The organism is Leptothrix discophora (assembly GCF_030705305.1).
Lineage (GTDB): Bacteria > Pseudomonadota > Gammaproteobacteria > Burkholderiales > Burkholderiaceae_C > Sphaerotilus > Sphaerotilus discophorus.
In genome coordinates, this window is sequence record NZ_JAUZEE010000005.1 from 57,672 (window position 1) to 167,558 (window position 109,887).

The 109,887-nt window shown below is 70.9% G+C and carries 103 protein-coding genes (2 of these 103 running past the window's edge); 58 read left to right on the plus strand and 45 right to left on the minus strand.

Annotated elements, in window-relative coordinates; translation table 11 throughout:
* The 8 genes from Q8X39_RS10600 to Q8X39_RS10635 form a co-directional block, all read right to left on the minus strand.
* On the minus strand, positions 1-237 hold the start of the coding sequence (locus Q8X39_RS10600; protein ID WP_305749642.1) for an ATP-binding cassette domain-containing protein. 615 nt of this gene lie to the left of the window's left edge; only the first 237 of its 852 coding nucleotides appear in the window; its start codon is at positions 235-237; its stop codon lies beyond the left edge, outside the window.
* Positions 234-1,220 (minus strand): ABC transporter ATP-binding protein, encoded by a 987-nt coding sequence (locus tag Q8X39_RS10605; RefSeq protein WP_305749643.1) that lies wholly within the window; start codon positions 1,218-1,220, stop codon positions 234-236. The genes Q8X39_RS10600 and Q8X39_RS10605 overlap by 4 nt, the downstream gene beginning before the upstream one ends.
* A gap of 10 nt (positions 1,221-1,230) precedes the next feature.
* Positions 1,231-2,127 (minus strand): ABC transporter permease, encoded by an 897-nt coding sequence (locus tag Q8X39_RS10610; RefSeq protein ID WP_305749644.1) that lies wholly within the window; start codon positions 2,125-2,127, stop codon positions 1,231-1,233.
* Positions 2,093-3,061 (minus strand): ABC transporter permease, encoded by a 969-nt coding sequence (locus Q8X39_RS10615; protein WP_305749645.1) that lies wholly within the window; start codon positions 3,059-3,061, stop codon positions 2,093-2,095. Before Q8X39_RS10615 ends, Q8X39_RS10610 begins: the two co-directional genes overlap by 35 nt.
* Positions 3,062-3,065: 4 nt before the next feature.
* Positions 3,066-4,847, minus strand: coding sequence for a peptide ABC transporter substrate-binding protein (locus Q8X39_RS10620; RefSeq protein ID WP_305749646.1), 1,782 nt, complete (start codon positions 4,845-4,847; stop codon positions 3,066-3,068).
* A gap of 88 nt (positions 4,848-4,935) precedes the next feature.
* On the minus strand, positions 4,936-5,913 hold the full coding sequence (locus Q8X39_RS10625; protein WP_305749647.1) for an AfsR/SARP family transcriptional regulator: 978 nt from the start codon (positions 5,911-5,913) through the stop codon (positions 4,936-4,938).
* A 104-nt stretch (positions 5,914-6,017) separates the two neighbouring features.
* Positions 6,018-6,812: a Crp/Fnr family transcriptional regulator gene (locus tag Q8X39_RS10630; RefSeq protein ID WP_305749648.1), complete on the minus strand. Its 795-nt coding sequence runs from the start codon at positions 6,810-6,812 to the stop codon at positions 6,018-6,020.
* 146 nt (positions 6,813-6,958) lie between these two features.
* On the minus strand, positions 6,959-8,089 hold the full coding sequence (locus Q8X39_RS10635) for an aminotransferase class V-fold PLP-dependent enzyme (RefSeq protein ID WP_305749649.1): 1,131 nt from the start codon (positions 8,087-8,089) through the stop codon (positions 6,959-6,961).
* A 211-nt stretch (positions 8,090-8,300) separates the two neighbouring features.
* On the opposite strand from Q8X39_RS10635, the gene Q8X39_RS10640 reads away from it, so the two are divergent.
* From Q8X39_RS10640 to Q8X39_RS10655, 4 genes are all read left to right on the plus strand, one after another.
* Positions 8,301-8,906, plus strand: coding sequence for a HupE/UreJ family protein (locus tag Q8X39_RS10640; protein WP_305749650.1), 606 nt, complete (start codon positions 8,301-8,303; stop codon positions 8,904-8,906).
* Positions 8,903-9,529: a HupE/UreJ family protein gene (locus Q8X39_RS10645; protein ID WP_305749651.1), complete on the plus strand. Its 627-nt coding sequence runs from the start codon at positions 8,903-8,905 to the stop codon at positions 9,527-9,529. Before Q8X39_RS10640 ends, Q8X39_RS10645 begins: the two co-directional genes overlap by 4 nt.
* A 191-nt stretch (positions 9,530-9,720) precedes the next feature.
* A complete protein-coding gene (locus Q8X39_RS10650; protein ID WP_305749652.1) occupies positions 9,721-10,038 on the plus strand; it encodes a hypothetical protein in 318 nt (105 codons plus the stop codon).
* Positions 10,039-10,255: 217 nt separating this feature from the next.
* A complete protein-coding gene (locus Q8X39_RS10655; RefSeq protein WP_305749653.1) occupies positions 10,256-11,317 on the plus strand; it encodes a GNAT family N-acetyltransferase in 1,062 nt (353 codons plus the stop codon).
* Here the strand turns inward: Q8X39_RS10655 and Q8X39_RS10660 are convergent, their stop codons facing one another.
* Positions 11,318-12,058 carry a hypothetical protein gene (locus Q8X39_RS10660; RefSeq protein WP_305749654.1) on the minus strand — a complete coding sequence of 247 codons (741 nt, stop codon included), beginning with the start codon at positions 12,056-12,058 and terminating at the stop codon, positions 11,318-11,320.
* Positions 12,059-12,130: 72 nt separating this feature from the next.
* Positions 12,131-14,923: an EAL domain-containing protein gene (locus Q8X39_RS10665; RefSeq protein ID WP_305749655.1), complete on the minus strand. Its 2,793-nt coding sequence runs from the start codon at positions 14,921-14,923 to the stop codon at positions 12,131-12,133.
* Positions 14,924-15,190: 267 nt separating this feature from the next.
* Between Q8X39_RS10665 and Q8X39_RS10670 the strand changes: the two genes are divergently transcribed.
* The 4 genes from Q8X39_RS10670 (at position 15,191) to Q8X39_RS10685 (ending at position 19,713) form a co-directional block, all read left to right on the plus strand.
* The gene (locus Q8X39_RS10670) at positions 15,191-16,852 is read left to right on the plus strand and encodes a DUF4331 domain-containing protein (RefSeq protein ID WP_305749656.1); all 1,662 of its coding nucleotides are present in this window, start codon (positions 15,191-15,193) and stop codon (positions 16,850-16,852) included.
* A 13-nt stretch (positions 16,853-16,865) separates the two neighbouring features.
* Positions 16,866-17,123, plus strand: a complete 258-nt coding sequence (locus Q8X39_RS10675) for a hypothetical protein (RefSeq protein ID WP_305749657.1) — start codon at positions 16,866-16,868, stop codon at positions 17,121-17,123.
* 107 nt (positions 17,124-17,230) lie between these two features.
* Positions 17,231-18,490, plus strand: coding sequence for a hypothetical protein (locus Q8X39_RS10680; RefSeq protein ID WP_305749658.1), 1,260 nt, complete (start codon positions 17,231-17,233; stop codon positions 18,488-18,490).
* A complete protein-coding gene (locus Q8X39_RS10685) occupies positions 18,487-19,713 on the plus strand; it encodes a HupE/UreJ family protein (RefSeq protein WP_305749659.1) in 1,227 nt (408 codons plus the stop codon). Before Q8X39_RS10680 ends, Q8X39_RS10685 begins: the two co-directional genes overlap by 4 nt.
* A gap of 21 nt (positions 19,714-19,734) precedes the next feature.
* On the opposite strand, the gene Q8X39_RS10690 is transcribed toward Q8X39_RS10685, so the two are convergent.
* The 3 genes from Q8X39_RS10690 to Q8X39_RS10700 form a co-directional block, all read right to left on the minus strand.
* Positions 19,735-20,154 carry a YkvA family protein gene (locus tag Q8X39_RS10690; protein WP_305749660.1) on the minus strand — a complete coding sequence of 140 codons (420 nt, stop codon included), beginning with the start codon at positions 20,152-20,154 and terminating at the stop codon, positions 19,735-19,737.
* Positions 20,155-20,176: 22 nt separating this feature from the next.
* Positions 20,177-20,776, minus strand: a complete 600-nt coding sequence (locus Q8X39_RS10695) for a DUF4337 domain-containing protein (protein WP_305749661.1) — start codon at positions 20,774-20,776, stop codon at positions 20,177-20,179.
* Between the two features lie 102 nt (positions 20,777-20,878).
* Complete coding sequence (locus Q8X39_RS10700) at positions 20,879-21,004, minus strand: hypothetical protein (protein WP_305749662.1); 126 nt, start codon at positions 21,002-21,004, stop codon at positions 20,879-20,881.
* Positions 21,005-21,286: 282 nt separating this feature from the next.
* Between Q8X39_RS10700 and Q8X39_RS10705 the strand changes: the two genes are divergently transcribed.
* The 5 genes from Q8X39_RS10705 (at position 21,287) to Q8X39_RS10725 (ending at position 27,343) form a co-directional block, all read left to right on the plus strand.
* Positions 21,287-22,090 carry a M90 family metallopeptidase gene (locus Q8X39_RS10705; RefSeq protein WP_305749663.1) on the plus strand — a complete coding sequence of 268 codons (804 nt, stop codon included), beginning with the start codon at positions 21,287-21,289 and terminating at the stop codon, positions 22,088-22,090.
* A 114-nt stretch (positions 22,091-22,204) separates the two neighbouring features.
* On the plus strand, positions 22,205-22,528 hold the full coding sequence (locus Q8X39_RS10710) for a hypothetical protein (protein WP_305749664.1): 324 nt from the start codon (positions 22,205-22,207) through the stop codon (positions 22,526-22,528).
* A 425-nt stretch (positions 22,529-22,953) separates the two neighbouring features.
* Positions 22,954-25,482 carry a nitrite reductase large subunit NirB gene (gene nirB, locus Q8X39_RS10715; protein WP_305749665.1) on the plus strand — a complete coding sequence of 843 codons (2,529 nt, stop codon included), beginning with the start codon at positions 22,954-22,956 and terminating at the stop codon, positions 25,480-25,482.
* A gap of 23 nt (positions 25,483-25,505) precedes the next feature.
* Positions 25,506-25,880: a nitrite reductase small subunit NirD gene (gene nirD, locus Q8X39_RS10720; RefSeq protein WP_305749666.1), complete on the plus strand. Its 375-nt coding sequence runs from the start codon at positions 25,506-25,508 to the stop codon at positions 25,878-25,880.
* Positions 25,881-25,963: 83 nt separating this feature from the next.
* Positions 25,964-27,343, plus strand: a complete 1,380-nt coding sequence (locus Q8X39_RS10725) for a nitrate- and nitrite sensing domain-containing protein (RefSeq protein ID WP_305749667.1) — start codon at positions 25,964-25,966, stop codon at positions 27,341-27,343.
* Between the two features lie 133 nt (positions 27,344-27,476).
* On the opposite strand, the gene Q8X39_RS10730 is transcribed toward Q8X39_RS10725, so the two are convergent.
* Positions 27,477-28,997, minus strand: a complete 1,521-nt coding sequence (locus Q8X39_RS10730; protein WP_305749668.1) for a hypothetical protein — start codon at positions 28,995-28,997, stop codon at positions 27,477-27,479.
* A gap of 129 nt (positions 28,998-29,126) precedes the next feature.
* A complete protein-coding gene (locus Q8X39_RS10735) occupies positions 29,127-30,254 on the minus strand; it encodes a hypothetical protein (RefSeq protein WP_305749669.1) in 1,128 nt (375 codons plus the stop codon).
* 244 nt (positions 30,255-30,498) lie between these two features.
* On the opposite strand from Q8X39_RS10735, the gene Q8X39_RS10740 reads away from it, so the two are divergent.
* Complete coding sequence (locus Q8X39_RS10740; protein ID WP_305749670.1) at positions 30,499-30,867, plus strand: YciI family protein; 369 nt, start codon at positions 30,499-30,501, stop codon at positions 30,865-30,867.
* 20 nt (positions 30,868-30,887) lie between these two features.
* Entirely contained in the window at positions 30,888-32,111 is a 1,224-nt protein-coding gene (locus Q8X39_RS10745) for an RNA polymerase sigma factor (protein WP_305749671.1), read from the plus strand.
* 33 nt (positions 32,112-32,144) lie between these two features.
* Here Q8X39_RS10745 and Q8X39_RS10750 read toward each other — a convergent pair whose 3' ends face one another.
* The gene (locus Q8X39_RS10750; protein ID WP_305749672.1) at positions 32,145-32,597 is read right to left on the minus strand and encodes an RbsD/FucU family protein; all 453 of its coding nucleotides are present in this window, start codon (positions 32,595-32,597) and stop codon (positions 32,145-32,147) included.
* A 400-nt stretch (positions 32,598-32,997) separates the two neighbouring features.
* Between Q8X39_RS10750 and Q8X39_RS10755 the strand changes: the two genes are divergently transcribed.
* Positions 32,998-33,621, plus strand: coding sequence for an FMN-binding negative transcriptional regulator (locus Q8X39_RS10755; RefSeq protein WP_305749673.1), 624 nt, complete (start codon positions 32,998-33,000; stop codon positions 33,619-33,621).
* 74 nt (positions 33,622-33,695) lie between these two features.
* Positions 33,696-34,055, plus strand: coding sequence for an antibiotic biosynthesis monooxygenase family protein (locus Q8X39_RS10760; protein ID WP_305749674.1), 360 nt, complete (start codon positions 33,696-33,698; stop codon positions 34,053-34,055).
* Positions 34,056-34,101: 46 nt separating this feature from the next.
* Here Q8X39_RS10760 and gyrB read toward each other — a convergent pair whose 3' ends face one another.
* The 3 genes from gyrB to dnaA form a co-directional block, all read right to left on the minus strand.
* Positions 34,102-36,687: a DNA topoisomerase (ATP-hydrolyzing) subunit B gene (gene gyrB, locus Q8X39_RS10765; protein WP_305749675.1), complete on the minus strand. Its 2,586-nt coding sequence runs from the start codon at positions 36,685-36,687 to the stop codon at positions 34,102-34,104.
* 112 nt (positions 36,688-36,799) lie between these two features.
* Complete coding sequence (gene dnaN / locus Q8X39_RS10770; RefSeq protein ID WP_305749676.1) at positions 36,800-37,939, minus strand: DNA polymerase III subunit beta; 1,140 nt, start codon at positions 37,937-37,939, stop codon at positions 36,800-36,802.
* A 125-nt stretch (positions 37,940-38,064) separates the two neighbouring features.
* On the minus strand, positions 38,065-39,615 hold the full coding sequence (gene dnaA / locus Q8X39_RS10775; RefSeq protein ID WP_305749677.1) for a chromosomal replication initiator protein DnaA: 1,551 nt from the start codon (positions 39,613-39,615) through the stop codon (positions 38,065-38,067).
* A gap of 447 nt (positions 39,616-40,062) precedes the next feature.
* Between dnaA and rpmH the strand changes: the two genes are divergently transcribed.
* From rpmH to Q8X39_RS10810, 7 genes are all read left to right on the plus strand, one after another.
* On the plus strand, positions 40,063-40,197 hold the full coding sequence (gene rpmH / locus Q8X39_RS10780) for a 50S ribosomal protein L34 (RefSeq protein ID WP_305749678.1): 135 nt from the start codon (positions 40,063-40,065) through the stop codon (positions 40,195-40,197).
* Between the two features lie 53 nt (positions 40,198-40,250).
* Positions 40,251-40,739 carry a ribonuclease P protein component gene (locus tag Q8X39_RS10785; RefSeq protein WP_305749679.1) on the plus strand — a complete coding sequence of 163 codons (489 nt, stop codon included), beginning with the start codon at positions 40,251-40,253 and terminating at the stop codon, positions 40,737-40,739.
* A 59-nt stretch (positions 40,740-40,798) separates the two neighbouring features.
* On the plus strand, positions 40,799-41,125 hold the full coding sequence (gene yidD, locus Q8X39_RS10790; protein WP_305749903.1) for a membrane protein insertion efficiency factor YidD: 327 nt from the start codon (positions 40,799-40,801) through the stop codon (positions 41,123-41,125).
* A complete protein-coding gene (gene yidC / locus Q8X39_RS10795; protein WP_305749680.1) occupies positions 41,122-42,795 on the plus strand; it encodes a membrane protein insertase YidC in 1,674 nt (557 codons plus the stop codon). The genes yidD and yidC overlap by 4 nt, the downstream gene beginning before the upstream one ends.
* A 364-nt stretch (positions 42,796-43,159) precedes the next feature.
* Positions 43,160-44,659 carry a tRNA uridine-5-carboxymethylaminomethyl(34) synthesis GTPase MnmE gene (mnmE, locus tag Q8X39_RS10800; protein ID WP_305749681.1) on the plus strand — a complete coding sequence of 500 codons (1,500 nt, stop codon included), beginning with the start codon at positions 43,160-43,162 and terminating at the stop codon, positions 44,657-44,659.
* A gap of 188 nt (positions 44,660-44,847) precedes the next feature.
* Positions 44,848-45,315, plus strand: coding sequence for a cyclic nucleotide-binding domain-containing protein (locus Q8X39_RS10805; RefSeq protein ID WP_305749682.1), 468 nt, complete (start codon positions 44,848-44,850; stop codon positions 45,313-45,315).
* 98 nt (positions 45,316-45,413) lie between these two features.
* Positions 45,414-45,800 (plus strand): 4a-hydroxytetrahydrobiopterin dehydratase, encoded by a 387-nt coding sequence (locus Q8X39_RS10810; RefSeq protein ID WP_305749683.1) that lies wholly within the window; start codon positions 45,414-45,416, stop codon positions 45,798-45,800.
* A gap of 12 nt (positions 45,801-45,812) precedes the next feature.
* Here the strand turns inward: Q8X39_RS10810 and Q8X39_RS10815 are convergent, their stop codons facing one another.
* Positions 45,813-47,810: a monovalent cation:proton antiporter family protein gene (locus Q8X39_RS10815; RefSeq protein ID WP_305749684.1), complete on the minus strand. Its 1,998-nt coding sequence runs from the start codon at positions 47,808-47,810 to the stop codon at positions 45,813-45,815.
* 164 nt (positions 47,811-47,974) lie between these two features.
* Here Q8X39_RS10815 and Q8X39_RS10820 point away from each other — a divergent pair, with 164 nt between their 5' ends.
* Genes Q8X39_RS10820 through Q8X39_RS10835 form a run of 4 tightly spaced genes read left to right on the plus strand, consistent with a single transcriptional unit; the run spans position 47,975 to position 51,061 of the window.
* Positions 47,975-48,922: a KpsF/GutQ family sugar-phosphate isomerase gene (locus tag Q8X39_RS10820; RefSeq protein WP_305749904.1), complete on the plus strand. Its 948-nt coding sequence runs from the start codon at positions 47,975-47,977 to the stop codon at positions 48,920-48,922.
* A 2-nt stretch (positions 48,923-48,924) separates the two neighbouring features.
* Complete coding sequence (locus Q8X39_RS10825; RefSeq protein ID WP_305749685.1) at positions 48,925-49,542, plus strand: KdsC family phosphatase; 618 nt, start codon at positions 48,925-48,927, stop codon at positions 49,540-49,542.
* A 33-nt stretch (positions 49,543-49,575) separates the two neighbouring features.
* Positions 49,576-50,277: an LPS export ABC transporter periplasmic protein LptC gene (gene lptC / locus Q8X39_RS10830; protein ID WP_305749686.1), complete on the plus strand. Its 702-nt coding sequence runs from the start codon at positions 49,576-49,578 to the stop codon at positions 50,275-50,277.
* Positions 50,264-51,061, plus strand: a complete 798-nt coding sequence (locus tag Q8X39_RS10835; protein WP_305749687.1) for an SDR family oxidoreductase — start codon at positions 50,264-50,266, stop codon at positions 51,059-51,061. The genes lptC and Q8X39_RS10835 overlap by 14 nt, the downstream gene beginning before the upstream one ends.
* Before the next feature lie 165 nt (positions 51,062-51,226).
* On the opposite strand, the gene Q8X39_RS10840 is transcribed toward Q8X39_RS10835, so the two are convergent.
* Positions 51,227-51,718: an RNA recognition motif domain-containing protein gene (locus Q8X39_RS10840; RefSeq protein ID WP_305749688.1), complete on the minus strand. Its 492-nt coding sequence runs from the start codon at positions 51,716-51,718 to the stop codon at positions 51,227-51,229.
* Positions 51,719-52,038: 320 nt separating this feature from the next.
* Between Q8X39_RS10840 and Q8X39_RS10845 the strand changes: the two genes are divergently transcribed.
* The 3 genes from Q8X39_RS10845 (at position 52,039) to Q8X39_RS10855 (ending at position 55,523) form a co-directional block, all read left to right on the plus strand.
* Positions 52,039-52,680, plus strand: a complete 642-nt coding sequence (locus Q8X39_RS10845; protein ID WP_305749689.1) for a MarC family protein — start codon at positions 52,039-52,041, stop codon at positions 52,678-52,680.
* Between the two features lie 51 nt (positions 52,681-52,731).
* Positions 52,732-54,390 carry a GMC family oxidoreductase gene (locus Q8X39_RS10850; protein ID WP_305749690.1) on the plus strand — a complete coding sequence of 553 codons (1,659 nt, stop codon included), beginning with the start codon at positions 52,732-52,734 and terminating at the stop codon, positions 54,388-54,390.
* 371 nt (positions 54,391-54,761) lie between these two features.
* On the plus strand, positions 54,762-55,523 hold the full coding sequence (locus tag Q8X39_RS10855) for a sulfite exporter TauE/SafE family protein (protein ID WP_305749691.1): 762 nt from the start codon (positions 54,762-54,764) through the stop codon (positions 55,521-55,523).
* Between the two features lie 15 nt (positions 55,524-55,538).
* Here Q8X39_RS10855 and Q8X39_RS10860 read toward each other — a convergent pair whose 3' ends face one another.
* From Q8X39_RS10860 to Q8X39_RS10880, 5 genes are all read right to left on the minus strand, one after another.
* Positions 55,539-56,315, minus strand: coding sequence for an MBL fold metallo-hydrolase (locus tag Q8X39_RS10860; protein WP_305749692.1), 777 nt, complete (start codon positions 56,313-56,315; stop codon positions 55,539-55,541).
* A gap of 238 nt (positions 56,316-56,553) precedes the next feature.
* A complete protein-coding gene (locus Q8X39_RS10865) occupies positions 56,554-57,243 on the minus strand; it encodes an FHA domain-containing protein (protein ID WP_305749693.1) in 690 nt (229 codons plus the stop codon).
* A 42-nt stretch (positions 57,244-57,285) separates the two neighbouring features.
* On the minus strand, positions 57,286-58,092 hold the full coding sequence (locus tag Q8X39_RS10870; protein ID WP_305749905.1) for a Stp1/IreP family PP2C-type Ser/Thr phosphatase: 807 nt from the start codon (positions 58,090-58,092) through the stop codon (positions 57,286-57,288).
* Between the two features lie 31 nt (positions 58,093-58,123).
* Positions 58,124-59,149, minus strand: coding sequence for a serine/threonine-protein kinase (locus Q8X39_RS10875; protein WP_305749694.1), 1,026 nt, complete (start codon positions 59,147-59,149; stop codon positions 58,124-58,126).
* A gap of 55 nt (positions 59,150-59,204) precedes the next feature.
* The gene (locus tag Q8X39_RS10880; protein WP_305749695.1) at positions 59,205-59,924 is read right to left on the minus strand and encodes a TerC family protein; all 720 of its coding nucleotides are present in this window, start codon (positions 59,922-59,924) and stop codon (positions 59,205-59,207) included.
* Positions 59,925-60,325: 401 nt separating this feature from the next.
* Between Q8X39_RS10880 and Q8X39_RS10885 the strand changes: the two genes are divergently transcribed.
* Complete coding sequence (locus Q8X39_RS10885; RefSeq protein ID WP_305749696.1) at positions 60,326-60,694, plus strand: SWIB/MDM2 domain-containing protein; 369 nt, start codon at positions 60,326-60,328, stop codon at positions 60,692-60,694.
* 220 nt (positions 60,695-60,914) lie between these two features.
* On the opposite strand, the gene argC is transcribed toward Q8X39_RS10885, so the two are convergent.
* Entirely contained in the window at positions 60,915-61,847 is a 933-nt protein-coding gene (argC, locus tag Q8X39_RS10890) for an N-acetyl-gamma-glutamyl-phosphate reductase (RefSeq protein WP_305749697.1), read from the minus strand.
* 53 nt (positions 61,848-61,900) lie between these two features.
* Between argC and Q8X39_RS10895 the strand changes: the two genes are divergently transcribed.
* The 5 genes from Q8X39_RS10895 (at position 61,901) to Q8X39_RS10915 (ending at position 68,716) form a co-directional block, all read left to right on the plus strand.
* Positions 61,901-62,488, plus strand: coding sequence for an RBBP9/YdeN family alpha/beta hydrolase (locus Q8X39_RS10895; RefSeq protein WP_305749698.1), 588 nt, complete (start codon positions 61,901-61,903; stop codon positions 62,486-62,488).
* Positions 62,489-62,506: 18 nt separating this feature from the next.
* Positions 62,507-63,415: a ParB/RepB/Spo0J family partition protein gene (locus Q8X39_RS10900; protein ID WP_305749699.1), complete on the plus strand. Its 909-nt coding sequence runs from the start codon at positions 62,507-62,509 to the stop codon at positions 63,413-63,415.
* Positions 63,416-63,773: 358 nt separating this feature from the next.
* Positions 63,774-65,696 carry a PrkA family serine protein kinase gene (locus Q8X39_RS10905; RefSeq protein ID WP_305749700.1) on the plus strand — a complete coding sequence of 641 codons (1,923 nt, stop codon included), beginning with the start codon at positions 63,774-63,776 and terminating at the stop codon, positions 65,694-65,696.
* A gap of 126 nt (positions 65,697-65,822) precedes the next feature.
* Entirely contained in the window at positions 65,823-67,112 is a 1,290-nt protein-coding gene (locus Q8X39_RS10910; protein WP_305749701.1) for a YeaH/YhbH family protein, read from the plus strand.
* Positions 67,113-67,129: 17 nt separating this feature from the next.
* Positions 67,130-68,716 (plus strand): SpoVR family protein, encoded by a 1,587-nt coding sequence (locus Q8X39_RS10915; protein ID WP_305749906.1) that lies wholly within the window; start codon positions 67,130-67,132, stop codon positions 68,714-68,716.
* Between the two features lie 19 nt (positions 68,717-68,735).
* Here the strand turns inward: Q8X39_RS10915 and Q8X39_RS10920 are convergent, their stop codons facing one another.
* Positions 68,736-70,157, minus strand: a complete 1,422-nt coding sequence (locus Q8X39_RS10920; protein WP_305749702.1) for an FAD-binding oxidoreductase — start codon at positions 70,155-70,157, stop codon at positions 68,736-68,738.
* A 100-nt stretch (positions 70,158-70,257) separates the two neighbouring features.
* Between Q8X39_RS10920 and Q8X39_RS10925 the strand changes: the two genes are divergently transcribed.
* Both Q8X39_RS10925 and Q8X39_RS10930 read left to right on the plus strand, forming a co-directional pair.
* The gene (locus tag Q8X39_RS10925) at positions 70,258-70,926 is read left to right on the plus strand and encodes a Crp/Fnr family transcriptional regulator (RefSeq protein WP_305749703.1); all 669 of its coding nucleotides are present in this window, start codon (positions 70,258-70,260) and stop codon (positions 70,924-70,926) included.
* Positions 70,927-71,122: 196 nt separating this feature from the next.
* A complete protein-coding gene (locus Q8X39_RS10930) occupies positions 71,123-71,317 on the plus strand; it encodes a YgaP family membrane protein (protein ID WP_305749704.1) in 195 nt (64 codons plus the stop codon).
* Between the two features lie 3 nt (positions 71,318-71,320).
* On the opposite strand, the gene Q8X39_RS10935 is transcribed toward Q8X39_RS10930, so the two are convergent.
* From Q8X39_RS10935 to Q8X39_RS10955, 5 genes are read right to left on the minus strand one after another with little or no spacing between them, the layout of a single operon-like run.
* Complete coding sequence (locus Q8X39_RS10935) at positions 71,321-72,058, minus strand: GntR family transcriptional regulator (protein ID WP_305749705.1); 738 nt, start codon at positions 72,056-72,058, stop codon at positions 71,321-71,323.
* Between the two features lie 53 nt (positions 72,059-72,111).
* A complete protein-coding gene (locus Q8X39_RS10940) occupies positions 72,112-72,993 on the minus strand; it encodes an ABC transporter permease (protein ID WP_305749706.1) in 882 nt (293 codons plus the stop codon).
* A 2-nt stretch (positions 72,994-72,995) separates the two neighbouring features.
* Positions 72,996-73,886 (minus strand): ABC transporter permease, encoded by an 891-nt coding sequence (locus tag Q8X39_RS10945; protein ID WP_305749707.1) that lies wholly within the window; start codon positions 73,884-73,886, stop codon positions 72,996-72,998.
* Positions 73,887-73,916: 30 nt separating this feature from the next.
* Entirely contained in the window at positions 73,917-75,230 is a 1,314-nt protein-coding gene (locus Q8X39_RS10950) for an ABC transporter substrate-binding protein (protein ID WP_305749708.1), read from the minus strand.
* 44 nt (positions 75,231-75,274) lie between these two features.
* Entirely contained in the window at positions 75,275-76,306 is a 1,032-nt protein-coding gene (locus Q8X39_RS10955) for an ABC transporter ATP-binding protein (protein ID WP_305749709.1), read from the minus strand.
* A 231-nt stretch (positions 76,307-76,537) separates the two neighbouring features.
* On the opposite strand from Q8X39_RS10955, the gene Q8X39_RS10960 reads away from it, so the two are divergent.
* The 8 genes from Q8X39_RS10960 (at position 76,538) to Q8X39_RS10995 (ending at position 82,955) form a co-directional block, all read left to right on the plus strand.
* Positions 76,538-77,281 carry an aspartate/glutamate racemase family protein gene (locus Q8X39_RS10960; RefSeq protein WP_305749710.1) on the plus strand — a complete coding sequence of 248 codons (744 nt, stop codon included), beginning with the start codon at positions 76,538-76,540 and terminating at the stop codon, positions 77,279-77,281.
* Between the two features lie 185 nt (positions 77,282-77,466).
* Positions 77,467-78,444 (plus strand): helix-turn-helix domain-containing protein, encoded by a 978-nt coding sequence (locus Q8X39_RS10965; RefSeq protein WP_305749711.1) that lies wholly within the window; start codon positions 77,467-77,469, stop codon positions 78,442-78,444.
* 370 nt (positions 78,445-78,814) lie between these two features.
* Positions 78,815-80,041 (plus strand): amine dehydrogenase large subunit, encoded by a 1,227-nt coding sequence (locus Q8X39_RS10970; RefSeq protein WP_305749712.1) that lies wholly within the window; start codon positions 78,815-78,817, stop codon positions 80,039-80,041.
* Between the two features lie 10 nt (positions 80,042-80,051).
* Positions 80,052-80,624, plus strand: a complete 573-nt coding sequence (locus Q8X39_RS10975) for a MauE/DoxX family redox-associated membrane protein (protein ID WP_305749713.1) — start codon at positions 80,052-80,054, stop codon at positions 80,622-80,624.
* On the plus strand, positions 80,621-81,283 hold the full coding sequence (mauD, locus tag Q8X39_RS10980; RefSeq protein WP_305749714.1) for a methylamine dehydrogenase accessory protein MauD: 663 nt from the start codon (positions 80,621-80,623) through the stop codon (positions 81,281-81,283). Before Q8X39_RS10975 ends, mauD begins: the two co-directional genes overlap by 4 nt.
* Before the next feature lie 33 nt (positions 81,284-81,316).
* Entirely contained in the window at positions 81,317-81,850 is a 534-nt protein-coding gene (locus tag Q8X39_RS10985; RefSeq protein ID WP_305749715.1) for a methylamine dehydrogenase light chain, read from the plus strand.
* A gap of 89 nt (positions 81,851-81,939) precedes the next feature.
* Positions 81,940-82,374: a c-type cytochrome gene (locus Q8X39_RS10990; RefSeq protein WP_305749716.1), complete on the plus strand. Its 435-nt coding sequence runs from the start codon at positions 81,940-81,942 to the stop codon at positions 82,372-82,374.
* A 29-nt stretch (positions 82,375-82,403) separates the two neighbouring features.
* Positions 82,404-82,955, plus strand: coding sequence for a c-type cytochrome (locus Q8X39_RS10995; RefSeq protein WP_305749717.1), 552 nt, complete (start codon positions 82,404-82,406; stop codon positions 82,953-82,955).
* A 143-nt stretch (positions 82,956-83,098) separates the two neighbouring features.
* On the opposite strand, the gene Q8X39_RS11000 is transcribed toward Q8X39_RS10995, so the two are convergent.
* The 8 genes from Q8X39_RS11000 to Q8X39_RS11035 all read right to left on the minus strand — a co-directional run bounded on the left by Q8X39_RS11000 (position 83,099) and on the right by Q8X39_RS11035 (position 91,327).
* Complete coding sequence (locus tag Q8X39_RS11000; protein ID WP_305749718.1) at positions 83,099-84,139, minus strand: M48 family metallopeptidase; 1,041 nt, start codon at positions 84,137-84,139, stop codon at positions 83,099-83,101.
* A gap of 114 nt (positions 84,140-84,253) precedes the next feature.
* On the minus strand, positions 84,254-85,006 hold the full coding sequence (locus Q8X39_RS11005; protein ID WP_305749907.1) for a lysophospholipid acyltransferase family protein: 753 nt from the start codon (positions 85,004-85,006) through the stop codon (positions 84,254-84,256).
* Between the two features lie 76 nt (positions 85,007-85,082).
* Positions 85,083-85,703, minus strand: a complete 621-nt coding sequence (gene gmhB, locus Q8X39_RS11010) for a D-glycero-beta-D-manno-heptose 1,7-bisphosphate 7-phosphatase (RefSeq protein WP_305749719.1) — start codon at positions 85,701-85,703, stop codon at positions 85,083-85,085.
* An 11-nt stretch (positions 85,704-85,714) separates the two neighbouring features.
* Positions 85,715-87,865: a glycine--tRNA ligase subunit beta gene (gene glyS / locus Q8X39_RS11015; RefSeq protein ID WP_305749720.1), complete on the minus strand. Its 2,151-nt coding sequence runs from the start codon at positions 87,863-87,865 to the stop codon at positions 85,715-85,717.
* Positions 87,866-87,867: 2 nt separating this feature from the next.
* Positions 87,868-88,830 (minus strand): glycine--tRNA ligase subunit alpha, encoded by a 963-nt coding sequence (gene glyQ / locus Q8X39_RS11020; RefSeq protein ID WP_305749721.1) that lies wholly within the window; start codon positions 88,828-88,830, stop codon positions 87,868-87,870.
* Between the two features lie 119 nt (positions 88,831-88,949).
* On the minus strand, positions 88,950-89,903 hold the full coding sequence (locus tag Q8X39_RS11025) for a hypothetical protein (RefSeq protein WP_305749722.1): 954 nt from the start codon (positions 89,901-89,903) through the stop codon (positions 88,950-88,952).
* A gap of 49 nt (positions 89,904-89,952) precedes the next feature.
* A complete protein-coding gene (locus Q8X39_RS11030) occupies positions 89,953-90,714 on the minus strand; it encodes a nucleotidyltransferase family protein (RefSeq protein ID WP_305749723.1) in 762 nt (253 codons plus the stop codon).
* A 37-nt stretch (positions 90,715-90,751) separates the two neighbouring features.
* Complete coding sequence (locus Q8X39_RS11035; protein WP_305749724.1) at positions 90,752-91,327, minus strand: hemerythrin domain-containing protein; 576 nt, start codon at positions 91,325-91,327, stop codon at positions 90,752-90,754.
* A 232-nt stretch (positions 91,328-91,559) separates the two neighbouring features.
* On the opposite strand from Q8X39_RS11035, the gene tkt reads away from it, so the two are divergent.
* Both tkt and gap read left to right on the plus strand, forming a co-directional pair.
* Positions 91,560-93,605 carry a transketolase gene (tkt, locus tag Q8X39_RS11040; protein WP_305749725.1) on the plus strand — a complete coding sequence of 682 codons (2,046 nt, stop codon included), beginning with the start codon at positions 91,560-91,562 and terminating at the stop codon, positions 93,603-93,605.
* A gap of 105 nt (positions 93,606-93,710) precedes the next feature.
* On the plus strand, positions 93,711-94,709 hold the full coding sequence (gap, locus tag Q8X39_RS11045; protein ID WP_305749726.1) for a type I glyceraldehyde-3-phosphate dehydrogenase: 999 nt from the start codon (positions 93,711-93,713) through the stop codon (positions 94,707-94,709).
* A gap of 88 nt (positions 94,710-94,797) precedes the next feature.
* Here the strand turns inward: gap and Q8X39_RS11050 are convergent, their stop codons facing one another.
* The 3 genes from Q8X39_RS11050 to Q8X39_RS11060 are packed head-to-tail and all read right to left on the minus strand — an operon-like array spanning position 94,798 to position 96,832.
* A complete protein-coding gene (locus tag Q8X39_RS11050) occupies positions 94,798-95,451 on the minus strand; it encodes a hypothetical protein (RefSeq protein WP_305749727.1) in 654 nt (217 codons plus the stop codon).
* Positions 95,448-96,329, minus strand: coding sequence for a biotin--[acetyl-CoA-carboxylase] ligase (locus tag Q8X39_RS11055; RefSeq protein ID WP_305749728.1), 882 nt, complete (start codon positions 96,327-96,329; stop codon positions 95,448-95,450). Before Q8X39_RS11055 ends, Q8X39_RS11050 begins: the two co-directional genes overlap by 4 nt.
* Positions 96,326-96,832 carry an SET domain-containing protein gene (locus Q8X39_RS11060; RefSeq protein WP_305749729.1) on the minus strand — a complete coding sequence of 169 codons (507 nt, stop codon included), beginning with the start codon at positions 96,830-96,832 and terminating at the stop codon, positions 96,326-96,328. Before Q8X39_RS11060 ends, Q8X39_RS11055 begins: the two co-directional genes overlap by 4 nt.
* 146 nt (positions 96,833-96,978) lie before the next feature.
* On the opposite strand from Q8X39_RS11060, the gene Q8X39_RS11065 reads away from it, so the two are divergent.
* The 8 genes from Q8X39_RS11065 to Q8X39_RS11100 all read left to right on the plus strand — a co-directional run bounded on the left by Q8X39_RS11065 (position 96,979) and on the right by Q8X39_RS11100 (position 107,109).
* Positions 96,979-99,684 (plus strand): DNA topoisomerase III, encoded by a 2,706-nt coding sequence (locus Q8X39_RS11065; protein WP_305749730.1) that lies wholly within the window; start codon positions 96,979-96,981, stop codon positions 99,682-99,684.
* 138 nt (positions 99,685-99,822) lie between these two features.
* Positions 99,823-100,980, plus strand: coding sequence for an HD-GYP domain-containing protein (locus tag Q8X39_RS11070; protein WP_305749731.1), 1,158 nt, complete (start codon positions 99,823-99,825; stop codon positions 100,978-100,980).
* 64 nt (positions 100,981-101,044) lie between these two features.
* The gene (locus tag Q8X39_RS11075; RefSeq protein WP_305749732.1) at positions 101,045-102,028 is read left to right on the plus strand and encodes an AEC family transporter; all 984 of its coding nucleotides are present in this window, start codon (positions 101,045-101,047) and stop codon (positions 102,026-102,028) included.
* 209 nt (positions 102,029-102,237) lie between these two features.
* A complete protein-coding gene (locus tag Q8X39_RS11080) occupies positions 102,238-103,929 on the plus strand; it encodes an MFS transporter (RefSeq protein WP_305749733.1) in 1,692 nt (563 codons plus the stop codon).
* Positions 103,930-104,150: 221 nt separating this feature from the next.
* The gene (locus Q8X39_RS11085) at positions 104,151-104,342 is read left to right on the plus strand and encodes a hypothetical protein (protein WP_305749734.1); all 192 of its coding nucleotides are present in this window, start codon (positions 104,151-104,153) and stop codon (positions 104,340-104,342) included.
* A 145-nt stretch (positions 104,343-104,487) separates the two neighbouring features.
* Positions 104,488-106,200, plus strand: a complete 1,713-nt coding sequence (locus Q8X39_RS11090; RefSeq protein ID WP_305749735.1) for a SulP family inorganic anion transporter — start codon at positions 104,488-104,490, stop codon at positions 106,198-106,200.
* A 52-nt stretch (positions 106,201-106,252) separates the two neighbouring features.
* On the plus strand, positions 106,253-106,876 hold the full coding sequence (locus Q8X39_RS11095) for a YbaK/EbsC family protein (protein WP_407068001.1): 624 nt from the start codon (positions 106,253-106,255) through the stop codon (positions 106,874-106,876).
* Positions 106,876-107,109: a DUF1289 domain-containing protein gene (locus tag Q8X39_RS11100; RefSeq protein ID WP_305749736.1), complete on the plus strand. Its 234-nt coding sequence runs from the start codon at positions 106,876-106,878 to the stop codon at positions 107,107-107,109. The genes Q8X39_RS11095 and Q8X39_RS11100 overlap by 1 nt, the downstream gene beginning before the upstream one ends.
* On the opposite strand, the gene Q8X39_RS11105 is transcribed toward Q8X39_RS11100, so the two are convergent.
* Complete coding sequence (locus Q8X39_RS11105) at positions 107,098-108,288, minus strand: hypothetical protein (RefSeq protein ID WP_305749737.1); 1,191 nt, start codon at positions 108,286-108,288, stop codon at positions 107,098-107,100. The two genes, Q8X39_RS11100 and Q8X39_RS11105, sit on opposite strands and share 12 nt — an antisense overlap.
* A gap of 58 nt (positions 108,289-108,346) precedes the next feature.
* Between Q8X39_RS11105 and Q8X39_RS11110 the strand changes: the two genes are divergently transcribed.
* Positions 108,347-109,887 carry the 5' portion of a sensor histidine kinase gene (locus Q8X39_RS11110; RefSeq protein ID WP_305749738.1) on the plus strand. 34 nt of this gene lie beyond the right edge of the window, so 1,541 of the gene's 1,575 nt are visible here — the first part of the coding sequence; it begins with the start codon at positions 108,347-108,349; its stop codon lies beyond the right edge, outside the window.

Sequence of the window (109,887 nt, forward strand, 5' to 3'; positions counted from 1 at the left end):
GCGCCGGCCGTCGATCAGCACCTCGCCGGCGCTCGGCTCGGTCAGGCGCAGGATGCAGCGGGCCAGCGTGGACTTGCCGCAGCCGGACTCGCCGACCACGCCCAGCGTCTCGCCGGCTGCGGCCGACACGCTCACGCCGTCGAGTGCCCGCACGCCCGGCGATCGGCGGCCCGGCGGCCAGGACGGCGCGTCATAGGTCTTGACCAGGTCACGGACCTGCAGCAGCGGCGCGTTCACGGTGCCGTCTCCAGCGCCCAGCAGGCGACCCGGTGGCCGGGCCCGACCTCGCGCAGTGCCGGGGCGACGGCCCGGCAGCGCGGCATGGCCAGCGCGCAGCGGTCGGCGTAGCGACACGCCGCCGTCGGGGCGATCAGCGACGGCACCTGGCCGGGGATGGCGGGCAGCGGCGCGCGGCGTGCAGGCGGTGCCTCCAGCCGCGGCACCGCCTGCATCAGGGCCCGCGTGTACGGGTGTCGCGGGGCCTCGAACAGCTGCGCGACGTCGGCCTCCTCGACCACCCGCCCGGCATAGAGCACGACCACCCGGTCGGCCAGTCGGGCCACCACCGCCAGCGCATGCGTGATGAGCAGCAGCGACAGGCCCAGCTCGCGGCGCAGGTCCTGCAGCAGCGCCAGGATGCCGGCCTGCACGGTGACATCGAGCGTCGAGGTCGGCTCGTCGGCGATCAGCAGCTGCGGCCCGCAGGCCAGCGCAGCGGCGATGAGCGCGCGCTGGCGCATGCCGCCGGAGAGCTGGTGCGGGTAGGACGCGGCCTGCCGGTCCGGGTCCGGCAACTGCACGCGCGCCAGCCAGTCGCGCACCCGCGAGCGCGACTGTGCCGCCGACAGCTTCAGGTGCCAGCGGGCCGCTTCGCCCACCTGGTCACCGATGCGGCGCACCGGGTTGAGCGCGCTGGCCGGGTCCTGCGGGATCCAGCCGATCTCGCGGCCGCGCACCGCGCGCCGCTGCGGCTCGTCCAGCCGCAGCAGGTCGCGGCCCTGCCAGCGCACCTCGCCGGCGACCACCCGGCCGGCCGGCGCCGGCAGCAGGCCGACGATGGCGCTGGCCAGCGACGACTTGCCGCTGCCGGATTCGCCGACCAGGCCGACGGTCTGGCCGGGCGCGATCTCGAGGTCGACGCGGTCCAGCGCCTCGACCGTGCCGGCGGCGGTGTCGAAATGCACGCGGAGGCCGCGCAGAGCGAGCAGCGGCTCGGTCATGGCGTCGTCCTCATGCCGTGCGCCGATGCGGGTCCAGCGCGTCGCGCCAGGCGTCGCCCAGGCCATGCAGCAGCAGCACGGTCAGCGCGATCGCCAGGCCGGGCACGGCGGCGACCCAGGGCGCGATCTCGAGGTAGTCCTTGCCGTCGTGCAGCATGCGGCCCCAGGTGGGGGTCTCGGGCGGGAAGCCGAGGCCCAGGAAGGACAGCGTCGATTCGGTCAGGATGGCCGCGGCCGCGTCCAGCGAGCTGGTCACCGCCACGGTGCCCCAGGCATGCGGCAGCAGGTGATGCCGTGCCACCCAGGTCCGCGAGGCGCCGAGGGCCAGGGCGGCGTCGACGAACTCGCGCTGTCGCACCGCCAGCACCTGGGCCCGCACCAGCCGGGCGACCGACATCCAGCGCAAGCCGCCGATCACCGCCACGATCAGCACGAACAGCCCTGCGGTCGGCCCCAGGCGCGCCTGCAGCGCGTCGCGGAACAGGTGAACCACCAGCAGCAGCAACGGCAGCTGCGGCAGGGCGAGGAACAGGTCGGTCGTCGTCATCAGCAGGGCGTCGAGGCGACCGTGCCGGGACGATCCGGCCAGCACGCCGACGGCGGTGCCGACCAGCGCCGACAGCAGCATCGCCGCTGCGCCGATGGCCAGGCTGATGGCGCCGCCGCGCAGCGCCCGGGCGAGCAGGTCGCGGCCCATCTCGTCGGTGCCGAGCGGGTGGGCCAGGCCGGGCGGCTGCAGGCGCGCGCGGAAGTCGATCCCGTCGACCGCCTGCGAGCCGTGCCAGGCGCCGACCAGCGTCAGCAGGACCAGCAGCGCCAGCAGGCCGGCGAGCAGGCGGCCGAGCCATCGGGGCCGGCCCGGCCGCGCTGGCCTAGCGCGCGGCGATGCGGGGGTCGAGCCAGCCATAGGCCAGGTCCGCGACGAGGTTGGCCAGCACCACCAGGATCGCCAGCATGAAGGTGATGGCCAGCAGCACCGGCGTGTCGTTGCGCAGCACCGAATCGACCAGCAACGCGCCGATGCCGGGCACGCGGAAGATCTGCTCGGTCACGATGGCGCCGCCGAACACGACCGGCAGCTGCAGCGCCAGCAAGGTCACCAGCGGGATCAGCGCGTTGGGCAGCACGTGGCGGCGGATCACCAGCGACTCGGGCAGGCCCTTGCTGCGGGCCAGCCGGACGTGGTCGAGCCGACCGACGTCCAGCACGGCCGAGCGGACATGCCGCAGCCACGTCGCGGCCTGGAACGAGGCCAGCACCAGCATCGGCATCAGCGACTGGCGGACCTGCTCGATGACGCGCGCCAGGCCGACCTGCGGCAGGTCGGTCCGGTAGACGAAGGGCAGCCAGTCGAGCTGGATCGAGAACAGCAGGATCAGCAGCAGGCCGGTGAAGAAGGACGGCAGCGCGTAGCCCAGGTAGGCGCAGGCCGAGACGCTGCGGTCGAACGCGCTGCCGGGTGCGAGGCCGGCCTTCAGCCCGAGCGGCAGGGCCACCGCGATGGCCAGCAGCTGCGAGCCGCCGACGATGGCCAGCGTGACCGGCAGGCGCTGGCCGATCAGCTGGCGCACGTCCGTGTGGCTGGCGTAGGACCAGCCCCAGTCGCCCTGCAGCAGCGACCCGAGCCAGGCCAGATAGCGCCAGCCGGGCGCCTGGTCGAGCCCGTAGCGGTGCAGCAGCTGGTGGCGCACCTCCGGCGGCACGTCCGGGCGCATCACCAGCTCGCTGAGCGGATCGCCGGGCGCGACGGCCAGCACCGTGAACAGCACCGCGCTGATGCCGAGCACGCTCAGCGCGGCCCGCAGGAGTCGCCAGCCCAGGGTGCGCCGGCGTGCGGACATGGGCTCAGGCCTTGAACCAGTCGGCGATCTGGGCGGTCTCGACGGTCCAGCCACTGATCGGCGCGCGCAGCCGGCGCGCCAGCGCGGAGACCGCCGGACGGTAGAGGATGGGCACGATCGCGCCGTCGTTGCAGACCAGGTCGTTGAGCTCGATCAGCAGGGCCGCGCGCCGCACCGGATCGACCTCCACCTCGGCCGCCCGGAAGGTGCGGTCATAGGCCTCGTGGCGCCAGCGGATCACGTTGCGGCCTTCCCACTTGTTGGTCCGCGAGGCCAGCTGCCAGGAGCAGAACATCTCCATGAAGCGGCCGGGATCGGGGCCGTTGCGGCCCTGCTGGTACATCTGCAGGTCGGCCAGGAACTTGACCGCCGTGTCGTTGCTGGCGGGGTCGGACGAGAAGAACACCGAGGCGGTCGTCGCCTTCAGTTCCAGCTCGATGCCAGCGCGTTGCGTGGCCTGTCGCAGCAGGCCCTGGACCTTCTGGCGGGTCGGGTTGACGGAGGTCTGGAACAGCAGCCGCAGCCGCTTGCCCTCGCGCAGCCGGATGCCATCCGGGCCGCGCTTCCAGCCGGCCGCTTCCAGCAGCGCCTCGGCCCGCGCCGGGTCATGCCCCGGGCCGCTGCGCCTGGACGTGTAGCGCGGCGGATTGACCAGGAAGTTGGCCGATCCCACGCCGCCGCGCCCGTACAGGAAGCGCTGGATGCTGTCGCGGTCGACCAGCAGGGCCAGGGCCTGCCGGACCGCCGGTTCGAGCAGCAGCGGATGGCGGCTGCCGGGGGCGGCGCGTTCGCCGTCGACCTCGGTCCACGGGTCGGCATGGTTGAGCATCAGGTACTCGATGTTGCCGCCGGGGGCGAAGTCGAGCGTCCCCTTGCCGGACTCCTCCAGGCGACGAAGGATGTCGTCCTCGACCTGGATGTTCCAGGCGTAGTCGTACTCGCCGGTCTGCAGCACGGCCCGCGCGGCCGACAGCGCATCGCCGCCGCCCTTGATGGTGACGCTGTCGAAGTGGGGCTTGAGCGGCTGGTGGTAGGTCGGGTTGAGCTCGCCGCGCACCAGGTCGCCGGGCACCAGTTCGAGGAAGCGGTAGGGGCCGGTGCCGACCGGCCGCGCGTTGGCTGGCGCATCGCGTGAGCCAGCGCCCTGGAAGGCCGCGAACAGGTGCCGGGGCAGGACCGGGTGCAGCGCGGCGTCGACCCAGAACGGGGTCGGGCGCTCGAATTCGTGGCGCACCGTCAGCGCGTCGATCTTGCGGACCTGGATCGATCGGAACGAGCCGTGCGTGATCGTCGCGGTGGCCGGATCGCGGGCATAGGCCCAGGTGGCGACCACATCGTCGGCCGTGAAGGGCGTGCCGTCGTGCCAGGTCACGCCCGGCTTGAGCTTCCAGGTCACCGACAGGCCGTCGCGGGCCACCCCGCCGTTGGCCAGGCTCGGCACCTCGCGCGCCAGCAGCGGGAAGAGGTTGCCGTCGCGGTCCCAGTCGACCAGCGGCTCGTAGAACAGGCGGCAGGCCGCCACGTCCTTGCTGCCGCTGGCGAAGTGCGGGTTCAGCAGCGTCGGGCCCTGCCAGAACAGCAGGCGCAAGGCGCCGCCGCCGCCGCGTCGGCTCGGCTCGTAGGTCGACGCGCCGGCCTGGGCCCGGGCCTCGCCGGCGATCGGCAGCAGGCTCGCCGCCATCGGGGCCGGCAGCCCGGCGGCCACCAGGCGGGCGATGAAACCGCGGCGCGACAGCGCGCCGGATTCGACCGCCTGCAGCGCTGCCCGGATCTCTGCTTCACGCATGGCGCTGTGCTCCTGATCTCCGCTGGGATGGGCAGATTCTGTGCGACGTCCGCTGGGCTCAACAACCTCGATCGACCTGTTCGTTTCCTCAGGTGTGGGGATGCGGCAGCAGCGCGTTCCGGACCGGGATCGGGTGCGCGCCGGCCGGTGACCGGGGGGTGAGCGGGCGGTCGCGCGAGGTCAGCTGCCGGAACAGCCGGACGGTCTCCTCGCGTGGCGTGACGCCCAGCATCTCGCGCAGGGTCTGCAGGCAGGCGCGGTACTGGCGCTCGACCAGCTGCGGCTGGCCCAGCCCGGCATAGCAGCGCATCAGGCGTCCGTGCGCGTCCTCGTTGCAGGCGTCGACGCTGAGCAGGCGCAGCGTGATGCGCAGGCAGGCATGCAGGTCCCGGCCGGCCTCGTACAGCTCGGCCAGGCGATGCAGCACCTGGTTGTGGCGGTCGCGCAGCTGCTGGGCGAGGCCGGCGAGCCCGGCGTCGTGGCAGCCTTCATCGAGCAGGTCCGAGGCGTACAGCGCCAGCCCGGCCTCGTACTGCGCGATCGCCTGGTCGACCTGCTGCCGGGCCTCGGCCTGCGCGCCCTGTTCGGCGTGCACGAGGAACTGTTCGCTGTCGATCCAGGTCGGGCCGGCCGGGACGAACTGGTAGCCCTCGTCGGTGTAGACGATCGTCCCGGACGCTTCGAGCGCGCGGCGCACGCGGTGCAGGGCCACGTGCAGGCTGTTGCGCGCGCTTTCCGGATCGGCTTCGGGCCAGTAGAGGCTGCACAGGCGGGTGCGCGACAGCGGGCGACGCCGCTGCAGCACCAGCAGCTTGATCAGCGAGCGGATCTTGCCGCGCGGCAGGTTGTCGACCCGGCGCTCGCCGATCCACAGGCCGAAGCCGCCGATCACCCGCATCGACAGCATCGGCCCCGGTGGCTGCGACGCGGTCATGCGCACGCAGGCCGGCATGTCGACCAGCGCCCCGAAGGGCGTGACCTGGAAGTCCATCGTGTCGCGGGGTTCGAGCGGGGCGGGCGGGACGTTGGCGCCGGGGCTGGGAACGTGCGGGTCGAGGCAGTGCATGGACGCTCCTGACGGGTCGGGATCCGGGTGCGCAGCAGATGAGAAAACTGCGACAACTGAAACCCAGTCTAGAAGTCCGATGGCACGCCTGCCGGTGATCTGGCTCACACGCTGGCGACGGTCGTGTCGCCCGTGACGGGGCCGGCATCGACGCGGGCCGTGGCCGGCGGCGCGCCCGCGGCCAGACCGGCGACCCGTTCGGCCAGCCGGGCGATGTCGAGCACCAGGGCCTCGCGGGCCGCGCCCGACAGCACGCCGTCGCGGCGCAGGTCCCCGAGTTCGCGCGTGACCTGTTCGCGCGTGCAGCTGACGCGGGCGGCCAGCTCGCTGTGGCTGGGCGCCGGGTCGAGCCGGTGCATGCGGTGCAGGCGGGTTCCGGTGCCGCCGCTGACCTGGCTCTGCCGCAGCAGTTCGGCGCACAGGCGCTGCGAGACGTTCAGCGCACTCAGCTCGTAGACCCGCTCGGTCAGGCCGCGCGCCGCCCGCGCCAGGTGCTGCAGCATGCGCTCGTTGATCGACCAGTGGCGCCGCATCAGTGCCAGCAGGTCCTGCGGATGCAGCCGTGCCAGGAGCGCGTCCTGGAGCGCCACCACCGTGGCCGAACGTGGCAGGCCGTCGATGGCCGACATCTCGCCGATCGTCTCGCCCGCGCCGGCCTCGCGGAAGCTGACCTCGCGCCCGTTGGGCGACAGCGCGACGACGCGCACCCGGCCCGACAGGATCAGGTAGCAGTCCTGGTCCCGGTCATCGCGCGACATGACCGGCTGGCGGGCACGGAAGAGCTTGAAGCGGCAGACCCGTCCGACCTCGGCCAGGACATCGTCCGGCACGTCGCGCAGCAGGTACACGCCGCGCAGGCCGCTGAGTGCGGGGACTTCGCCTTGCACAGGCTGGTTCATCGGTGGCGCTCCTGCCAGGCCCGGCGCAGGGCCCCGGGCGCGACAACGCGCGGGAGGGCAGGCCGGTCAGCGCGCAGTGTGATCCGTCGCCTGGGTTACCGCGTCCACCGTTTGGTGGACAAGCCGGCCTCGATCGGCGCCGACGCTCAGACGATGTGGCTCAGCGCCCGATCCAGGTGCTCGACGGTGCGCGGGATGTCGGCCAGCTTGTCCAGCCCGAACAGGCCGATGCGGAAGGTCCGGAAGTCGGCCCCCTCGTCGCACTGCAGCGGCACGCCGGCGGCGATCTGCAGGCCCTGGGCCTTGAGCTTGGCGCCGTTCTGGATCTGGGCGTCGTCGGTGTAGCTGACGATCACGCCCGGCGCGCCGAAACCGTCGGCCGCGACGCTGGGGAAGCCCTTGGCCGCGAGCCGCGCGCGGGCCTGCCGGCCCAGCTCGATCTGCGCGTCCTTGAGCCGGCCGAAGCCGATCGCGCGGGTCTCGACCATCACGTCGCGCAGCACCGCCAGCGCGTCGGTGGGCATGGTCGCGTGGTAGGCCACCGCGCCGCCCTCGTAGGTCTCGGCGATGGCCAGCCACTTGCGCAGGTCGCAGGCGAAGCTGGTGCTGGTGGTCGTCTCGATGGCGGCGCGGGCGCGCTCGCTGAGCATCACCAGGCCGCAACAGGGCGGGCCGCTCCAGCCCTTCTGCGGTGCGCTGACCAGCACGTCGACGCCGGTGGCGGCCATGTCGACCCAGACCGTGCCCGAGGCGATGCAGTCCAGCACGAACAGCCCGCCGACCGCATGCGTGGCGTCGGCCACGGCGCGCAGGTAGTCGTCGGGCAGGATCATCCCGGCGGAGGTCTCGACATGCGGCGCGAACACCACCGCCGGACGCTCGGCCGCGATGCGCGCGACCACCTCGTCGACCGGGGCCGGCGCGAACGGCGCCTTCGGGCCGCCGTCGCCGATGCGGCGCGCCTTCATCACGGTCGACGACTTCGGGATCGCGCCCATGTCCAGGATCTGGGTCCAGCGGTAGCTGAACCAGCCGTTGCGGATCACCAGCACGTGCGCTCCGGTGGCGAACTGGCGCGCCACCGCTTCCATGCCGTAGGTGCCGCTGCCCGGCACGATGGCGACGGCGCGGGCCGCGTAGACCTCCTTGAGCGTCGCGGTGATGTCGGTCAGCACCTTCTGGAAGCGGGCCGACATGTGGTTGAGTGCCCGGTCGGTGTAGACGACCGAGTACTCCAGCAGGCCATCGGGATCAACGTCGGGTCGCAGTGCGGGCATCGTGGGCTCCAGGTCCTGGCGGGCTCGCCAGCGGCGGATAAAGCGGCGGAAAAAGTGGCCGGCCAGCTTACACCGGGCCCCTGGCCCGCACGCCCGCCGGGTCAGGGGCGGCGGATGGGGTCTAACCCTGATGGGGCACGTCATCGGCCTGGCGGAAGGGCTCGTGTACGCTCGCGCCCGCGCCGCTGTTCCAAGTGCCCTGGAGCCCCCGATGAACACGATCCTGACCCGTCCGACCCGCCTGCTTCTGGCCCTGCTGCTGCTGTCGCTCGCCTCGGCGGCCCGTGCGCATGCCGATGCCAGCACGCTGGCCGGCGGCTTCTGGAGCGGCTTGCTGCACCCGGTCCTGGGCTGGGACCACGTCGTCGCCATGGTCGCCGTCGGCCTGTGGGGCGCCTTCCTCGGCGCGCCGGCGATCTGGCTGCTGCCGGTGATCTTCCCGACGGTCATGGCGCTGGGCGGCGCGCTGGGCGTGGCCGGCGTGCCGCTGCCGGGTGTCGAGATCGGCATCGCTGCGTCGGCCATCGCGGTCGGCGGGGCCGTCGCGCTGGCCTGGCGCGCACCGATCGGGCTGGCTGCCGTGGTCGTCGGCGCCTTCGCGGTCTTCCACGGCCATGCCCACGGCACCGAGCTGCCGCAAGCCGCCCACGCGGTCGCCTTCAGCGCCGGATTCGTCGTCGCCACCGGGCTGCTGCACCTGGCCGGCATCGCGCTGGGACTGCTGGTGCGCTGGCCGGCCGGAACCTGGGTCGTCCGGGCCAGCGGCGGCGCCATCTCGCTGGCCGGCCTGTTCTTCCTGTCGCAGGCCTTCCTTTGAAGACGCGCTTCCCGAACCGGCGTGTCACCGCGCCGCTGCTGGGCTTGCTGGGCCTGCTGGCGGTCGCGCCGGCCTGGGCCCATGGCTCGATCCCCGGTGGCAGCGCCTTCTTCGCCGGCCTGGTGCATCCGGCGCTGGTCGCGGCGCACCTGGTCGGCCTGATCGCTGTCGCGCTGATGGCCGCCCAGCAGGGCCTGTCGCCGCGCCCGCACGAGCTGCTCGGCCTGGCGGCCGGGCTGGCGCTGGGCGCGCTGGCGGCCGGCTGGGCCGGCGAGCCCGACACCGACCGGGCGCTCTGGCTGCTCGTGGTCGCCACCGCCCTGGCCGTGGCCTTCGGTCGGAACTACCCCGCCGCGTTCCGGCTCTGGATGCCCGCCTGCATCGGCCTGGCGATGGGCCTGGCCTCGGGCGACGCCACGCTGACGGGCGGCCGCCGCGTCGCCGCGCTGGCCGGCAGCTTCATCGGCGCCATGGTCATCGCCTCGCAGCTGGCCGTCGCGATCGAGGCGCTGCTGCGCCGCTGGCCGCACCCGGCGCTGCGCATCGGCGTGCGGGTGCTGGCGTCCTGGGTGGCTGCCGTCGGCGTCCTGCTGACGGCGCTGGCGCTGCGCCCGGCCGGCTGATCGGCCGGCGTCCGCCCGGACGCTCAGGACGCTCAGGACTTACCCGCCACCGCCGCCCGGGCGGGTGTCCTGGGTCCGGGACTTGCTCATCCGCCTCACCTGCGGTCCCGTCCGGTGCAGTCCAAGCCGCGCGTCGAGCCGTGGGCATCCCACCGAATCCGTGCCTGAACGGATCACCTGGAGGCGACATCATGGTCCTGCTGGACAACCTTCCGACCGATTCCGTGCTGCGGCGTCACGCCACGACGGAACGCCTGCGCAGCCTCGGCCTGCCACCGTCCGATGCGGTGCTGCGCCGCCATCACGACCAGCACGTGGCCGCGCTGCAGGTCCGTGCCGCAGCCGCCGATGCGGCCCGCCGCGCGGCCGCACCGTTGCCGCGTTCCGCGCCGGCCCGGTCACCGGCGCCGCCGGCCGCCGCCCGACCGGCACCCGTCGCCGCGCCGGCTGCGGGATCGTCCGGCGACGGCCTGTTCGGCTGGCTGCGCCGGCTGCTCGGCCGCCACTGAAGCGGTCCCCTGACCCGGCTGACCCGGCTGACCCGCCAGGCGGTGCGCCGGCCTGAACACTCTGCGCCAGCGGTGGCGCAGACAGTCACCCGCGCCTGTTCCGGCACCCGCAGGTCGTGACATCTGTGGGCCGGTGGCGATTCATCCGCTCGACCGGGCCCTGGGCGTGACTTCCTCGCGCCGGGCCTGGCGTTGGCGCCGCTAGATTGCGCAGCCCATGCGCATGACCCGTGAACGCCATCTGCTGTCCCGCCCCGAGGACCTCGCCCCCTGGGCCGACGACTGGACCCGGCTCGCCCGCCGCCACCGCAGCCCGACCCACGGCCTGACCTGGGCCGCCGCGACGCTCGCCACGCTGGTGCCGCGCGACGGCGCGCCGCTGCAGCTGTTCGTGGTCCGCCGCGACGGCCATGTCTGCGCCCTTGCGCCGCTGCAATGCAAGCGCGACGGCTGGTTGCGTCGCCTGGAGATGCTGGGCGCGGACGACGTCGGCGAGCCGCTCGACCTGATGTACGAGGACGACCCCGCGCTGGACGAGCTGCTGCGGGCCGTGCGGGCCGGCGGCCTGCCGACGGTCTACGCCCGCCTGCCGCACGACTCGGCCGTGCCGGCGCTGCTGCCGCGGGTCCTGGCTGGCCGTCGCTCGCGCGTGCGGGTCCGGCCGGCCGAGCCCTATCCCGCCATCGACCTGCGCCTGCATCCGGAGGGCGAACTCAACAGCGGCCGCCGCTCCGACCTGCGGCGCATGCGCCGCAAGGCCGCCGAGCAGGGCGGCTGGCGGCACGACTACCTCAAGCCCGCGCCGCACGAGGTGCCCGCGCTGCTGGCGCAGGCCGTCGAGATCGAGGCCCGCAGCTGGAAGACCGACGACGGCCACGCGCTGTGCCAGAACGAGGTCGAACGCAGCTTCCTGCTGGACCAGCTGACCCGCTGCGCGCAGGACGGCAGCCTGCGCATCGCCTTCGGCCATCTCGGCGACCGGGCGGTCGCGATGCAGCTCGCGCAGGTCGACGCCGGCAGCTACTGGCTCTTCAAGATCGGCTACGACGCAGGTTCCGGCGCCATCGCGCCGGGCCAGTTGCTGATGCAGGACACGCTCGCCGAGGCCGTCGCCGAGGGCCTGCACACCTACGAGCTGATGGGCACCGCCGCCGACTGGACGCGGGTCTGGACCCGCCAGGAGCTGGCCAGCTGGCGCGCCGAGGTGTTGCCGCTCGGCGGCCAGGCGCTGCTGCGGCTCGGCCTGGCGGCGTGGCGCCGGCTGCGACCCGCACGCTGATCAGGCCGCGCCCAGCAGCGCCTTGGCGGCCTCGATGCGCAGGGCCAGCGGCACCGCCGCGTCGTTCATGACGGCGAGCAGGAAGGCTCGCGGCTCGGTGTGCGTGCTGGCGGCCATCAGGATTGGCGCGGTTGGCGCATCGACCGAAGCCGGCGCGGGCGGCGTCATCTGATGGCTGGCCTGTTTCAGCTGCGCCGTCGCGCTGGCGAGCGCCGCGGGCTGGATGCTCGCCAGCGCGCCGAGCACGCCGGCCTGGGCCTCGTCGCCGGGGGGGATGTCCAGCCACGGCGTCTCGGCGAACAGCGGCGCCAGGTCGGGCGCGACAAAGGCCGACCAGTTGCCGGTCGCCTCGTTCAGCGCGGGCACCGGCCGCGCATGCCGGGCCGGCTCGCCGCCGCCGGCCGGTGACGGCCACAGCGCCAGGCGCTGCGCCGGCAGGTCGGCCAGCCAGCGCCGCCGCAGCAGCGCGAGGAAGGCCTGCGCCGCGTCGACATCCATCGGCTCGACCACCGAGAACCACAGCTGCAGCGCGTCCGTGCCCGAAGCCGCGATGGCCGGCGCCGGCAACCCCAGCTCGACCTGCACGCCGCGCCAGACCGGTGCCAACGCCTCCCAGTCGGCCGGCCGCGTCAGCGCCAGCACGAGCGCCCGCACCCGTCCCTGCGCGTCGATCAGCCGGTCCGGCGAGGCGGCATCGGCGCTGAGGTAGAGGCGGCGGAACTCGGTCTGGAGGCGGGACATGGCGGCGGTGGATGAGGTGGCGCGGGTGAACCAGGCCAGGACTCTACGGGAGCGCCCGCCCGCCCGGCGCCCTCAAGCCGCCACCGCGCTCCAGGCCCGGCTGCCGAGCCAGTGCTCGCGCCAGCCCGGCAGTTCGCTGGCCGGCATCGCGCGGGCGATGCCGTAGCCCTGGGCGAGCGGACAGCCCATGGCCAGCAGGGCGCGGCCGTGGGCCAGGGTCTCGACGCCCTCGGCGATGACCTCGCGGTCGAAGGCGGCGGCCAGGTCGATCACGCCACGGACGATGGCCAGGTCCTCCGGGTCGTCGAGCATGTCGATGACGAAGCTGCGGTCGATCTTGAGGGTGCGCGCCGGCAGCTTGCGCAGGTAGGTCAGCGACGAGTAGCCGGTGCCGAAGTCGTCCAGCGCGAAGCCCACGCCCAGCGCCATGCAGCGCTGCAGGATCTCGGCGGCCTGCTGCATGTCGGCGATGGCGGCGGTCTCCAGCACCTCCAGCTGGAAGTGGCGAGCCGCCACGCAGGGATGCCGGGCCAGCGCGTCGGCCAGGCGATGGGCGAAGGCGGGCTGGACCAGGTGGCGCGGGCTGATGTTGACGCTCACCGGCAGCGTCAGTCCTTCGGCTCGCCAGCTGGCGATCTGCGCCAGCGCGGTGTCGATGACCCATTCGCCGACCTGTGGCTCCAGGTCGCTCCCTTGCAGCATCGGCAGGAACTCGCCCGGCGCCAGCAGGCCGCGTTCGGGATGACGCCAGCGGATCAGGCCTTCCGCCCCGATGACGCTGCCGTCGCGCAGGTCGACCTTGGGCTGGTAGTGCAGCTCGAACTCGCCTAAGCGCAGCGCCTCGCGCAGCCGGCCGAGCTGGTCGCGCCGGTGCTGGGCCATGCGGTCGACCTCGGCGTCGAACAGCTGGTAGCGGTTCTTGCCGGCCTGCTTGGCCAGGTACATGGTCTGGTCGGCGTGGCGCAGCAGCGTGTCCGGATCGTTGGCGTCGTTCGGGAACAGGCTCACGCCGACGCTGGCCGACAGGCTCAGCAGGTGATCCTCCGCCCGCACCGGCTGGCGCGCCGCATGCAGCACGCGGTCGAGGATCTGCGTGGTCTCCTTGATCGAACCCAGCTCGGTCAGCAGCAGCACGAACTCGTCGCCGCCCAGCCGCGACAGCGTGTCCTCGGGCCGCAGCACGGCCTTGATGTGCTCGCCGATGCCGATCAGCAGGCGGTCGCCGATGGCATGGCCGAGCGCGTCGTTGACGGCCTTGAAGCCGTCCAGGTCGATGAAGCAGACGGCACCGTGCCGGCCACTGCGGCCGGCACGCAGCACCGCCTGCTCCAGCCGATCGGTCAGCAGGCGGCGGTTGGGCAGGCCGGTCAGCGGGTCGAAGTGGGCGACCCGGTCCAGCTCGGCCTCATGGGCCTTGATGCGGCTGATGTCGGAGAACACGCTGACGTAGTGCAGCACCCGCCCGCCGCCGTCGCGCACCGCCGTGATCGACTGCAGGGCCGGGTAGACCTCGCCGTCGCGGCGCCGGTTCCAGATCTCGCCATGCCAGTAGCCGCGCTGCTGCAGCGCGGCCCAGAAGGACTGGTAGAAGGCCGCGTCGTGCCGGCCCGATGACAGCAGGCTGGGCCGACGGCCGATCACCTCGGCGGCCTGGTAGCCGGTGATGCGCGTGAAGGCCGGGTTGACCTGCGTGATCAGGCCGTCGGCGTCGGCCACCATGATCCCCTCGTAGCTGTTGTCGAACACCGCCGCCGACTGGCGCTGGGCCAGCTCGGCACGCTTGCGCTCGGTGATGTCGGTGTGCGTGCCCGACATGTTCAGCGCCGTGCCGTCGGGCGCGCGGTCGACCACCCGGCCGCTGGTCAGGACCCAGTGCCAGCCGCCGCCCTTGTGGCGCATGCGCAGCTCGACCTCGTGGCGGAGCGTCTCGCCGGCCAGATGGCGGCGGATCGATTCGAGCGCGACGGCCAGGTCGTCCGGGTGGACCAGCGCGGGCCAGTTCGCGGTCGTCACGTTCATCTCGCCGGGCTCGTAGCCCAGCATGGTTTCCCAGCGGGCGCTGACGCGGAAGGTGTCGCTGGGCAGGTCCCAGGTCCAGTAGCCCTGGTCGGAACCTTCGAGCACGCGGGCGAGCTCCTCCCGGCTGTCTTCCAGCTCGCGGGTGCGTTCGGCCACACGCTGTTCGAGCCGCACCTCGTTGTCGGCGAGAGCTTGCCGGCTGGCCTCGGTCTCGCGCAGCTGGCGGCGGATCAGCCCGTAGCTGCCCGCCAGCATCAGCAGCAGCGCGGCCGATGCGCCAGCACCGGCGGTGACCAGGTGGCGACTGGCCTGGAGCTGATCCCGGCTGCGGGTTTCGAGCTGCCGGGACTCGTGGGCTTCCATGTCGAGCAACAGCTGCTGCATCCGGGCACGGGTCGGGGCCAGCGGCGCCGTCTGCGCGTAGGCGTTGGCCGCCGCTGCGCCTTCGGTCTTGCGCAGTTCCTCGACCCGGCGCGAGATCGCCAGCCGCTGGTCCGCCACCGCGCGCAGCTGCTGCCAACGTCCGATCTGCGCGGACTGCCCGGCCAGCAGCGCCTTCAGGCGCGCCAGCAGCGCCTCGCGGCTGCCGATGGCGGCATCCCGCTCGGCCAGCCGGGCCGGGTCGCCGCTGATGCGAAAGGACTGGGTGTTCAGCTCGATCAGCGCGGTGTCCACCCGCACCCGGGCAAGCGCCTGCAGCACGTCCTGGGTGTGGCGCACCCAGCCCTCGGCGATGGCCGCCTGCTGGCCCATGTGCCAGGTGATCCCGGCCAGGGCCACGACCACGACGGTCGACGCGATGAAGGCGGCCAGCACCTGGATCTCGAAGCGGGATTTCAACGGCATGGCTTCGGGCGCGGGCACCGCCCGCACACGGACTCTTGAGGTTCGGCCATTCTGCGGCCGGCCGACCTTCGGCGGGCGTGGCCGATCACCGGATCCGGGCCGTGATCGACCGGCAGATCGTGCCCCGCGGCCGGGCCGATTCACGCGTTGCGATCGGGGTCATCGCGGCACTGCATCCGCTGGCGGCATCGGGCCGTAAAGGGTCCTTGCCGCCGTCAAGTCCGGACGCGACACGCGGCCATACCCCCCCACCCACGGAGACCTGGCATGACCCGCAGCACGCGTTCCCTTCCTCCCCATGCGCTGACCCTGGCGACCCTCGCGGCGCTGGCCGCGCTCGCCTCGCCGTCGACCGCGCTGGCGTCCAGCCACCGCGAGGCACCCTTCATCACGTCCGCCCCCAAGGTCGACGCGACCGACTTCTACCTGTTCAACAGCTACGAGGCCGGCCGCAGCGGCTACGTCACGCTGATCGCCAACTACCAGCCGCTGCAGGATGCCTACGGCGGCCCGAACTACTTCTCGCTCGATCCGAACGCGCTCTACGAGATCCACGTCGACAACGACGGCGATGCGCGCGAGAACCTCACCTTCCAGTTCCGCTTCCGCAACGCGCTCGAGAAGGTCGCGCTGGACATCGGCGGCAAGCCGGTGGCGATCCCGCTGATCCAGGCCGGGACCGTCGCCAACGTGCGCGATGCCAACCTCAACCTGCGCGAGACCTACACCGTCGACGTCGTGCGCGGTGACCGCCGCAAGGGCAGCAAGGCGGCGCTGACGAACGTCGTGGGCGGCTCGGCCACCTTCGACAAGCCGGTCGACCACATCGGCGTGAAGACGCTGCCCGACTACCCGGCCTATGCCGCCCGGCACGTCCACAGCGTCAACATCCCCGGCTGCGCCCAGCCCGGCAAGCTGTTCGTGGGCCAGCGCAAGGACCCGTTCGCGGTCAACCTCGGCACCATCTTCGACCTCGTCAATGCGCCCGCCAGCGTGCTGACCAACCCCGCACTGATCCATGCCGCGCCCAATCCGCTGGCCGACAAGAACGTCACCACGCTGGCGCTGGAGGTCCACAAGTCCTGCCTGACCAACGGCACCGATCCGGTCATCGGCGGCTGGACCACCGCCAGCCTGCGCCAGGGCCGCCTGCTCAACGGCGCGCCCGGCTCCGGCCACCACATGAGCGAGAAGACCGGCGGCGCCTGGACCCAGGTCTCGCGGCTGGGCAATCCGCTGGTCAACGAGGTCGTGATCGGCCTGCCCGACAAGGACCGCTTCAACGCGTCCAAGCCCAAGGACGACCTGCAGTTCGCGACCTACGTGACGAACCCGTCGCTGCCGCGCCTGCTTGAGATCGCGCTGGGCACGCCGGCCGGTGGCCTGGCGCCGTCCAACCTGCCGCGCACCGACCTGCTCAACACCTTCCTGACCGGCCTCGCGGGCGTCAACCGCCCGATGGGCACGGTGACGCCGGCCGAGATGCTGCGCCTGAACACCGCCATCGCGGCGGTGCCGCTGGCGCAGCAGAACCGGCTCGGCGTGGCCGGCGAGGTGCTCCGCGTCGGTGGGGCCGGCAACCTGGGCGCAGCGGTCGACCTGGCCGGCTTCCCGAACGGCCGGCGTCCCAACGACGACGTGGTCGACATCGCGCTGGTGGCCGTGGCCGGCGGGCTGTGCGTGCTCAACAGCGAGGCCACGCTGGGTGCGATCACCGCCGGCAGCAACGCCAACGTGCTGGGCCTGAACAGCTTCACCATCCCCGGCAGCGCGACGCTGACCTCCGAATGCCGCGTCGGCAAGGTGCCGCTGGGCGCGACCTCGGCCGCGCTGCACGATGCGGTCGACCAGGCATCCGATGCCAACAAGGCCAGCTACCTGGCCGGCTTCCCCTACCTGGCGACGCCCCTGGGCGGCACCCGCAACTGAGCCGGAGACCACGATGAACACGCAAACACTGCGTTCCTGGGCCTGGCTGGCCAGTCTCGCGGCGACCGGCGCCCTGCTGGCCGGCTGCGGCGCCGGATCGACACCGGTCGAACGGCCCGCCGCCTCGGTGGCGGACTCGCCCGAGGCGGCCATGAACCTCGTGCAGGGCATCGCGACCAGCCCGGCCGCGCAGGCCGATGGCGCCGAGCCGTCGACCGTGCCCGACACGCTGGCGGTCGACGACACGGCCGAGCCGCGCGCGGTCGACTGAGTTCTGTCGACCGAGCGCGCGACCAGGGGTGGCGCCCCCGGCGGCGGGGGGGCCCCCCGGGGGGGGGGGCCCCCCCCCCGACAACTCCCCGAATGCCAGGACACCCGATGAACACGCGCATCCCGACGATGGGCCGGTGCCGCGCCACGCTGGCCGGGCTGGCCTGCCTGCTGCTGGCGCAAGCCGGTCCCGCCCGTGCCGCGCCCTTCGTGCCGGCCGGCGACGACGAGGTCGTGCAGACCCTGCGCGGTGGCCTGGCCGGTGCCGCGCGGCAGGCCGAGCGGGCCCGCCGGGCCCAGTTGCAGCGCGAGCCACACAACCTGCCGCTGGCGCTGGCGAGCGCGCGCGCCGCCATCGAGGGCTTTCGCCGCAGTGGTGATCCGCGCGATCTGGGCCAGGCCCAGGCGGCCTTGTCGGCCTGGTGGACGCAGCCTGCGCCACCGGCGCCGGTGCGCCTGCTGCGTGGCACGGTGCGGCAAAGCCTGCACGACTTCAGCGGCGCACTGGGCGATCTGGACGGCGTGCTCGCCGACCGGGCCGCCGCGCCGGCCCTGCAGGCCCAGGCCGAACTGACCCGCGCCAGCGTGCTCCAGGTGCTCGGCCGGCTGGCCGAGGCCGAGGCCGGTTGCGCCCGCCTGCAGTCGCCGCGCCATGCCGGCCTGGGCGCGGCCGCGGCCGGCGTGCAGCTCGCTGCGCAGGTCTGCCGTGCCGAACTGGCCAGCCTGACCGGCCGTGCGGCCGAAGGCGAGGCCACGCTGGCGCGGCTGGCCGATACCTCTGCGCCGGCACTGGCCGGCTGGCTCGCGCTGGTGCGTGCCGAGCTGGCCGAGCGCCGCGGCCAGGCCCGGGCCGGCGCGCTCTACCGGGCGGCCTTGGCGGCCCAGCAGGCCGATGGCCAGGCGCCGGACGTCTACACGCTGGCCGCGCTGGCCGACTGGCTGCTCGACCAGGGCCGCCCGCGCGAGGTGCTGACGCTGCTGGCCGGACGCGAGGACGTCGACCCGCTGCTGCTGCGCCTGGCGCTGGCCCAGCGTGCGCTCGGCGACCCGCGCAGCGCCGCATCCACCGCGGCCTTGCAGGACCGCTACGAGGCCGCCGCCGCGCGGGGCGACGCGACCCATCGGCGCGAGCAGTCGCGCTTCGAACGCCAGCTGCGCGACCGGCCCGGGCGTGCGCTCGAACTCGCGCAGCAGAACTGGGCCACGCAGAAGGAACCGGCTGACGCGCGCCTGCTGGTCGATGCGGCCCGCGCCGCCGGCCAGCCCGAGGCGGCCCGCCCAGTGGCCGACTTCGTGCGCGCGACCGGCCTGTCCGACGTGCGCCTGGGCGCGCCCGACGAACGCCGCATGGCCAGGAATACCCGATGAACACGCGCATGCCCACGATCGGCCGGGCCTGGCTGCTGGCCGGCCTGTGCCTGCTCGCCGCGCCGGCCTGGTCCCACAAGGCCAGCGACGCCTACCTGCACTGGCAGGTCCTGCCGGGCGCGGCCGGCGAGGTCGACGAGCGCCTGGACATCGCGCTGCGCGACCTCGACCGCGAGCTGGACCTCGATGCCGACGGCAACGGCAGCCTGACCTGGGGCGAGGTGCGCCGGCGCTGGCCCGACATCCAGGCCCTGGCCGGCACGGCGGTGCAGCTGTCCGCCGATGGCCAGCCCTGCCGCGTGCAGGACCACGGCCAGCCGCAGCTCGACGAGCACAGCGACGGCCGCCATGCGGTGCTGCGCCGGCGCTGGACCTGCGCCGCGCCGCCGCAGCAGCTGCAGGGCCGCTACACGCTGTTCGCGCAGACCGATCCGCAGCATCGCGGCATCGTCCGGGTCGATTGGGCCGAGGCTGCCGGCCGGGACGGACCCGGACCGCGCACGGCGGTGTTCGTGCCCGGCCCTGACCTGCAGCGCTTCGACGTGCCGGCGGCCGCGCGGTCGTCCGGTGCCGACGGTCCGGGCTGGACCGGCTTCGTGGCCCAGGGCGTGCATCACATCCTGATCGGCGCCGACCATGTGCTGTTCCTGCTCGCGCTGCTGCTGCCGGCGGTGCTGGTGTGGCGGCCGGCCGGGCTGGTGTTGCACACCGGCCGACCGGCCGCCGGCTGGACCGCCTCGCAGGACCGGCGCGGCATGGCGCTGGACCTGCTCAAGGTCGTCAGCGCCTTCACGGTGGCGCACTCGATCACGCTGTCGCTGGCGGCCTTCGACGTGGTCTCGCCGCCGTCGCGCTGGACCGAATCGCTGATCGCCGCCAGCGTCGTGCTGGTCGCGTTGAACAACCTGCGGCCGCTGGTGGCCGCGCACCGCTGGCCACTGACCTTCGTGTTCGGGCTGGTCCACGGCTTCGGCTTCGCGGCGGTGCTCAAGGACCTGGGCCTGCAGCGCGAGGGCCTGATCGCGCCGCTGCTGGGCTTCAACCTCGGCGTCGAGCTGGGCCAGCTGGCGATCGTCGCCTTGCTGCTGCCGCTGGCCTGGCGCTGGCGGGCCAGCGCCCTCTACCGGCGCGGTGCGCTGCAGGCCGGCTCGCTGCTGATCGCCGCCCTGGCGGGCGTCTGGCTGGTCGAGCGGGCCTTCGACGTGGCGCTGCTGGCCGTCTGAGCCGGCGCGGCTCAGGGCGGCTCAGGGCGTCGACAGCCAGGCGTGGGCGAGCAGGCCCGCCACCAGCAGCCACAGCGCGACGATCACGACCGCCGCGATCGGGCTGCGCGGCCGGGCCTCGCGGCGCGCCAGCCAGGCCTCGGCCTGCGCGCGGCCGTGGGCGCGCACATGGGGCGGCAGCAGCCGCACCGTCAGCCAGATCAGCGCGGGCAGCAGGATCACGTCGTCCAGCCAGCCCAGCACCGGGATGAAGTCCGGGATCAGGTCGATCGGGCTGAAGGCATAGGCCACCACCAGCGCGGCCAGCAGGCGGGCGGTCCAGGGCGTGTCGGGATGCGAGCGCACGAACCACAGCGTCAGCACGTCGCGCTTGACGCCGCGCGCCCAGGTGCGCGAGGCCACCAGCAGGTCGCGCGCGCGTCGCCAGGGGCTGCGGATCATGCGGCTTGCCCCGCTGGGGCCGTCAGAGGTGCAGCATCGCCGCGCCGCCGAGCACCAGGCCCAGGCCGCTGGCGAGGAACATCGCGACCTCGACCCACTTGCGACGCGTCAGCAGCGCGATGGCCGCCAGCGCGATCGCGATCTGCAACGCGGTCGTCGCCTGGGCCCAGCGGTGGTGCAGGTGCAGCTCGGACTCGCTCTTGGCGTCCCAGGCCGTGGCCTCGGCTTCGAGCTTCTCGGCGGCGGCCTTGATCTCGCCCTTTTCCGTCTTGTAGCGCTCGATCTCGGCCTGGTAGGTGGCCTGCCGGTCGGCCGGCAGCACGTTGAGCATCACCTCGTAGAGGTTCTGCTTGCTGCTCTTGGCCTGGTAGTAGTTCCACTGGTTGGACGCCTCGGTCTTCCTGATCGCGGCGTTGTTCTTGTACAGGCCGGCGTTGGCCTGCGTGGCCCCGCCCATGTAGGCGAACAGCGCGCCGACCGTCGCGAGGATGGCGGTGGTCACCGCGATGGTGCTGGCGAAGCTGTCCTTCCTGTCGCCGTGGCCGCCGTGGCTGGCGGCGTGGGCGGCGTGCTCGACCTCGTGGTCGTGCGGGCCGTGGACGTGGAAACCGTGTCCGGACATGTCTGCGTCTTTCTGCTGTCGTGAGGCATCGAGGGAGGCGGTGGGTCCACCGCGAGGCCGCGATTATCCGAACCGTGAAGACGACGCGCAGGCATGACCGATTCAGGTGGACGGCGTGACGGGCGCGATGGCTGCGACCTGCCGGACGATGTCGCGCGCGTCGACCCCGACCAGTGCGCCGCTCATGCTCACCAGGACGATGGCGCAAACGATGTCGATGATCTTCATGATGGTTTTCCTTTGGGCGCGCCGGGAAGGTCAGGGGCGGAAGGTCTCGGTGCCGAAGGCGCGTCCGCCACCGATGCACCGGACTGTAGGAATCCAGAAACCCAGGCGCATGACTTGTGGAGGTCAAAGCGGCCTGGGCGGGCCTACAAGAATCGGTGGGTTGATGACTGAAATGAAAAAGCCGTTCGGGCCTCACGTCTCGGGCGCAGGCTGACTTGAATCGGTGGGCCCAGGTCGCATGTGCGACGCATGACGCTCGATCCACCCACCGGCACCTGGCCCATGCTCACCCTCGCACTGGCGGGGCTGGCCGGGGTGGCGGGGCTGGCGACACAAGGCTGGCGGCGGGAGCGGCGGCGTTCACGCTGGCGGGCGAGCCCGTTCCCGCCGGCCTGGCGGCGCATCCTGAGGCGGCGGGTGCCGCTGGCGGCGCGGCTGCCGGCCGATCTGCAACTGCGGCTGAAGGGCCACATCCAGGTCTTCCTGGCCGAGAAGCCCTTCATCGGCTGCGAGGGCCAGCCCATCACCGACGAGGTTCGCGTGACCGTCGCCGCCCATGCCTGCCTGCTGCTGCTGGGCGACGCGCGTGCGCAGGTCTACCCGCAGCTGCGGCAGGTGCTGGTCTACCCGGCCGCCTTCGCGGTCGAGCGCGAACAGCCGCTCGGTGGCGGGCTGGTGCGGCAGCAGCGCGTGACCATGTCCGGCGAGTCCTGGACCCACGGGCAGGTCGTGCTGTCCTGGCCCGACGTGCTGGCCGGCGCGGCCGATCCGGGCGATGGCCGCAACGTCGCGCTGCACGAGTTCGCCCATCAGATCGACCAGGACAAGGGCCATGCCGACGGCCAGCCCTGGCGGCCCGGCAGGCGCCGCCGCCGGGCCTGGGCGCAGGCCATGTCCGCCGGGCTGCAGCGGCTGCGCAGCCAGCCGTCCGGGGTCATCGATCCCTACGGCGCCAGCGACCCGGCCGAGTACTTCGCCTGCATCACCGAGGCCTTCTTCGAGCGCCCGCAGGACCTCGCCGCCGAGGAGCCGGCGGTCTACCGCGAGCTGAGCGGCCTGTACGGCGTCGCGCCGGCGGCGTGGTGAGCGCGTGACATCCGTCATCGGCGCCGTGCTTGAAAACCCCCGTGGCCACCGCATGTGCGATGCATGCCCCGGGGTTTTCCGGACGCAGCTTGTCCGATCGAACAGGAGTCCCTCATGACCGCACCGTCCACCGAGTCCGTCCGCAGCCGCGCCCAGGCCCTGCTGGTGCTCGCCGGCCTGCTGGAGCGGCTCGAGCGCAGCCCCGTCCGGGTCGACCCGGCGCAGTACCGCACCGTCGTCACCCGCCTGTCGGCGGCGCTGTCCGAACCCTGGCCCGATGACCTGATCGACGCGCTGCTGAAGGCCCATCCGTCCACCGCCGAGCTGTACGAGAACCTGCACTACGGGCATGCCGGCCTGTCGCGCGCGCCGCTGGAGCGCTCGGTCGAGTCCGAGCAGGCCGCCCGCGCGCTGCTGGCCCGCGTCGCCCGCGGCTGATCCCCCCGGCGCACGGCGGACCGCCGCAGCGCCCCTCGGCCCGCGCCCCGCACGCTGGCAGCGTGCCCCGCCGTGGACCGGCCGGGGCACCAGTTCGAGGCACCCGGACCGTGCGCTCACCGCACGGTCGGCCCTTCTCCCTCTGTTCTCCCTCTGAAGACCCGGCTCGCCGCCGCAGGCACGCGCCTTGCGAATGCCTGGGCGTGTCCGGCGGTATCGCAGCCGCCGGACGGATCACAGCCTCCGCTGATGACGGCGGAACCAGACCCATCTCCACGCCCCCACGGGCTGGGCGATGTGGTCGTTCCTGAACCGTATTCATCCGTCAACCGCGGAGGGCCCTCGCTGCGCCCCCGCCTGGGCGGGCCGAGGCGCAGTGACCTGCACCGATGCAAGCGGCCGCCCGCACTTCTGCAGGATCACACATGAAGATCATCGTCGTCGGCCACGGCATGGTGGGCCACAAGTTCCTGGAAAGCCTCGTCGAGTCCGGCGCGCGCGACCTGCAGGTCACGGTGCTGTGCGAGGAGCCGCGTGCGGCCTACGACCGCGTGCACCTGTCGGAGTTCTTCGTGGGCAAGACCGCCGAGGACCTGTCGCTGGTCGAGCCCGGTTTCTTCGAGCGCAGCGGCCACGCGCTGCGTCTGGCGACCCGCGCGGCGAGCATCGACCGCGCCGCGCGCACGGTCACCACGCTGGACGGCGAGGTGCTGGCCTGGGACAAGCTGGTGCTGGCCACCGGCTCCTATCCCTTCGTGCCGCCGCTGCCGGGCCGCGATCGGGCCGACTGCTTCGTCTACCGGACCATCGAGGACCTGGAGGCCATGAAGGCCTGCGGCGCGCGCAGCCGCACCGGTGTCGTGATCGGTGGTGGCCTGCTGGGCCTGGAGTGCGGCAAGGCGCTGCGCGACATGGGCCTGGAGACGCACGTGGTCGAGTTCGCCCCGCGCCTGATGGCCGTGCAGGTCGACGACGGCGGCGGCCGCATGCTGCGCCAGAAGATCGAGGCGCTGGGCGTCAAGGTCCACACCCAGAAGAACACCCAGCAGATCGTCGACGGCGAGGCCGCCACGCACCGCATGGTGTTCGCCGACGGCAGCCAGCTGGAGACCGACATGATCGTGTTCTCCGCCGGCATCCGCCCGCGTGACGAACTGGCCCGCGCGGCCGGCCTGGACATGGGCCCGCGCGGCGGCGTGGCCATCGACAGCGCCTGCCGCAGCAGCGATCCGGACATCTACGCGATCGGCGAATGCGCCGCCTGGAACGGGCAGATCTTCGGCCTGGTCGCACCCGGCTACGAGATGGCCCGCGTCGCCGCGCGCCACCTGGTCGGCCAGGACGACGCGGCCTTCGTCGGCGCGGACATGAGCACCAAGCTCAAGCTGATGGGCGTGGACGTGGCCAGCATCGGCGATGCCCACGGCGCGACGCCGGGCAGCCGCGCCTACCAGTACACCGACGAGCGCCGCCAGACCTACAAGAAGATCGTGGTCAGCGAGGACGGCCAACGCCTGCTGGGTGCCGTGCTGGTCGGCGATGCCGGTGAATACGGCACGCTGCTGCAGATGGCGCTCAACGGCATCGCGCTGCCGGCCGAGCCCGAGTTCCTGATCCTGCCCAGCAGCGACGGCAAGGCCAGGCCCGGCCTGGGCGTGGACGCGCTGCCCGACAGCGCCCAGATCTGCTCGTGCAACAACGTCAGCAAGGGCCGCCTGTGCGCCGCCGTCGGCGAGGGCGCCACCACCGTCGCCGCGCTGAAGGCCTGCACCAAGGCCGGCGCCACCTGCGGCGGCTGCGTGCCGCTGGTCACGCAGGTCATGAAGGCCGAGATGTCGCGGCGCGGCATGGCCGTCAACAACCATGTCTGCGAGCACTTCCCGCATTCGCGCCAGGAGCTGTATCACCTGGTCCGCGTCGGCGAGATCCGCAGCTTCGACGAGCTGATCGCCAGGCATGGCCACGGCCTGGGCTGCGATGTCTGCAAGCCCGTGGCGGCGAGCATCTTCGCGTCGGTCTGGAACGAGTTCGTGCTGAAGAAGGAACTCGCCGGCCTGCAGGACAGCAACGACTACTACCTCGGCAACATCCAGAAGGACGGCAGCTACTCGGTCGTGCCGCGCATGCCCGGCGGCGAGGTCACGCCCGAGGGCCTGATCGCGGTCGGCCAGGTGGCGAAGAAGTACGGCCTGTACACCAAGGTGACCGGCGGCCAGCGGGTCGACCTGTTCGGCGCGCGGGTCGAGCAGCTGCCGCTGATCTGGGAAGAGCTGATCGCCGCCGGCTTCGAGAGCGGCCATGCCTACGGCAAGGCGCTGCGCACGGTCAAGAGCTGCGTCGGCTCGACCTGGTGCCGCTATGGCGTGGGCGACAGCGTCGGTCTCGCGGTCGAGCTGGAGAACCGCTACAAGGGCCTGCGTGCGCCGCACAAGATCAAGTTCGGCGTCTCGGGCTGCACCCGCGAATGTGCCGAGGCGCAGGGCAAGGACGTCGGCGTCATCGCCACCGAGAAGGGCTGGAACCTCTACGTCTGCGGCAACGGCGGCATGAAGCCGCGCCATGCCGAGCTGCTGGCCAGCGACCTCGGCCGCGACGAGCTGATCCGCCTGATCGACCGCTTCCTGATGTTCTACGTGCGCACCGCCGACCGGCTGCAGCGCACCAGCACCTGGCGCGACAACCTCGAAGGCGGGCTGGACTACCTCAAGGGCGTGGTGGTCGACGACCGCCTCGGCCTGGCCGCCGAGCTGGAGGCGCAGATGGCGCACGTCGTCTCGACCTACCAGTGCGAGTGGAAGACCGCCGTCACCGACCCGGCCGTGCGGGCCCGCTTCCGCAGCTTCGTCAACAGCGAGCAGGCCGACGAGCACATCGTGTTCATCGAGGAACGTGGCCAGATCCGTCCGGCCCGACCCGACGAGCGCGCCAGCGTCCGCCAGCCCGAATCCGCCTGAGCCACCGACCCGAGGAGCCCGCCATGAGCACCGTCCAGAACCCCGAAGTCCTTGCCACCGACCACCCCGCCGCACCGGCCTGGATCCCCGTCTGCCAGGCCGACGACATCCTGCCCGGCACGGGGGTCTGCGCCCGCGTCGAGGGCCGCCATGTCGCGGTCTTCCGGCTCGGTGCGGACCAGTTCTATGCGATCGACAACGTCGATCCGCGCTCGCAGGCCAGCGTGCTGTCGCGCGGCCTGGTCGGCAGCCTGGGCGAACGCGTCGTGGTGGCCTCGCCGCTCTACAAGAACCACTTCGACCTGCGCTCGGGCGAATGCCTGGAGGCGCCGGAGCAGTCGGTCAGCGCGCACCGCGTGCGGGTCGAGGGTGATCGGGTCCTGGTCGCGCTGAACTGAGCGGGTCGCTCGTGCCAGGTGGGCGCGGCGCATGCATGGGATTGCGGAGAATCACGCCTTGATCCGTGACCCTGGAGGACCCCATGCCCGCCGCGACCGCGCCCCTGTCGGTTTCCGCCCTGGTGCTGCGTGCCAAGCAGCGCGACATCGACACCCTGCGCCAGCTCGCTGCCCGCGCCGAGCTGGTCGACGTGACCGGCCAGCTGATCCATGCGCTGCAGCGCGAGCGTGGCGCGTCGAGCGTCTGGCTGGCCTCGCGCGGCCTGCGCTATGCCGACGTGCGCCGCCAGGCCATCGAGACCGCCGAGCCGGTGCAGGCGCACCTGCGCGAGCTGTTCGCGCTGCAGCTGGCGCCCGGGCAGGACGCGTCCTCGCGGCTGCTGTCGCTGATGGCCTGGGTGCTGCTGGGGCTGGACGCGCTCGGCGAGCTGCGCGCCAAGGTCGATCGCCACGGCATGAGCGCGCACGACGCGGTGGTAGCCTTCAGCCGCCTGATCGCCGGCCTGGTCGAGCTGATCGTGCTGGTGGCCGATGCGAGCGCGCATCCAGCCATCTCGCGCCGGCTGGTGGCGCTGGTCCACCTGGTGCAGGGCAACGAGGGCGCTGGCCAGGAACGTGCGGTCGGTGCCGAGCTGTTCGCCGGTGGCGTCTGCCAGGAAGCGCAGCAGCAGCGGGTGGTCCACCTGATCGACGCGCAGGAGCGCAACCTGCAGGTCTATGCCGAGTTCACCGACGCGGCCCAGCGGGCCCGCTGGGAACGCCAGCAGCTCTCGCCCGGCATGGCCCGGCTCGAACGGCTGCGCCGCACGCTCTGCGCCGCGCGGCCCGATGCGGTGCTGGACAGCCAGCTGAGCGACACCTGGTTCACCGTCTGCAGCGAGCGCATCTCCGAGCTGTGGCAGCTGCAGGTCGAGCTGGTCCAGCACCTGCGCGACGACTGCCAGCGCCAGATCGAGGCGGCCCGCCAGGACCTGCAGGACGCCGAGCGGCTGCTGCGCGAACTGCGCGACAACCCGCCGGCGCACAGCCACGCGGTCGACCGCTTCCTGGACATCGCGACCCAGCCGGCGGCCGCGCCCGACCTGAGCCTGGCGGCGCTGATCGCGCCGGCATCGACGCGGGCGTCGACCGCCGCATCGGGTGCGGCCGGCGACCCTGCCCCGGCCGCCGCGACGCCCGAGGACAGCTCGCTGCTCGCGCTGCTGCAGGAGCAGTCGACCCGGCTGGCGCGCATGGAGTCCGAGCTGGAAGCGGCCCGCCGCGCGCTGCATGAACGCAAGATCATCGAGCGCGCCAAGGGCATGCTGATGGCCCGCCTGGGCATGACCGAGGACGTCGCCTTCCGCGCGCTGCAGAAGACCTCGATGGACCAGAACCGCCGCCTGCTCGACGTGGCCGAGGCGACGCTGTCGCTGCCGGACTTCGCCTTCACCGGCGCGCCGGCACGCAAGCCGGAGGAATGACGGCCCCCGGCTGCGGGGTACCGCAGCCACCCCCCGAGGGGGTGTCGCCCGGCTTGGGGCGGCCCGGCGCTCGGTCGACGGCCTGCCCCCGGCTGCGGGGTACCGCAGCCACCCCCCCGACCAACCCAGCGTCTCAGCGCCCCGGCATCGAGAAGCGGTAGCCCAGCCCCAGTCCGATGCTGTCGGCGCTGAAGCGGCGGCCGTCGGCATGGCGGGCGCGGGTCTTGCCCGCCGAGGCCGTCAGCGACCACGGCTCACCCAGGTCCAGGTGCAGCCCGGCGGCGGCCTTGACGGCCGGGCCGTGCGGGTTGGTGCCGCCCAGAAGCTGACCGAAGAAGCGCCCGCGTGCGCCTGCCTCGTGGCGCTGCTGCAGGCCGATACCGGCCAGCAGCTCGCCGTAGCCGGGGTAGCCGAGGTAGGCGTTGTAGGCCACGCCGGCCTGCAGCGGGATGAACCAGCGGTCGTCCAGCGCCATGTCCAGCTGGCCGGCCAGCAGGCGCAGCGGCGCGCGGTCGATGCCGCCGTAGCGGACGTTGAACTCGGTCTGCTGGAACAGGCTCCAGCGCGCGCCCTGGAAGAGGGCCGGCAGCGCCGCCCCGTCACGGTCGGCCGGACGGATGTGGTAGTTCAGGGCCAGGCCGTAGCCGATGTTGCGCGAGCTGCCCCTGGGCGCGCGCAGGACGCCGGCCGACAGGGCCAGGCCGAACTCGCGTGACAGCGCGACCTCGGCCGTCGCCTTCGGGTAGACCAGCAGGCCGGGGCCGGTGTCGATCACGTCCGGCGCATAGCCGCCCGAGCCGAGGCCGATCTGCCCGTACAGGCTGGTGCGGGGCGACAGCCGCAGCCGCTGGCCGATGCCCCCGAGCATCTGGTTGTAGAGCGGCCGGCCGCTGTGGCCGACCCCCAGCGCGGCGAACCAGTAGGTGTCGCGCGCCATGAAGTGGGCGTACTGCAGGTCGACCATGCCCAGCGTGCCCTTGAAGGAGCCTTGTGGATCTTGCTGGTGGATCTGGTCGAGCACGACGCCGAGCATGTTCTCGCCGGCCTCGTCCTCGGCCAGCCGCTGCGCCATCGGCGTCAGCGCCTGGCCGTGCGACTCGAAGGGGCCGCGGAGGTAGCCGAACGGGAACTGCACGAACAGGTTGGCGGAGGTGTCGCGGATCGCCGCGTCCTGGAACTGCATGCGCGCGACCTGGGCGCCCAGCGAATAGCCCGTGAACGTGTAGCCCAGCCCGGCATAGCCCTTGATGAAGCCGCCGGTGCCCGACAGGAAGCGGCTGTGCCCGGCGCTGCGCCCGCCGCCGCCACCGCCCCCGGCCAGGCCGGCCGTCGCGAACAGTCGAGGCGTCAGGTGCTGCTGCAGGTGGACGCCCACGTCGAAGGCCATGAAGCCGCCGTATTCGCCCTGGAACAGCGGTGCGTAGGCGCCCATGCCCAGGTAGACCCGCTCGGAGACCCGCTGGTGGATGTGGAAGCCGGCGAGGTCGATGGGCGCATCGCCCGGCACCCGGATCGACTGGTGGTCCAGCACCACCAGGCCCTCTTCCCGGCGCAGCCCGGCGCCGGATGCGTCGGCCTGCACGGGGCCTGCGAGCGTGCCGAGCAAGGTCAGCAGGAGCGCGGCGGGCCAGCGGGCGAGGTTCGTGGGCGACATGCGCCGAGTGTCCCGGCACGGCGTGGAACGTGCGCGGCCGACCGGTGCGCGAGCGCGCCAGGCTTCACGGGCGGACCTCGGCGTTGGCCTGCCCGCACGTCGCCTGTTCCGTTTGCGCCACGCCGGCGTTCAGCCGGTGACCAGGCCGTCCATGCGGATGACCTCGAAGTCGCTCCCCTTGACCTGGCCGAGCTGGCTGTTGAGCGTGTCGGGCCAGGCCTCGTCGGGCGCGCCGCTCAGGTACCAGTTGCTGCCGTTGTCGGCCACGAACATGCCGTAGGTCTTCAGCGCGGTCAGGATGGCCCGGGCCTCGGTGCTGAAGCCCGTCGGGATCGCGTAGCTGGCCTTGAGTCGCACCCGCATGCCCATCGGCGGCAGGTTGGCCGACGTGTCGCTCGACGCGACGTGCGTGGCCGGTGGGACATAGGCCCTGCGCGTGCGCGCCACCGTGAAGCGCAGCGCATGGCGGATGCCGCCGGGGCCGCGGGCCGCTTCCTCGCGCCGGGCCAGTCCGGGAAAGATCGGCAGGCCGGCCGCATCGGCGCTGGTCCAGCCGGGCCGGCCGAGCGGGCGCACCGTGTTGCTGTCGAGGTGGAAGACCGCGCCGCAGTCGGCGTTCCAGCTGCCGTCGGACTGCCGGAAGGCGCGGGCGAGTTCGTAGAGCCGGTGGTTGTCGCGGTCGATCACCAGCACATGGCGGTCGCCGGTGCTGCCGTTGCCGCCCTCGATGGGCGCGAAGTCCGGGACCGGGTAGGGACCGGCATCGCTCTCGCCCGGATAGGCGGTGAAGTTGACCCGCACCGGCGGCTGCGTGCCGGCCACGACGACATACGGGATGCCGATCGGCGCCCCCTGCCAGGTGCCCGCGCCGAAGTCGGGCCGCAGGCCGGTCGCCAGGCCGATGCTGGTCAGGATCGCGTCGGAGTCCGGATCGACCGGCGCGGCCGAGATGTCGGTGTTCCAGGCGTTCGAGCCCGGAAACGCGACCGCGCCGTTGAGCGCCGCATTCACGCCGGTGCCCGCGCCGCTGAAGTCCCCGAAGGTCGTGGCCCCGCTGCCGGTGCCCGGCGTGGGTGCCGGGGCGGCGGCCTGCGAACCGGCGGCATCCGATCCTCCGCCACCTCCGCCGCCACAGGCCGCCAGCCAGATCGCCGACAGCGCCGCCAGCGACAGCCGCCGCCGATCGGGCGAGTCGGGGCCGGTCAGGGCGGGGGCATCCGGGGACGGGGCGAGCGGGACGGGGAGCGGAACAGCCATGCCCGGAGTCTGGCCGCTGCGCGGGCGAGATGCTGTGCCAGGGTGTGGGCGGGGGTAAGGGCGGGTGACGTTCTGTGAGCCAGCAGATCTTTTTCACGCCCACTGTCGAAATCACCCCCCTGCCGCGTGTCATCCCCATGATCGTGACCCTCGTGCAGCGCACGGTGGTCACGGTCGAGGCCCGGTGCAGGCTCTCGCGCTGACCCGGATTGACACCCTTCTTCCCCCTGCCAAGGATCACCCCATGCAATACATGCTGCTGCTCAATGAACCCGCCAGCGAATTCGCCCGGCGCCACGACCCCGAACAGGCCGGCGCCTACTGGGGCGGCTGGAATGCCTTCATCGGTGCGATGGCCCAGGCCGGCGTCATCGTCAAGGGCGATGGCCTGCTGGGTCCGGACACCGCCACGACCGTGCGCATCCGCGACGGCAAGCGGGTCGTGCAGGACGGTCCCTATGCCGACACGAAGGAACAGCTCGGCGGCTACTTCGTCATCGAGGTGCCTGACCTCGACGCCGCGCTGGAATGGGCCGCCCGCGCGCCGTCGGCGGCCAGCGCCTCGGTGGAGGTGCGTCCGGTGATGCCGCCGATGGCGCCTCCCGGCGCATGACCGGGCGCTTGACCGGGCGCATGACCGGGCGCGAGGTGGCGAGCCAGGCCGCGGAACGGTCGGCGCGGGATTCCTACGGCCGTCTGCTGGCCTTGCTGGCGTCCCGCTCGCGCGACATCGCCGCCTCGGAGGACGCGCTGTCCGACGCCTTCGTCGCGGCGCTGCGGACCTGGCCGGTCGACGGCGTGCCGGCCAACCCCGATGCCTGGCTGCTGACCGCCGCCCGCAACAGCCACCGCAACACGCTGCGTCACCGCGGCGTGGTCGACGCCTCGGCGCTCGACCTGGCGCTGCTGCAGGACGGCTACGCGCCCGATGCCCCGGTGGTGCCGGACGACCGGCTCAAGCTGCTGTTCGTCTGCGCCCATCCGGCCCTCGATCCGGCGGTGCGCACGCCGCTGATGCTGCAGACCGTGCTCGGCCTGGACGCGGCCCGGATTGGCGCAGCCTTCCTCGTCGCACCCGCGACGATGGGCCAGCGGCTGGTGCGGGCCAAGGCCCGGATCCGGGATGCCGGCCTGCGCTTCGAGCTGCCCACGGCCGAGGACCTGCCCGAGCGCCTGCTCGATGTGCTCGGCGCGATCTACGCGGCCTTCGGCACCAGCTGGGACGCGCTGCCCGGCGCCGACACCGGCCTGCACGACCTGTGCGGCGAGGCACTGTTCCTCGGCCGCCTGCTGGTGGCCCTGCTGCCCGACGAGCCGGAGGCCCGCGGCCTGCTCGCGCTGATGCTCTATTGCGAGGCCCGCCGCCCGGCCCGACGGGGCGCCGACGGTGCCTTCATCCCGCTCAAGCGCCAGGATGCCCGGCTCTGGACCCGCGAGCTGATCGTCGAGGCCGAGCACCAGCTCATGCAGGCGGCCACGCACGGCGTCTTCGGGCGCTACCAGTGCGAGGCCGCGATCCAGTCGGTCCACGTCCAGCGCCCCATCACCGGCCGCACCCACCACGAGGCGCTGGCCACGCTCTACGGCCTGCTGGCCGCACACAGCCCGAGCATCGGCGTGCGGGTCGCGCAGGCCGCCGCCCGCATCGAGGCGGGCGACGCGGCCCAGGCCCGCGCCATCCTGGACGCGCTGGCGGGCGCCGATGTCGCGGGCTACCAGCCCTACTGGGTCACCCGCGCGAACCTGCATGCCACCCAGGGCGAGCCTGCGGCCGCGCACGAGGCGCTGCAGCGCGCCATCGGCCTGACCGAGGACCCGGCGATCCGCGAATACCTGCGGCGGTCGCTCGGGGCCTAGGGCAAGCGGGCCGTGCAGGGCGCAGCCGCGCGCTCAAGCCGGTTCGAACACGACGCCCTTGGTCAGGAGGAAGCAGCCGTAGGGCCGCGATTCCGAGTTCTGCACGACCGCGAAGCATCGCGTCGCCGCCGCGTAGAAATCGGCCCGCGCGATCACCCGGTGCGCGATCGGCCGGCCCTCGGCGGCGTGGCAGACGGCCAGCACGTCGGCATGGACCGACAGCACCTGGCCCGGCGCATCGACCGGATCCATCCACGCCAGCGGCTGGTCCACGAAGGTGTCCAGCGGCAGCAGCTCAAGGATGCCGGCGACGGACGTCGGCGCGTCCATGCCACCCAGCGTCACGAGCCGCTGGCTGCGCGTCTGCTGCGCGATGGCCCAGGCCGGGAAGTTGCGATCGACGACGGCCAGCTGGTCCCCGTGGCCCATGGCGGCGAGGATCCAGAGCAGGTCGGCGTCCATGAAATCGGGGATGCGCTTGAGCATGGCGGGCTCCGTGGGGTGAAGGGCAGGGAAGGGCGGGGAGGTGCGGGCAAGGGTACTGCGTGGCCAGCGCACGTTGCGCCAGCACCGGGGCAGGCCGGTCGGTCACGCGCTTGGCCTGCCGGAACACCGGCACCAGTTCGGGCGGCCGCACGAGGTCGCCCAGGCGCAGCTCATCAGGCAGCCCGGATCCTCGAAGACGAAGGCGTCCGAAGGGTTCAGCAGCAGCCGGTAGATGCAGCAACCGGTAGATGCAGCGGCCGGGCCTGCCAGGCGCTGCGTCGAGCGAGTCCGAGGATGAAAACTGGCCCATCGAGAATCACGGGAACCGGCGCTTCTCATTGAGCCGGTCAGGGGCGACGATCGGGTCTTCGCGCCTGTCACCCTTGCCGCTGGACGCCCCATGTACATCCCCCCGCACTTCGCCGAAACCCGCCCTGAAGTCTTCCAGCGCGTCATGCGCGAGCACCCGCTGGGCATGCTGGTGACGAGCACACCGGCGGGACTGGACGCCGACCACATCCCCTTCGAGTACGAGCCCGGCAGCGACGGCGGTCCGGGCGTCCTGAGTGCCCATGTCGCGCGCGCCAACCCGCTTTGGCAACGCTGCCCGACGGGCACCCCGGTGCTGGTCGTCTTCCGCGGCGCGCAGGCCTACATCTCGCCGAACTGGTATCCCAGCAAGCACGAGACGCACCGCCAGGTGCCGACCTGGAACTATGAAGTGGTCCACGTGCAGGGCATCCTGAACGTCCACGACGACGAGCGCTACGTGCGTCGGCTGGTCGCCCGGCTCACGCGAACACATGAAGCCTCCGAGCCCCAGCCCTGGAAGATGGGTGACGCGCCACCGGACTACCTGGACGAGATGCTGCGGCACATCGTCGGCATCGAGGTTGCCGTCACGTCCATCGTGGGCAAGGTCAAGGCCAGCCAGAACAAGGAAACGCGCGACCGCCAGGGCGTCGTCGAGAACCTCGGGGCCAGAGGCCATGACGCGATGGCGGCGCTGGTGCGTCAGGTCTGAAGCGGCCGCGCGCATCCAGGCCTTCGTTCACGACCCGCCGCCACCGCCCGCTGTTACCGCCCGCCGCCACTGCCATGTACACCGCCACCTTCACCTTCGCCAGGAAGGACTTCGACGACGCGTTCCACGCGCTCGACGGGGTCATCTCGGCCATCGCGCAATCGACGCCCGGCTACCTGGGCGAGGAAGCGTGGGAGAACCCGTCGAACGGGCTGATCTCCAACGTGTACTACTGGGAATCGCTGGAAGCGCTGTCGGCGCTGATGAACCATCCCGCGCACCGCGAGGCGAAGCGGCAGCAAGGCCGCTGGCTGGACGGCTACCAGGTGGTCATCGCCGAGGTCATCGGCAACCACGGCGACCGTGGCATCCCGCACCCGCTGGCCGACCGTCCGCTCCCGATGCCGGTCGGCCAGCAGCACGTGGGAGCGTGAAGGCGGTGCAGCCCTCCCGGGCTGTCCTGGTGCCGGTCAAGCCCCATCAGGCATCGATGTTCGCCGCCCTCAGCGCGTTGCTCTCGATGAAATCCCGGCGCGGTTCGACCTCGTCGCCCATGAGCATGGTGAAGACGCGGTCGGCCTCGATGGCGTCCTCGATCTGGACGCGCAGCAGGCGGCGCACGGTCGGGTCCATGGTCGTTTCCCAGAGCTGCGACGGGTTCATCTCGCCCAGTCCCTTGTAGCGCTGGCGGCCGACGCTGGATTCGGCTTGCTGCATCAGCCAGGCCATCGCGACGCGGAAGTCGCCGGCCTTGGCGGACTTCTGGCGCTCGCCTTCGCCGCGCTTGACCGTGGCGTCGTCGGCCAGCAGGCCCTTGAAGGTCAGGCCGGCGCGGGTCAGGGCCTCGTAGTCGCCGCCGTGCACGAAGTCCTGCGTGATGATGCTGCTCTTGATGTTGCCGTGGTGGCGGCGGCTGATGCGCAGGTGGTGCTTGTCGGTGCGGGCGTCGTATTCGGCGGCCACCTCGGCCTGGTGCAGCGCGGCCTGCAGCGCGATGGCGCTGGCCTCGGCCCGGGTGACGTCGTCCAGGTCGAGCACGAGGCCGTCGCTGATGGCGCGCAGCGCCTCGATGTCCATCCAGTTGCTCAGGCGCGAGATCACGTTGCTGGCTTGCACGTACTGGCGCGCGAGGTCTTCCAGCGCGGCGCCATCGATCGGCGCCCGGCCGGCGCCCGGCTCGATCACCGCGCCGTCGAGCGCGACGCGCAGCAGGTAGGCGTCCAGCTCGGACCCGTCCTTGAGGTACTGCTCCTGCTTGCCGTGCTTGACCTTGTAGAGCGGCGGCTGGGCGATGTAGATGTTGCCGCGCTCGACCAGGTCGGGCATCTGGCGGAAGAAGAAGGTCAGCAGCAGGGTGCGGATGTGGGCGCCGTCCACGTCCGCGTCGGTCATGATGATGATGCGGTGGTAGCGCAGCTTGTCGGGGTTGAAGTCGTCCCCGCCCATGCCCTTGCCGATGCCGGTGCCCAGGGCGGTGATCAGCGTGAGGATCTCGTTGCTGGTCAGCAGCTTCTCGTAGCGGGCCTTCTCGACGTTCAGGATCTTGCCGCGCAGCGGCAGGATGGCCTGGAACTTCCGGTCGCGCCCCTGCTTGGCGGAGCCGCCGGCGGAGTCGCCCTCCACCAGGTAGATCTCGCACATGGCGGGATCCTTCTCCTGGCAGTCGGCCAGCTTGCCGGGCAGGCCCATGCCGTCGAGCACGCCCTTGCGGCGCGTCATCTCGCGGGCCTTGCGGGCGGCATCGCGGGCGCGGGCGGCGTCGACGATCTTGCCGCAGATGGTCTTGGCATCGAGCGGGTTCTCGAGCAGCCAGTCGGTCAGCAGGCGGCTGACGATGTCCTCGACCGGCGCGCGGACCTCGCTGGAGACGAGCTTGTCCTTGGTCTGGCTGCTGAACTTCGGCTCCGGCACCTTGACGCTGACGACGCAGGCCAGGCCTTCGCGCATGTCGTCGCCGGTGATCTCGACCTTGGCCTTCTTGGCGATGTCGTTGTCGTCGATGTACTTGTTGATGACGCGGGTCATCGCCGCGCGCAGGCCGGTCAGGTGGGTGCCGCCGTCACGCTGCGGGATGTTGTTGGTGAAGCAGAGCACGTTCTCGTTGTAGCTCTCGTTCCACTGCATCGCGACCTCGACACCGACGTTGGTGTTGTTGTCGCTGACCTTGTCGCCGCGGGCGTGGAAGATGTTCGTGTGCAGGACCTTCTTGCCCTTGTTGACGAACTCGACGAAGCCCTTGACGCCGCCGGCGTAGGCGAAGTTGTCTTCCTTCTGGTTGCGCTCGTCGACCAGGCGGATCTTGACGCCGTTGTTGAGGAAGCTCAGCTCGCGCAGGCGCTTGGCCAGCACGTCGTAGTGGAAGTCGACGCTGCTGAAGATGGTCGGATCGGGCAGGAAATGGACCTCGGTGCCGCGCTTGTCGGTCGGGCCGACGACCCGCATCGGGCTGATGTCGAAGCCGTCGCGCTGCTCGATCTGGCGGTCCTGCGGGATGCCCTGGCGGAACTCCATGAAGTGGGCCTGGCCGTCGCGCCGCACCGTCAGGCGCAGCCAGGTCGACAGGCCGTTGACGCAGGACACGCCCACGCCGTGCAGGCCGCCCGAGACCTTGTAGCTGTTCTGGTTGAACTTGCCGCCGGCGTGCAGCTCGGTCAGCGCGATCTCGGCGGCCGAACGCTTCGGCTCGTGCTTGTCGTCCATCTTCACACCGGTGGGGATGCCGCGGCCGTTGTCGATGACGCTGATGGAGTTGTCGCTGTGGATGGTGACGATGATGTCGTCGCAGTGGCCGGCCAGGGCCTCGTCGATGGAGTTGTCGACGACCTCGAAGACGAGGTGGTGCAGGCCGGTGCCGTCGGACGTGTCGCCGATGTACATGCCCGGACGCTTGCGCACGGCCTCCAGGCCTTCGAGGATCTGGATGCTGTCCGAGCCGTAGGCCGCCGACGCTTCCGACCCGGTCGAGACCTGCTCGCCTTCGGCGGAGGGCAGCTCGCGGCGGGTCACGCCATCGGCGCCCGGCTGGTTCGCCTGGGGGTCTTGCGGGGAGTTCTTCGGGTCGGTCATGGGTCTGGCTCGGTGGCGTCCGGCCGCTGGGGCGGGCGCTGTACAGAAATGCTCAAGCGGGCCGGGGCCCGCTTGAAGGAGGTGAGGCCGGATCGGCCGGGCGCGGGGCGCCTCAGATCCTCATCGGCATCACGACGTACTTGAAGCCGGGGCGCTCGGGCACGGTCACGAGGGCCGAGCTGCTCGCGTCCTGCAGCGACAGCGTCACCATCTCCTCGGAGATGTTGGACAGCACGTCCATCAGGTAGGTCACGTTGAAGCCGATCTCGATGGCGTCGCCGCCGTAGTCGATCTCGAGTTCTTCCTTGGCCTCTTCCTGCTCGGCGTTCGAGCTGGCGATGCGCAGGTTGCCGGGCTCGAAGTTGACGCGCACGCCCTTGAACTTCTCGCTCGTCAGGATGGCCGCGCGCTGCAGGCTGGCCAGCAGCGGGGCGCGGCCCAGGGTCACGTGGTTCTTGTGGTTGCGCGGGATCACGCGGTTGTAGTCGGGGAACTTGCCCTCGACCAGCTTGGTGACGAACTCCATGCCGCCGAAGGAGAACTTGGCCTGGTTGTCGGCGAAGCGCATCTCGATGCGGGCTTCCTCGGCACCTTCGGGCGCGTTCTTGTCGTCCTTCTCGGACTTCAGCAGGCGCTGTAGTTCGAGCACGGTCTTGCGCGGCAGGATGACTTCCTGCTTCGGGATCTCGGTCTCGAGCGTGGCCTGGGCCAGCGCGAGGCGGTGGCCGTCGGTGGCGACCAGGGTCAGCGTCTTGCCCTCGGCGACGAACAGGATGCCGTTGAGGTAGTAGCGGATGTCGTGCACCGCCATCGCGAAGTGGACCTGGTCGATCAGGCTCTTGAGCGTCTTCTGCGGCACGCTGAAGGCCGGGCCGAACTCGGCGGCTTCCTGCACCAGCGGGAAGTCGTCGGCCGGCAGGGTCTGCAGCGTGAAGCGGCTCTTGCCGCCTTGCAGCGTCAGCTTGTTCTGGGCCGCGCTGAGGGTCACGATCTGGTCGGACGGCAGGGTGCGCAGGATGTCGATCAGCTTGCGCGCGCCGACGGTGGTCGCGAAGGCGCTGTCGTCACCGCCGAGGTCGGCGCCGGTGCGGACCTGGATCTCCAGGTCGCTGGTGGTCAGCTCGGTGCGGCCGGCCGACTTGCGGATCAGCACGTTGGCCAGGATCGGAAGCGTGTGGCGCCGCTCGACGATGCCGGAGACCGCTTGCAGGGCTCCCAATACCTGTTCCTGTGCTGCTTTCAGGACGATCATGTGCTGTCTCACCCGTGTCTTGATGGTGCGGAAGGGCTCCGCTGGTCGTGGCGTTTCGCGCGCGCGAAGCCGACATTTTCGCCTGAATTCGGGGCGGGCCCGCAGGCGCCCCGCCGCGTCCGGCCTCAGCCTTTGAGCGTCTGTTCCAGGACGTGCAGCTGCTGGTTCAGCTCGGTGTTCTTCTGGCGTTCGCCGCCGATCTTGCGCACCGCGTGCAGCACCGTCGTGTGGTCTCGTCCGCCGAACAGCTCGCCGATCTCGGGCAGGCTCTTCTGGGTCATCTCCTTGGCCAGGTACATCGCGATCTGGCGCGGCCGGGCGATCGAGACCGGGCGCTTCTTGCTGTACATGTCCGCGACCTTGATCTTGTAGAAGTCGGCCACGGTCTTCTGGATGTTCTCGACCGAGATCTGGCGGTTCTGGATCGACAGCAGGTCCTTGAGCGCCTCGCGGGCCAGCGTGATGCTGATGTCCTTGTGCGAGAACTTGGCGTAGGCCAGCACCTTGCGCAGCGCGCCCTCGAGCTCGCGCACGTTCGCCCGCACGTTCTTGGCGATGAAGAAGGCGACGTCCTCGGGCATCGGGCTGCCCTCGGCGACGGCCTTCTTCATCAGGATGGCCACGCGCATCTCCAGCTCCGGCGGCTCGATGGCCACCGTCAGGCCGGCATCGAAGCGGCTGGTCAGGCGCTCGTCGATGTCCACCAGCCCCTTGGGGTAGGTGTCGCTGGTCATGATGATGTGGGCGCGCTTGGCCAGCAGGGCCTCGAAGGCGTTGAAGAACTCCTCCTGCGTGCGGTCCTTGCCGGCGAAGAACTGGACGTCGTCGATCAGCAGCAGGTCCAGCGAGTGGTACTTCGCCTTCAGCTCGTCGAAGGTCTTGCGCTGGTAGTTGCGCACCACGTCGCTGATGAACTGCTCGGCATGCAGGTAGAGCACGCGGGCATCGGGGTTGTCGCGGATCAGGGCATTTCCCACCGCATGGATCAGGTGGGTCTTGCCCAGGCCGACGCCGCCGTAGATGAACAAGGGGTTGTACATCTGGCCGGGCGCGCCGACGACGTGCAGCGCGGCGGTGCGGGCCATCTGGTTGGCGCGTCCGGGCACCAGGGTGTCGAAGGTCAGCGCGGCGTTGAGGCGGCCGCGGGTGGCGGCCGGCGCGCCAGGCAGGGTGCCGGTCGGCGTGGCGGGGCGATCACCGCGCTGGGCGATCACGGCCGGGGCGGCCAGGCTGGCCGGACGCAGGTCGGTGACGGTGGACGGCGCGGCTGCCGGAGCCGGGTTCGTGGACGACGTCGCGGCGCTGGCATCGCCTTGCGGCGCGCGAACCGGCACGGCGGCCGAGGCAGCGCTGGCCGGCGCGCGCAATTGCATGGACCCGGCTGGCGCGGCGGCCTGGATGGCCGGGCGGCCGTTCATGTCTCGCTGCAGCACGGACAGCTCCAGCCGCACCGGCATGCCGGCGAGCTCGCTCAGCGTGGCCTCGATGCGGGCGCTGTACTGCGAACGGATCCAGTCCAGCTTGAAACGGTTGGGCACGCGCAGGCCGACCAGCACGCGGTCGCCACCGTCCGAGACATCGGCGGGCGGCAGCGGCTTGATCCAGGTGTTGAATTGCTGCTCCGGCATCTCGGCGGCCAGTCGCTCGCAACCTCGCTCCCACAGGTCTGTGTGCATCTTCTAGGAATGTGGATAACTCTTCTTGGGGGGCGCGATTGTAGACACAAGAATCGGCCCGAAGGCGTGGTTATCCACAGTTTCATGGCCGGGGTCAAGGCGGCGTTTCCGAGCGGCTGCGCGCGTGCTTCATTGACGCTTCCGGCTGGATTTGTTGTAATGCCGGGTTTCCCGAGTCGGGGGGTCTGTCCGTGGGCGAGCGCCGCAACGCAGAAGCGAAAAGCTGAAGCGGAGGCGCACGGTTCCTGCGGTGCGCAGTCCCCAGTCCTGGCCGCGCAGCGGTACACGGACTGCCCGCGCTGCGGGGCCCGGGCAGTCGACAACCTGATCGCCCGGTAGGCCGCGTCAGCCGCCCGGATGCCGTTCTGGCGCGGTCCTGTCGAACAACACTGTCCAAGCCTGACCGTGCGCAGCGTGCGCCGGCACAGGCGCAACCGAGGATCCAACATGAAGCGCACCTATCAGCCCTCGAAGGTCCGTCGTGCCCGTACGCACGGCTTCCTGGTTCGCATGAAAACCACCGGCGGCCGCAAGGTCATCGCCAACCGCCGCGCCAAGGGCCGCAAGCGCCTGGGTCTCTGATCCCCACGGGCGCGTCGCCGATCCGGCCACGGCCGCTCGCCTGACCTCGCGTCATGCTGTGCAGCCTCGATGGTGCCAAGCGATTCCAGGCGGTGCTGGCGACACGACCCTGTTCAAAGAGTGCGCATTTCATGCTGCACTACCGGGCGGTGGACAAGTTGTCAACAGCCCCGCCAGTCGGTGTGGGTCGGCTTGTGGATGACTTCGGCGGCCGGCCGGTCCCCGTCAGCCTGGGACTGGTCGTTCCGAAGCGGCATGCCCGTCGCGCCGTGACGCGCAACCTCGTGCGTCGCGAGGCGCGGGCCCAGATGACGCAGCGCGCCGACCACCTGCCGCCGGGCGACTGGGTGTTGCGCCTGCGTGCCCCATTCGATCGCTCCACATTCAGCAGCGCCGCCTCGGCCGCGCTGCTGCTGGTCGTGCGCGAAGAGATCACGCGGCTGATCGCCGACGGCCTGCGTGCCGTCGCGAAGGCATCGGCGCGTGCGTCCGTGCCATTGCCCTTGCCGGTGCCGGCTCCAGCGTCCGGGTTGTCCACATGACCGCCTCGCCCGATGTGCCAGTCGGGACCGCTGCGGCCATTGCCATGCGGCGGTCCTCGCTGATGCAGCGTCTGCTGATCGCCATCGTGCGCGGCTACCGTTACCTCTTGAGCCCCTGGCTGGGCTCGGCCTGCCGTTTCGAGCCGACCTGTTCCATTTATGCGCTGGACGCCCTCGGGCGACATGGCGCCGCCACCGGCGCCCGCCTGACGCTGTGGCGCCTGGCGCGCTGTCATCCGTGGTGCGCCGGCGGCTGCGATCCGGTGCCGACACGGCCCCGGCCGCTCTTTTCCTCGCTGCCGGGCCTGTCCCGGCTGTCTTCCGATCCGCAAGGCGCCGATGCGGCGACCGGCGGATCCTCGCCAGTACGAAAGAACTCGCCATGACCGATCTGCGGCGTGCGCTGCTGTGGGGCATCTTCTCGGTGTCGCTCGTGATGTTGTGGGACGGCTGGAACCGGCACAACGGTCAGCCGTCGATGTTCGCCCCGCCGGTGACCGCTCCGGCGACGCCGCAGGCCGGCGCCTCGTCGGTGCCCGCGCCGGTGGCGACCGCCGCCGTGGCAGCGGCCAGCGCGGCCGCACCCGGCGCCGTGCCGGCGACCCAGGCCGTGCCGCCGGCCGGTGAGCGATTCGTCGTCACCACCGACCTGGTCAAGGCGACCTTCGACACGCGCGGCGGTTCGCTGGTGCGCGTCGAGCTGTTGCACCAGAAGGACGGCAACGGCCACATGGTCGTGCTGGACCAGTCGGCCCAGCGTCTCTACGTCGCCGAGACCGGCCTGGTGGCGGCCGGCGCGCCGGGCGCCGTGCCCGACCACACGACGGTGATGAAGCCCACGACCGATGCGCGCGCGCTGGCCGACGGCCAGGACAGCCTGGCGATCGGTTTCGAGGCGAGCTCCGCCGCCGGCATCAAGCTGGTCAAGACCTACACCTTCCAGCGCGGCAGCTACGCCGTTGGCGTGAAGCACGAGGTCAGCAACGCCGGCGCGGCCGCCGTGCAGCCGCAGCTCTACCTGCAGCTGGTTCGCGATGGCAATCCGCTGCCCGATGAATCGAGCTTCTACAGCACCTTCACCGGCCCGGCCATCTACACCGACGCCGACAAGTACCAGAAGGTCGAGTTCAAGGACATCGAGAAGCGCAAGGCCGGCGACAAGCCCTCGCATGCGGCCCGGGCCGAGAACGGCTGGGTCGCGATGGTCCAGCACTACTTCGCCGCCGCCTGGCTGCCCACCGGCAATGCGCCGCGCGACTTCTACACGCGCAAGGTCTCGGACAACCTGTACTCGGTCGGCATGCTGATGCCGCTGGGCGAGCTGGCCCCGGCGGCCAGCACGTCGGTCGAGGCGCGCCTGTTCGTCGGCCCGCAGCAGGAGAAGGCCCTCGAGGCGCTGGCGCCCGGGCTGGAACTGGTCAAGGACTATGGCTGGCTGACCATCCTGGCCAAGCCGCTGTTCTGGCTGCTCGACAAGCTGCACGGCCTGCTCGGCAACTGGGGCTGGTCGATCGTCGCCCTGGTCGTGCTGCTGAAGATCGCCTTCTACTGGCTCAACGCCAGCGCCTACCGCTCGATGGGCAAGATGAAGGCCATCAACCCGAAGATCCAGGAGATGCGCGAGCGCCTCAAGGACAAGCCGCAGCAGATGCAGCAGGAGATGATGCGCATCTACCGCGAGGAGAAGGTCAACCCGATCGGCGGCTGCCTGCCCATCTTCGTGCAGATGCCCTTCTTCATTGCGCTGTACTGGGTGCTGCTGTCGAGCGTCGAGATGCGCGGCGCGCCCTGGCTGGGCTGGGTCACCGACCTGAGCGTGAAGGACCCGTACTTCATCCTGCCCTTGCTGATGACGGCCACCACCGTCCTGCAGACCTGGCTGAACCCCACGCCGCCGGACCCCGTCCAGGCCAAGATGATGTGGATCATGCCGCTGGCCTTCAGCGTGATGTTCTTCTTCTTCCCGGCCGGTCTGGTGCTGTACTGGTTCGTCAACAACCTGCTGTCGATTGCGCAGCAGTGGGCGATCAACCGGTCTCTGGGCCTGAACAAGTGAGTCCTGTCGCGGCCGCGTGACGCGGCCCTTCGACCCCGCTTCGGGCGGCCCTCGGGCCGCCCGAGTTGTTTCCGACGGTACGGTGGTGACGGTCGTGCATTGCTGCCGAGACATGTCGCACATCCCGTCACCAACCGCCACATTTGCGGGGTTGAGCGGCCCCGACGGCGCTCGCACCATAGCGACGCGGGGCCGACCCGAGGTCGTCGCTGCAGGCATCTGACGAGACGTGATCCGAACGGGAACACCGATCGACACGTGCCTGCAGCGACGCCCTTGGCTCAGGAGGCCTTCAGCCGCATGGCCAGCCTCCCCCCGCTCGAACACCCCAACGGTCGGCGGGCCGCGGGCGACAATTCCGCCCATGCTTGCCCGTCTCGACCAGCCCATCGTCGCCATCGCCACCGCCGCAGGACGCGGCGCCGTCGGCATCGTGCGCGTCTCGGGCCGCGGCCTGGACAGCCTGATGCGTGCCGTCGTCGGCCGCGTCGGCGCTCCCCGCACCGCCCACTACGGACCCTTTCTCGCCGCCGACGGCAGCGCCATCGACCATGGCCTGGCGCTGCGCTTTCCGGCACCACACAGCTACACCGGCGAGGACGTCCTGGAGCTGCAGGCGCACGGCGGCCCGGTGGTCCTGCAGCTGCTGCTGGCGCGTTGCCTGGAGGCGGCCGCCGAGCCCGATCCCGATGCGCCCGGTCGACTCCGGCTGGCCGGGCTGCGGCTGGCCCAGCCGGGCGAGTTCACCGAGCGGGCCTACCTCAACGACAAGCTCGACCTGGCCCAGGCCGAGGCCGTTGCCGACCTGATCGACGCCAGCACCGAGGCGGCGGCGCGCGGCGCGGCGCGTTCGTTGTCGGGTGCGCTGTCTCAGCCGGTGAGCCAGCTGCGCGAGGCGCTGATCGAGCTGCGTGCGCTGGTCGAGGCCACGCTCGACTTCCCCGAGGAAGAGATCGACTTCCTCCAGAAGGCCGATGCCATCGGCCGTCTCGACCGCCTGGCCGCGCGGCTGGACGGCCTGCTGGCCACCGCGCGGCAGGGCGCGCTGCTGCGCGAGGGCCTGCAGGTTGTCATCGCCGGCCAGCCCAACGCCGGCAAGAGCTCGCTGCTGAACGCGCTGGCCGGGGCCGAACTGGCCATCGTCACGCCCATCCCCGGCACCACCCGCGACAAGGTCAGCGAGACCCTGCAGATCGAGGGCGTGCCGGTGCACGTGACCGACACCGCCGGCCTGCGCGAGGACACGCAGGCCAGCGACGAGGTCGAACGCATCGGCATCGCACGCAGCTGGCAGGCGATCGCCCAGGCCGATGCGGTGCTGCTGCTGCACGACCTGACGCGGCTGGACCAGCCCGACTACCGCCAGGCCGAGGCGCAGATCGCCGGGCGCCTGCCGGCCGGGGCGCGCCTGCTGCACGTCTTCAACAAGGCCGATGCGATCGGCCTTCCCGCCGAGGCTCTGGACGAGCGCATCGACGCGATCGTCGCGGCCACAGGCAACGCGACAGATGCCGAGACGGGCGCCGCCATGCACGCCATCACGGACGACCTGGCCCCGATCCGCCTGAGCGCGAAGACCGGTGCCGGCCTGGACGCCTTGCGCCGCGCGCTGCTGCACATGGCCGGCTGGCAGGCCGTCCCCGAAGGCGTCTTCATCGCCCGCGAACGCCACCTGCACGCCATGCGCGCCGCCGCCACCCACCTCGCCGCCGCCCGCGACTGGGCGTCACAGGGCGACCACGCGCTCGACCTGCTGGCCGAGGAACTCCGCCTGTCCCACGACGCCCTCGGCGAGGTCATCGGCGCGTACAGCAGCGACGAGCTGCTGGGGGATATCTTTGGGCGGTTCTGCATCGGGAAGTGACATCAGGCCCAAGTGAGGAACGCCACCCCACCCCGCAACCGGGTGCTCCGCGCCCTCGCACCCCCTCAAGCGCCGATTCCGTCGCATCTCGCGACACCCCCCCGCTGGCGTGGCGGGCGGGGCTGTCGGAACATCGCGGCACCCGCCGCAGACCGTGTGGCGGGGCTTGTGCCCTGATGGAGCCGACGATGGACATCGATGACCTGATCCGGGTCGTGCGATCGCTGAACACCGACGACGCCTTCCGTGCCCGGCTGGATCCCTTCCAGTGGCGCACGCTGGGGTCCTACCTGGCCGCCTACGAGATGCGCGCCGGCGACCTGCTGATCCGGCAGGGCGATGCCGACCGCACCGCCTACTTCATCGCCGCCGGTTCGCTGCAGGTCTACCGCAGCGGGCCCACGCCGATGCAGACCCGCATCGCGCTGCTGCGCCCGGGCGCGCTGGCCGGGGAGACAGGGCTGTTCAGCGACCAGCCGCACTCGGCCAACATCGAGGCGATGACGCCGACCCAGGTCTGGGCCATGCACCTGCCGCGGTTCGAGGAGCTGTCGGCGCGCGCGCCCGGCATCGCCATCGAGTTCCTGCGCGCGGCCGGCGCGGTGATGGTCGCGCGGCTGCGGGCCAACCTGATCTCGCAGGTGGCGGTCGCCTGAAGGCCGCGACGGCGGTGCAGGCATCGCCCGCGCGGCTGCGCCGGTCGGGCGGCTGGTGCAACCTCGGTGCTCCTTCACTGCCGTGCCTGGAGCCATCCATGAAGCCCACCGATGCCGTGCTCGACGAGGCGCAGATCCGCGCCCGCCTGGCCGCCGAACTGCCGCACTGGACCCTGGAGGACGGGCTGCTGCGACGCCGCTACCGCACCGGCGGCTGGAAGGCCACGCTGATGGTCGTCAACGTGATCGGCCACATCGCCGAGGCCGGCTGGCATCACCCCGATCTCAGCGTCACCTATGCGGTCGTGGGCGTGAAGCTGACGACGCATTCGGCCGGTGGCATCACCGAGAAGGACTTCGCGCTGGCCCGCAAGATCGAGGAGGTGGTCGGCTGGCGGCCACAGCATGAGGCCGGCAACCCGCTCGAAGGCACGCCGCAGGACGATCCGCGGCTGCGCTACATCAAGTTCGATGACGAGGGTTGAATCCGCGTCGGTCTAGCCGTGCAGGAGCTTGCCCTCGGCCAGCGCCAGTGCCTCGGGCAGCCCGCGCAGCACCAGCACGTCGCCGCCGCGCAGGCGGGTCTGGTCGGTGGCCGGTTCGACCTGGCCGCTGGCGCGGCGGATGGACATGACCGCGACGCCGATGGCCGCCAGCGCCAGCTCGTCGAGCGACTGGCCGATGGTCGGCGCGGCCGCTGGCACGCTGACGCTGCTCAGGCGCTCCTGTTCGAGTTCCTGCACGGTGTCGTCGTCGCCGCCGTGGAAGTAGCCGCGCAGCAGGCTGTAGCGGGCATCGCGCGCCTCCTGGGTCAAGCGCAGCACGCGGCGCATCGGCACGCCGACCAGGGCCAGCGCGTGGTTGGCCAGCATCAGCGAACCTTCGATGGCCTCGGGCACGACCTCGGTGGCGCCGGCCGCGCGGAGCTTTTCCAGGTCGGTGTCGTCGATGGTCCGCACCACCACCGGCACGTGCGGCGCGTGCTCGTGCACGTGGTGCAGCACCTTCAGCGACGAGGCCGTGTCGTGGTAGCTGATGACGACCGCGCTGGCGCGGGCCAGGCCGGCGGCCATCAGGCTCTGCAACCGTGCCGCATCGCCGAAGACGACGCTCTGGCCGGCGGCGGCGGCCTGGCGAACGCGGTCAGGGTCAAGGTCCAGCGCCATGTAGGGGATGTGCTCGCGGTCGAGCAGGCGGGCCAGGTTCTGGCCGGCGCGGCCGTAGCCGCAGATGATCACGTGGGCCTCGGTGCGGATCGCCTTCTTGGCGATGGTCGTCAGGGCGACCGACTGCAGCAGCCAGTCGCTGGCGGCCAGGCGCACGACGATGCGGTCGCTGTGCATGATCAGGAAGGGTGTGGCCAGCATCGAGATGACCATCGACGCCAGCACCGGACTGAGCCAGCGATCGGCGATCAGCGCGTGTTCGGTGCCCAGGCTCAGCAGCACGAAGCCGAACTCGCCAGCCTGAGCGAGGTAGAGGCCGGTGCGGATCGCCACGCCGGCCGGAGCGCCCGTCAGGCGGGCCAGACCGGCCACCAGGATGCCCTTGGCGATCACGGGCGCGGTGCTGAGCAGCAGCACGAGGTGCCAGCGTTCGAGCACCGGGTGCAGGTCCAGCTTCATGCCGATGGTGATGAAGAACAGGCCCAGCAGCACGTCGTGGAAGGGTCGGATGTCGGTCTCGACCTGATGCTTGTACTCGGTCTCGGCGATGAGCATGCCGGCGACGAAGGAGCCCAGCGCCAGCGACAGCCCGGCGTGCTCCGTCAGCCAGGCCAGGCCGAGCGTGATCAGCAGCAGGTTGAGGATGAAGAGTTCCTCGCTCTTGCGCTTGGCCACGCGCGTGAGCCACCAGCGCATCACGCGCTGGCCGCCCCAAAACAGCAGCGCGAGCAGCGCGGCGGCCTTGAGCATGGCCACGCCCAGCGTCCGGACGATGTCCTCGCCGCCCTGTGCCAGCGCGGGGATCAGCACCAGCAGGGGCACCACAGCGATGTCCTGGAACAGCAGCACGCCCATGACGCGGCGGCCGTGTTCGCTTTCGAGTTCAAGGCGCTCGGCCATCATCTTCGCGACGATGGCGGTGCTCGACATCGCCAGTGCCGCGCCGAGTGCCATCGCGCCGGTCCAGTGCAGTTCCCAGGGGCGGGCGAACCACGCGAAGACCGCCGTCAGGAAGAGGTTGCCGACCACGGCGCCCGCGATGGTGAACACGACCTGGCCCATGCCCAGCCCGAACACCAGGCGCCACATGCTGCGCAGCTTGGGCAGGTTGAATTCCAGCCCGATCACGAACATCAGGAAGACGACGCCGAACTCGGCCAGGTAGCGCACGCCGGCCGAGTCACGCGCGAGGGCCAGCGCATGCGGGCCGATCAGCACGCCGACGATCAGGTAGCCCAGCATCGCGGGCAGCTTGAGCAGGCGGCAAACCACCACGCCGGTCACGGCCGCGAGCAGGTAGAGCAGTGCAAGGTCGAGCGAGGTGGCCATCGGGGCAGGTGCGGGGACGTCGCACGGCAGGGGGCGGGACACTGCGGGACACGTCCGAAAAGGGCCGCCGCCTAGAATCGCCGGATCGTAAGACATGACGCCGGAACCGACCGGCGGAGCCGCCCGTGAACAGCCCCGCATTCGACGCCGCACGTGCCATCCAGATGGCGCGGCAGACCCTCCAGATCGAGGCCGACGCGCTGGTCGCGCTGCAGGCCCAGCAGGGCGAGGCCTTTGCCGAGGCGGTGCGCCGCACGCTGGCCTGCGATGGCCGCGTGGTCGTGATGGGCATGGGCAAGAGCGGCCATGTCGGTCGCAAGATCGCCGCGACGCTCGCATCGACCGGCACGCCGGCGCTGTTCGTGCATCCGGCCGAGGCCAGCCACGGCGATCTCGGCATGGTCCAGCCCGGCGACGTCGTGCTGGCGATCTCCAACTCGGGCGAGAGCGACGAGCTGGCCGCGATCCTGCCGGCGCTCAAGCGCGTGGGCATCACGCTGATCGCGATGACGGGCCGGGCCGGGTCGACGCTGGCCGCACATGCCGACCTGGTGCTGTCCAACCAGGTCGAACAGGAAGCCTGTCCGCTCAACCTGGCACCGACCGCCAGCACCACCGCGCAGTTGGCGCTGGGCGATGCGTTCGCGGTCGCGCTGCTGGACGCGCGCGGCTTCCGGGCCGAGGACTTCGCGCGTTCGCACCCGGGCGGCGCGCTCGGTCGCAAGCTGCTGACCCATGTGCGCGACATCATGCGCAAGGGCGACGCGGTGCCGCGCGTCACGCCGGAGACGCCCTTCCTGGAAGTCATGCGCGAGATGAGCAGCAAGGGCCTCGGCGCCACCGCCATCGTTGACGCCGACGGCCGCGCGATCGGCATCTTCACCGACGGCGACCTGCGCCGCGCGATCGAGGGCGGGCTGGACCTGCGCGGCCTCGATGCCCGCGCCGTCATGCGTCCGAACCCGCGCAGCGTGCCCCAGGACGCGCTGGCGGTCGAGGCCGCCACGCGCATGGAGGATGCCCGCGTCAACGCGCTGCTGGTCAGCGACGTCGAAGGGCGGCTGGTCGGTGCCGTCAACACGCACGACCTGATGCGCGCGAAGGTGATCTGAGCATGACAACCGCATCGGCACAGGCTCAGCCCGTGATCCCGCCGGGTCGACCGGTGCGGCCGACGCTGCACTTCGATCCGGCCCTGCTGCTGCAGGCCCAGGGCGTGCGGCTGGCGATCTTCGACGTCGACGGTTGCCTGACCGACGGACGCATCTACATCGGTGCCGATGGTGAGGCCGAGAAGGCCTTCAACACGCTCGACGGCCACGGCATCAAGCTGCTGGCGCGTGGCGGCATCACGCCGGTCGTGCTGACCGGGCGCGACTCGCCGGCGGTGCGTCGCCGTTGCGCCGACCTGGGCGTCAGCGAGGCGCTGTTCGGCGTGCACGACAAGCTCGCCGCCGCTGCGGCGCTGCTGGCGCGGCGTGGCGTGGACTGGTCCGAGCTGGCGGTGATCGGCGACGACTGGCCCGACCTTCCGCTGATGAGCCGTTGCGCCTTCGCCTGTGCGCCGGCCCAGGCCCATGCCGAGGTCCGCGCCGTGGCCCACCACGTCACGTCCGTGCCGGGCGGGCAGGGGGCGGGCCGCGAGTTCTGCGACCTGCTGCTGATGGCGGCGGGACGCTATGCCGAGCTGTTGAACGGCCACCTGACCACGCTCGACGGCGCGTCGGCCTGAGGCCGGACCGCGTCGCGACGGCCCCGATCCCGCATGGAAGACGACACCGGCCCGCTGCCGTTGCCACTGCCGCTGCCGCCGCTGACGGCCGCGACGGCACCCGAGCGGCAGCTGCCCTGGACCGTGCGGCTGCGCCACAAGCTGCCGCAGTACCTGCCGGTGCTGCTCCTGGGCGCGATCGCGGCGGCGACCGGCTGGCTGGTCCGGCAGACGCCGTCCGGCGACGAGGCGCCCAGCGTCGCCATCGCCGCGAGCGAGCCGGACTACGAGATGCGCGGTTTCTCGGTCCAGCACTACACCCGGACCGGTCCTGCGCAAGGCGTCATCGAAGGCGACCGGGTGCGCCATTTCCCGGCCACCGACCAGCTCGTCATCGACGGTGCGCGGGTGCGCTGGACCGATGCGGCCGGCCACCTGGTGCGGGCCGCCGCGCCGCGTGCGGTGGCCGAGGGCGACGGCAGCAGGGTCCGGCTCGAAGGTGGTGCGCGCGTCGAACGCGAGCCGGTCGAGGGCGAGCCGGGGCCGCTGGTCTTCACCAGCGAGGTGATGGTGTTCGACACCCGCGCCGGCCGCATCCGCAGCGACCTGCCGGTGCGCCTGAGCCTGGGCGAAAGCCGCTTCGACGCCAGCACGCTGGACTATGACCACACCAGCCGCGTCGTGGTGCTGGACGGACGCGTGCGCGGGCTGATCGACCCGACCGGCGCTGGCGCAGGTGGCCGTGCCGATCGCTGAACGCCGCGCGCCGCTGGTTGTCATCACCGGCGCGTCCAGCGGCATCGGGCTGGCGCTGGCCGATGCCTTTGCGCGCCGCGGCTGGCGGCTCGCGTTGATCGCGCGACGCGAGGTGGTCTTGCAGGACTGGGCGCGCAGCCGGGGTCTCGGGCCCGACCGCGTCCTGTGCCTGGGTGCGGACGTGCGCGACATCGAAGCCATCGGCGCGGCCGGCCGGCAGGTGATCGCCGAAGTGGGCTTGCCGGACGTCGTCATCGCCAATGCCGGCATCAGCGTCGGCGTCGACACGGCCGAGCGCGGTGACCTCGACGTGCTGCAGGACCTCTATGCCACCAACGTGATCGGCATGGCAGCCACCTTCCAGCCCTATCTGCTGCCGATGCAGCAGGCGGGGCGCGGCACGCTGGTGGGACTCGGCAGCGTTGGCGGCATCCGTGGTCTGCCCGGTCATGGTGGCTACTGCGCCAGCAAGGCGGCGGTCATCAGCTACTGCGAGAGTCTGCGCGTGGAGCAGCGCGCCCACGGCCTGAAGGTCGTCACGCTGATGCCGGGCTTCATCGCCACGCCGCTGACGCAGGCCAATCCCTACCCGATGCCTTTCCTGATGCAGCCGGAGGCCTTCGCGGAACGGGCGCTCCGGGCGATCGAGCGCGGCGCGCGGTGCCCGGTCATCCCGTGGCAGATGGGCATGGTCGCCACCTTGCTGCGCTGGCTGCCCGATGCGCTGTTCGACCGCGTCATGGCCGGTCGTCCCCGCAAGCCCCGGCGTGCAACGCCAGGCTGACCTACACGCGGGATCGGTCGTCTGGACGAGACGTCCAGACGTGAAAAAGCCGACCCGAGGGTCGGCTTTCTTGTCGGAGCGAGGCGGGTGTTGACCTGATCCTGGTGAACCGGTCGAGGCATCGACCGGTGCCTGGCTCAAGCGACGCCGCTGCGTCGGACGGGATCAGTAGCCGTAGCCACCACCACCGTAGCCGCCGCCACCGCCGCCACCGTAGCCGCCACGGCCACCGCCGCCGCCGCCACCACCGGAGCCGCCACGGCCACCGCCGCCGCCACCGCCGTAGGGGCTGCGGAAGCCACCGCCACCGCCGCCACCACCACCGCCGCCACCGAAGCCGCCGCCACCACCGCCGCCTTCACGACGGCCACCGCCGCCGTAGGGGCTGCGGAAGCCGCCCGGCTTCTCTTCACGGGGGCGAGCCTCGTTCACGACCACGGCGCGGCCGCTGATGGCCTGACCGTTCAGACCGTTGATGGCTGCCTGAGCTTCGGCATCCGAGCCCATTTCCACGAAGCCGAAGCCCTTGGAACGGCCGGTTTCACGGTCCATCATGACCTTGGCGGATTGGACCGCACCGAACTGGGAGAACGCGTCGTTCAGATCTTCGTCGCGAACGCTGTAGGCGAGATTGCCCACATAGAGTTTGTTGCCCATGGAAGAGCGCCTTTCAACAATCGAGTACCGGTCGAGCCGGGGAGCCAGTGGCGGAGCTACAGCCAGCACTCATTCCAGGGAACAGAGAAGGCGCACGCATCCAGACACGAAGAGCCATTATGCGCGACAGTCAAGAGCTTGAAAGGGGCGCGTGTCAACAAGTGTTGTGCGCAGGCCAGCGAGTGGCGCATTTCACGCCGCGTGGGGCGTGTCCCGCGGACTTCCGATCCTGAAGTCCGCACCCGAGTCCGGGTTTCCTCGGGCCCAAGCGTGGTCACGCCGAGACGGCCGACACGGCGGGGCCGCGAGAATCGCCCGCCATGGATCTCCTCAAGCCGCTGATCGCCCTGCTCGCCATCGTGAACCCGATCGGCGTCGTGCCGTTCTTCATCCACTTCACGCAAGGCCTGGATGCCCAGCAGCGCCGGCACACCATCCGCGTGTCGAGCTTCACCGCGTTCTGCGTGATCTCGATCAGCGCCCTGGCTGGCCTGCAGGTGATCGAGTTCTTCGGCATCTCGCTGGCGTCCTTCCAGGTCGGTGGCGGCACGCTGCTGCTGATCAGCGCGCTGCAGATGCTCAACGCCCAGCCTGCCGAAGGCCGCCGCGAGGACGTCAGCGAGGGCGAGCAGAAGGTCGATGCCGGCGCCAGCATCGCCGTCGTGCCGCTGACGATCCCGCTGCTGACGGGCCCGGCCACCATCTCCACCATGGTCATCTATGCCGACCAGACCCGCCACTGGACTCAGCGCGCCGCGCTGGTCGGCTACGGTGTGGTGGTCGGCCTGGCGACCTACGCGAGCTTCTCGGCTGCCGGCCGGATCGCCCGCTGGCTCGGCCAGACCGGCATCAACGTGATGACGCGCCTGATGGGTCTGATCCTGGCCGCCCTGGCCGTCGAGATCATGGCCGAGGGCCTGATCAAGCTTTTCCCCGTGCTGGCGACCGGTCTCGTGCGCTGAGTCGCCGAGCCGTCCTGCCGCCAGCTTCCGCTCCCACTGTTGCCCTGACCCATGCCCACCTTCGACCACATCATCATCGGCGCCGGTACCGCCGGCAGCCTGCTGGCCAACCGCCTGTCGGCCGATCGGCAGCGGCGCGTGCTGCTGCTGGAGGCCGGTGGACACGACGACTACCACTGGATCCACATCCCCGTCGGCTACCTGCACTGCATCGGCAACCCGCGCACCGACTGGCTCTACCGGACCGAGCCCGACGCCGGCCTGAACGGCCGTGCGCTGCGCTACCCGCGAGGCAAGGTGCTGGGCGGCAGTTCCAGCATCAACGGGATGATCTACATGCGCGGCCAGGCACGCGATTACGAGCAATGGGCCGCCTTGACCGGTGACGACGCCTGGCGCTGGGAGGCCTGCCTGGAAGCCTTCAAGCGCCACGAGAACCACTGGCGCCTGGACGAGGGTGCCGCCGAGCCGCCTGACGCCGCCTTTGCCGCCGCCCACGGCCATGGCGGCGAGTGGCGGGTCGAGAAGCAGCGGCTGCGCTGGGACATCCTCGATGCCTTCGCCGAGGCGGCCGTGCAGGCCGGCATCCCGGCCACGAAGGACTTCAACCAGGGCGACAACACCGGCGTCGGTTATTTCGAGGTCAACCAGCGCAAGGGCTTGCGCTGGAACACCGCGCGGGCCTTCCTGCGCCCGACCTGCTTCGGGCGGACCAACTTCGAGCTGTGGACCGGCGTGCGCGTGCAGCGCCTGCTGCTGGAGCGCCAGCCCGACGGCGGCCAGCGCTGCACGGGCGTCGAGGTCTGGACGCCGCACGGCGTGGAGACGGTGCACGCCAGTGGCGAGGTCCTGCTCAGCGCCGGCAGCATCGGCAGCGTGCAGGTGCTGCAACTCTCGGGCATCGGCCCGGGCGAGCTGTTGCACGCCCACGGCGTGACGCCGGTGCACGAGCTGGCGGGGGTCGGCCAGAACCTGCAGGACCACCTGCAGATCCGCGCCGTCTACGGCGTGCAGGGCACGCGCACCCTCAACACGATGACGCGCAGCTGGTGGGGCAAGGCCAAGATCGGCCTGGAGTACGCCGTGCGTCGCAGCGGCCCGATGAGCATGGCGCCGTCGCAGCTTGGGGCCTTCGCGCGCTCGGACCCGGACCGGGCGCATGCCAACTTGCAGTACCACGTCCAGCCGCTGTCGCTCGATGCCTTCGGCGAGCCGCTGCACGCTTTCGATGCCTTCACCGCCAGCGTCTGCAACCTCAACCCGACCTCGCGCGGGACGGTGCAGATCCGCAGCCCGCGCGCCGAGGACGCGCCGGCCATCGCGCCCAACTACCTGTCGACCGACGAGGACCGCCGCGTCGCCGCCCATTCGCTGCGTCTGACCCGCCGCATCGTGGCCCAGCCAGCGCTGGCGGCCTACCGGCCGCAGGAGGTCAAGCCCGGCCCCGGCCCGGACACCGACGAGGACCTGGCGCGGTTGGCCGGCGACATCGGCACGACCATCTTCCATCCGGTCGGCACCTGCCGCATGGGCGCGGCCGACGACCCCACCGCGGTGGTCGACAGCCGCCTGCGGGTGCGCGGCGTGCGCGGGCTGCGCGTCGTCGATGCCAGCGTGATGCCCACCATCACCAGCGGCAACACCAACTCGCCCACGCTGATGCTGGCCGAACGCGCGGCCGACTGGGTGCTGGCGGACGCGCGGGCCTGAGCGTGCGTCCGCGTGCCCGTCGGGCACCCGGACCAACCAGGCCGCTCCGGGTTCTTCCTGATGCTGGCCTGACCACCGCCTCGCTACAGTCCAGCGACTCGCAAGCGGGGCCCTAGAGGCCCGTTGCCGGAGCGAGGTGCTGAGGAGACAAGACCCGCAGAACCGCTGGATTCCGCAGAAGAACATGCATCGCGGATCCGGCCACAGAACAAGATTTGACCCCACGGGTGCCAACAGCAGTCGCCCCGTCACACAAGAGACAATTCGAAGGCGCCGGATCACCCGGCGCCTTTTTCTTTGTCCGGACGGAAAACCTCCGGACGACATCGTGGGGCATGTGTCCGCAAGGGCACGGGAAGGGCGCGGGGCGCATGACGGAATGGATCTGGGTCACGCTGGCCTCGGCGCTGGCGGGCTTTGTCGACGCGATCGTCGGTGGTGGCGGGTTGGTGCTGGTGCCGGCCCTGTTCGCGGCCTACCCCGGCGTGGCGCCGGCGACGCTGTTCGGCACCAACAAGAGTGCCTCGGTCTGGGGCACGGCCTGGGCGGCGCGGCTGTATGCGCGCCGCGTGACGCTGAACTGGACCTCGCTCGGTCCGGCGATGGCGGCGGCCTTCGCGGGTGCGGCCTTCGGCGCCTGGCTGGTCACCCAGGTCAGCGCGGGCAGCCTGCGCAAGGCCTTGCCTTTCATCCTGGCTGCGGTGCTGGTCTACACGCTGCGGCGCAAGGACCTTGGCCGCGAGCACGCGCCGCACCGCAGTGCCACGTCCGAGCGCCTGCTCGCCACGCTGATCGGCCTGTCGATCGGCTTCTACGACGGCTTCTTCGGGCCCGGCACCGGCAGCTTCTTCGTCTTCCTGATGGTGCGTGCGCTGGGCTACGACTTCCTGCATGCCTCGGCCAGCGCCAAGCTGCTGAACGTCGCCACCAACGTCGCGGCGCTGGCCTGGTTCTGGTGGGCCGGGCATGTCATGCCGCAGGTCGCGGCCACCATGGCGGTGGCCAACGTGGCGGGCAGCTACGTCGGCACCCACCTGGCGCTGAAGCGCGGCGCAGGCTTCGTGCGCGGCGTCTTCATCGCTGTTGTCAGCCTGCTGATCCTGCGCACCGGCTGGGACGCCTGGCGGCTCTGAGCCGCCTGCCCAGGCTCAGAAGCGGAAGGTCTCGCCGCGCGCCAGCGGCGTGATCGTGCGGCCCAGGCCCATGGCCGCGAGCTGGCCGGTCACCGCCGCCATCTCGCCGGGCTTCACATGCGTGATGACCACGCGGGTGTGCTCCTCGAGCTGCTCCAGCTCGGCCGCGAGCATGCTGGGCGACAGGTGCTTGCTGACCTCGGCCAGTGCGCGTTCGTCGTCGCTGAAGGCGGTCTCGATGACGAGTTGGGCAATCCGGCGGCCGCGCAGCGTGCGCCACAGCGCCGGGTTGGGGCCGGTGTCGCCGGTGTAGATCCACCAGCCGCTGGGCGTGGCCACGCCGAAGCCGCAGGCGGGCACGGTGTGGGCGGCGGGCAGCACCTCGATGGGCAGGTCCGCCAGCGTCAGGCGCTGGCCGATCTCGATCGGGTGCAGTTCTAGGATCGGCTGCTGCGGCCGCGGCAACCGCGTGAAGTCGGGCCAGATCACGTTGTTGAAGACGTGGCGGCGCAGGGCTTCGAGGGTCTCGGGGAGCGCATGCACGCGGATCGGCCGGCACTCGTCGCCCGACATGCGCCGGTGCATGACGCTGTCGGCGATCAGCGCGATGCCGAGCACGTGGTCGAGGTGCGAGTGCGAGATCAGGATGTGGTCGATCGCCGCCATCTCGTCGAGCGTCAGGTCGCCCACGCCGGTGCCCGCGTCAACCAGGACGCTGTCGTTGAGCAGGAAGGAGGTGGTTCGGCAGTCCTGGGCAATCGAGCCCGAACAGCCGAGAACGCGCAGGTTCATTCGAATTCCAGGTCAGGCCTTGAGGTCGGTCGTCGGACAGGCGGCGACCTTGCGGGCGATCAAGGCGCGAATGCTGCCCGCCGACGGTGCGTCGGGCAAGCGCCCGGTTGAGCACAAACGCACTGCGACAACAGACGGTGGACCTGGAAATGTGGCGGTCGTGAACAAGGGCACGCAGCGGATGACCGTTCGCTGACCGTGGCACGTCGCCCCGGCTCGTCCAGGGCACTCGGGCGCGTCAGGGCTGCACGAACTGCATCTGCGTGCCGGCGAGTTCGATCACGTCGCCATCCTTCAGATGCACCGGGTCGCCTTGCACCGCCGAGCCGTTGACGGTCGGACGCGTGCTGCCTTCGACGTGGGCGAAGACGTAGCCGCCCGGACGCTTGGTGATCGAGGCGACCTGCACGCCGGGCTTGCCGACGGTGGTCACGACCTTGGTCAGTGCGACCTCGCGACCCGCTGCAGCGCCCGACAGCACCTTGATCGAGGCCTGCGTGACCGTCGAGATGCCGAGGCTGCCGAAGTTCGACGGCGGCGGCAGGTGGCCCGGCGAGGTCGGCAGCTGGGGCCGCGCACCGCCGATGCCCGGCGGCATCTGGCCGGGCTTGAGGATCATGGTCTTCTCGTAGTCGGCGCTGTCCTCGACCAGATACTTGATCTTGTATTTGCCGATCTCGACCGTGTCGTTGTGCTGGAGCAGCTGCTTCTTGACGGCACGACCGTTGATGTAGGTGCCGTTGGTGCTGTTCTGGTCCTCGATGTAGACGTCCTGTCCGACCATCTGGAGCACCGCGTGCTCGCCGCTGACGGCGAGGTTGTCGATCACGATGTCGTTGTAGGGCCGACGACCCAGCGTCGTCTTGTCCTTGGTGAGTTGGACTTCCTTGATGACAACACCGTCCAACGAAACGACAAGCTTAGGCATGCGCGACCTCTGAGCAGGGGGGTCTTTCTGGTTCCGGAGCCCTCACCGCCGGAAAGGCCACCACGCACGTCCTGCTGAAGCAGCAGCACGCACAGCCACCAGTATCACAGCGATGTTATCGCGTCCGCCTGCCTCATTGGCTGCTTCAACGAGGGCATGTGCGGCATCTGCCACCTGGTTGTGTCCGCGCAGGACTTCGGCGATGCGGGCGTCGTCGAGCATGTCCGACAGGCCGTCCGAACACATCAGGATCCAGTCGTCGGCGACCAGCGCGTGCGGGTGCACTTCCAGCAGCACGATGTCCTCGACGCCGACCGCGCGCGTGACCAGGTTCTTGTTGAGGCTCAGGGCCGCCTGCTCGGGCGACAGCAGTCCGGCATCGATCTGTTCCTGCAACAGCGAGTGATCGCGGGTGAGCTGCACCAGCTCGCCTTCGCGCCAGCGGTAGGCGCGCGAATCACCGATGTGGCCGACCAGCAGCTGCATGCCGCGGAAGACCGCGACCACCAGCGTCGTGCCCATCCCGGCGTACTGCGGGTTGGCGTTGGCGGCGTTGAAGATCGCGCGGTTGGCGTTGTCGACGCAGACGTCCATCGCCCGGCGCACGTCGTGGTCGCTGACCTCGCCGGCGGCCTCGACCAGCCAGCGGCCCAGTTCCGATCGGATGAAGGCCGTGGCCATGCCGCTGGCGACCTCGCCGGCGTTGTAGCCGCCCATGCCGTCGGCAAGCACGGCCAGCGCGGCGTCCTCGTCGAGGGCGACCGAGTCTTCGTTGTTGGCGCGTACCCGGCCGCGATCGGTCACGGCATGGAACTCGTAGCTGAGGAGCGCGGGGCTGGATCTGTCCATGTTCACGCAAACAATTGTGCCCGCATCGCCCTCAACCCGGGAGGGCATCCGAACCGGGTGCGCCACGCAAGCCACGGTCTGCGTCCTTCGCCTCGCGCCCGCCGGTGGCCGCCGTCAGGGTGGCCTCGGCAGCGGCTTGCGGATCGCGCGGCTGCATGCGCGCGGCGATCAGGCGCAGGTCACCGGCGAGGCTGTGACCGTCGGCATAGCGCAGCTCGGGTCGCTTCTCGAGCAGGATGGTGACGACGTCGGCCAGCGCGTCGGGCAGGCCGGGCCGCAGGTGGCGTGCGTCCGGGGCGGGCTGATGGGCGACGGCGGCCATCAGCTCGGTCATCGTCGCGCCGTTGCAGGGCAGCCGCGAGGTCAGCAACTGGAACAGCACGACGCCCAGCGAGTAGAGGTCGCTGCGGCCGTCGAGCGTGCGCCCGGCCAGCTGCTCGGGCGACATGTAGGACGGCGAGCCCAGCACCAGCCCGGTCCGCGTGCGGCTGGCATCGAGCAGGCGGGCGACGCCGAAGTCCATCACCTTCACCCGGTCGTGCCGGGCATCGACCATCACGTTGGCCGGCTTGATGTCGCGGTGCACGACGTCGTGGGCATGGGCATGGGCCAGGGCATCGGCCACGCGCGCGCCGATCGCGACGACGCTGGAGACCGGCAGCAGCGTCGCCGGGCGGATGTGGTGCGACAGGTCGCAGCCGCTCAGCAGTTCCATCACGAGGTAGGCCAGCTCCTCGGTGTCGCCGCCGTCGATGACGTCCACGATGTCGGGATGGCGCAGCCGGCTGGCGGCCTGGGCCTCGCGCTGGAAGCGGGTCCGGGCCTCGTCGAGCGCATAGCCCTGGAATTCGCGGCCCAGCGCCAGCGTCTTGATGGCCACGACCCGGCCGTCTCGTATGTCATGGGCCCGGTAGACACGGCCCATGGCGCCGCGGCCCAGCTCGCGGTCGAGCAGGTAGTGACCGAGCTTCGCGTCGCCCGCCGCGACCGGCCAGCCGCTCTCCGAGGCGACGCCATCGGCGTCGTCCGGCGGATCGGGGCGGCGCGTGTCGGTCATCGTGGCGGCTGGGTCCTCGGCAGCGTGGCGGGGGCGACGCTGCGGCGCGCGTCGATCAGGAGGCGACCGGCGCGGCAGACTTTCGCGAAGCCAGCCAGCGGCCGACGGCCAGCACCAGCAAGGCGCCCACCACACCGGCGCCGTAGCGCACCGTCGACGAGACCTCGACGCCGGCCGTGATCCAGCGGCCGACCGCCGGGTCGGTGACGGCCATCGTGCCGGCGATCCAGCCCAGCAGCATGCCGCCAACGGTGATGATGAGCGGGAAGCGGTCCATCAGCTTGATCACCATCTGGCTGCCCCAGACGATGATGGGGATGCTCACCAGCAGGCCGAAGATGACCAGCGGCATGCGGTGGTCGCCACCGGTGGACTCGGCCGCACCGGCGATCGCGATGACGTTGTCCAGGCTCATCACGAAGTCGGCCACGATGACCGTCTTGACCGCAGCCCACAGCTTGTCGCTGGCCTGGATGCCGTCGTGCTCGTCGTCGTCCTCGGGGGCCAGGAGCTTGATGCCGATCCACAGCAGCAGCGCACCGCCGACCAGCTTCAGGAAGGGCAACTGCAGCAGCGTCAGCGCGAAGAAGATCAGGACCACGCGCAGCACGATGGCTCCCACGGTGCCCCACAGGATGCCGGCCTGGCGCTGGGCATCGGGCAGCTTGCGGCAGGCCAGCGCGATGACGACCGCGTTGTCGCCACCCAGCAGGATGTCGATCATGATGATCTGGCCGACGGCGAGCCAGAACTCGGGGGAGAGGAACGTTTCCATGGTGGGGCGGGTGTCTGAGGGTTCGGACGGCAGCGATCTGGCTGACCCTGGCGAGGCCGGCCCTGCCGCGTCGGCGGCTCCGCAGTGTATGGGCCGTCATTGCGGCTGAGGATGCGTAGCACCACGCACGCCGCCCATGCAGGCCGCCCACACATGCCCCAAGCGCCTCGACCCTTGTCTCGTGTTCGCTCGGGGTCGGGGGATATCGCTGGATTGGGCTCGATGGCGACACTTCAAGGGGAAATCCAGGGGGGGTTCAGGGGGAAACCGTCCTGTCACGCCTTCTCAATCGGCCATTCGAGGCAGTACCATTCGTCAGCGCCATGCGGATCGGAGTAAACGTGCTCATGCGGCACGTGCCCACCGCCGGCTCATCACATACCTTGATGGAGAGAATACACATGGCAACTGCGAAGAAGGCGGCCGCGAAGAAGGCCCCGGCAACGAAGGCCGTGGCGGCCACGGCTCCGGCCACCACGGCTCCGGCCAAGAAGGCCGCCGGCAAGACGGTCGCCGCCAAGCGCACGCCGAACGCGGCGTTCATGAAGGCGATGACGCCCTCGGCCGCGCTGGCAGCGGTGATCGGTGCCACCCCGGCGCCGCGCACCGAGGTCACCAAGAAGGTCTGGGAATACATCAAGAAGCACAAGCTGCAGGATGCGGCCAACAAGCGCATGATCAATGCGGACGCCAAGCTCAAGGCGATCTTCAAGAAGGATCAGGTCTCGATGTTCGAGATGACCAAGCTGATCAGCGACCAGCTGTCCTGATGCCCTGAACGATCGGCTTCCCGCTGACGTCAAACAACCCGGCCCTGGCCGGGTTGTTTCGTTTCCGAGGCCGGTTTCATGAACCGGTTGATCGAACCCAGGCGGTCGAATGTCGGAAAACGTGGCGAGGGTTTTCCGGGCCGGCCGGTCCGGAAGGTCCCAGGGATTTTCCGGACCGTGCGCGTTTCGTTGTTCGGTCCCTGGCCTCGGGCCGCAGCCCTCAGAGGCCGAGGCCTTCGTCGCAGCCCAGGTGCAGGTTCATGCACTGCACCGCCGCGCCGCTGGCGCCCTTGCCGAGGTTGTCCAGTCGGGCCATCAGGAGCGCCTGGGCGCCATGGCGGAACACGAACAGGTCGACGTGGTTGGTGTCGTTGCAGGCCTGGACGTCGAAGAAGCCGTCGGCCAGCGTGGCCGCGTCGTCCAGCGGCATCACGCGCACGAAGCGCTCGCCTTCGTAGTGCCGTTGCCAGGCTGCATGGATGCGCCCGGCGTCGCCGGCGTCCTGGAGGTGCAGCGGGATCGTCACCGCCAGGCCCTTGTAGAAGTTGGCGACGATGGGCATGAAGACAGGCTTGGTCAGCAGGCCGCTCTGCACCATCATTTCCGGGATGTGCTTGTGCGCCAGGCTCAGGCCATAGGGGCGCGGCGACAGCAGCTTCGTGTCGCCGCCGGCCTCGTACTGCTCGATCATCTTCTTGCCACCGCCGGAGTATCCGGTGATCGACGTGGCGTTCAGCGCCTGCTCGGGCGCGATCAGGCCGGCGTCGACCAGCGGACGGGCCAGCAGGATGAAGGCGCTGGCGTGGCAGCCTGGGTTGGCGATGCGCTTGCTCGCACGCAGGGCCTCGCGCTGACCGGCGGCGAGTTCGGGCAGGCCGAAGCGCCAGTCGGGGTGGATGCGGTGCGCGGTGCTGGCATCGATCAGGCAGGTGCGCGGGTTGGTCACCAGCGCGGCCGCCTCGATCGCGGCGGCATCGGGCAGGCAGAGGAAGGCGACATCGGCGGCGTTGAGCAGACGGGCGCGCTCGGCGCTGTCCTTGCGCAGTTCGGGCGCGATGCGCAACACCTCGATGTCGGGGCGGGCGGCGAGGTACTCGTGGATGCGCAGGCCGGTGGTGCCTTCCTGGCCGTCGACGAAGACGGTGTGCTTCATGGTGATCCGCAGCGGGTTGGTTCGGGATGGAGGCGCAAGAATACGGCATGGTCATGACCCCAAACCCTGCCGAACCCGCCCTGCCGACCGCCCACGTGCTGGTCCTGCCTGGCTGGCTGAATTCCGACGCCGCGCACTGGCAGAGCCGCTGGATCGGGCGCCACGGCTACCACCGGCTGGAGCAGGACGACTGGACCTGGCCGCGGCGTGGCGACTGGATGGCGCGGCTCGACGAGGTGCTCGTGGCCACGCACGCGCCGGTCGTGCTGGTCGCCCACAGCCTGGGCTGCCAGCTGGTCGCGGCCTGGGCTGAACACAGCCGGCTGACCGACCGGGTGCGCGCCGCCCTGCTGGTCGCGCCGCCCGACACCGAGCGCGAGGACATGCCGCCGCAGCTGCACAACTGGCGCCCGGTTCGACGCGGCCGGCTGCCCTTCGCGGCGCTGGCGGTGGTCTCGACCGACGACCCCTATTGCAGCGTTGACCGCGCCACCGCCTTCTGCGCCGGCTGGGGTGCGCCGGTCCTCCTGGCCGGCCCGCGCGGCCACCTCAACGGCGAGTCCGGGCTGGGCGACTGGGACGAGGGCCACGCCCTGCTGCGCACGCTGGCCGCCGGCGTGCGTCTGGCCCTGCCGGGCTGATCGCCGACAATCGCGCCCATGGTCACCAAGAAGCCCAAAGGTCTCGGTCGTGGTCTGGAGGCCCTGCTCGGGCCCCAGGTCGGCGCCGACAGCGACAGCGCCGGGAGCGCGCCGCAACCCTCCGCCGTCAAGCTCAACCAGCTGCAGCCAGGCAAGTACCAGCCGCGCACGCGCATGGACGAGGGCTCGCTGGTCGAGCTGGCCGAGAGCATCAGGTCACAGGGCGTGATGCAGCCGGTGCTGGTGCGTCCGGTGGCGGCCGCCGACGGCCTGCCGATGTACGAGATCATCGCCGGCGAACGTCGCACCCGGGCCGCGCGCATGGCCGGACTCGACGAGGTGCCGGTGCTGGTGCGCGAGGTGCCCGACCAGGCCGCCGCCGCGATGGCGCTGATCGAGAACATCCAGCGCGAGGACCTCAACCCGCTGGAAGAGGCCCAGGGCGTGCAGCGCCTGATCGACGAGTTCGGCCTGACGCACGAAGAGGCCGCGCAGGCCATCGGCCGCAGCCGCAGCGCGACGTCCAACCTGCTGCGCCTGATCAACCTGGCCGAGCCGGTCCAGCAGCTGCTGATGGCCGGCGACATCGACATGGGCCATGCCCGCGCGCTGCTGCCGCTGGACAAGGTGCACCAGATCACCCAGGCGCACGAGATCGTCGCGCGCAAGCTGTCGGTGCGCGAGGCCGAGAAGCTCGTCGCCCGCCATGAAGGCGGCCGCCAGCAGCCGCTGCTGCGCGTCAAGAGCGAGAAGTCGCGCGACATCGCGCGCATCGAGGAGCAGCTCGCCGACGCGCTCACCGCCGCCGTCGAGATCCGCGTCAAGAAGCGCGGCAAGCGCGGCGAACAGGGCGAGGTGGCGATCGCCTTCGGCTCGCTCGACGAGCTCAACGGCCTGCTCGAGAAGCTCGGCCTGCGCGACGCCTGAACGGCGCGCCTGCGCTGCCGCCCGGCAGCGCGTCCCCGGCACAGCGCTTGCATCGTCCACCGCGTGGGTCCGTGAGCCGTGATGTCGAACAGGGGCTGTTGCCAACGCGACAGCCTTGACCGGGAAAGATCCCTGTCTTCTCCGGGTTTGTTCGATCGATGCCCCGCATCGTTTTGAACGAAGCTGACATCATCGGGTCACACGCAAGGACACGCGCAAGACGTCTGCAGAGCGACGGAAAGCTCTGATGGAGCCTCGCACCGCTCAACATGAAGGCGGCGCACGGACTCCATCAGATCTTCCCTGGACCGGCGGCCATGATCAGTCCGTCGGTTCCCCTGAACCTCAGGAGGCCTGCATGGACGTGATCAGCAAGTTCGCCGCGCGCTACGAGCGCACCCGCGAGGAGGAGCTCTCCCTCGAGGACTACCTCAACGAGTGCAAGCGCAACCCGCTCGCCTACGCGACCGCCCCGGAGCGCATGCTCAAGGCGATCGGTGAGCCCCAGATGATCGACACGCGCAACGACCCGCGCCTGTCACGGCTGTTCGCCAACAAGGTCATCAAGATCTACCCCGCCTTCGCCGAGTTCTACGGCATGGAGGACGCCATCGAGCAGGTGGTGTCCTACTTCCGGCACGCGGCGCAGGGGCTGGAGGAAAAGAAGCAGATCCTGTATCTGCTGGGCCCCGTCGGTGGCGGCAAGAGCTCGATCGCCGAGCGGCTCAAGCAGCTGATGCAGGAGGTGCCGTTCTACGCCATCAAGGACTCGCCGGTGAACGAGTCGCCGCTGGGCCTGTTCGACGTGGTCGAGGACGGCCCGATCCTCGAGAACGAGTACGGTATCCCGCGCCGCTACCTCAACCGCATCATGAGCCCGTGGGCGGTCAAGCGGCTGGAGGAGTTCGGCGGCGACATCCGGCAGTTCAAGGTCGTCAAGCGCTACCCCAGCATCCTCAAGCAGCTGGGCATCGCCAAGACCGAGCCGGGCGACGAGAACAACCAGGACATCAGCTCGCTGGTGGGCAAGGTCGACATCCGCAAGCTCGAGACCTATGCGCAGGATGATCCCGATGCCTACAGCTACTCCGGCGGCCTGTGCCTGGCCAACCAGGGCCTGCTCGAGTTCGTCGAGATGTTCAAGGCACCGATCAAGGTGCTGCACCCGCTGCTGACCGCGACCCAGGAAAGCAACTTCAAGGGCACCGAGGGCTTCGGCGCCATCCCCTTCGACGGCATCGTGCTGGCGCACAGCAACGAGAGCGAGTGGAAGGCCTTCCGCAACAACAAGAACAACGAGGCCTTCCTCGACCGCATCTACATCGTCAAGGTGCCCTACTGCCTGCGCGTCGGCGAGGAAGTGAAGATCTACGAGAAGCTGCTCAAGGGCAGTTCGCTGGCCGGTGCCACCTGCGCGCCGGGTACGCTGAAGATGATGAGCCAGTTCGCCATCCTCACGCGCCTGAAGGAGCCCGAGAACTCGAGCCTCTACAGCAAGATGATGGTCTACGACGGCGAGAACCTGAAGGACACCGACCCGCGCGCCAAGAGCTACCAGGAGTACCGCGACTACGCCGGCGTCGACGAGGGCATGAGCGGCATCAGCACGCGCTTTGCCTACAAGATCATCTCCAAGGTCTTCAACTTCGACAGCCAGGAAGTGGCCGCCAACCCGGTCCACCTGATGTACGTGCTGGAGCAGCAGATCGAGCGCGAGCAGTTCCCCGCCGAGGTCGAGCAGAAGTACGTCGCCTACATCAAGGAACTGCTGGCGCCGCGGTATGCGGAGTTCATCGGCAAGGAGATCCAGACCGCCTACCTCGAAAGCTACAGCGAGTACGGCCAGAACATCTTCGACCGCTACGTGACCTACGCCGACTACTGGATCCAGGACCAGGAGTACCGCGACACCGACACCGGCGAGGTGTTCGACCGGGCCAGCCTGAACGCCGAGCTCGAGAAGATCGAGAAGCCGGCCGGCATCGCCAACCCGAAGGACTTCCGCAACGAGATCGTCAACTTCGTGCTGCGCGCGCGGGCCAACAACCAGGGCAAGAACCCGGTCTGGACCAGCTACGAGAAGCTGCGTGCGGTGATCGAGAAGAAGATGTTCTCGAACACCGAGGAGCTGCTGCCCGTCATCAGCTTCAACGCCAAGGCCAGCGCCGACGAGGCCAAGAAGCACGAGGACTTCGTCAACCGCATGGTCAACAAGGGCTACACCGGCAAGCAGGTCCGGCTCCTGTGCGAGTGGTATCTCCGGGTGCGCAAGTCCAGCTAGGCGTCAAGGCCCCTCGGCTGACGGGTCGTCAGCCGATCCCCCGAGGGGATGCGGGCCGGCTTGGGAGCGGCCCGGCGCTCGGCCCGATCGGTTCACCTCGGAATCGCCTGTTGAATGGAAAGCCTGATGCAACAGATCATCGACCGCCGACTCGCCGGCAAGAACAAGTCGATCGGCAACCGCGAACGCTTCCTGCGCCGCTACAAGACGCAGATCAAGGACGCGGTGCGCCGGGCGATTGACGGCCGGGGCATCCGCGACATCGAGCGCGGCGAGGACGTGCACATCCCGAAGAAGGACATCAGCGAGCCGGTGTTCCACCACGGCAGCGGCGGCAAGCGCGAGATGGTCCATCCGGGCAACCAGGAGTACCTCGCCGGTGACCGCATCAAGCGACCGCCCGGCGGCGGCGGCGGGGGTGGCAGCGGCCAGGGCCAGGCGAGCGACTCCGGCGAAGGCGAGGACGACTTCGTCTTCAGCCTGAGCAAGGAAGAGTTCATGCAGGTCTTCTTCGAGGACCTCGCCCTGCCGCACCTCGTGCGCACCCAGCTGGCCGAGACGCCCGAGTGGAAGAGCCACCGCGCCGGCTACGTCAGCGACGGCAATCCCAGCAACCTGCACGTGGTGCGCTCGATGCGCGGCGCGCTGGGCCGGCGCATCGCGCTGGGCATGACCAGCCGGCGCGAGCTGCACGAGCTGGAGGCCGAGCTGGCGCAGGTCCAGGCCGAGGCGAAGCCCGGCGACACCGTCGCGCTGGCCCGCATCGTCGAGCTGGAGGCGGCCATCCTCGCCCTGAAGAAGCGGCTCGGCGCCATCCCCTTCCTCGACCCGATCGACCTGCGCTTCCGCAACCGCGTGCGCGTGCCGGTGCCGACCAGCAAGGCGGTGATGTTCTGCCTGATGGACGTCTCGGGCTCGATGGACGAAGGGCGCAAGGAGCTGTCCAAGCGCTTCTTCATCCTGCTCTACCTGTTCCTGACGCGGCACTACGAGAAGATCGAGATCGTCTTCATCCGCCACCACACGCAGGCCCAGGAGGTCGACGAGCAGGGCTTCTTCCACTCGACCGAGACCGGCGGCACGGTGGTCTCCAGCGCGCTGGTGCTGATGGAGGAGATCGTCCGCTCGCGCTACCCGTCGGACCAGTGGAACATCTACGGCGCGCAGGCCAGCGACGGCGACAACTGGCACCACGACAGCGGCCGCTGCCGCGAGCTGCTGGAGCAGAAGATCCTGCCGCTGTGCCGCTACTACGCCTATGTCCAGGTGGCCGATCCGGAGCAGAACCTCTGGGAGGAATACAGCCGCCTGGCCGAGACCACCGGACCGCACTTCGCGATGCGCAAGGTCACCGAGGCCTCGCAGATCTACCCGGTCTTCCGCGACCTGTTCAAGAAGGAAGGCGCCAGCGCATGACTCAGCCTCTTGAATCGATGATGCCGGTGGCCCCGGACCCGGTCGAACCGGGCCTGACGCGCAACGGCCCGCTGCGCCAGCCGCTGCCCGCGCCGCGCCGTCCGGCCGAGCCGCTGCCCTCGCCCAGCGACTGGACCTTCGAGCTGATCGAGCGGTATCACACGGTGATCCGCCAGACCGCCGACCGCTTCGGGCTGGACACCTACCCGAACCAGCTCGAGATCATCACCGCCGAGCAGATGATGGACGCCTACGCCAGCGTCGGCATGCCGGTGAACTACCGTCACTGGAGCTACGGCAAGGAGTTCATCTCGACCGAGAAGAACTACAAGCGCGGCGCCATGGGCCTGGCCTACGAGATCGTCATCAACAGCAACCCCTGCATCAGCTACCTGATGGAGGAGAACACGATGGCCATGCAGGCCCTCGTGATCGCCCATGCGGCCTACGGCCACAACAGCTTCTTCAAGGGCAACTACCTGTTCCGGATGTGGACCGACGCGTCGTCCATCATCGACTACCTCGTCTATGCCAAGAACTACGTGACGGCCTGCGAGGAGAAGTTCGGCCTCGACACCGTCGAGGCCTTCATCGACAGCTGCCACGCGCTGCAGAACCACGGCGTGGACCGCTACCGCCGGCCGAGCAAGAAGTCGCTGGCGCAGGAACTGGCCGACCGCAAGGACCGCGAGGCCTATGCGCAGCAGCAGGTCAACGACCTGTGGCGCACGCTGCCGCGCCGGGCCGACAAGGCCGAGGCCGCCGCCGAGAGCCGCCGCTTCCCCGAGGAGCCGCAGGAGAACCTGCTGTACTTCATCGAGAAGAACGCGCCGCTGCTGGAGCCGTGGCAGCGCGAGGTCGTGCGCATCGTGCGCAAGGTGGCGCAGTACTTCTACCCGCAGCGCCAGACGCAGGTGATGAACGAGGGCTGGGCCACCTTCTGGCACCACCGCCTGCTCAACACCATGTACGACGACGGCTTCCTGAGCGACGGGATGATGATCGAGTGGCTCAAGTCGCACACCAACGTCGTCTACCAGCCCCGGGTCGGCGAGCGCGGCTACAGCGGCATCAACCCGTATGCGCTGGGCTTCGCGATGTACACCGACATCCAGCGCGTGTGCGAGTCCCCGACCGAGGAGGACCGGCGCTGGTTCCCCGACATCGCCGGCTCGGACTGGCTGCCGACGCTGGACCACGCGATGCGCAACTTCAAGGACGAGAGCTTCGTCGGCCAGTACCTCAGCCCCAAGCTCATGCGCGACCTGCGGCTGTTCCACATCGTCGACGACGAGAAGCAGTCCGAGATCGAGGTGGCCGCCATCCACGACGATGCCGGCTACCGCAGCGTGCGCGAGGCCCTGTCGCGCCAGTACGACCTGGGCCAGCGCGAGCCCAACATCCAGGTCTGGAACGTCAACCTGCGCGGTGACCGCTCGCTGACGCTGCGCCACTTCCAGCACAACGACCGGCCACTGGCCGACAGCGCCCAGGAGGTGCTCAAGCACGTCGCCCGCCTGTGGGGCTTCGCCGTGCATCTGGAGAGCACCAACGGCCGGGGCGACATCACCAAGCGCTGGACCGTGCCGTCGCCATCGAACTGAGCGGTTCGTCCGCCCGTGCTCACCAGCTGAAGATCTTGCCGGGATTCATGATGTTGTCCGGGTCGAGCGCATGCTTGACCTGGCGCATCAGCCCGACCGCGGCGGGGCCGGCCTCGTCGAGCAGGAAGCCCATCTTGTGCAGGCCCACGCCGTGTTCGCCGCTGCAGGTGCCTTCCAGGGCCAGCGCGCGGGCGACCAGCTTCTGGTTCAGGTCCTCGGCCAGCGCCCGTTCGGCCGGCAGCAGCGGGTCGATCAGGTAGCCGACGTGGAAGTTGCCGTCGCCGACGTGGCCGACGATGAAGTAGGGCAGGCCGGCCGCATCGGCTTCCTCGACCGTCGCGTTGATGCATTCGGCCAGGCGCGAGATCGGCACGCAGGTATCGGTCGTGACGGCCCGGCAGCCCGGGCGCATCTGCAGCGCGGCGAAGTAGGCGTGGTGGCGCGCGGTCCACAGCCGGGTGCGCTCCTCGGGCGTGCTGGCCCACTCGAAGTCGCGGCCGCCGTGTTCGGCCGCCAGCTCCTGCACCGTGCGGGCCTGTTCGGCCACGCCGGCCGGACTGCCGTGGAACTCCATCAGCAGCATCGGCACCTCGGCCAGCGTGAGCTTGTCGTGGCGGTTGACGGCCCGCACCGCGTGGGCGTCGAGCAGCTCGCAGCGGGCGATCGGCACGCCCATCTGGATCAGCGCGATGGTGGTCTGCACGGCCGCGTCGATGCTCGGGAACTGGCAGACGGCGGCGGTGACGGCCTCGGGCAGCGGGTAGAGCTTGAGCGTGATCTCGGTCATCACGCCCAGCGTGCCTTCGCTGCCGACGAACAGGCGCGTCAGGTCGTAGCCGGCGCTGGACTTGCGCGCCCGCGTGCCGGTGCGCATCCACTCGCCGGTCGCGCTGACCACGCCCAGGCCCAGCACGTTCTCGCGCATGGTGCCGTAGCGCACCGCGTTGGTGCCGGACGCCCGGGTCGCGCACATGCCGCCGAGGGTGGCGTCTGCGCCGGGGTCGATCGGGAAGAACAGGCCGCTGTGGCGGATCGCCTGGTTGAGCTGCGTGCGGGTGATGCCGGCCTGCACCGTCACGGTCAGGTCCTCGGGGTTGAGGCGAAGCACGCGGTTCATGCGGCCCAGGTCCAGGCTCAGGCCGCCCTGCACGGCAAGCAGATGGCCTTCCAGCGACGAGCCCACGCCGAAGGGGATGACCGGCACGCGGTGCCGCGCGGCGATCTTCACCGCGTCCATCACGTCCTCGTTGGACTCGCAGAACACCACCGCGTCCGGCGGCGGCACGTCGAAGGGCGACTCGTCGCGGCCGTGCTGCTCGCGCACCGCGCGGGCGTTCGAGCATTGCGCGCCGAAGCGTGCCTGCAGCGCCGCCAGCATCTCGTCGGGCATCGGGCGTGGGGCCAGCAGCGGCTGGCCGACGGGGGCGTGGGGGGCATTCATGCGGGGTCTCCTGCGCGGCGTGCCAAGGCTGGCCTGGCCGGGTGAAAAACGATTCTAGGCAGCCGCCTGCGCACGGTGGAATGAGGGCAAGAATGCCGGGATGAACCCAGCCGACGATCCGCTCGACCAACTGGCCGCGCGCTACCCCGAGTTCATCGCCGCCGTGCCGCCCGGCTGGCGTGATGACCTGCCGCCCGGCCTCGTCCCGGTCGAGGCGCCGGCCGGTGCGCTGCTGTTCGACGAGGGCTCGCCCTGCCGCGGTTTCCCGCTGGTGCTCGACGGGGCGGTGCGGGTGGCGCGCGGCGCGCCGCAGGGCCGGGCGATCGAGCTGTACCGGGTGCTGCCGGGGGAGATCTGCATCGTCTCCTCGGCCTGCCTGTTCGGCGAGGCCCCGCTGACGGCCCACGGCATCACGCTCGCCCCAACCCGGCTGCTGCTGCTGCCGCCCTCGCTGTTCATGGCCTGGAGCGCCCACGAGCCTTTCCGCCGCCACATCTTCGGCCAGTTCGCCGGCCGCATGAGCGACCTGATCCTGCTGGCCGAGGCGGTCGCCTTCCAGCGCCTTGACCAGCGCCTGGCCGGCGCGCTGCTGGGCCGCGGCACGATGCTGCATGTCACCCACCAGCAGCTCGCCGACGAGCTCGGCACCGTGCGCGAGATGGTCACGCGCCTGCTCAAGCGCTTCGAGCAATCCGGCTGGGTCCGCCTCGGCCGCGAACGCGTCGAGATCGTCGACGCAGCGGCCTTGCGCCAGATGTCGAAAGGCTGACCCGCCGGGCGAGGGGCAGCAACCACGGGCCGAGCGCCGGGCCGCCCCAAGCCGGCCCGATCCCCTCGGGGGATCGACCGGCGTACCCGCCGGGCGAGGGGCAGCTATGTGACGGTGGTCACAGATCGTGAGATCGATCACGCGCACACTGCCATGCATGCCGGCATCGGGCCGGACTCACCCAAGGACCTTCACCATGTTCAAGACCAACGTCGGCGGCATCGACCGCATCCTCCGCATCGTTGCCGGCCTCGTGCTGATCGCGCTCGCGGCCACCGGGACCGTCGGGGCCTGGGGCTGGATCGGCGTCGTGCCGCTCGCCACCGGGCTGCTGAGCACCTGCCCGCTCTACAGCATCGTCGGCCTCAACACCTGCCCGATGAAGTCCTGAGCTTCAGGCCGCGTCGGCCGGGTCGCGGTAGGCCGCGAAGATGTCGCGCAGCGGCGTCTCGCGGGCCGGTGACGGGCTGACCAGCGTGCGCTCCAGCTCCTGCAGGTGACGCCGCATCTCGCCGGCCGCCGCCGCGCCGCTGCCGCCCGTCAGGGCCTCGATCAGCTCGATGTGGCGGTGCGCCACGCAGGCCGGGTGACCGGGACGCTGGTAGAGCGCCATCAGGATGGACGTGCTGGGCAGCAGCTCGTCGAGCAGGCGCACGAACACCGGGTTGCCGCACATCTGCGCCAGCGCGCGGTGGAACTGGCCGGACAGGCGGATCGCGGCCGGCCGGTCGCCCCGCGCGTCCGCATCGGCCTCGGCCTGCACCAGCCCGCGCAGGTGGATGACCTGCGCGCCATCGAGCCGGCCAGCCAGGCGACGGGCGATCTCGCCCTCGACCACGCGGCGGGCATCGAAGACATGCCCGGCCTCGTCGCGGCTGGGCTGCGGCACCTGGGCGCCGCGGTTGTGGTGCAGCTCGATCACCTGGTCCTGCGCCAGCCGGTTCAGCGCCTGCCGGATGACGGTGCGCGAGACCGCGAAGCTGGTGGCCAGCTCGGCCTCGCGCAGCCGCATGCCGGGCGTCAGCCGGTGTTCGAGGATGGCCGTGTAGATGCCGTCGTAGACCCGCTGCGTGGCGGTCGGCTCGGGCGGGCTGGCGGTCTTCGCGGGGCTGGATCGGCGGGTGGCTGGCATCGGATCGGACGATAGCCGGTCGTCGGTCCAGCCGCCTTTCAGCCGTCCGGCCGTCAGCCGCGCGCGCGCCGGCGCCACAGCGCCACCACCGTCAGCGTCAGGCCCATCACCAGGAAGGACACCACCGTCGTGACCGTGCCCAGCGCATAGATCACCGGCGTGGTCACGGTGGTCGTCAGGCCCTGCAGTTCGAGCGGCAGCGTGTTCAGGTCGCCCATGGCCTGGGAGCTGCGCGCGATCTCGTCCCAGCTCAGCGTGAAGCCGAACATGCCCACGCCCACCAGGCTCGGGCCGATCAGCGGCAGCACCACGTGGCGCAGGCTCTGCCAGGGCGTCGCGCCGAGGTCGCGGGCGGCTTCCTCGTAGGCCGGGTTGAAGCGGTTGAAGACCGCGAACATGATCAGCAGGCCGAAGGGCAGCGTCCAGGTCAGCTGTGCGCCCAGGCCGGAGGTGTACATGCCCAGCAGCGTCGAGAAGGCCTCGGCCGCCTCGGGCGACCAGCGCTCCAGCGCGGCCTTCACGCCGGCATCCATCAGCCGGAATTCCAGGCCCACGCCGAGCGAGACGATGATGGACGGCATGATCAGGCTGGCCACCACCACGTAGAACAGCGGCGTGCCGCCGGGCAGCTGCTTGCGGTAGGCCAGGCCGGCCAGCAGCGACAGCACGACGGTCAGCCCCATCACCGTCGCGCCCAGGCCCAGCGAGCGCCGGAAGGCCGAGCCGATGTCGACCACGCCGATGCCTTCCCACAGCTTCTCGAACCAGTGCAGCGACACGCCGCGCATCGGGAAGGTCAGGCCGCCTTCGGGGCCCTGGAAGCTCAGCACGAAGATCGCGAGCATCGGGCCGTAGAGGAAGACCACGAACAGCGCGAACACCGTCGCCAGCGCGTAGAAGCTCGCTGGGCGCTTGCGGCGCAGGGATCGGGCCATGGTCACAGTTCCTTGCGCAGGTTCACCAGCCGCATCAGCGTGGCGATCATCATCAGCACGACCGCCAGCAGGATCACCGCGTTGGCCGCGGCCATCGGGAACTGCAGGTAGCTGGCCTGCACCTGGATCACCTTGCCGACCGAGGCGATCTGCTGGCCGCCCATCACGCCGACGGTGACGAAGTCGCCCATCACCAGGGCCAGCACGAAGATCGAGCCGATGATCAGGCCGGTGCGCGACAGCGGCAGCACCACGTGCCAGATCGTCTGCCAGGGCGTCGCGCCGTTGTCGCGGGCGGCCTCGATCAGGCTGCGGTCGATGCGCATCATGGTGTTGAAGACCGGCACGATCATGAACATCGTGTAGAGGTGCACGAAGGCGAGCACCACCGAGAAGTCCGAGAACAGCAGCCACTCGATCGGCTGGTCGACCAGGCCGGCGCCGACCAGGCTCTGGTTGATCAGCCCGTTGCGGCCCAGCAGCGGCACCCACGAGATCATGCGGATGACGTTGCTGGTCCAGAACGGCACGGTGCAGACGATGAACAGCACCATCTGCACCGTCAGGCTGCGCACGTGGAAGGCCAGGAAGTAGGCCAGCGTGGTGCCCAGCAGGCCGGTGACCAGCCAGGTGAGCAGGCCGAACTTCAGCGTCGACAGGTAGGTCTTGAAGGTCACGCACAGGTCGCCGTCGGCCGTCACCGGACAGCCGGTGAAGACGTCGACGTAGCTCTGTGCGGTGAAGGCCGGGATCAGCTCGTACTCGGTCGCCTGCCAGAAGCTCACCATCAGGATGAGCGCCAGCGGCACGACGAAGAAGACCACGAACACCGCCGCCAGCGGCGCCGCTTGAAGCCAGGCGATCAGCGATCGGGAGGAAGGTGTCCGTGTCATGTCGATCAGGCCGCTGCGTTCACCACTGCATCAAGCGGCGACGAACTCGTTCCACTTCTGGACCATGTACGCGTTCTCGTCCATGACCGCGTTCCAGCAGGCGATGCCGCCCATGCGGTCCTCGTAGCTGCCGCCGTCGCGGACCGAACCGGCCTTGGCCAGCAGGTCGCCGTTGGGGCTCTTGATGTCCTGCGTGGCGGGCTTGCCTTCCATCCAGTAGGCCCACTCGTAGGCTTCCATCTTGGCCTTGGCGGTCTCCAGCACGGCGCTGTAGTAGCCCTGGCGGTTCAGGTAGGCACCGGCCCAGCCGTCGAGGAACCAGTTGATGAACTCGTAGACGCCATCGGCCTTGCGGCCCGTCACGGTCTTGGGCACGCCGAAGCCGGCAGCCCAGGCGCGATAGCCTTCCTTGAGCGGCTGGAAGGTGCAGGCGATGCCCTTGGTGCGCACGGCGGTCACGGCCGGCGACCACATCGACTGGATCACCACCTCGCCGGAGGCCATCAGGTTGACCGACTCGTTGAAGTCCTTCCACAGCGAGCGGAACTGGCCGGCCTTCTTGGCCTCGATCAGCGTCTTGATGGTGAGGTCGATCTCCTTCTTGGTCATGTTCCCCTTGTCGGGGTACTTGTAGAGGCCCATCGCCTCGACCACCATCGCCGCGTCCATGATGCCGATCGACGGGATGTTCAGGATCGCGGCCTTGCCCTTGAACTCGGGGTTCAGCAGCTCCGCCCATGAGTTGATCGGGCGCTTGATCAGGTCCGGGCGGATGCCCAGCGTGTCGGCGTTGTAGACCGTCGGGATCAGCGTCATGAAGCCGGTCGGCGTGGCCGAGAACTTCGTGCTCTTGCCGCCTTCGAGGTACATGACCTTCTTCGGCGCGGTGCCCTGGTCACCGACCTTCTTGCCGGCCACCTCGCCCTTGGTGAACAGCGAGGTGATCTTGTCGGCGTTCTTGATGCGCTTGACGTCGATGCCCAGCAGGTTGCCGGTCGGCACGATCTTCTTGAGCGAGAAGTACTCGGTGTCGATCAGGTCGAAGCTGTTCGGCGCGGTGACGGCACGCTTGGTCACGTCGTCGGTCGTGACCGGGATGTACTGGATCTTGATGCCGGTGTCGGCCTCGAACTTGTCGGCGATGGCCTTGTCCTGGTTCACCGCCGTGCCCAGGTAGCGCAGCACGATCTTTTCCTGTGCGTGCACGAAGGGGAAGCCGGTGATGCCGGTGGCGGCAACCCCGGCCGCGCCGGCGGTCTTGAGGAAGCCGCGGCGGCTGGAGGCCGTCCCGGTCGTGTCGGTGGCGGACGTCGGGTCGAGAGCGGGATCGTGGTCTGCGTTCATCGGAGTTCTCCGGTTTGAGGACGGGGGAGGGAACGAGGGATGGCTCAGGCCATGAGCCCGTGGGCGTCCTGGGCCCACCAGCGCATGGCCACGCGCTGGCCGGGCTCGAAGGGCGCGGCATGGAAGGCGGTGTCACCCAGCACGGCCACCCAGCGCGACGGGTCGTCGCGGTCAGGGTCGTCGCTGTCGGGGCCGTTGGGCGTGCGGGCGGCTTCGGCGACCAGGTGGACCTGCACCTGTGCGCCCTGGTACTCGATGGCGGCGACCGTCACGGCCGGCTCGCCGACGTCGGGGACCACGAGGTTGAGGCGGTCGCAGCGCACCGCGACCTTGCCGGCTGGCGTCTCGATGATGTTGTGCGCGCCGATGAAGCGGGCCACGAACTCGGTGCGCGGGCGCTCGAACACGTCGCGGGCGCTGCCGGCCTGCTCGATGCGGCCCTGGTTCATCACGACCACCAGGTCGGCCAGTGCCATCGCCTCTTCCTGGCTATGCGTGACGTGCACGAAGCTCATGCCGAGCTCGCGGTGCCAGCGCTTGAGCTCGGCGCGCATCTTCACGCGCAGGAAGGGGTCCAGCGCCGACAGCGGCTCGTCGAGCAGCAGCACCTGCGGCTTGAGCATCAGCGCGCGCGCCAGCGCGACCCGCTGCTGCTGGCCACCCGACAGCGCGGCGGGCAGGCGTTGCGCGTAGGCCTCCATGTGGACCAGCCGCAGCAGCTCGGCGGCGCGGGCCTCGCGTTCGGCGCGCGGCCGGCCCTTCATGCGTTCGCTGAAGGCAACGTTGTCCAGCACGCTCAGGTGCGGGAACAGCGCGTAGCTCTGGAACATCATGGCCGTGCCGCGTTCGGCCGGCGACAGGTGCGTGATCTCGCGCCCGCCGAGCACGACCGAACCCTCGGTCGGCTCCTCGTGGCCGGCAATCATGCGCAGCGTCGAGGTCTTGCCGCAGCCCGACGGGCCGAGCAGGCAGCAGTAGCTGCCCGCGGCGATCTTGAGGTCGATGCCGGCGACGGCCAGCGACTGGCCGTAGTCCTTCACCAGGTGGATCAGCTCCAGGTCGGTGCGTGTCGTCATGTCCGGCTTTGTATGCAACCGGTGTGCCACCCCGGTCCGCTGCGGGGCTGGCCCCGCGGGCCTCCCCTTGCGCACTTCTTGCAACCGTGTCTCGTTGACCGACCCCGCGCCCATCGCCTTGCCCGGCGACGGTGCATGGCGTGCCGCGCGGCGGTGCCACGAACCATGGCAGTGCATGTTTTGTATGCAAAACAGCTTGCACGCCATCGCCCGGAACCTGGAGACACCTCGATGAAGCTGCTGATCGTCAACCCCAACACCTCGCGGCCGATGACCGACGGCATCGCCGCCGCCGCCCGCGCGGTGGCCGCCGCCGGCACCCGCATCGAGGCGGTGAGCCCGAGCTTCGGTCCGCTCTCGATCGAGGGCCATTTCGACGAGACCGTGGCCGCCGCCGGCGTGGTCGAGCAGGTCAGGCTGCGGGCCGGCCCCGGCGCGGCCGAACCGCCGCATGGCATCGTCATCGCCTGCTTCGGCGACCCCGGCCTGGACGCCGCGCGCGAGGTCAGCGGCGCGCCGGTGCTGGGCATCGCCGAGGCGGCCTTCCACGCCGCGAGCTTCCTGGCCACCGGCTTCTCGGTCGTCACGACGATGACGCGGACCTGCGTGATCGCCGAGCACCTGGTGCAGAAATACGGCTTCGAGCCGCGCTGCAAGGGCGTGCACGGCACCGACATCCCGGTGCTGGCGCTGGAGGACGGCGGCGCCGGTTGCGTCGACACCATCGAGGCCGCCGCGCGCGAGGCCCTGGCGCGCGACCGCAGCGGCGCGATCGTGCTGGGCTGCGCCGGCATGGCCGCGCTGTGCGCCGAACTGAGCGCGCGGCTGGGCGTGCCGGTGATCGACGGCGTGGCCGCGGCGGTCAAGTTCAGCGAGGCCCTGATCGGCCTGGGCCTGCGCACCAGCGCGCACGGCGACTACGCCCGCCCGCTGCCCAAGACCTACGTTGGCTGGGCCGCGCCGCTGGGCTGGTGAATCGATTCCGGGCACGCCGGCATCCGGGCAAGTCCCGAGGCTGGCACCGCGCGGCCGGGGCGGGCTTGTGACATTCTTTTTGACCGGCGCCAAGACCGGTACCAAGACCGGCACCAAGACCGGACCAGACGAACAACGGAAGACCGACGGCGGAACGAGGGCCGCCCCACGCGAGGAGGACAGCGATGCCATCGCACGACCTGGACCACGCGATCCACGAGACCTGCGACGTGCACGAGCACGCCGCCAGCCTGGCCTTGTGGGATCAGCGCTACGAGCAGATTTCCGGCGGCCGCTTCGAGGGCCGCATCGAGGATCTGCGCATCGGACCGGTGCAGCTCTTCCGCGAGCAGACCTCGCGGGCGGTGGTCCAGCAGGGCCTGCCGAGGCCCGGCACGCTGACGCTGGCGATCGCGCTGGCCAGCGGCGGCGACGACCGCATCTGCGGTCGATCGCTGCGGCCTGACGGCGGCTATGCGGTGATCGCCGACGGCGAGTTCGAGCTGGTCACGCACGGGGCCTTCGACGTGCTGGCGCTGGACATCGACCGGCAGGCGCTGGCCGCCCACGCCAGCCAGGTCAGCGGTGCGACGGTCACGGGCGACGACCTGCAGGTCCAGGGCCCGCGCGGCCTGCACGGCCACGATCCGCACCAGGTCGAGCTGCGCACCCTGCTGCTCGACACCCTGCGCACCGCCCGCGAGAGCCCTGGCCTGCTGCAGCACATGGCCATGCGCCGCGCGCTGGTGCAGACCGCCTGCGACGCGCTGCTGGCACGCATCCGCCTGCCGATGCCGACCCAGGAGGCCCATGCCACGGCCGCCAGCCGCGAGCGGGTGGTGCGCGAGGCGCGGGCCTGGATGCGCGCCCATGCCCATGAACCGATCGACGTGCCGATGCTGTGCGACGCGCTGGGCGTGTCGCGCCGGACGCTGCAATACAGCTTCGAGGCGGTGCTGCAGCTCAGCCCCGTCACGTACCTGCGTGCGCTGCGCCTGAACGGCGTGCGCCGTGAGCTGATGCGCGGCAGCGTCGAGCCGGTGGCCGACTGCGCCGCCCGCTGGGGCTTCTGGCACCTGTCGCGCTTCGCGGCCGAGTACCGCGCGCTGTTCGGCGAGAAGCCGTCCGAGACGGCCGCCCGCGCCCGCACCGCGCTGCACTGACACGCGGGTGCGCCGGGCGCGGCGTCCCGGCCGGTAGCCGGATTCGGCAAGCGCGCGGTCCCGCCTCAGGGAAAGACCGGAGCCGCCGCCGTCCGCCCGCGCCGCGCCGGTGCGCACCGGTTCATGCCGTGGCGCGCCCAGCCGCCTCACGCACGGCCTCGGCGCAGGCCGCGTGGCCCTGCGCACCGGGCCGGTACATCCCTGACGAGCGACCGATCCCGCGCGCCGTGGTGGCGCCGGCACGCTTGCCGATTCCGGCTCACGCCCGCGCCACCGGCCTGGCCAAGATGCCGTCCATGCCGGGGCGATGCCGCCGTCGTCCCCGGCTTGAACCGCCTTGTCAACGCACCTGGAACCTGGAGTCAGCCCCATGTCGACCTCCCTTCCGGCCCGGCAACCGCCCGGGCATTCCCACTGGCGTCGCGCCGCCGCCGTCGGCCTGCTGGCCCTGGCGACCTCGCTGGGCGCGCAGGCCCAGGCCACCAGGGCCAAGGCCCAGCCCGAGCCGCTGCCGCCCGATCCGCCGCTGACGACGCTGCCGCGCATCGACGCGAAGCACGGCCAGCGCGTCTACGTCATCGACCTGGCGATCAGCCACATCAACGATGGCCGCATCCGCGTGCTGGACGCGATCAGCGGGCGCTTCCTCGGCATGGTCAGCACGGCCTACGTCGGCAACATGGCGCTGAGCCCGAAGCGCGACGAGATGTACGTCGCCACCACCCACCTGAGCCGCTCCTACCGCGGTGAGCGGGCCGACGTGCTGGAGGTCTACGGCGCCGATGACCTGGCCTTCAAGTTCGAGGTCCTGCTGCCGGCCAAGCGGGCGCAGGCGCTGAACTACCGCTGGCTGGTCTCGACCAGCGCAAACGGCCGCTTCGTGTTCGTGCAGAACGCGACCCCGGCGACCTCGGTCACGGTGGTCGACCTGCAGACCCGCAGCGTCGCCGCCGAAGTCCCCACGCCCGGTTGCTGGGGCGCGCTGCCGGCGGCCAGCCATCCGAGCCGCTTCTCGACCCTGTGCGGCGACGGCACCCTGGCCACGATCACGTTGGACGAGTCGGGCAAGCCGGCCGACCGGCAGGTCAGCGCCAAGCTGTTCGATGCCGACGCCGATGCCTGGTTCCACAACGCCGAACGCGTCGGCGACCGCTATTGGTACGTGTCCTTCCAGGGCAAGGTCACCGAGCTGAACCTGGGTGGCGCGGTGGCCCAGGTCAAGTCCACGCACGACCTGATCGCCAGCCCGGCCGAGCGCAAGGCCGGCTGGCGGCCGGGCGGCTACCAGGTCGCCGCGGTCGACCCGAGCGGGCGTTACCTCGTCGCCGGCATGCATCCGAAGGGCGGCGAGGGCTCGCACAAGCTGCCGGCCGAGAAGCTGTTCGTGCTCGACCTGGCGACCGGCAAGCGGCTGCCCTCGCTGCCCGGCAACATGGCCATCGCGATGACCTTCTCGGCCAGCGGCGAGCGCCTGCACGTGCTCGACGGCGCGACCAACACGCTGCATGTGCTGGGCTGGAAGGACGGCCGGACGCGTCCGCTGGCCAAGCTCGCGGCGGTCGGCGAGACGATCACGCAGCTTGAGTCGCACGACTGAGGCGCCGGTCATGCCCACCGCCTTCCTCCTGTCGCCCGGGCCGCTCGACCCGCTCTGGCTGATGCTCGCCTGCGGCGCGCTGGTGATCGTGTTCGTGCATGCGGCGGCCGCCAAGCTGCTCGACCGCAGCCTGTTCGAGCAGCACCTGGCCGCCTATGGCGTGCCCGATGCGCTGCTGCCGGCTGCCTCGGTCGGCCTGCCGCTGGGCGAGGCGCTGGCCGCCGCCGGCCTCGTCACGCCCTGGCGGGCCGAGGCCGCCGGGCTGGCCGCCGCGCTGCTGGCGCTGTACGGCGGCGCGATGGCCTGGCACCGGCTGCACGGCCGCACGCTGGACTGCGGCTGTGGCGGCACCCCGCTGCCGCTGTCGTGGGCCCTGGTGGCGCGCAATGCCGTGCTGATCGGCCTGTGCGCGATCGCGGCCCTGCCGGCCCTGCCGCGCGAGATCGGCCTGGCCGACGTCGCCACCGCCCTGGCCGGCCTCGCGCTGGCCACCGTCCTCTACACCGCGCTGCACCAGCTGCTGCGCCACGCGGCGGCCGTCGCCGCCCCCGCCAAGTCACCCCTTTTCCGGAGCCACTCATGAGCGCACTCACCGTGTCCGTCGTCCTTCTCTGGGTCGCCGTCATCGCCCTGGCGGTGCTGGTCTGGGCCTTGTCTCGCCAGGTCGGCGTGCTGTTCGAACGGGTCGCCCCGATGGGCGCCCTGGTCACCGACTCGGGCCCGGCGGTCGGCTCGGCCTCGCCGATGTTCGAGCTGACCGGCATCCAGTCCGAGCGGGTCGAGGTCGGCCTGCCCTCGGCCACGCCCTCGCTGGTGTTCTTCCTGTCGCCGACCTGCCCGGTCTGCAAGAAGCTGCTGCCGGTGCTGAAGTCGCTGCGCCGCGACGAGAAGAACCGGCTGCGCGTCGTGCTCGCCAGCGACGGCGAGGCCGCCAGCCACCTGCCGTTCCTCCGCGACCAGGGCCTGACCGACTTCCCCTACGTGCTCTCGCAGGAACTGGGCATGGCCTACAAGGTCTCGCGCCTGCCCTATGCGGTCGTGCTCGACCCGCGCGGCACCGTCGTCGCCAAGGGCCTGGTCAACAACCGCGAGCAGCTCGACAGCCTGCTCAACGCGCACGACATGGGCCATTCGTCGATCCAGCAGTACCTCGGCGGCGACGCGGCCCTGGCGCAAGCCCAGCAGGCGCATGCCGGTCATGCCCATGCCCATGCCCATCCCCACGCCCAACCCCAGACCTGACCCCAGACCTGACCCCCGCGAAGGAGCCCCGTGATGTCCCTGATCCTCGATTGGTTCGACCGCCTGAGCGAGCGGCGCATGCGCCGCGTCGCGCAGTCGCACGGCCGGCGCAGCCTGGTCGGCAAGCTCGGCGTGGCGCTGGTCGGCGGTGCCGTGCTGCCCATGCTGCCCTTCGACCGCAGCGGCCAGTTCGGCAGCGCCCAGGCCGCAACGCCCAAGCCCGATCCGAACAACCCCGAGAAGTGCGAGTACTGGCGCTACTGCGCCTTCGACGGCTACCTGTGCACCTGCTGCGGCGGCTCGCTGACGCAGTGCCCGCCGGGCACCGAGGCCTCCAAGGTCTCGTGGGTCGGCACCTGCCTGAACCCCAACGACAACCGCCACTACCTCGTGTCCTACAACGACTGCTGCGGCAAGAGCGCCTGCGGCCAGTGCATCTGCAACAACAACGAGCGCGAGCGTCCGGGCTACCGCCTGGGCGTGCACAACGACATCAACTGGTGCATGGCCAACACCAGCCCGATGTTCCATTGCACGACGTCGGTGATCGTGGGTCTGGCGTCATGACGGCCCCCAGGTCCGGGCGTGGCCCGGCCCGCCCCCCGAGGGGGTCCAGGAACCTTGGGGCGGCCCGGCGGTTCCTGGCTTCCGCTTCGATGCGAGCCAGCCTGTCAACGGTGCTGACCGTGTGCGGAGGCGCGGCCGCAGCGGGCGATGGGGCGGCGCTCTACGCCGCCCATTGCGCCGCCTGCCATCAGGTCGATGGCAGCGGCACGCTGGGGCTGGCGCCGGCCCTGAAGGGGCCGCACTGGGCCACGCTGGCCGCGCGGCGCGACTACCTGCCGACGGTGCTGCTCAAGGGCATGGCCGGCATGATCCGGGTGAACGGCCAGACGGTGGTCGGCTCGATGCCGGCGTTTGCCGCCGCACTGGACGATGCCGCGCTGGCGGCCATTGCCACGCACCTGGCGACCTTGCAGGGCGATGCCGCGCGGGCGCCGTACGAGGCCGCCGAGTTCGCGCCGTTGCGTGCAGTCGCCGGGGACCCGGCCCGCACGCGGCAGTTGCGGCGCAGCGTGCTGGGCGATTGAATCGGCACCGCACCGACCTGGAGATCCGCATGTCTGCCCACCGCTTGACGTCCTGGCCCGCCGTGCCGCTGCTGGCCGTGGCACTGCTGGCCATGCTGGCCCGTCCTGTCGCGGCCCAGTCCGACGGGTCCGGCGCGATCACGCCCAGCGTGCCGCCGCGCCCGCTCGCGCTGGCCAACGGCATCCGCTTCGACGGCCCCGCGACCGCGCCGGTGCAGGGGGCGCGCAACCTGTTCGTGGTGCATTGCGCCGGCTGCCACGGCTTCGATGGTGCGGGCCATCCCGAACAGGGCGTGCCCGACATGCGCGGCCCGATCGGCAACTTCCTGCGCCTGCCCGAGGGCCGCGGCTTCCTGGTCCAGGTGCCGGGCGCCAACAACGCCGGCCTGGACGATGCCCAGATCGCGGCCGTCACGACCTGGCTGGTGAGCCAGTTCTCGTCCACCACCACCCCGCCGGATTGGCGCCCCTACACCGCCGAGGAAGTCGCCCGCTGGCGCAGCCAACGCCCCGCCGACGTCGCCGCTCGAAGGGCGGAGATCGTGGCGCGGCTGAAGGCGCAGGGCGTGTCGTTGTATTGAGGCGCGTGACTCGGATCGCCGCGCCGCCCCAAGCCGGCCCGATCCCCCCGGGGGATCGCCCGGCGTACCCGCTGGGCGAGGGGTCAACAGGACTGCCGGGGGATCGCCCGGCGTACCCGCCGGTCGAGGGGCTCACATGACCCTCAATCGAAGACCGGCACCTGCCCGTCCTTGAGATGCCCTCGGCGGCTCTCGAAGTCGGGCATCACGGAGCGGACCACGTCCCAGAAGGCGGCGCTGTGGTTCATCTCGCGCAGGTGGGCGAGTTCGTGGGCGACCACGTAGTCGATGCTGGCCAGGCTGAAGTGGATCAGGCGCCAGTTCAGGCGCACCGTGCCGTCGGCGCTGGCGCTGCCCCAGCGGGTCTGGGCCGAACTCAGGCGCAGGCGCGTGACGCGCACGCCCAGCTGGGCGGCGTAGTGGCGGCAGCGGGTCTCGAACAGCTCGATGGCCTGGCGCTGCAGCCAGCTCTGCACCGCGTCGCGGATCTGGGCCGGGTCGGCGCTCTGCGGCAGGCCGATGTGCAGGGTGCGCTGGGCGATGCCGTCGAGGCCGCCCTGCAGGCTGGGCGCGGCGATGCCGTCGGCGCAGGCCTGGCTGCTGCGGCCGTCGCGCAGCTCGGCGCCGGCCACGCGCGCGTCCAGCACGATCAGCAGCGGCTCGCCGAGGTAGGGCAGGCTGGTGCCGTCGCGCCAGCTGACGCGGGCGGCGGCGATGCGCTCGATGCGCTCGTGCTGGTCGGCCAGCTTGCGCAGCACCCAGCGGGTCTTGCTCAGCAGCGCGGCGTCGATCTCGGCCTGGCCGACCCAGCGCGGCGCGCTGACCACCAGGCCTTCGGCACCGATGACGAAGCCGATGGTGCGGCGGCGGGCGCGCTTGAGCTCGTAGCTGACGGCCTGCCCGCCGAGCCGGATCTCGCGGTTGCCGCGCGGATGCCGCCACAGCGCGGAGTCGCCCTGCGGGGTCTCGGACGGGCGGCGCGGCTCGGCGACGGCCGGGCCGTGCGTGCTGGCGATGGACGGGGCTTGCTGCAAGGGGGCGGGCGGCGTCTGCGGTCCAGGACGCTGGACCGGACGCGGGGGTGTGGCGCTGCGCAGCGACGGCGACTCGTCGCGCTCGAACAGGGGGAGTTCAAGCTGCGGCTGGTCTGGCTCCTGACGGGCTGCGGCGCGCCGGTTTTTCATGGGCGGCAAGTCTAGAGCAGGCCTTGTGGGAATCGGGCCGGAAAGCGGGCCGGAAAGTGGGTCGGAAATCGCATCGGACGTGACGGGCTGGTGCCTGCAGCCGACGAATCCGGCTCAGGCCTTGCCTGCGGCATAGGCATCGGGATCGAGGCGGCGCATCTCGGCCTCGATCCAGGCCTCGACCTCGGCCATCAGCTCGTCGGCCTGACGGCCCTCGACCGGGATGGGCTTGCCGATCGACACGTCGATCGTGCCGGGGCTCAGCAGGAAGCTCTTGCGCGGCCAGCAGCGTGCCGAGGTCACGGCGATCGGCACGATCGGCGTGCCGGCGGCGATGGCCAGGCGCGACGCGCCGGTCTTGTACTGGCCCTGGTCGCCACGCGGCGTGCGCGTGCCTTCGGGAAACATGATCACCCAGTTGCCCTGGGCCATCAGGCGCTGGCCCTGTTCCTGGACCTTGCGCCAGGCTTCGGCGCGCCGGCTGCGGTCGATGTGGACCATGTCGAGCCGGCCGATCGCCCAGCCGAAGAAGGGGATCCACAGCAGCTCGCGCTTGAAGACGTAGGCCAGGGGGTGCGGCATGATCGCCGGCATCGCGAAGGTCTCCCAGGTCGACTGATGCTTCGGGGCCAGCAGCACGGCGGCCTTGCCATCGCGGGCGTCGGGCACGTTCTCCAGGCCCTGGACGCGGTACTTCACGCCGCAGATCCAGCGCGCCGCCTGCACCGACAGGTTGAGCCAGCCGACGCAGAACCAGTAGAGCTTCGTGCGCGGCAGCACCGGCGACAGGATCACCGCCAGCAGCGCCCACGGGATCACGGTGACGGTCAGCCAGACCAGGTAGAGGGCAGAGCGCAGCAGTTTCAGCATGTCGGGTCGGCGCCAGGCGCCAGGGTCGTTCGGTCGGGCCGGTGCGGCAGGTCGCGCGGCGGCTGGGAAGGGATCAGGCCGATGCGGTGGGCGGACGTTTCGCGTCCTGCAGCCGCTTGCGCTCGGCGCCGAGCAGCTGCTCGACGAAGTCCGGCAGGTCGTCGTGCACGCCGATCGTGCCGCCGACCTGGGCCAGCAGCGCGGCCAGGCCGGCCTCGTCCAGGTCGGCCGAGCGGCCGGTGCGGACCAGGTGGGTGCGGCAGCCGGCGGTCTGCGCGGCCTGCAGGTGGCGGATGTTGTCGCCGACGGCATAGACCTCGTCGAGGTCGACGCCCATGCGCTCGGCGATGTCCTCGAACAGGCCCGGCAGCGGCTTGCGGCAGCGGCACTGGTCCTCGGGTGCATGCGGGCAGAAGAACACCGCGTCGATGCGCCCGCCCAGCTGCGCCAGCCGGGCGTTCATGACCTGGTGCACCGCGTTGAGCGAGGACATGTCCAGCAGCCCGCGGCCCAGGCCCGACTGATTGGTGGCGACCACCACGTGCCAGCCGGCCTGGTTGAGACGGGCGATGGCCTCCAGCGCGCCTGGCAGCGGTGCCCATTCCTCGGGCGTCTTGACGTGGTCGTCGCGCGGCTCGTTGAGGGTGCCGTCGCGGTCGACGATCACCAGCCGGGTGGGGGCGCGCTCGGGCATGGGATGGCGCCTCAGACAGCCAGCCGCGACAGGTCGGCGACGCGGTTCATGGCCGCATGCAGCGAGGCCAGCAGGCCGAGCCGGTTGGTGCGCAGTGCCGGGTCGTCGGCGTTGACCATCACGCCGTCGAAGAAGGCATCGACCGGCGTGCGCAGCGCGGCCAGCGCCTGCAGGCTGGCGGTGTGCTCGCCCTGCTCGAACAGCCGGTCGGCCTGCGGCCGGACCGCCTCAAGCGCAGCGGCCAGCTGCTGCTCGGCCGCTTCCTTGAGCAAGGCCGCGTCGACGCGGGCCTCGACCGCCGGGCCCTCGACCTTCTTCAGGATGTTGGCGATGCGCTTGTTGGCAGCGGCCAGCGCGGCCGCTTCGGGCAGCGCCGCGAAGGCCCGCACCGCCGCCAGCCGGCGCGGCACGTCGCCCAGCCGGGCGGGGCTCAGGGCCAGCACCGCGTCGACCTCCTGCGCGCTGGCGCCGTGGTCGCGCAGCGAGACCGCCAGGCGGTCGTGCATGAAGGCCAGCAGCGCGGCGCTCGGGTCGCTCACCTGGTCGCCGAAGGGCGGCACGGCCGCGGCGATCAGCGCCGGCAGTTCGAGCGGCAGGTTCTTCTCGGTCAGGATGCGGATCACGCCCAGCGCGTGGCGGCGCAGCGCGAACGGGTCCTTGTCGCCGGTGGGCAGCTGGCCGATGCCGAACAGGCCGACCAGGGTCTCCAGCTTGTCGGCCAGCGCCAGCACCGTGCCGGTGTGGTTGCGCGGCAGCGCGTCGCCGGCGTAGCGCGGCTTGTAGTGGTCCTCGATGGCGATGGCGACGCCGTCGCGCAGGCCCTCGTGGCGGGCGTAGTAGGCGCCCATGATTCCCTGCAGCTCGGGGAACTCGCCAACCATGTCGGTCAGCAGGTCGGTCTTGGCCAGCAGCGCGGCCTGCTGGACCTTGCTGTCGAGCACCGCGAACTCGTCCTGCGCCTCGACCGTGTAGGGCACGGTGGCCATGCGCAGCTGGTTGACGATGGCGTGGCCGATGGCGCGCACGCGCTCGGCCCGGTCGCCCTGGGTGCCGAGCTTGCCGTGGTAGACCACCTTGGCCAGGCCGGGCACGCGCGATGCCAGCGTCTTCTTGCGGTCCTGGTCGAAGAAGAACTTCGCGTCGGCCAGGCGCGGGCGCACGACCCGCTCGTTGCCGCCGATCACCGCGCTGGCATCGGCCGGGCGGATGTTGCTGACCAGCAGGAACTTGTGGGTCAGCTTGCCGTGGCTGTCCAGCAGCGGGAAGTACTTCTGGTTGGCCTTCATCGTCAGGATGAGGCATTCCTGCGGCACGGCCAGGAACTCGGGCTCGAACTGGCAGGTCAGCACGTTGGGCCGCTCGACCAGCGCGGTGACCTCGTCGAGCAGGGCCTCGTCGTCGATCGGCTGCAGGCCTTCCCTGGCGGCGGCCTCGGTCAGCTGGCGGACGATTTCGGCGCGGCGCTCGTCGAAGCTGGCGATCACGGCGCCTTCGTCGCGCAGCTGGGCGGCGTAGCTGTCCGCGTCACGCAGCGTGACGACGGCCTGGGCGGCCTCGAAGCGGTGGCCGGTGGTCGTCCGGCCGGCGTTCAGGCCCAGCACGGCGACCGGCACGATGTCCGCGCCATGCAGCGCGACCAGGCCGTGGGCCGGGCGCACGAAGTTCACGGTGGTCCAGCCGTCGGCCAGCTGGTAGCCCATGACCTTCGGGATGGGCAGCTTGGCGAGCGCCTCGTCGAGCGCCTTCTGCAGGCCCTCGGCCAGTGCGACGCCGGGCACGATGCTGTCGAGGAACAGCGCCTCGGCCTTGCCGTCGGGCAGGCGCTTGAGGCTGGCGACCACGCTGGCGTCCTGGCCCAGCGAGGCGAGCTTCTTGAGCAGCGCCGGCGTGGCGTTGCCGGCGGCATCGAGCGCCACCGCGACCGGCATCAGCTTGAGCTGCTGGGCCTTGTCGGCAGCCCGGCTGGCGACGCTGGCGACCTGCACGGCCAGGCGACGCGGCGAGGCATGGGCCGTCACGGCGGCGTCGGCACCCGCCAGGCCTTGTGCCTTCAGGCTGGCGGCGAGCGTGCCGGCAAAGGACTCGCCGAGCTTGCGCAGCGCCTTGGGCGGCAGTTCCTCGACGAACAGTTCGACCAGCAGGTTCTTGGTGTCGACGGTCATGGTCAGGCGGCCTTCTCGTTGTTCTTGTCGGCTTGCTTGGTGGCGGCCTTGGCGGCCTCGGCATCCAGCCGGGCGACGACCTCGTCGGCCCAGGCCTTCGGTGCCATCGGGAAGCCCAGGCGCCTGCGGCTTTCCAGGTAGCTGGCCGCGACGCTGCGGGCCAGGTTGCGGATGCGGCCGATGTAGGCCGCCCGCTCGGTCACGCTGATGGCGCCGCGCGCGTCCAGCAGGTTGAAGGTGTGGGCGGCCTTGAGGACCTGCTCGTAGGCCGGCAGCGCGAGCTGTTGCGCGATCAGGTGCTGGGCGTTGCCCTCGTGCGCACCGAAGGCGCTCAGCAGGAACTCGACGTTGCTGTGCTCGAAGTTGTAGGTCGACTGCTCCACCTCGTTCTGGTGGTAGACATCGCCGTAGGTCAGCCCGTCCGCATAGACCAGGTCATAGACGTTCTCGACGCCCTGCAGGTACATCGCCAGGCGTTCCAGGCCGTAGGTGATCTCGCCGGTGATGGGCTTGCAGTCGATGCCGCCGACCTGCTGGAAGTAGGTGAACTGGGTGACTTCCATGCCGTTGAGCCAGACCTCCCAGCCCAGGCCCCAGGCGCCCAGCGTGGGGTTCTCCCAATCGTCCTCGACGAAGCGGATGTCGTTCTTCTTCAGGTCGAAGCCCAGGGCCTCCAGCGAGCCGAGGTAGAGGTCCAGGATGTTGGCCGGCGCGGGCTTGAGCACGACCTGGTACTGGTAGTAGTGCTGCAGGCGGTTCGGGTTGTCGCCATAGCGGCCGTCCTTGGGACGGCGGCTGGGCTGGACGTAGGCGGCTTTCCAGGGCTCGGGACCGATGGCGCGCAGGAAGGTGGCGGTGTGGCTGGTGCCGGCGCCGACCTCCATGTCATAGGGTTGCAGCAGGGCGCAGCCCTGGCGGTCCCAGTAGTCTTGCAGGCGCAGGATGATGTGCTGGAAGGTCAGCATGGTGGCGGGCGGGCCGCGACAGCCCGCAAGGTGCAGAGGGCGAAAGTCGCGAATTCTAGGGGTCAGCCCCCAAGCGTCGCCGGTCGATTCGACTGTGTTTGCCCACCCCTTGCGGCGGCTCAGCCCATGATGAGCGTGTCGGGTGCCAGCCGTGACGGGTCGGGTGGCGGCAGGTGGTGCGGCACGGCGGCGTCCTGCCGGACAGGCGGGCGGGCCGGGCCGGTTGAGCCGCCGGCAGCGGCCGGGCGCGAGCGGCTTGACCGGATCGCCCGCAGCCGTGCGATCTCGCGCTGCAAGGCCTGCGCGTCATCGGCGGGCGCAGGGTGTGTCGGTGTTGGGGTCGGGGTCGGCCCGGACGCGACCTGGCCGGTGCGTTGATCGGCCAGCCGCTGCGCGACCGCATCGGCCTGCCGGGCCTTGAGCAGCGCCGCCAGCTCGCGCAGCGCGCCGCGCCCGACCAGCAGGTCGGTGGCGGGCAGGCGCACCGCGTGGCCGTTGTGCAGCTCCAGCGCGAGCTGGCCGCTGCCGATCAGGCGGTGCCAGGCGCGCTGCCCGCGCCGCGCCCGCAGGCGTCGACCCGTGCCGCGCCAGGCCGGCGTCTCGATGCGGTGGATGCGGGCGATCTGCGCCGTCGGCACGCGCCGGATGCGGCCCTGCCAGCCGCAGCGCCAGGCGACCTGCCATCGGCTGGCGACCACGACGGTGGCGTGCTCGAGGTCCCAGGCCAGCGCGAGCAGGAACAGCACCGCGCCCGGCAGCGCCCACAGCCGGTGGTGCAGCTCGACCATGCACAGGCAGACCGCGCAGGCCAGCAGGCCCAGCCAGAGCGCGCGGACCTCGGGCGCGGCCCAGGTCCAGACCGAGCGGTGGTAGCCGGCCAGGCGGTGGCCATCGGAGACCAGCGGCTCGCGGCGCAGCGCGGCCGCGCGCAGCAGTCCGGCGAGCGCCTGCTCCAGCGCCAGCACGGCGCCCAGCGCCAGCACGGCGCCCAGCGCCATCGGCAGCAGGCCCGCGCCGCGCAGCCATGCAGCGGCCCCGGGCAGGTCCGGCAAGGCCGGCAGGATCGGGTTCATGGTGGACGCTCCTCGACGACGGGACCGTCCGGCCGACTCGGCGGTCGCCTCAGGACGGCTGCAGCGCCGCCCACTGTTCGGGGGTGCCGACGTTCTCCCAGCGGCCTTGATACATCGAGATCGAAATCCGACCGTCGCCGACCCCCCGATGCAGGTGGGGCCCGAGGGCCTCGCGCCGGCCGCGTCCGACGTGCGCGCACAACGTCGGGCGCAGCAATGCCAGATTGGCGTAGGTGGCGCCGGCCGGGGCGCTGCCCGCCGGGCCATCACCGATCGGCACGGCCAGATGGGCCGCCGCGTCGATGTCCGGCCGGGCCGGGCCGAAGGCGAAGTCGCCGCGTGGGTGGAAGGGCGGGTTGGGGACCATCCACAGGTGCGCGTCCAGGCCACTGGCGACGAAGCGCGCGGCCAGGCCGGCGTCGAAGCGGAAGTCGGGCGACCAGATGTCGGCCGAGACGACCCAGAAGGCCGGCCGGCCGTCCTCGCAGAGCCAGTCCTGCACCTCGGCGATGCCACCGGCGGTTTCCAGCGCCTGTCCGAAGGCGGCCCCTTCGTGCGAGTAGCGCAGCGACAGGCCGAGCCGGCTGCCGTCGCCCAGCGCGGCCGGGAACTGGTCTTCCAGCCAGGCGGTGTTGACGACCGCCTCGCGCACGCCGTCGCGGGCCAGCGCGAGCAGCTGCCATTCGATCAGCGGCCGGCCGGCGACCGGCAGCAGCGGCTTGGGCGTGCGGTCGGTCAGCGGGCGCATGCGCTCGCCGCGTCCGGCGGCAAGGACGATGGCGCGCAGCGGCGGGTGGGGGGCGGTGCTCATGCGGCCAGTTTAGGGACCGGCCCCTGCATGCCTCGGTTCACCCGAGCCCGATCGGTGCTGGCGCGGTGTTGACGATCTTGCGGAACAGCGCCTCGTAGACCGCGTCCGGCGCATGGCCGGTCAGCGGGTCGGCGTTCTCGGCGAAGGCGGCGTCGAGCAGGCGCCAGTCGCCATCGTCGAGCGTGGCCAGCGCGGCCGGCAGGACCACGTCTTCCTCGGCCCGCATGTGGGCGCGGTAGAAGTCGATGTAGGACGCCAGCGCGAACTCGAAGGCCTCGCGGCGCGGCTCGCCAAGCATCTCGTAGGCCAGCAGCGCATGCTCCAGCGCGCGGATGGCGCGCTCGCCGGCGGCATGGTCGCGGTCGAGCTTGTCGAGCGTGTCGGCGCAGGGTGCGCCGCGTGCGCGCAGCATCGGGAACAGCAGCTCGGTCTCCTTGCGGTGGTGCAGGCGCTCGGGGAACTCGTCGATGTAGAACAGCATCGCGCGCAGCAGGGCGAAGTCGGGCTCGGTGCGGTCGCGGCGATGCTGGGCCAGCAGCAGCGTGATCGACTGCAGCATGGCGGCGAGCGCCTCGTGTTCGGCGCGGATGATGCGCAGGGCGGCGTGGTTCATGGTGGCGGTCTCCGGTGGGCCGGCGCGCCGGATGTTCGGGGGCACCGGCTGCACGAGTCGCCAGCGTCGCAGCGTCGCGGTTGACGCGTCTTGACCTGACTCAAGTGACGGACGCGCGATGCGATCCGGCCTGTGCGCGCGCGCCGGCCGGTGTCAGGTCGGCAGGCCGCTGCGCTCGGTAAAATCTGCGGTTTCGCCCCGTTTCAGTCACCCCTTTCCGGACTTCGCGCGCATGGCCGACACCCTCGACACCTCCCCCGCCCAGCTTGCAAATGCCATCCGGGCGCTGGCCATGGACGCCGTGCAGCAGGCCAACTCCGGCCACCCCGGTGCGCCGATGGGCATGGCCGACATCGCCGTCGCGCTCTGGAAGCGTCACCTCAAGCACAACCCGGCGGACCCGCAGTGGGTCGACCGTGACCGCTTCGTGCTGAGCAACGGCCATGGCTCGATGCTGATCTACGCGCTGCTGCACCTGAGCGGCTACGACCTGCCGATCGAGGAACTCAAGGCCTTCCGCCAGATGCACAGCAAGACGCCGGGCCACCCGGAAGTCGGCATCACCCCAGGCGTGGAAACCACCACCGGCCCGCTCGGCCAGGGCATCACGAACGCGGTCGGCATGGCGCTGGCCGAGAAGCTGCTGGCGGCCGAGTTCAACCGCGAAGGCCATGCGGTGGTCGACCACCGCACCTACGCCTTCCTGGGCGACGGCTGCCTGATGGAGGGCATCAGCCACGAGGCCTGCGCGCTGGCCGGTGCCTGGAAGCTCAACAAGCTGATCGCGATCTACGACGACAACGGCATCTCGATCGACGGCCAGGTCGCGCCCTGGTTCATCGACGACACCCCGGCCCGCTTCCGCGCCTACGGCTGGAACGTCATCGGCCCGGTCGACGGCCATGACATCGACGCGGTCGACGCCGCCATCGCCCAGGCCCGGACCAGCGCCGACAAGCCCACGCTGATCGTCTGCAAGACCTCGATCGGCAAGGGCTCGCCCAACCGCGCCAACACCGCCAAGGCGCACGGCGAGGCGCTGGGCGCCGAGGAGATCGCGCTGACCCGCGCGGCGATCGGCTGGCCGCATGCGCCGTTCGAGATCCCGGCCGACATCGCCGCCGCCTGGGACTGCCGCGCCGCCGGTGCCGCCGCCCAGTCCGAGTGGGAAGACCGCTACTCGCTGTACGTGCGCGACTACCCCGCGCTGGCGGTCGACTTCGAGCGCCGCATGGCCGGCGACCTGCCCGACAACTTCGCCGAGATCGCCGTGGCCGCCGTGGCTGCCGCGCACGAGAAGGCCGAGACCGTCGCCAGCCGCAAGGCCAGCCAGATCGCGCTGGAGCACTTCACCGCCGCGCTGCCCGAGCTGCTCGGCGGCAGCGCCGACCTGACCGGCTCGAACCTGACCAACACCAAGAGCACGCCCGCCCTGCGCGTCGCCGCAGATGGCCGCGTGGTCCTCAACGAGGCCGGCCAGATCGGCCGCCACATCAACTACGGCGTGCGCGAGTTCGGCATGGCCGCGATCATGAACGGCGTCGCGCTGCATGGCGGCTACATCCCCTACGGCGGCACCTTCCTGACCTTCAGCGACTACAGCCGCAACGCCATCCGCATGGCCGCGCTGATGAAGCAGCGCGTCATCCACGTCTTCACGCACGACTCGATCGGCCTGGGCGAGGACGGTCCGACCCACCAGTCGGTCGAGCACGCCGCCGTGCTGCGCCTGATCCCGGGCCTGGATGTCTGGCGTCCGGCCGACACCGCCGAGACGGCGGTCGCCTGGACCATGGCGCTGGCCAACAAGCACCGCCCGAGCGCGCTGCTGCTGAGCCGCCAGAACCTGCCCTACGCGCCCAAGACCGATGCCGACGTCATCACCAAGGGCGCCTACATCCTGGCCGAGCCTGCCGAGGTCGGCCTGAAGAAGAAGCCCGTGGCCGTGCTCGTGGCCACCGGCTCGGAGGTCCAGCTGGCGCTGCATGCGCAGGCCGAGCTGGCCAAGATGAAGATTCCGGTCCGCGTGGTGTCGATGCCCAGCACCACCGTGTTCGACCGCCAGGACCCGAAGTACCAGAAGGAAGTGCTGCCCGCGAAGCTCCCCCGCATCGCCATCGAGGCCGGTGTCACCGGCTTCTGGTGGAAATACGGCTGCGCCGCGGTGATCGGCCTCGACACCTACGGCGAGTCGGCTCCGGCCGGCGTGCTGTTCAAGCATTTCGGCTTCACTGCGGACAACGTCGTCGCCACCGTGCGCACGGTGCTGGGCCGCTGAGCGGCGTTCGTACTCGCGCCGTAACCGCTGCCGCGCCACACTAGACGGGTCCCGTCCCGGCGCGTGCGGCCACCGCCCCTTTCCCGTCACATCCAGGAGTCAGACATGACCATCAAGATCGGTATCAACGGATTCGGCCGCATCGGCCGCATGGTGTTCCGCGCTGCGGTGCAGAACTTCAAGGACATCGAGATCGTCGGCATCAACGACCTGCTCGAACCCGACTACCTGGCCTACATGCTGAGCTACGACAGCGTGCATGGCCGCTTCAAGGGCGAGGTCTCGGTCGACGGCAACACGCTGATCGTCAACGGCAAGAAGATCCGCCTGACCGCGGTGAAGAACCCGGCCGAGCTGAAGTGGGACGAGGTCGGTGCCGACATCGTCGTCGAGTCCACCGGCCTGTTCCTGACGAAGGAAACCGCCGAGGCCCACCTCAAGGCGGGTGCCAAGAAGGTCATCCTGAGCGCGCCGTCCAAGGACGACACGCCGATGTTCGTCTACGGCGTGAACGACAAGACCTACGCCGGCCAGGCCATCATCTCCAACGCCTCGTGCACCACCAACTGCCTGGCGCCCGTGGCCAAGGTGCTGAACGACAAGTGGGGCATCAAGCGCGGCCTGATGACCACCGTGCACGCCGCCACCGCGACGCAGAAGACCGTCGACGGCCCGTCCAACAAGGACTGGCGCGGCGGCCGCGGCATCCTCGAGAACATCATCCCGTCGAGCACCGGTGCCGCCAAGGCCGTGGGCGTGGTGATCCCCGAGCTGAACAAGAAGCTGACCGGCATGGCCTTCCGCGTGCCGACCTCGGACGTGTCGGTGGTCGACCTGACCGTCGAGCTCAACAGCGAGGCCAGCTACGCCGAGATCTGCGCCGAGATGAAGGCCCAGAGCCAGGGCGCGCTCAAGGGCGTGCTGGGCTACACCGAGGACAAGGTCGTGGCGACCGACTTCCGCGGCGAGGTCTGCACCTCCGTCTTCGACGCCGAGGCCGGCATCGCGCTGGACAAGACCTTCGTCAAGGTCGTGTCCTGGTACGACAACGAGTGGGGCTACTCGAACAAGGTGCTGGAGATGGTGCGCGTGGTCGCCGCCTGACCGATCCCTGTCGACGCCGATGCATCCCGTGAGCGGGATGCATCAACCGCAACCCGCCGCTCCGCAAGGTCCGGCGGGTTGTGCTTTTTCAGCGGCCGCAGGCGTGCAGCGGCTTGCCCCGCACCAGCTCGCCCAGCGCGACGGCCTTCTGCTGCAGCTCGGCGTCGGCCCTGGGGATGCGCAGCAGGTGGCTGGTGCTGGGTGGCTCCAGCCGCACGACGCGGGCGAAGCGCACCTTCTGGGCCAGCAGGCGCTGGCGCGCGGCGTTGGCATCGGCCTCGCTGGCGTAGCGGCCGAACAGGAAACCGGGCTCGTACTCGGGCAGGTCCCGCACCTCCTCGAAGGCGACCTCGCGCTTGCGCAGCTCGTCGGCGCGGCGCTCCATCGTGGCCTTCGAGGTGTAGCGGCCCATGTAGACCATCCAGCTGCCGGGCCGCTCCCGCGTGATCTGCGACCAGCCGCCTTCGGGCATCAGCTGGCGCAGCGCGGCCTCGGCCTGCGGCAGCTCGGCGCTGCTCAGCGGGCCCGCTTCCAGGCAGGTCGGCGGCGGCGTGCGACGGGCCAGCGCGGCCGGGGTCAGGATCTGCAGGGCCTCCGGCGCGACCTGGGCTTCCAGGCGCTGGGGCTCGCGGTCGCGCAGGCTCACCGGCTGGCCGATCAGGCCGTCGAGCCAGCCGGCCTGCCAGGCCGCCAGCGCGGCATTGGCGAGCAGCAGCAGCACGAAGAGGCGGCGCAGCATCATCGGTCGGCCTCTGCGCTGGCCGCGCTGCCGTGCGGGCCTTGGGGGCCTCGTGGGCCTTGCGGGCCTTGCGGGCGCACGCTCACTTCGCCGCTGTGGACCGTGGCCCGCGCACCATCGGCCGTGCGGATGCGCAGCGAGCCGTCGGTGGCGACGCCTTCGGCGATGCCCTGCGCGGCGCCGGCCTGCACCGGCCGTCCGGCCAGCACGTCGCGCGCGGACCAGGCCGCCAGCAGCGGTGCCAGGCCGTCGCGCTCATAGGCCTGCAGCGCCCGCCAGAGCGGCCCGGCGATGCGGTGCAGGGCCTCCGGCGCGGTGATGCCGGGGATCAGCTCGGCCAGGCCGGCGTAGCCGCTGCCATAGACCGGCGTGGCACCTGCGGCGTCGGCCTGCGGCGGCTCGGCGGCGATGTTCAGGCCGATGCCGATGACGACCGGCCGTCCCGCCTCGTCCGGGCCGACGCCCAGCGTCTCGATCAGGATGCCGCCGAGCTTGCGGTCGGCGTCGCGCAGCCACAGGTCGTTGGGCCACTTCAGGCCGATGCGCGGGTGCAGCGCCTCGGCCAGCGCAAGGCCAACCGCCAGCGACAGGCCGGACCAGTCCGCAGGGACCATCGTCAGGCCGACCGAGAAGGTCAGCGAGGCACCCTGCGCCGCGCTCCAGGGACGACCGAGCCGGCCGCGTCCGGCGACCTGCCGCTCGGCCACCAGCAATGCCGGGGCGCGGTCGCCACGCCGGATGCGGTCCATCAGCGCGGTGCTGGTCGAGCCGACCTCGGGCAGGACCTCGATGGAGATGCCCTCGACCCGCTCGCGCAGGTCGAGCCAGAGGTCCTCGGCGCGCCAGTCCAGCGCCGTGCCGGCCACGCGCGCTGCGCTCATCGGCCGCCGCGCTTGGGCGCGAGCATGGTGCCGCGGCAGGACGGCGCGCCGCACCAGCAGGCGTATTCCTTCTTGAGCTTGGGCGTGTAGCGCTCGTCGATCACCAACCGGTAGTCGAAGAACAGCTCCTCGCCGGGCGCGATGTCGCGCAGCGCCTTGATGAAGATGCGGCCGTTGTCTTCCTCGGCCTCGCAGTTGGGCTCGCAGGCATGGTTGATCCAGCGTGCCGCGTTGCCGTTGACGGCGCCGTCGATGACGTGCAGGTCGTCGACGTGGAAGTAGAAGGTGTGGTTGGGCTGGCTCGGGTCATGCGGATGGCGGCGCAGCGCCTCGGGCCAGTCGATCACCTCGCCCTTGTATTCGATCAGCGTCTCGCCCTCGGCCAGCGCCTTCAGCGCGAACACGCCCTTGCCATGGACCCCCGAGCGCCGCACCTGGATGCGACGGGCGTCCTTGCTCACGTCCGGGGCTGGGGCGGCGGGGCGGGCGCGGCGCGTGGGCATGTGGGTTTCAGAATTGGTTAGATTGAGGGTGTGGGTGCGCGCGCGTCCACATGCGCATGAGTGCGTACATGTGTGTGCGTGCGCGCGAGAGAGCCGGATTGTATGGAGCGCCCTGGGCACTGCCGGGGCCGTCAAGGTCACAAGACATGAGCAAAGCACTGGTCATCGCCGAGAAGCCGTCTGTCGCGCAGGACATCGTCCGCGCCCTGACGGCGTCGTCGGGCAAGTTCGAGAAATTCGCCGAGCACTTCGAGAGCGACGACTACGTCGTCACCTCGGCGGTCGGCCACCTCGTGGAGATCAAGGCCCCCGAGGCCTACGACGTCAAGCGCGGCAAGTGGAGCTTCGCCAACCTGCCGGTCCTGCCGCCGCACTTCGACCTCGAGCCGATCGACAAGAGCAAGGGCCGGCTCAGCGCGGTGGTCAAGCTGATCAAGCGCAAGGACGTCACGCGCCTGATCAACGCCTGTGACGCGGGGCGCGAGGGCGAGCTGATCTTCCGGCTGATCGAGCAGTACGCGCTCGGTGCCAAGGCCGGCAGCAAGCCGGTGCAGCGCCTGTGGCTGCAGAGCATGACGCCGCAGGCCATCCGCGATGGCTTCGACAAGCTGCGCAGCGACGCCGAGATGCAGGGCCTGGCCCAGGCCGCCCGCAGCCGCAGCGAGGCCGACTGGCTGGTCGGCATCAACGGCACCCGCGCGATGACCGCGTTCAACTCGCGCGACGGCGGCTTCTTCCTGACCACGGTCGGCCGGGTCCAGACGCCCACGCTGTCCATCGTGGTCGAGCGCGAGGAGAAGATCCGCAAGCACGTCTCGCGGCCCTACTGGGAGGTGCGGGCCGACTTCGGTGCCGCGGCCGGCCTCTACGAGGGCAAGTGGTTCGACCCGAAGTTCAGGAAGGACGATGACGCCGAGCGCCGCGCCGACCGGCTCTGGAACGCGGCCGATGCCGAGGCCATCGCCGCGGCGGTGCGTGGCCAGCACGGCCGGGTCCGCGAGGAGGCCAAGCCCAGCAACCAGGCCAGCCCGCTGCTCTACGACCTGACGACGCTGCAGCGCGAGGCCAACTCGCGCTTCGGCTTCTCGGCCAAGACCACGCTGTCGATCGCCCAGGCGCTCTACGAGAAGCACAAGGTCCTGACCTATCCGCGGACCGATGCGCGCGCGCTGCCGGAGGACTACCTGCCGGTGGCCAAGCAGACGCTGGGCATGATCGCCGACGAGGACCTGCCGGGGCCCCTTCGCGAGCTGGCCCAGCATGCCCGCAAGGCGCTCAACGACGGCTACGTCAAGCCGAGCAAGCGGATCTTCGACAACAGCAAGATTTCGGACCACTTCGCCATCATCCCGACGCTGCAGGCGCCGCGCGCGCTGACCGAGATCGAGGCCAAGCTCTACGACATGGTCGTCAAGCGCTTCATCGCGGTGTTCTACCCGTCGGCCGAGTTCATGGTCACCACCCGCATCACCGAGGTCCCGGCCGGCAACGCGCTGCCGGCCGATCTGGCCCGCGCCGTCGGCGGCACGCTCAGCTTCCAGACCAACGGCAAGGTGCTGGTCAACCCGGGCTGGCTGGCCGTCTACGGCAAGGAAGCGCAGGACGAGGACGCCAACCTCGTGCCGGTGCAGCCCGACGAGCGCGTCTCGGCCGAGGAACTGCGCATCGCCGCGCTCAAGACCCGTCCGCCGGCCCGCTACAACGAGGCCACGCTGCTGAGCGCGATGGAAGGCGCGGGCAAGCTGATCGACGACGAGGAGCTCAAGGCCGCGATGCAGGAGAAGGGTCTGGGCACGCCGGCCACGCGGGCGCAGGTCATCGAAGGCCTGATCCTCGAGAAGTACATGTACCGCGACGGCCGCGACCTGGTGCCCACCGCCAAGGCCTTCCAGCTGATGACGCTGCTGCGCGGCCTGGCCGTCGAGGACCTGACCAAGCCCGAGCTGACCGGCCAGTGGGAGCACCAGCTCGCGCAGATGGAGAAGGGCAAGCTCAGCCGCGACGAGTTCATGGCCGGCATCGCCGACATGGCCCAGCGCATCGTGCGCAAGGCCAAGGAGTACGACCGCGACACCATCCCCGGCGACTACGCGACGCTGACGTCCCCTTGCCCGAACTGCGGCGGCACGGTCAAGGAGAACTACCGCCGTTTCGCGTGTGTGGGCCCCTCGTCGGCGGGTCCCTCGTCGATCCCCCGAGGGGATGGCGCCGCCCTTGGGAGCGGCCCGGCGGGCGGCTCTGGCAGCGTTGAACCGGAAGGTCAGGGCTGCGGCTTCTCCATCACCAAGATCCCGGCCGGCCGCAGCTTCGAGCTGCACGAGGCCGATGCCTTCCTGCGCGACCACCGCATCGGGCCGCTGGAGGGCTTCCGGTCCAAGGCCGGCTGGCCCTTCACCGCCGAGCTGAAGCTGGTGCGCGACGAGGAGATCCACAACTGGAAGCTCGAGTTCGACTTCGGCGAGGACGAGAAGAAGGCCCAGGAGGACGGTGAGCCGGTCGATTTCAGCGGCGCGCAGAGCCTGGGCGTGTGCCCGAAGTGCGCCGGCCACGTCTACGAGCACGGCACCAACTACGTCTGCGAGCACGCCGTCGGCGCACACCAGACCTGCGACTTCAAGACCGGCGCGATCATCCTGCAGCAGCCGGTCACGCATGAGCAGGTCCAGAAGCTGCTGGCCACCGGCAAGACCGACCTGCTGGACGGCTTCGTCTCCAACAAGACGCGACGCAAGTTCAAGGCCTTCCTGAGCTACGACAAGAAGGAGGGCAAGGTCGTGTTCGAGTTCGAGCCGCGCGCGGCCCGGGTGCCGGCCAAGAAGGCGGCCAAGGCCGGCAAGGCCGACGCCACCTGAGCCTGCGCCGACCTCGGCATGGCTTGATCTGGCCCGCCTCGGCGGGCTTTCTTCATGCGTCGTCGCGCGGACCGGCGGGTACATTTCATCGACAGACTCCGGCCCTTCGGCAGCCCGCCGATCCGCAAGTCCCGGCCCATGATCCAGCCCGACGCGCTGCACCTGCTCGAAGTCGGTGGCCGCAGCCACGACAGCCTTTCCGAACGCCTGGCCAGCCTGCATGCCCAGGTGCGACGGGTCGTGCCGGCGGTCGACCGCATCGCCTGTGCGCTCTACGAGGCCGATGGCGACGAGCTGGTCACCTTCGTGCACAGCACGCTGTCGGCCGAGCCGCTGCGGGCCTACCGCTTCCGCCTGTCCGACAGCCAGCCACTGAGCGAGCTGGTCGCGCGGCGCGGCGAGCGGGTCATCGACGACATCCAGGTCGAGCTGGGCGGTGGTGCGGGCCAGCATGCGCACACGCAGTGGCTGGTCGACCAGGGCTACCGCAGTTCCTACACGATCCCGCTGTTCGACCACGCGCGCCTGCTCGGCCTGCTGTTCTTCGACGCGATGACGCCGGGCGCCTTCAGCCCGCTGGTCTGCGAGCGCCTGCGGCCCTACGCCAACCTGGTCGCGCTGCTGCTGAGCCAGGAGCTGACCACCATGCGCATGCTGGTCGGCTCGATCAAGCTCGCGCAGGCCTTCGCCAACCTGCGTGACATCGAGACCGGCTCGCACCTGAGCCGCATCTCGTCGTACACCCGCTGGATGGCGCGCCGGCTGGCCGCGCAGCGCAACTGGGACGACGAGTTCATCGAGCATGTCTTCCTGTTCTCGCCGCTGCACGACATCGGCAAGGTCGGCGTGCCCGACGAGATCCTGCTCAAGCCCGGCCGGCTCGAACCGCACGAGTGGCGCGAGATGACCACCCACGTCACCAAGGGCGAGCAGATCGTCGAGGAGATGGTCGCCACCTTCGGCCTGGAGCACCTGCCGGGCGTGCAGGTGTTGCGCCAGATCGTCGCGGCGCATCACGAATGCCTCGATGGCAGCGGCTATCCGCGCGGCCTCCGGGGTGACGAGGTGCCCGACGCGGCGCGCCTGGTGGCCGTCGCCGACGTCTACGACGCGCTGCGCAGCGAACGCCCCTACAAGCCCGCCTGGCCACTCGACACCACGCTGGCCGAGCTGCGCCGGCTGGCCAGCCGCGGTCGGCTGGATGCCGGCATCGTCGAGGCGCTGATCGCCGACGTCGATGCCTTCGAGGCCTTGCGCCAGCGCTTCCAGGATCCGGACCCGGCCTCGCACGCCTGACCGGCCAGCCCGATCCGTGGCCCCACGTACGCGGCCCTGAGCGGCCAGCCGCGACACTGTCGCGATGACCTGGGACCTCGCCTTCAAGCTGCTGGCGCTGTTCGCGATGATCGCGATCGGCTGGATCGCCACCCGTCGCGGCATGCTCGGCGGTGCCGAGGGCCAGCGCGCGCTGGCCGGCGTCGGCTTCGGCATCTTCCTGCCCGCGCTGCTGTTCCGGACCATGGCGGTGCTGGACCTGTCGAGCCTGCCGGTCCAGCTGCTGCTGGCCTTCTTCGGGCCGCTGGTGCTGTGGGCGCTGGCGGTCTGGTGCTGGGAACGGCGTCGCGCCGCCGCCCATGACGACCCGCAGGGCCACCCGGCCGACCCGGCGGTGCGCACGGTCGCGCTGACCTTCGGCAACTCGGTCCAGGTCGGCCTGCCGTTCGCGGCGGCGCTGTTCGGCGAGGCCGGCCTGCAGCTGCACCTGGCCATCGTCGCGCTGCATGCGCTGGTCATCCTCAGCCTGATCACCCTGCTGGCCGAGATCGACCTCGCACGCGCCGCCGCGCGCCGGGGTGCCGGTGCGCCGCTGGGCCCCTTGCTGCTGGGCATCGCGCGGCAGAGCCTGCTGCATCCGGTCGTGCTGCCGGTGCTGCTGGGCATGGCCTGGCAGCTGGCCGGGCTGAGGCTGCATCCGGTCGCCGACAACATGCTGCAGACGCTGGGCCAGGCCGGCGTGCCGCTGTGCCTGATCCTGATCGGCGCGTCGCTCGCGCAGCACGGCCTGAGCGCCGATCCGCGTGCGCTGATCGGTCGGTCGCTGCTCAAGCTGCTGGTGCTGCCGGCGCTGGTCGCGTCCCTGGGCTGGTTCGTCTTCGGACTGCGCGGGCTGCCGCTGTCGGTGCTGGTGATGGCCGCGGCACTGCCCATCGGCAGCAACGCGCTGCTGTTCGCGCAGCGCTACCGGACGCGCGAGGGCGAGGCCAGCGCCGTCATCGTGGTCTCGACCTTGCTGTTCGCTTTCAGCGCACCGCTGTGGCTGCTTGTCCTGGCGTGGCTTTCCTGACGAGACCTGGGGCAGGTCCTAGCTGGGGCTAACCCTCGACTGGTGTCGAGTTGTCCGTGAAATCTCGCCATGCAAAAAATCACTCGCGGGTTAACCCGCGAGTTGTCAGGTTGTGTTGGCGGGGCGTCAGGACTTGGTCAGTGGCTCCTTTGACAGTCCGCCCCATGCGCCGCACCCGTGGCGCTTCCAGTTTCTTCCCAGGAGATTTCATGGCCAGCACCACCGCCAATGCACCGGCCGCCGCAACTCCGATGACCGCCGAGGAAAAGAAGGTGATCTTCGCCTCCTCGCTGGGCACGGTGTTCGAGTGGTATGACTTTTATCTGTACGGCTCGCTCGCAGCGATCATCGCCAAGCAGTTCTTCAGCGGCCTGGATCCGTCCGCCGCCTTCATCTTCGCGCTGCTTGCCTTTGCCGCCGGCTTCATCGTGCGTCCGTTCGGCGCGCTGGTGTTCGGTCGTCTCGGCGACATGATCGGCCGCAAGTACACCTTCCTGGTCACCATCCTGATCATGGGCCTGGCGACCTTCATCGTCGGCGTGCTGCCCAACTACGCCTCGATCGGCGTGGCCGCTCCGGTCATCCTGATCAGCCTGCGCATGCTGCAGGGCCTGGCCCTGGGTGGCGAGTACGGCGGTGCCGCGACCTATGTCGCCGAGCACGCGCCGCACGGCCGTCGCGGTGCCTACACCGCCTGGATCCAGACCACGGCGACGCTGGGCCTGTTCCTGTCGCTGATCGTCATCCTGTCGACCCGCACGATCCTGGGCGAAGAAGCCTTCGGTGACTGGGGCTGGCGTGTGCCGTTCATCGTCTCGATCCTGCTGCTCGCGATCTCGGTGTGGATTCGCCTGAGCATGAACGAGTCGCCCGCCTTCAAGAAGATGAAGGAAGAGGGCAAGACCTCGAAGGCCCCGCTGTCCGAGTCCTTCGGTCAGTGGAAGAACCTGAAGGTCGTGCTGCTGGCCCTGTTCGGCCTGGTCGCCGGTCAGGCCGTGGTCTGGTACTCGGGCCAGTTCTACGCGCTGTTCTTCCTGACGAGCGTGCTGAAGGTCGACGGTTCCACCGCCAACCTGCTGGTGGCCGCCTCGCTGATCATCGGCACCCCGTTCTTCGTCATCTTCGGCACCCTGTCGGACAAGATCGGCCGCAAGCCGATCATCATGGCCGGCCTGCTGCTCGCCTGCCTGACCTACTTCCCGCTGTTCAAGGCGCTGACCGAAGCCGCCAACCCTGACCTGGCCAAGGCGCAAGCCACCGCCCAGATCGCGGTCAAGGCCGACCCGGCCACCTGCTCCTTCCAGGGCAGCCCGATCGCCCGCGAAGTCGACTTCACGAACCCCTGCGACATCGCCAAGCGTGCGCTGGCGCAGAACTCGGCCAGCTACAGCAACGAGATCGTGGCTGCCGGCACGCCGACGGTCATCAAGATCGGCGACAAGGAACTGGCTGTCCCGACCGGCGTGCTGACCGCCGGTGGTCACAAGTTCGACGATGCGTCGGGCAAGGCGATCGCCGCGTTCAAGAAGGACCTGGCCGCCGCCCTGAAGGAAGCCGGCTACCCGCCGAAGGCTGACCTGGCCAAGCTGGACAAGATCAAGGTCATCATCATCCTGTCGATCCTCGTGATCTACGTGACGATGGTCTACGGCCCGATCGCCGCCATGCTGGTCGAGATGTTCCCGACCCGCATCCGCTACACCTCCATGTCGCTGCCGTATCACATCGGCAACGGCTGGTTCGGTGGCCTGATGCCCACGATCGCCTTCGCGATGGTGGCCCAGAACGGCAACATGTACTACGGCCTCTGGTACCCCATCACGATCGCTGCCATCACCCTGGTGATCGGTCTGCTGTTCGTGAAGGAAACCAAGGACGTCGACATCTACGCCGGCGACTGATCCCCAGTCCCCGCGCGACGCTGGCGGATGCCCCGTGCATCCGCCGGCATCGGCCCCAGACGCCCGGCCCCGTGCCGGGCGTCGTCGTTTGCGGGCCATGGCGATCCCGAGTGCGCCGTCCGGGCAGCAAGCGATGCGTCAGTGTCCCTGTTGCATCATCCCGGCTTCGCAGCAGGTTCGCTGCCCCCGATACACCGTTCCGTTCTCAAGGAAGATTCGTCATGTGGAAGCTCGTCGTTGGTTTCATCCTGTTCGCGGCCCTCGCGCTGTTCGTCCTCAGCAAGGGCGGTGACATCGACATGAGCGGCGAGAAGCACGGCGTCGATGCCCACGAGCCGGCCGCCTCCGCCGCAGCGGCACCGGCCGCTTCGGACGCCGCCGCACCCGCCGCGTCTGCCGCCTCCGGTTCCTGATGTGCGGTCGGCTGCGGCGGACCTGGTTCCGTCGCGGTCGGCTTGATGCACGTCAAGCGACGCCCATGCGCGTCCCCCACGCCCCGTCCGCAGCCTGCGCACGGGGCGTTTTGCTGTCGGCCGCGACCGACAATCCGCCCTGACCATGGCCGGCCCCAACCTGCACCGCTTCCATCCGCGCCTGCTTGACGCCTGGGCCCACTACGACCGCCGCCAGTTCGGGGCCGATGCGGCTGCCGGCCTGACCGTGGGCGTGGTGGCGCTGCCCTTGGCGATGGCGTTCGCGATCGCCTCGGGCGTCAAGCCGGAACAGGGCCTGGTCACCGCGATCGTCGCGGGCTTCCTGATCTCGGCGCTGGGCGGCTCGCAGGTCCAGATCGGGGGCCCGGCCGGTGCCTTCATCGTCATCGTCTACGGCATCGTCGAGCGTTTTGGCCTGGCCAACCTGCTGATCGCCACGATGCTGGCCGGCGTGCTGCTCCTGCTGATGGGCTGGTTCAAGCTCGGCGCACTGGTGCGCTACATCCCCGTCAGCATCGTCATCGGCTTCACCAACGGCATCGCGGTGCTGATCGGGCTGTCGCAGGTGAAGGACCTGCTGGGCCTGCCGATCGACAAGCTGCCGGCCGACTTCCTGACCCAGCTTGGCGTGCTCGCCGGCGCGCTCGGCCGCATCGACCCGCTGGCGCTGCTGATCGGACTGGCCAGCCTCGCGGTGGTGGTGCTGTGGCCCAAGTCCTACCGCATGGACATCGCGCCAGACCACTGGCGTGCCCGCCTCGGCCGTGCCGCCGCACACGTGCCTGGCACGCTGGTCGTGCTGGTCGGCGCGACCGTCGCCACCGCCTGGCTGCACCTGCCGGTCGAGACCATCGGCTCGCGTTTCGGCGCCATCCCGCAAGGCCTGCCGCCGATCGCGCTGCCCGCGCTCAGCTGGGCCAGCGCCAAGCTGCTGCTGATCCCGACGGTGACCATCGCCCTGCTCGGCGCGATCGAGTCGCTGCTGTGCGCGCGGGTGGCCGACAACCTGGCCGACCACCCGCGCCACGACCCGAACCAGGAGCTGATGGCGCAGGGCGTCGCCAACCTGGTCGCGCCGCTGTTCGGCGGCATCCCGGCGACCGGCACCATCGCCCGCACCGTCACCAACGTGCGCGCCGGTGCGCGCACGCCGATCGCCGGCATGGTCCACGCCGGCGTGATCCTCGCGGTCATGCTGGTGGCCGCGCCGCTGGCGCAGCATGTGCCGCTGGCGGCGCTGGCCGGCATCCTGATGTTCGTGGCCTGGAACATGGGCGAGTGGCGCGCCTTCGCCCATCTGCGCCAGTTCAACCTGCCGTACCGCACGACGCTGCTGGGCACCTTCGTGCTGACGGTGGTGTTCGACCTGACGGTGGCGGTGGAGGTCGGCCTGCTGCTGGCCTGCGGCTTCTTCATCTGGCGCATGAGCCAGCTGTTCAGCGTGTCGCGGCCGGACCAGCCCGTGCTGCCTTCGGGCACCGAGCTGCGCCGGCTCGACGGCGCGCTGTTCTTCGGCGCGGTCGGCAAGATCGAGGGGCTGGAGAACCGGCTGGCAGCGGGCACGACCCGGCTGGTGCTGGACCTGGATCGGCTGATCTGGCTCGACACCTCGGGGCTGGACGCGCTGCGCCAGCTGCACCGGCTGCTGGGCCGGGCCGGCATCGTGCTGGTGCTGGCCGCGCCGCAGGCCCAGGCGCGTTCGCTGATCCAGCGTTCAGGCTTCGCGGCCGACCTGGGGCCGGGCGGGCTGGTCGACCGTTTGGACGACGTGACCGACGACCTGCCGGACGACCTGCCGGACGACGCGCCAGCCAAGGCCGCAACCGGGCACGGCTGAGGGACTTGCGCCGGCCCTGGACAATCGCGACCCCACCGCCCGAACGCCTGCCATGTCCGCTGTCCCTGACGCCCCGATGGACCCGATCGACCGCCCGCTCTCGTCCACCTCGCTGGTCCGCCTTGACGATCCCGACCGCCCCGAGCCGGTCCGCCGTGTCGTCGCCGAACTCGCCGCCCAGGGCCATGCCCATCCGGTGCACTGGCTGGACGTGCCGGCCCGCACCGCGCAGGAAGCGGCCGACGCGCTGGGCGTCTCGCTCGGCCAGATCGCCAAGAGCGTGATCTTCCGGCGCCGTGCCGACGATGTCGCCGTGCTGGTCGTGACGGCCGGCGACCGCCGCGTCGACGAGGCCCGCGTGGTCGAGCACACCGGACCGATCGGCCGGGCCGACGCGGCCTACATCAAGGCGCAGACCGGCTTCTCGATCGGCGGCGTCTCCCCGGTCGGTCACCTGAACCGGCCGGTGGTGCTGGTCGACGCCTCGCTCACGCGCTTCCCGGTGATCTGGGCGGCGGCCGGCCATCCTTGCGCGGTTTTCCCGCTCAGCCCAGACGAGCTGGTGCGGCTGTGTGGCGGGGCGCCGGTGCTGGCGGTCGTTCAGGGGGTCGTGCAAGGGGTCGTGCAGGCGGTCGTGCAAGCGGTCGTGCAGTCCCCCCCGGTGGACGCGGCCTGATGAGTGCGGCCGCATCCTCCACCGGCCCGGCCGGCGTGCCCAGCCCATGCGTCAACGTCTGCCGGCTCGATGCCAGCCAGCGCCACTGCACCGGCTGCCTGCGCCGGCTTGACGAGATCGCCGGCTGGTCGCGCATGAACGACGAGCAGAAGCTCGCGGTCCACGCGGCGATCGCCTGGCGACGCGAGCACGGCATGACCGCGCTCCCGCCGGCTGCCGCGTCAGGCGCCTGACGCGCCGGTGCCGATCCGCGAGTCGGCGACGTCCTGGCGGTGCAGCCAGCTGCGGCCGATCAGGAACTCCAGCGTCGTGGCCAGCGCCATCAGTCCGGCACCGCTGGCCAGGATGGTGACGGGATCGGCGCCGTGCATCACGAGCCAGAAGCCGCCGAGCGCGATCATCCGGAACAGCCACAGGCCCGCCTCGCGCATCGCGATGCGGTCGGCCAGCGAGCCGTGGAAATCCATCGCGCGCTGGTGCAGCACCTGTTCGCTGGCCTGCCAGAACGGGCTGATGCCTGCCTGCATCACCAGGTGCAGCACGTAGAGCGCCGGCACCCAGGCGCTGGCGCCGAGCAGGATGTGGGCGCTCGCCAGGCCCAGGCAGGCCCAGGCCATCGAGCGGACCCGGTTGCCGGCGTGACGGCGGTGCCGCAGCGCCCACAGCCCGACCGCGCCGGCCAGCGTCGCCAGCGTGGCGACCCAGCCGTAGTGGCTGGCCTTGCCCAGGGCCTGCATCGCGCCGCTGGCGCTCATCACCGTGCCGACCGCGAACATCACCGACGACAGCCCGTACAGCCGCATCGAGGCCCGCCAGCCGGGCTGGCGGGTCAGCGCCCAGGGCTGGTGCAGGCGGATCGGCGGCGTCGATGGCAGGCGTCGCACCGTTGCCAGCGCACCGATCGCTGCCAGGCCCGCATGGCCGAGGTAGAGCCCGCGCGCGGCCTCGGGCCCGTCGCCGGCCCAGGTCAGCCACAGGCTGGACAGCGCCATCGCCACCAGGCTGACGATCACCGAGGTGACGGTGACGTGCGCGGCGTAGCGGTCCCGCCCGGCATCTTCGACCAGGCGCAGCTCGATCCAGTGCCGGCCGGCCCAGGCCAGCCCGATGAAGCCACCGACGGCCAGCGCCAGCAGGCCCGGATGCCGGTGCGCGAAGGGCAGCACGCCGGCGGCCAGCAGCATCGCCGCCATGGCCAGGCGGCGGCTGTCGATCCGCCAGACCGCCCCGCTGCCGTAGCCCAGCACCACCCCGGCCATGACCGCGCTCAACATCAGCAGCGTGTAGGTGACGGTGGCGACGATGCCGCCTTCGGCATGGACCAGCACGGCCCCGAATCCGACCAGCGTGGACAGGCTGGCCTGCACCGCGATGAAGGGCAGCAGGCGACGTTCGAGTGGGCTGAGTTGCATGGCGTGCACAGTGTCGCCGCCTTGCCCGTCCTGAGGCCAGCCGTGCTAGCTTGGCGGCATGCCTGACGTGCCCGCTGTCCATGCCGACGCCGATGCGGCCTCCCGTTCATCCCCCGCACCTGCCTTGCTGGTCTGGGCCGGCGTCTTCGCGCTGCTTTTCCTGCTCGACCCTCACATCGATCTGGCCAGTGGCGCCCTGCTGCTGGTGCTGGGCTCGGCACTGGCCGCGCTGTGGGTGCGGCCGGCCGTCGCGCTGGCGGGCAGCGCCGGGGCGGTTCTCGGCTTCAACGTCGCCTTCGTGCCTCCGCGCGGGACCTGGCAGGTCGACCTGCATCAGCACGTCCTGCTGCTGCTCACGGTGCTGGGGGTGAGCTGGATCGTCACGCTGCTGATGGGACGCCTGCGCCGCATGGCCGCCGAAGCCCGTGCCAGCGCGAGCCGCTCCGACCAGCTGCGCCACATCGGCGCGGCCCTGCGTGACGCCGATGCGCCGGCGAGCGTCGCGCCGCTGCTGCAGGCGGCCTTGCAGCAGGCGCTCGGTCCGGGCAGCGTGGCGCTGGTCGTGGTGGCAGACGAGGGGGTCGCCGTGGGAGGGGAGGCCGTGGCAGGGCAGGGCGACCCCGCGACCTTGCCCAAGGGCCTGAACATGCTGGACGCCGACGAGCGGGCCGGCGTCGCGCTGTGTCGCCACGAGGCCCGGGCGATGGGGCCGGGCACCGGCTGGCATGAGGAGCAGCCTGCCTGGTACCTGCCCATGCGTGGCCCGACGGCGGTGCAGGGCGTCGTGCTGCTGCGCCTGCCGCTGTCGGACGCACCCCGGCCGGCCTGGCTGCGCGAGCACGCCCAGTCGCTGTGCGACCTGATGGGCGCCGCGCTCGACCGCGCCGCGACGCTGCAGGCCGCGCGGGCTGCCGAGGAGGCCGTGCAGGCCCAGCGCCTGCGCAACACGCTGCTGGCATCGATCGCCCACGACCACCGCACGCCGCTGGCCACCATCCTCGGGGCCGCCTCGATGCTGCACGACCAGGCCGAGCGGCTCGACCTGGCCCAGCGCCTGCGGCTGGCCGCGACCATCGTCGACGAGGCCACCCAGCTGGACCGCCTGACCGCCAACACGCTGCAGCTGGCCCGGCTGGATGCGCCCGGCCTGACCTTGAGACGGGACTGGGAATCGGTCGAGGAACTGGTCGGCACCGCCTTGCGACGGGTGCGCCAGCGCCGCCCCGGCGCGGCCTTGCGCTGGCGTCGCGACGGTGAGCTGCCGCTGCTGCGGGTCGATGCGGTGCTGCTGGTGCAGTTGCTCGACAACCTGGTCGACAACGCCCTGCGCCACGGCGGCGAGAGCGGACCGGTCGAGCTGCTGGCCTGGGTGGCTGGCGAACGGGTCGTGATCGCCGTGCGCGACCGTGGCCCTGGCGTGCCGCCGTCTCAGCGCGCGTGCATCTTCGAGGTCTACGTTCGCGGTGACGCCGTGTCGCCCGGTGCCGATCCGGCCCGGCCTGGTGCCGGTGTCGGCCTGGCGCTGTGCCGCGCGATCGCGCGGGTTCACGGCGGCGAACTGGGCGTGCGTGAACGCCACCGCGGCGGCGCCAGCTTCGA

Excerpts from the sequence above, each read along its gene's own strand:
- Q8X39_RS10605 (WP_305749643.1), bottom strand. The coding sequence starts at position 1,220 with ATGACCGAGCCGCTGCTCGCTCTGCGCGGCCTCCGCGTGCATTTCGAC.
- Q8X39_RS10610 (WP_305749644.1), bottom strand. The coding sequence starts at position 2,127 with ATGGCTGGCTCGACCCCCGCATCGCCGCGCGCTAGGCCAGCGCGGCCG.
- Q8X39_RS10615 (WP_305749645.1), bottom strand. The coding sequence starts at position 3,061 with ATGTCCGCACGCCGGCGCACCCTGGGCTGGCGACTCCTGCGGGCCGCG.
- Q8X39_RS10620 (WP_305749646.1), bottom strand. The coding sequence starts at position 4,847 with ATGCGTGAAGCAGAGATCCGGGCAGCGCTGCAGGCGGTCGAATCCGGC.
- Q8X39_RS10625 (WP_305749647.1), bottom strand. The coding sequence starts at position 5,913 with ATGCACTGCCTCGACCCGCACGTTCCCAGCCCCGGCGCCAACGTCCCG.
- Q8X39_RS10630 (WP_305749648.1), bottom strand. The coding sequence starts at position 6,812 with ATGAACCAGCCTGTGCAAGGCGAAGTCCCCGCACTCAGCGGCCTGCGC.
- Q8X39_RS10635 (WP_305749649.1), bottom strand. The coding sequence starts at position 8,089 with ATGCCCGCACTGCGACCCGACGTTGATCCCGATGGCCTGCTGGAGTAC.
- Q8X39_RS10640 (WP_305749650.1), top strand. The coding sequence starts at position 8,301 with ATGAACACGATCCTGACCCGTCCGACCCGCCTGCTTCTGGCCCTGCTG.
- Q8X39_RS10650 (WP_305749652.1), top strand. The coding sequence starts at position 9,721 with ATGGTCCTGCTGGACAACCTTCCGACCGATTCCGTGCTGCGGCGTCAC.
- Q8X39_RS10655 (WP_305749653.1), top strand. The coding sequence starts at position 10,256 with ATGCGCATGACCCGTGAACGCCATCTGCTGTCCCGCCCCGAGGACCTC.
- Q8X39_RS10660 (WP_305749654.1), bottom strand. The coding sequence starts at position 12,058 with ATGTCCCGCCTCCAGACCGAGTTCCGCCGCCTCTACCTCAGCGCCGAT.
- Q8X39_RS10665 (WP_305749655.1), bottom strand. The coding sequence starts at position 14,923 with ATGCCGTTGAAATCCCGCTTCGAGATCCAGGTGCTGGCCGCCTTCATC.
- Q8X39_RS10670 (WP_305749656.1), top strand. The coding sequence starts at position 15,191 with ATGACCCGCAGCACGCGTTCCCTTCCTCCCCATGCGCTGACCCTGGCG.
- Q8X39_RS10675 (WP_305749657.1), top strand. The coding sequence starts at position 16,866 with ATGAACACGCAAACACTGCGTTCCTGGGCCTGGCTGGCCAGTCTCGCG.
- Q8X39_RS10680 (WP_305749658.1), top strand. The coding sequence starts at position 17,231 with ATGAACACGCGCATCCCGACGATGGGCCGGTGCCGCGCCACGCTGGCC.
- Q8X39_RS10685 (WP_305749659.1), top strand. The coding sequence starts at position 18,487 with ATGAACACGCGCATGCCCACGATCGGCCGGGCCTGGCTGCTGGCCGGC.
- Q8X39_RS10690 (WP_305749660.1), bottom strand. The coding sequence starts at position 20,154 with ATGATCCGCAGCCCCTGGCGACGCGCGCGCGACCTGCTGGTGGCCTCG.
- Q8X39_RS10695 (WP_305749661.1), bottom strand. The coding sequence starts at position 20,776 with ATGTCCGGACACGGTTTCCACGTCCACGGCCCGCACGACCACGAGGTC.
- Q8X39_RS10700 (WP_305749662.1), bottom strand. The coding sequence starts at position 21,004 with ATGAAGATCATCGACATCGTTTGCGCCATCGTCCTGGTGAGCATGAGC.
- Q8X39_RS10705 (WP_305749663.1), top strand. The coding sequence starts at position 21,287 with ATGCTCACCCTCGCACTGGCGGGGCTGGCCGGGGTGGCGGGGCTGGCG.
- Q8X39_RS10710 (WP_305749664.1), top strand. The coding sequence starts at position 22,205 with ATGACCGCACCGTCCACCGAGTCCGTCCGCAGCCGCGCCCAGGCCCTG.
- nirB (WP_305749665.1), top strand. The coding sequence starts at position 22,954 with ATGAAGATCATCGTCGTCGGCCACGGCATGGTGGGCCACAAGTTCCTG.
- nirD (WP_305749666.1), top strand. The coding sequence starts at position 25,506 with ATGAGCACCGTCCAGAACCCCGAAGTCCTTGCCACCGACCACCCCGCC.
- Q8X39_RS10725 (WP_305749667.1), top strand. The coding sequence starts at position 25,964 with ATGCCCGCCGCGACCGCGCCCCTGTCGGTTTCCGCCCTGGTGCTGCGT.
- Q8X39_RS10730 (WP_305749668.1), bottom strand. The coding sequence starts at position 28,997 with ATGTCGCCCACGAACCTCGCCCGCTGGCCCGCCGCGCTCCTGCTGACC.
- Q8X39_RS10735 (WP_305749669.1), bottom strand. The coding sequence starts at position 30,254 with ATGGCTGTTCCGCTCCCCGTCCCGCTCGCCCCGTCCCCGGATGCCCCC.
- Q8X39_RS10740 (WP_305749670.1), top strand. The coding sequence starts at position 30,499 with ATGCAATACATGCTGCTGCTCAATGAACCCGCCAGCGAATTCGCCCGG.
- Q8X39_RS10745 (WP_305749671.1), top strand. The coding sequence starts at position 30,888 with ATGACCGGGCGCGAGGTGGCGAGCCAGGCCGCGGAACGGTCGGCGCGG.
- Q8X39_RS10750 (WP_305749672.1), bottom strand. The coding sequence starts at position 32,597 with ATGCTCAAGCGCATCCCCGATTTCATGGACGCCGACCTGCTCTGGATC.
- Q8X39_RS10755 (WP_305749673.1), top strand. The coding sequence starts at position 32,998 with ATGTACATCCCCCCGCACTTCGCCGAAACCCGCCCTGAAGTCTTCCAG.
- Q8X39_RS10760 (WP_305749674.1), top strand. The coding sequence starts at position 33,696 with ATGTACACCGCCACCTTCACCTTCGCCAGGAAGGACTTCGACGACGCG.
- gyrB (WP_305749675.1), bottom strand. The coding sequence starts at position 36,687 with ATGACCGACCCGAAGAACTCCCCGCAAGACCCCCAGGCGAACCAGCCG.
- dnaN (WP_305749676.1), bottom strand. The coding sequence starts at position 37,939 with ATGATCGTCCTGAAAGCAGCACAGGAACAGGTATTGGGAGCCCTGCAA.
- dnaA (WP_305749677.1), bottom strand. The coding sequence starts at position 39,615 with ATGCACACAGACCTGTGGGAGCGAGGTTGCGAGCGACTGGCCGCCGAG.
- rpmH (WP_305749678.1), top strand. The coding sequence starts at position 40,063 with ATGAAGCGCACCTATCAGCCCTCGAAGGTCCGTCGTGCCCGTACGCAC.
- Q8X39_RS10785 (WP_305749679.1), top strand. The coding sequence starts at position 40,251 with ATGCTGTGCAGCCTCGATGGTGCCAAGCGATTCCAGGCGGTGCTGGCG.
- yidC (WP_305749680.1), top strand. The coding sequence starts at position 41,122 with ATGACCGATCTGCGGCGTGCGCTGCTGTGGGGCATCTTCTCGGTGTCG.
- mnmE (WP_305749681.1), top strand. The coding sequence starts at position 43,160 with ATGCTTGCCCGTCTCGACCAGCCCATCGTCGCCATCGCCACCGCCGCA.
- Q8X39_RS10805 (WP_305749682.1), top strand. The coding sequence starts at position 44,848 with ATGGACATCGATGACCTGATCCGGGTCGTGCGATCGCTGAACACCGAC.
- Q8X39_RS10810 (WP_305749683.1), top strand. The coding sequence starts at position 45,414 with ATGAAGCCCACCGATGCCGTGCTCGACGAGGCGCAGATCCGCGCCCGC.
- Q8X39_RS10815 (WP_305749684.1), bottom strand. The coding sequence starts at position 47,810 with ATGGCCACCTCGCTCGACCTTGCACTGCTCTACCTGCTCGCGGCCGTG.
- Q8X39_RS10820 (WP_305749904.1), top strand. The coding sequence starts at position 47,975 with ATGGCGCGGCAGACCCTCCAGATCGAGGCCGACGCGCTGGTCGCGCTG.
- Q8X39_RS10825 (WP_305749685.1), top strand. The coding sequence starts at position 48,925 with ATGACAACCGCATCGGCACAGGCTCAGCCCGTGATCCCGCCGGGTCGA.
- lptC (WP_305749686.1), top strand. The coding sequence starts at position 49,576 with ATGGAAGACGACACCGGCCCGCTGCCGTTGCCACTGCCGCTGCCGCCG.
- Q8X39_RS10840 (WP_305749688.1), bottom strand. The coding sequence starts at position 51,718 with ATGGGCAACAAACTCTATGTGGGCAATCTCGCCTACAGCGTTCGCGAC.
- Q8X39_RS10845 (WP_305749689.1), top strand. The coding sequence starts at position 52,039 with ATGGATCTCCTCAAGCCGCTGATCGCCCTGCTCGCCATCGTGAACCCG.
- Q8X39_RS10850 (WP_305749690.1), top strand. The coding sequence starts at position 52,732 with ATGCCCACCTTCGACCACATCATCATCGGCGCCGGTACCGCCGGCAGC.
- Q8X39_RS10855 (WP_305749691.1), top strand. The coding sequence starts at position 54,762 with ATGACGGAATGGATCTGGGTCACGCTGGCCTCGGCGCTGGCGGGCTTT.
- Q8X39_RS10860 (WP_305749692.1), bottom strand. The coding sequence starts at position 56,315 with ATGAACCTGCGCGTTCTCGGCTGTTCGGGCTCGATTGCCCAGGACTGC.
- Q8X39_RS10865 (WP_305749693.1), bottom strand. The coding sequence starts at position 57,243 with ATGCCTAAGCTTGTCGTTTCGTTGGACGGTGTTGTCATCAAGGAAGTC.
- Q8X39_RS10870 (WP_305749905.1), bottom strand. The coding sequence starts at position 58,092 with ATGGACAGATCCAGCCCCGCGCTCCTCAGCTACGAGTTCCATGCCGTG.
- Q8X39_RS10875 (WP_305749694.1), bottom strand. The coding sequence starts at position 59,149 with ATGACCGACACGCGCCGCCCCGATCCGCCGGACGACGCCGATGGCGTC.
- Q8X39_RS10880 (WP_305749695.1), bottom strand. The coding sequence starts at position 59,924 with ATGGAAACGTTCCTCTCCCCCGAGTTCTGGCTCGCCGTCGGCCAGATC.
- Q8X39_RS10885 (WP_305749696.1), top strand. The coding sequence starts at position 60,326 with ATGGCAACTGCGAAGAAGGCGGCCGCGAAGAAGGCCCCGGCAACGAAG.
- argC (WP_305749697.1), bottom strand. The coding sequence starts at position 61,847 with ATGAAGCACACCGTCTTCGTCGACGGCCAGGAAGGCACCACCGGCCTG.
- Q8X39_RS10895 (WP_305749698.1), top strand. The coding sequence starts at position 61,901 with ATGACCCCAAACCCTGCCGAACCCGCCCTGCCGACCGCCCACGTGCTG.
- Q8X39_RS10900 (WP_305749699.1), top strand. The coding sequence starts at position 62,507 with ATGGTCACCAAGAAGCCCAAAGGTCTCGGTCGTGGTCTGGAGGCCCTG.
- Q8X39_RS10905 (WP_305749700.1), top strand. The coding sequence starts at position 63,774 with ATGGACGTGATCAGCAAGTTCGCCGCGCGCTACGAGCGCACCCGCGAG.
- Q8X39_RS10910 (WP_305749701.1), top strand. The coding sequence starts at position 65,823 with ATGCAACAGATCATCGACCGCCGACTCGCCGGCAAGAACAAGTCGATC.
- Q8X39_RS10915 (WP_305749906.1), top strand. The coding sequence starts at position 67,130 with ATGATGCCGGTGGCCCCGGACCCGGTCGAACCGGGCCTGACGCGCAAC.
- Q8X39_RS10920 (WP_305749702.1), bottom strand. The coding sequence starts at position 70,157 with ATGAATGCCCCCCACGCCCCCGTCGGCCAGCCGCTGCTGGCCCCACGC.
- Q8X39_RS10925 (WP_305749703.1), top strand. The coding sequence starts at position 70,258 with ATGAACCCAGCCGACGATCCGCTCGACCAACTGGCCGCGCGCTACCCC.
- Q8X39_RS10930 (WP_305749704.1), top strand. The coding sequence starts at position 71,123 with ATGTTCAAGACCAACGTCGGCGGCATCGACCGCATCCTCCGCATCGTT.
- Q8X39_RS10935 (WP_305749705.1), bottom strand. The coding sequence starts at position 72,058 with ATGCCAGCCACCCGCCGATCCAGCCCCGCGAAGACCGCCAGCCCGCCC.
- Q8X39_RS10940 (WP_305749706.1), bottom strand. The coding sequence starts at position 72,993 with ATGGCCCGATCCCTGCGCCGCAAGCGCCCAGCGAGCTTCTACGCGCTG.
- Q8X39_RS10945 (WP_305749707.1), bottom strand. The coding sequence starts at position 73,886 with ATGACACGGACACCTTCCTCCCGATCGCTGATCGCCTGGCTTCAAGCG.
- Q8X39_RS10950 (WP_305749708.1), bottom strand. The coding sequence starts at position 75,230 with ATGAACGCAGACCACGATCCCGCTCTCGACCCGACGTCCGCCACCGAC.
- Q8X39_RS10955 (WP_305749709.1), bottom strand. The coding sequence starts at position 76,306 with ATGACGACACGCACCGACCTGGAGCTGATCCACCTGGTGAAGGACTAC.
- Q8X39_RS10960 (WP_305749710.1), top strand. The coding sequence starts at position 76,538 with ATGAAGCTGCTGATCGTCAACCCCAACACCTCGCGGCCGATGACCGAC.
- Q8X39_RS10965 (WP_305749711.1), top strand. The coding sequence starts at position 77,467 with ATGCCATCGCACGACCTGGACCACGCGATCCACGAGACCTGCGACGTG.
- Q8X39_RS10970 (WP_305749712.1), top strand. The coding sequence starts at position 78,815 with ATGTCGACCTCCCTTCCGGCCCGGCAACCGCCCGGGCATTCCCACTGG.
- Q8X39_RS10975 (WP_305749713.1), top strand. The coding sequence starts at position 80,052 with ATGCCCACCGCCTTCCTCCTGTCGCCCGGGCCGCTCGACCCGCTCTGG.
- mauD (WP_305749714.1), top strand. The coding sequence starts at position 80,621 with ATGAGCGCACTCACCGTGTCCGTCGTCCTTCTCTGGGTCGCCGTCATC.
- Q8X39_RS10985 (WP_305749715.1), top strand. The coding sequence starts at position 81,317 with ATGTCCCTGATCCTCGATTGGTTCGACCGCCTGAGCGAGCGGCGCATG.
- Q8X39_RS10990 (WP_305749716.1), top strand. The coding sequence starts at position 81,940 with ATGCGAGCCAGCCTGTCAACGGTGCTGACCGTGTGCGGAGGCGCGGCC.
- Q8X39_RS10995 (WP_305749717.1), top strand. The coding sequence starts at position 82,404 with ATGTCTGCCCACCGCTTGACGTCCTGGCCCGCCGTGCCGCTGCTGGCC.
- Q8X39_RS11000 (WP_305749718.1), bottom strand. The coding sequence starts at position 84,139 with ATGAAAAACCGGCGCGCCGCAGCCCGTCAGGAGCCAGACCAGCCGCAG.
- gmhB (WP_305749719.1), bottom strand. The coding sequence starts at position 85,703 with ATGCCCGAGCGCGCCCCCACCCGGCTGGTGATCGTCGACCGCGACGGC.
- glyS (WP_305749720.1), bottom strand. The coding sequence starts at position 87,865 with ATGACCGTCGACACCAAGAACCTGCTGGTCGAACTGTTCGTCGAGGAA.
- glyQ (WP_305749721.1), bottom strand. The coding sequence starts at position 88,830 with ATGCTGACCTTCCAGCACATCATCCTGCGCCTGCAAGACTACTGGGAC.
- Q8X39_RS11025 (WP_305749722.1), bottom strand. The coding sequence starts at position 89,903 with ATGAACCCGATCCTGCCGGCCTTGCCGGACCTGCCCGGGGCCGCTGCA.
- Q8X39_RS11030 (WP_305749723.1), bottom strand. The coding sequence starts at position 90,714 with ATGAGCACCGCCCCCCACCCGCCGCTGCGCGCCATCGTCCTTGCCGCC.
- Q8X39_RS11035 (WP_305749724.1), bottom strand. The coding sequence starts at position 91,327 with ATGAACCACGCCGCCCTGCGCATCATCCGCGCCGAACACGAGGCGCTC.
- tkt (WP_305749725.1), top strand. The coding sequence starts at position 91,560 with ATGGCCGACACCCTCGACACCTCCCCCGCCCAGCTTGCAAATGCCATC.
- gap (WP_305749726.1), top strand. The coding sequence starts at position 93,711 with ATGACCATCAAGATCGGTATCAACGGATTCGGCCGCATCGGCCGCATG.
- Q8X39_RS11050 (WP_305749727.1), bottom strand. The coding sequence starts at position 95,451 with ATGATGCTGCGCCGCCTCTTCGTGCTGCTGCTGCTCGCCAATGCCGCG.
- Q8X39_RS11055 (WP_305749728.1), bottom strand. The coding sequence starts at position 96,329 with ATGAGCGCAGCGCGCGTGGCCGGCACGGCGCTGGACTGGCGCGCCGAG.
- Q8X39_RS11060 (WP_305749729.1), bottom strand. The coding sequence starts at position 96,832 with ATGCCCACGCGCCGCGCCCGCCCCGCCGCCCCAGCCCCGGACGTGAGC.
- Q8X39_RS11065 (WP_305749730.1), top strand. The coding sequence starts at position 96,979 with ATGAGCAAAGCACTGGTCATCGCCGAGAAGCCGTCTGTCGCGCAGGAC.
- Q8X39_RS11070 (WP_305749731.1), top strand. The coding sequence starts at position 99,823 with ATGATCCAGCCCGACGCGCTGCACCTGCTCGAAGTCGGTGGCCGCAGC.
- Q8X39_RS11075 (WP_305749732.1), top strand. The coding sequence starts at position 101,045 with ATGACCTGGGACCTCGCCTTCAAGCTGCTGGCGCTGTTCGCGATGATC.
- Q8X39_RS11080 (WP_305749733.1), top strand. The coding sequence starts at position 102,238 with ATGGCCAGCACCACCGCCAATGCACCGGCCGCCGCAACTCCGATGACC.
- Q8X39_RS11085 (WP_305749734.1), top strand. The coding sequence starts at position 104,151 with ATGTGGAAGCTCGTCGTTGGTTTCATCCTGTTCGCGGCCCTCGCGCTG.
- Q8X39_RS11090 (WP_305749735.1), top strand. The coding sequence starts at position 104,488 with ATGGCCGGCCCCAACCTGCACCGCTTCCATCCGCGCCTGCTTGACGCC.
- Q8X39_RS11095 (WP_407068001.1), top strand. The coding sequence starts at position 106,253 with ATGTCCGCTGTCCCTGACGCCCCGATGGACCCGATCGACCGCCCGCTC.
- Q8X39_RS11100 (WP_305749736.1), top strand. The coding sequence starts at position 106,876 with ATGAGTGCGGCCGCATCCTCCACCGGCCCGGCCGGCGTGCCCAGCCCA.
- Q8X39_RS11105 (WP_305749737.1), bottom strand. The coding sequence starts at position 108,288 with ATGCAACTCAGCCCACTCGAACGTCGCCTGCTGCCCTTCATCGCGGTG.